The following is a 112,988-nucleotide window of genomic DNA, read 5'->3' as shown; positions in this document are numbered from 1 at the left end:
GCTGGGCCTGGCGGCCGCAGGTCCGCTGGCCGACCGGGTGGGGGTGGCGGCGGTGCTGGCCTTCGGGGCGGGGTGGCAGCTGCTGGCCGGGGCGGCGGTGCTGGCGGTCCGCGGGGTGCGCGACCGGCGCTGGGAGGAGCCGGACGGGGGAGCGGTGCCGGGCGGCGGAGCGGCGGAGCCGTCCCCGACCGCGGCGGGTGCCGGCTGAGCGGGGCGGTCGTACCGTGGAGGGGTGGGGGCGAACGGAGGAGGCAGGACATGCCCGGTTCTCTCACCATCGGCCACCACGAGGCGGCCGCGACCCTGGACCACACGGACGCGGTGCGGCTCGCCGCCGTCCTGGACGAGCTCGCGTACCTGCTGGGGATCCCGGGGCCGAACCGGATCAACGAGACCCAGCTCGCCGCCCTGTGCGAGGGGCGGACCCCCGACCGGGCCGAACTGGCCCGCTGGTCGAGGGGAGTCGCCGAGGACCTGCGAGGCCGGCGCCCCTGACCCCGGCCGGCCCGGAGCACCCGCCGGACCCGCCGTACGATGGCGCGCGGGGCGGGTGGTCCGTGCGCGCCGCCGAGGACGCGGAGGACGTGGGGGAAGACGTGGCAGAGGGTACGGCGGCGATGTCCTGGCTGACGGTGGAGACCCCGTTGCCGAGCGGCCCGCTGCACGTGGCGGTGACCGCGCAGGGGGTGGCGGCCGTCGGCTACCTCGGGCGGGAGGGCGAACTCCCGCGCTGCGCCGACCCGTCGAAGATCGCCGCGGTCACCGGCCGGGTCGGCGAGTACCTCCAGGGCCGCCGACGGCAGCTGGACCTGCCGATCGACTGGAGCCTGAGCACCGGCCCGCACCGGGCGGTGCTGCAGGCGCTGCTGCGCGAGGTGCCGTTCGGGCGGACCATCACCTACGGCGAACTCGCCTCCCGCAGCGGGGTGTTCGGCGAGGTCGAGGAGCCCGGGCTGGCGGCCAGGACGGTCGGGCAGATGATGGCCGCCAACCCCGTCGCGCTGTTGGTGCCCTGCCACCGGGTGGTGGCGGCGGACGGGATCGGCGGCTTCGGCGGCGGCCGGGTCGGGATCGACGTGAAGCGCTGGCTGCTCACCCTGGAGGGTGTGCTGGAGCCGACGCTGGACTGGAACGGTCCGCTGTAGCGCTGGGCGTGACGACGGGTCAGTGCACCAGCTCGCCCGCCGCCAGGCCGACCGGGGCGAGCGGCGGCAGTCGGCGCGGCAGCACCGGCTGGATCCCGGAGACGAGGGTGTACTCGATGCCCGCCGGGTCCCCGCCCCACTCGGTGTCCGGTCGCTCGCCGAGCGCCAACTGCACCGCGTTCCAGGGCAGGTTGAGCCCGCACAGGCGCAGCTGGTACAGGCCGCCGGAGGGCCGGGTGTTGACGTCGATGACCACCGGCTCGCCGTGCAGGTGCCGGAACTGCACGTTGGAGAGGTACGCCATCCCGGTCGCCTCGACCAGGCGGCGGGCGGGTTCGAGGTACCGGGGCGCGGTGGTGAAGCTGCGGCGGCGCCGGTGCTTGCTGCGGCCGACCGCGGCCAGCGGGGTGCCGTCCAGGTCGGCCAGGCAGTCCACGGAGATCTCGGGGCCGTCGAGGAAGGGCATGACCAGCAGCTCGGTGGAAGCGTCCGGATCCTCGCGGGCCGCCCGGTCGAGCGCGGCGGTCACCTGGTCGACCTGGACCCGGCTGTCCCAGCCGGCCAGCCGGTGCAGCCCGAACGGCTCGCGGGTGAGGACCCGGAAGCCCTCGCCGCCGGCGCCGGCGGCGGGCTTGAGGCAGGCGGTGAGGCCGGCCGACTCGATCCGGTCGACGGCGTCGACCAGGTCCCCGGCGGTGCGCACCAGCCACCACGGCGGGGTGGGCAGTCCGGCGTCGGCCATCGCCGCGTAGCCGTCGGCCTTGTTCGCGAAGGCGGCGATCGCGGTGGCCGGCGGGCAGACGAGGGCGGTGCCGACGGCCTCGAACTCCTGGCGGTGCAGGGATATCGCGAGCTGGTGCAGCCGGGGCACGAAGACGTCGATCCGGTGGCGGGCGCAGTGGTCGAGGGCGAACGCCACGTAGGCGTCGGGGGTGAGGTCGGCGGGTTCCAGGGCGGCGGTGTCGGCCGCGGCGAGGACGGGGGAGTCGGGGTCGACGTGGGTCGCGTGGATCCGGACCGGTCGGGGGGCCGCGCGCAGCTGTTCGATGAAGAACACGTTCTCGGCGTACGTGCGGTTGAGCCAGACGGTGACGGGGGCGCTCATGGGGCCTCCCAGGGCAGGGGTGAACGAGGGGAAGGGCTGTCTCGCGGCCGCACTCGTCCAGTGGCCCGTGGCCCTTTGAGGTGGCACCTTAGCGGCCCGCGGCGCGGGGGCGAACGCGGGGTGGCCCTGCTGTGCACCGTTCGGGGAGGAGAACCGGATCATCCCATTCCGGAAAAAATTAGATCACCTGATCGAATAAATATCGATCAGACATTCTATTCGTCCTATTTTTTCGGTTATTCCGACCACTCGAAAGAGTGATTGCGGCGACCCTTCGCCAGGCCCCACCATGGATTGTTGCAAGTTGCCAGGCGACACTTCATCGGGTACGGGTACGCGAAGGGCTTCCTATGTCGACCGAAACCAACGTCGGTATTCCTGCACCGGGCGGTGAAGCGCAGACCCGGGACCAGCAGAGTCTTGCCACCGCCGCCGCGCGGAACCTCGCGACGACGACCAAGTCCGCGCCGCAGATGCAGGAGATCAGCCCCCGTTGGCTGCTCAGGACGCTCCCCTGGGTCGAGGTCTCGGCCGGCACCTACCGGGTCAACCGCCGGCTGCGGCACGCCGTCGGCCGCGGCCGGGTCGGCTTCGACCGGACCGGCAGCGAGGCCCGGATCATCGCACCGACCCTGCGCGAGGTACCGGTGCTGCGGGGCTTCCCGGACGACGCCGTGCTGGAGGAACTGGCCGGGCGCTTCGTCCAACGCGAGTTCTCCGCGGGTGAGGTCCTGGTCGCGGCCGGGGCGCCGATCGACGAGGTCTTCATCATCGCCTACGGCAAGCTCAGCCGGATCGGAACGGGCAAGTACGGCGAGGAGGCCGTCGTCGGCTCCGCGGCCGACGGCGACCACCTCGGCGACGAGGTGCTCCGGCAGGAGAACGCCACCTGGCCGTACACCGTCCGGGCGGACACCGCCGGCACCGTGCTGTCCCTGCGGTGGTCCGCCTTCCAGGAGGTCGCCGACCGCTCCGAGGCGCTCCAGCTGCAGGTCATGGAGTACCTGGCCGGCTTCCAGCAGCCGCAGAACAAGCACGGCGAGGCGGCGATCGACCTCTCCGCCGGCCACCACGGCGAGTACGAGCTCCCCAGCGCCTTCGTGGACTACGAGCTCAAGCCGCGCGAGTACGAGCTGAGCGTCGCCCAGACGGTCCTCAAGGTGCACACCCGGGTCGCCGACCTCTACAACCAGCCGATGAACCAGACCGAGCACCAGCTGCGGCTGACCATCGAGGCCCTGCGCGAGCGCCAGGAGCACGAGCTGGTCAACAACCCGGAGTTCGGCCTGCTCGCCAACGCGGACTACGACCAGCGGATCCAGACCCACTCCGGCCCGCCCACCCCGGACGACATGGACGAGCTGCTGAGCCGCCGCCGCAGCACCAAGCTCTTCCTGGCCCACCCGAGGGCCATCGCCGCGTTCGGCCGCGAGTGCAACCGGCGCGGCATCTACCCGGACACCGTGGAGGTGCAGGGCCGCCGCGTCTTCGGCTGGCGCGGGGTGCCGGTCTTCCCGTGCAACAAGATCCCGGTCGCCAACGGGACCACCACCTCGATCCTCGCCATGCGAACCGGCGAGGACAACCAGGGTGTCATCGGTCTGCACCAGACCGGAATCCCGGATGAAGTCGAGCCGAGCCTTTCGGTGCGGTTCATGGGAATCAACGAGAAGGCCGTCATTTCCTATCTGGTGAGCGCCTACTACTCCGCCGCGATTCTGGTGCCGGACGCCGTCGGCGTCCTGGAGAACGTCGACATCGCGCACCGCTAGGGCCGACCGCGGCAGGGCCGGCCCGGTCCCGGGCCGGCCCGTCGCACCACCAAGGGGGAGGACCCATGGGAATGTTCACGCTGGAGCGCGACCACCGCGAGGGACACGAGGCGCAGGACGTCCTCGCGCGCGCCCGCACCCTGGTCGACCCGGTGCTCCGGGCCGCCGTGGACTCGCTGCCGGGCACCATGCGCCGGGTCGCGGGCTACCACTTCGGCTGGTGGGAGGCGGACGGCTCGCCGACGACCGCGTCCTCCGGGAAGGCCATCCGGCCCGCCCTGGTGCTCGCCGCCACCCAGGCGCTGGGCGGCGACCCCGCCGCGGCCACCGCCGCCGCGGCCGCCGTCGAGCTGGTGCACAACTTCACGCTGCTGCACGACGACATCATCGACCGGGACGAGACCCGGCGGCACCGCCCCACCGCCTGGCTGGTGTTCGGCACCACCGAGGCGATCCTGGCCGGGGACGCCATGCACGCGCTGGCGCTGCGCCTGCTCGCCGAGGACGGCCACCCGAGCGCGGGCGAGGCCGTGCGCCGACTGGCCGACTGCGTGGTGGAGCTCTGCGAGGGCCAGCAGATCGACTGCGCCTTCGAGCAGCGCAGCGACGTCTCGCTGACCGAGTGCCTGGCGATGGCCGAGGCCAAGACCGGCGCGCTGCTCGGCGCCGCCTGCGCGATGGGCGCCCAGTACGCGGGGGGCTCGGAGGCGGCGGCCAAGGCGATGGACGGCTTCGGCCGGGAGATCGGCCTGGCGTTCCAGCTGATCGACGACCTGATCGGCATCTGGGGCGACCCGGCGGTCACCGGCAAGCCGGTCGGCGCGGACCTCCTGGTCCGCAAGAAGTCGCTGCCGGTGGTCGCGGCGCTGGGCTCCGGGACGCCCGACGGGGCCCGGCTGGCCGAGCTGTACGCGTTGGAGCGGCCGCTCACCGGCGAGGAGTTGGCGAGCTGCGCGGCCGCCGTCGAGGGTGCCGGCGGGCGTGCCTGGGCGCAGGGCGAGTCCTGTGACCGGATGGCCGCGGCGATGACCCAGCTGGCCCTCGCGGTGCCCGAGCCGTCGGCCGCCGACGAACTGCTCGCGCTCGCCGAACTGGTCACCCGCCGCACCCACTGAGCTGGCCCCGCCGGGGGAACGCGCCCGCGCGCTCCCCACCGCCGGGACCGGTTCCGCGCCTCAGTCCGGCCGGGCCGGCGTGGCCAGCAGCCGCTGCTCCTTCGCCGGCTCGATGCCGTGCAGGATCCGGCCGCGCTTGCGCCCGTCGGCCTCCGTGTCGTCCACCGGCCCGCGCTGCCGCAGCCACGCCCAGGTGTCCCGGGCGGTCTCGGCGAAGGGCCGGCACCGCAGCCCGGCGGCCTCGGCCCGGCCGGTGTCGGCCAACCAGGTGCCCGCCGCCTCCGGCACGTCGGGCATCCACAGCGGCAGTTCGCTCCACGGCTGGACGCTGTCCGGTCCCTCGGCCGTCAGCCGCTCGTCCGCGACCCAGACCAGCTCGGTGTCCGCGCGGCCGGTCGCCTCGACGCAGCCCGCCAGGAACTCCCCGTAGGTGAGCCGGCCGGGCGGCGCCGTGGTGAGGAAGCGGCCGGTCGTGCCCGCCGTCAGCAGGTCCAGCCCGAACACCGCGAAGTCCCGGACGTCGATCAGCTGCATCGGCCGCCCCGGCTCCCCGGGCGCCAGCACCCGCCCGCCCCGGGCCGTCCGCTCCAGCCACCACGGCAGCCGGCCGCCCCGCTCGTACGGGCCGATCAGCAGCCCGCTGTTGAGGATCAGCGCGCGCTCGGCCCCGAAGTACTCCAGGACGGCGCGCTCGCAGCCGGCCTTGAGCGCGGCGCTGAACTCCTGCCCGGGCGGGGTGTCGGCCGGACAGGCGTGCAGCGGGGAGGTCTCGTCGACCACCCGGGCGGGCCAGTCGGCGAAGGCGTGGACGGAGGAGACCAGGGTGTAGTGGTCGGCGCGCCCGCGCAGCAGCCGGGCGGAGTGCGCGGCCTGGGCGGGCTGCTGGGCGGAGGTGTCGACCACGGCGTCCCAGCGCCGTCCCCCGGCCAGCCGCGCCAGGTCGTCGGCCGAGTCGCGGTCGCCGCGGACCGCCTCCACGCCGGACAGGTCGGCGGCCGTGCGGCCGCGGTTGAAGGTGGTCACCTCGTGCCCCCGGGCGAGGGCTTCGGAGGCGAACGCCCGCCCCAGGAAGGACGAGCCGCCAAGCAGAAGGATCTTCATACCGGCAAGGCTGTCCCGGCCCCTTCGACCGCATACCGCCGTTCGCCACGGGCGGAGCACGGCGCCGTCCCGGGCGGGTCCGGCCCCCGCGGCGGCCGAGATGCCGACCCCCGGGGGCCCGCATAGCATCCGAGCTGTACCGGTACACCCCTCCGACACGTCCGCCGTGCAGCCGCCGCGCCCCGGCGGCGGGGCACGGCGCAGGGAAGAGCGGCACCATGGTCAACCCGGCACTCGTGGACCCGGACACCATCCGCGCGACCGCCGCCGAGGCGTGGGTCCGCGGGTACCCGATCCTGCAGAACTACCGCACCCTGTACACCCAGGCGCTGGACGACGCCGACCCGCGCCACGTCGGCGGCTTCGGCGTCTTCCGGCACTACCCGCACCCCGCCACGCCGGCCGACACCGATGTCGTCACGCCCAACAACGACACCCCGTACTCCTGGGCCTGGCTCGACCTGCGGACCGAACCCTGGGTGCTCTCCGTCCCCGCCACCGACCACTACTACGTCCTGCCGGTGCACGAACTCGACACCGTCTACGCCGGGTTCGTCGGCTCCCGGACCACCGGCCAGGAGGCCGGCGACCACCTGGTGGCCGGCCCCGACTGGCACGGCGAACCCCCGCCCGGCGTCCGGAGCGTCATCCGCGCGACGACCCGGCTGGTCGGCATCCTCGGCCGCACCCACCTCGGCGGGACGTCCCCCGAGGCCGTCGAGGAGCTCGCCGGGCTCCAGCGGCAGTACCGCCTCCGCCCGCTGCACGCGTACACCGGCACGCCGGAGCCCGAGCCCGCCCCGCAGCCCGTCTGGCCGGTCTGGCGCGACGAGGTGCTCGACACCGTCGAGTTCTTCGCCTTCCTCGACTTCCTGCTCGGCTTCGCCCCCGCCGAGGCCGCCCCGCCCGCCGAGGCCGAGCTGCGCGGCCGGCTGGCCGACCTCGGCATCGACGGCCGCGGCGAGTTCGAACCGGCCGCGCTGCCCCTCGCGGTGCGCGCCGAGATCGGGCGCGGCATCGCCGACGGCAAGGCCGAACTGGCCCGCGCCGCCGCGCGCACCGAGTCCTCCGTCGGGCTCTTCGGCACCCGCGAGCAGCTCGGCACCCGGTACCTCGACCGGGCGGTCGGCGCGCTCACCGGCCTGTACGGGCTGCCCGTCGAGGAGGCCTGGTACGGCGGCTGGCAGGCCGACAGCGAGGGCCATCGGCCGCCGGACGCCAGCGAGCGCGACTACCTGCTGCGGTTCCCGCCGGACGCGCTGCCGCCCGCCCGCCACTTCTGGTCGGTGACCCTGTACGCGCTGCCCGGGCTCCACCTGGTCGACAACACCCTGGACCGCTACTCCGTCGGCGACCGCACGCCCGGCCTGGTCCGCGACCCGGACGGCGGGCTCACCCTCCACATCCAGCACAAGCGGCCCGCCGACGCCGAGCACTCCGCCAACTGGCTGCCCGCCCCGGACGGCCCGTTCACCGTCGTCATCCGCCTGTACGGGCCGGACGCGTCGGTGCTCGACGGCCGCTGGACGCCGCCGCCGCTCACCCCGCCCTGAGCCCGCGCCGCCGACCGGACGGCCCGCCACCCGGGAAGGACGCCCATGAACCAGCCCGTGAACCAGCCCGAGCTGGAGGCCCTGGCCGCCGACGCCTACGTCTACGGCTACCCGCTCGTCGCCGGCCTCACCGCGGTCGACCGCTTCGCCCACGCCACCCGGCTGGCGGGCCCGGAGGACGACTTCACCTCCGTCAACAACGACGTCCTCTACTCGGTCGCCCAGCTCGACCTCTCCGCGGGCCCGCGACGACTCCACGTGCCCGACACCGCCGGCGCCTACCACGTGCTGCAGTTCGTCGACGCGTGGACCGACAACTTCGCCTACCTCGGCACCCGCGCCACCGGCAGCGCGGCCCGGACCTGGCTGGTCGTCCCGCCCGGCTGGCACGGCACCCCGGCCGACCCCGACCGGGTGATCGCCTCGCCGACCACCGTCGCCACCGTCGTCGGCCGCTTCGCCTGCGCCGGTCCGGACGACCTCCCGCGGGTCCGCGCCCTCCAGGAGGGGCTCCTCCTCGAACCGCCGGAACCGGGCGGAGCCGCCGCCGGACTCCCCGCCCCGGACCCGGACGTGCCCGAGCGGCTCGCCTTCTTCGAACGGCTCCGGGTCTGGATGGCCGCCTACCCGCCCGCCGAGCCCGACCGCGTCCACCAGCAGCGGTTCGCGCCGCTCGGCCTGCTCGACCCCGGCCCCTCGCCGTACCGGGCCGCCGCCCCCGACTGGACGCTCGCCCTGGCGACCGGACTCGCCGCCGGGCGCCAACGCGTCGAGGACGCCACCCGGCCGCCCGAGAACCGTCCGCCCGGCGAGTGGCGCGCGGACGTCCACCTCTTCGACCACAACACCGCCTTCCTCGGCCCCGGCACCCTCGACGACCCCGAGTGGCGGATCCCCGACCGCCGCGCCGCCTATCTCAGCCGGGCCGCCGCCGCCCGCGCCGGCCTCTGGGGCTGCCACGCCTACGAGGCCCTGCACGCCGCCGCCACCACCGACGACGCCGACGGCCGACCGCTCGACGGCACCCGCCCCTACACCCTCCGTTTCCGCCCGGACGGGCTGCCGCCCGCCGAGGAGTTCTGGTCCCTCACCGTCTACGGCCTCCCGGACCGCCGCCTGGTCGCCAACCCGGCCGCCCGCCACTCGATCGGCAGCCGCACCCCCGGCCTGCGCCCCGACCCGGACGGCGGCCTCACCCTCCACCTCCGCCATGAACCCCCCAACGACCCGTCCGAGGCGGCAAACTGGCTCCCCACCCCGGCCGGCCCGTTCCGCCCGGTGATGCGGCTCTACCGCCCGGGCCCCGCCGCCCTGGACGGCACCTACCGCCTCCCGCCCCTCCAACCGGCCTGAGGCCTGCCACCGAGCCCCCGCCTGCGGGGCGGCGCCACGGCGTGGGAGCGACGCATCCGGGCGGGGTCCGGCCCCGCCCGCGGCGTGCAGGGGCGACGCATCCGGGCGGGAGGTGCCCCCACGGCTCGGACCCACGCCGCCGCACCGCCGCCCCGGCCGCCGACCGGGAGGCGCTCCCACGCGGCCCTTGCCGTCGGTCGCCGCCGGCCAGGGTGTTGCCCGACGGGCACTTCGGGCGGACGGTGCCAGGGCATGGAAGCGTGGCACCTGGGCGGTCCGGCCTCGTGCGGCGGCTCGACTCGGACGCCGCCGTCCGCGCGCCGCCGTACTTGCCACCCCCGCGTCGCGTTGTCGTTGGTCGCCGAAGGCCGGGTGAGCCGCCTGCCAGGCCCTTCGGGCGGACGACCGGGAGCTTGCAGAGGGGTCCCCGGGCACGGAGGAGCGACACCCGGGCGGCCCGGCTCGGACTCCGCCGTCCGCGCGTCGTCGCGCCGCCGGGGCCCGCCCGAGCAGGAAGGAAGCGTGCATGGGCGAGGCTGTCGGCCGGATGCTGGTCTCGGCCGCAGGCATCGCGATCAGCCCGATGGCGCTGATCGCGACCGTCCTGCTGCTCGCTACGCCCAGGGGCCGGGCCAACGGGGCGGCGTTCGCCGCCGGCTGGACGGCCGCGCTGGCGGCGGTGGCCCTCGTCGTGGTGCCGCTGGCCTCGCGGCTCGCCGCGGGCGCGGTGGCCCCGGACTGGTCGTGGTGGTTCGAACTGGCCGTGGGCGGTCTGCTCCTGCTGCTCGGCGCGCGCCAGTGGCGGGACCGCCCGCGCGAGGGCCGGGTGCACGGCCCACCGGCCTGGATGCGCACCGTCGACCGCTCCACCCCGGCCCGGTCCGCCGCGCTCGGGGCGGCTCTGCTGGCGGCCGATCCGAAGAACCTGCTGCTGGCCGTCGCCGCCGCGGTCGCGATCGGCACCGGTGGCGCCCCGGCCTCCGGCGAGGCGGGCGCCGCCGCGCTGCTGGTGCTGATCGGCTCCCTCGGCACCCTGCTGCCCCTGGCGGTCCACCTCCGCGGCGGCGCCCGCGCGCCCCGCCGCCTCGACGAGTGGAAGGCCTGGGCGGCCACCCACAACACCGCCGTCCTGCTGACCCTCCTGTTCGTCCTCGCCGCCTCCCACCTGGGCACCGCCCTCTCCGGGCTGACCTCCTGACCCCCGGGCTGCCGGTCGGCGGGGCCCTCGCCTCGGCCCGGGTGCGGGGCTCACGGAGGCGGAGCCGTCGGCGGCCGTCCTGCCGGCCTTCCGGTTCGTCCTCGCCGCCTTCTCCGGGCCGACCGCCTGCGGGACATCCCCGCGCGCACGGCGCGTCCGGCGCGGCCCGGGCCTCAGCGGGGTGAGGGGCTCGCGGTGGCGGAGCCGTCGGCCGCCGTGGGGGAGGGGCTCGGGGACGGCGTCCCCGTCGGTTCGGGGGTCGGCGTGGCGGTCGCGGTGGGGGAGGGGGCCGGCGTGGTGCTCGGGGTGCTCGTGGGCGTCGGGGCGCGGTCTGTCGGAGTGGCGCTCGGGACGGGGGTGGCACCCGGGGTGCCCGCAGGCTCGGCCGGGGACGGCGTGGCGCCGCCCCGGTGCTGCGGGCCGCCCTCCAGGGTGACCACGGCCTGGGAGGGCGGCAGCGCGATCCGGGCGGTCCAGCGGGTCGTGGGGGCGAGGTCCTCGTCGACGCCGACGATCACCGTGATCCGCTGCCCGGGGGCGAGCGTGCCGGCGTCGCGGCTGAGCCGCAGCCAGGACACGTCCACCACGGCGTGCCAGTGGATCTCGGTGCCGCCCGAGTTGGTGAGGGTGAGCACCGTGCGGCTGCCGTACTCGCCCGCCTCGACGGTCAGCAGACCGGTCGGCGCGGGCGCTCCCGCCGGTGTGCCGGCCGGGGCCGGGGCGGCGGCGGGCGCGGGCTCGGGGGCCGCGACCAGGGCGGGGCTGCCGAGTGGTGCCGCCCCGTGCGCCGGGACCGGGACCAGCGGTCCCTGGACCCCCGGCAGCAACGTTTCTGCGGAGAGCGGCCCCGCCGCCGCCAGCTCCATCCCGGCCACCGCCGGACCGGAGCCGCGGTAGGCCCCGCCGACCGCCCCGATCACGGCCCCGACCGCGCCGCCGGCCTCTGCGGCGCCGCCCCGGTCCGCCGGGGCACCGGTCGGAGCACCGGTCGGACCGCCCGCCGGCCCACCCCGCGCACGGTCCCCCTCGACCCGGACCGAGGAGACCGCCGCCGTGCCCGGCCCGCCGCCGTCCCGGTGCCCGGCCCACAGGGCGACGACCGGTGCGGCCAGGACGGCGGCCAGCACCCCGGTGGTCACCACCCGCCGCCGCACCGTAGGCCCCCGGCCGCCGTCCGGCGCGCGGTGCCGGGGGAACCCGCCCCGGTCGAAGCGGAGCCCGGGCTCGGTCACCGGCACCGGCGCCGCGGCCCGCCGTCCGGTGCGCTCCCGCTCCGCCGGGGGCCGGAGGGCGACGGCTCCGCCCGGGGTCCCGGTGCCCGCTGCCGGGGCGGCGAGCACCGGCAGCCCGGACTGCCCCGCCGTCCCGTCCTCCGGCACCTCGTCCGCGACCCGCTCCGCCGTGCCCCGGCAGGTCGGGCACTCCACCACGTGCCGCACCAGCTCCCGGCGGAGCGCGGGGCCGAGCACCCGGTCCCGCCGGCTCTCCGTCCCCGAGCCGCCGAGCCGCTCCAGCTCGGGGCAGCTGCCGGCGCCGAGCACCAGCAGGGCGGCCAGGGTCCGGTCGACCTCGGCCCGCGCGGAGGCGAGCAGGGTCCGGACGGTCCCGAACGGCTGCCCCAGGACGGCGGCCACCTCGATCGGGGTGAGCCGGTGCCGGACGGACAGCTCCAGCGCCTCGCGCTGCTCGGGGTCGGTGCCGGCCGCCTCGGGCCAGGCCAGCGAGGCCAGTTCGCGCCGCCGCCGGACCGCCTCCGCCCCGTCACCGCCGTCCGCCCCGCCGGCCGGCCCGGTCCCGGCGACCGTTCCGTCCGCCAGCCGCCGCAGGCAGCAGTACCGCGCCAGCGCGTACAGCCAGGCCCGGACCAGCCCGGGCTCGGCGAGCCGGCCGCCGTACCGGACCACCAGCTCGCGCACCTCCCGCAGGGCGCCCGCCGCGGCGTCGTGCTCGCACAGCACCGAGAGGCAGTAGGTGAAGAGGCCGTCCACCTGCCGCTCGTACGCCGCGAGGACGGCGTCGCGCGGCCCTTCCGTACTCGTCGTCACCCGTCCGACGGTAGAGAGGGCGCCCGCCCCGTCCGGGGCATTCGGCCCGGTTGTACTTCTTTCGGGTAACAACATCGCCCATTCGTGGACCGGACCGACGGCCACCGCGCCGGGCGGCCGGGCCCGCGCTGTCGTACCCAGGCGCTACGGTGACCGCATGGCTGCCCGTACCAAGACCACCGCCAAGCCGCGCCCGGCCTACCGCTGCACCGAGTGCGGCAACCAGCTGCCCAAGTGGGTCGGCCGCTGCCCGGAGTGCAACGCCTGGGGCACGGTCGAGGAGTACGGCGCGGTGCCGATCCGCACCACCGCGGCCGGCCCGGTCAGCGCGCCCGCCCGCCCGATCGCCCAGGTGGACGGCCAGGTGGCGACGGCGCGGTCCACCGGCGTGCCCGAGCTGGACCGGGTGCTCGGCGGCGGCCTGGTCCCGGGCGCCGTGGTGCTGCTGGCGGGCGAGCCCGGCGTCGGCAAGTCCACCCTGCTGCTGGACGTCGCCGCCAAGGCGGCCTCGGCGCAGCACCGCACCCTCTACGTCACCGGCGAGGAGTCGGCCGGCCAGGTCCGGCTGCGCGCCGACCGGATCAACGCGCTCTCCGAGCACCTCTACCTGGCCGCCGAGTCCGACCTCGGCGCCGTCCTCGGCCACGTCGAGGCGGTCAACCCCGGCCTGCTGATCCTGGACTCGGTGCAGACCATCGCCTCCGCCGAGCTGGACGGCGCGCCGGGCGGCCCGGCCCAGGTCCGCGAGGTGGCGGGCGCGCTGATCCGGGCCTCCAAGGAGCGCGGCATGGCCACCCTGCTGGTCGGCCACGTCACCAAGGACGGCCAGATCGCCGGCCCCCGCCTGCTGGAGCACCTGGTGGACGTGGTGCTGAGCTTCGAGGGGGACCGGCACGCCCGGCTGCGGATCATCCGCGGGGTCAAGAACCGGTACGGCGCGACCGACGAGGTCGGCTGCTTCGAGCTGCACGACGAGGGCATCGAGGGCCTGGCCGACCCGTCCGGCCTCTTCCTGACCAGGCGTGACAAGCCCGTGCCGGGCACCTGCCTGACCGTGACCCTGGAGGGCAAGCGGCCGCTGGTGGCCGAGGTGCAGGCGCTGATGGTGGACTCGCAGATCCCCTCGCCGCGCCGGACGACCTCCGGCCTGGAGTCGCCCCGGATCGCGATGATCCTGGCCGTGGTCGAGCGTCACGGCGGGGTGAAGCTGGGCAAACAGGACATCTACACCGCCACCGTCGGCGGGGTGAAGCTCTCCGAGCCCTCGGCGGACCTCGCGGTGGCGCTTGCGGTGGCCAGCTCCTCCTCCGACACCCCGCTGCCCAGCAACCTGGTCGCGATCGGCGAGGTCGGCCTGGCCGGCGAGGTGCGGCGGGTGACGGGTGTGCAGCGGCGGCTGGCCGAGGCGCACCGGCTGGGCTTCACCCACGCGCTCGTCCCGCCGGACCCGGGCAAGGTCCCGCCGGGCATGAAGGTGGTCGAGGTGGCGGACATCGGGGAGGCGCTGCGGGCGATCCCGGGCCGCCGCCGGGCCGCCGCCAAGCCGAGGAATGAGGCACCGTCGGCCCCGCCGGCGCCCCGCGCGCAACCGCCGGCGGCCCACCCGGAGGACCTCATGGCGGGGTGGGAGCCGCTCGACTCCGACGAACTGCGCTGACCCAAGCCCTGTCGTTGCCGCACGCAGTTAGACTTTCCCCTGTCTCATTGGTGATAAGGCAGTACTAAGCGACAGAGCAACAGACCGCAGGCCGGCGCCCCGCGCGAGGGCACGCGGTACGGGGTCGACCGGAGGAGTCACGTGGCAGCCAGCGACCGGGCGGACAAGTCCTCCCGCGAGGAGGCCCTGCTGCGGGCCTCCCTCACCGCCATCGCCCCCGGCACCGCGCTGCGCGACGGCCTGGAGCGGGTGCTGCGGGCCAACACCGGCGGCCTGATCGTGCTCGGCTTCGACAAGACCGTCGAGTCGCTCTGTACCGGCGGCTTCGTGCTCGACGTCGAGTTCACCGCGACCCGGCTGCGCGAGCTGTGCAAGCTCGACGGCGCGGTGGTGCTGGACAAGGACATCACCAAGATCGTCCGGGCCGGCGTCCACCTGATGCCGGACTCCACCATCCCGACCGACGAGACCGGCACCCGCCACCGCACCGCCGAGCGGGTCAACCGGCAGACCGGCTTCCCGGTGGTCGCGGTCTCGCACTCGATGCGGCTGATCGCCATGTACGTCAACGGCACCCGCCGGGTGCTGGAGGACTCCACCACCGTGCTGTCCCGCGCCAACCAGGCGCTGGCCACCCTGGAGCGCTACAAGCTGCGCCTGGACGAGGTGGCCGGCACGCTCTCCGCCCTGGAGATCGAGGACCTGGTGACGGTCCGGGACGTCACCGCCGTCGCGCAGCGGCTGGAGATGGTCCGGCTGATCGCCACCGAGATCGCCGGCTACGTGCTGGAGCTCGGCATCGACGGCCGGCTGCTCTCGCTCCAGCTGGACGAGCTGATCGCGGGCGTGGAGCCGGAGCGCGAACTGGTCGCCCGGGACTACTTCCCGGAGCGGGCCGCCAAGAAGGGCCGGACCGTCACCGAGGTGCTGGCCGACCTGGAGGCGCTGACCCACGCCGAGCTGCTCGACCTGCAGACGGTGGCCAAGGCGCTCGGCTACTCGGGCTCGCCCGAGTCGCTGGACTCGGCGGTCTCGCCGCGCGGCTACCGGCTGCTGGCCAAGATCCCGCGCCTGCCCAACACGGTGATAGAGCGCCTGGTGGAGCACTTCGGCGGGCTGCAGAAGCTGCTGGCCGCGAGCATCGACGATCTGCAGACGGTCGAGGGCGTCGGCGAGACCCGGGCCCGTTCGGTCCGTGAGGGGCTCTCCCGGCTTGCCGAATCGTCCATCCTGGAGCGCTACGTCTGAGTCGGGCCCGCCCCGCGAACGCCGGAGTCCCGCGCGCGGGCGCCGGAGCCCCGTGAACGCCGAAGCCCGGACCGCCTGAGCGGTCCGGGCTTTTCGCTGTGCGGCGGGCCGGTGAGGTCCGCTCAGTTCTCCAGGCGGATCGAGGAGCGGGCCGAGGCCTGGCCGCCGGAGAGGCCGGTGAGGTCGGCGACCACCAGGTAGGTGCCGGCCGGCGCGGGCGCCGGGTCGGCGGTGGCGCACTGCGGCTTGCTGCGGACCCGGTCCCAGCTGAAGGTCTCGGTCAGCCCGCCGTTGGCGGGGAGCTGGACCCAGCTGCTGTTCCGGTCGGCCGGGCAGTCGCCGGAGGACCAGATCCGCTCGCCGTTGCTGGCGGTGACGGTGATCGCCGAGGCGGTCCGGCCGAGGTCCAGCCGGCAGGTGGTGCCGGAGGAGTTGTTGATGGTCAGCGCCAGCTTGGGCTTGTCCTTGGGCTGGTAGGCGTTCTGGGCGCCGGCCAGATTGAGCGTCACCTGCGAGGAGGCGCAGACCGGCAGGGCCATGATCTCGGGGGTGTTCACCGGGGGCGGGCCGCCGGTGCCGCCACCGCCCGTGCCGCCGGTCCCGCCGGCCGCGCCGCCGCCCGCCGCTCCGCCGGTCGCGGGTGCCGGGTTGGCGCCGCCGCCGGTCGTGCCGCCGGTGCTGAGGCTGACGTCGCCGCCGCCGGAGCCGCCCACCGCGCCGCCGGAGCCACTGCCGCCGCCACTGGAGCCGCTGCCGGGGCGGGAGTTGTTGGCCGGCCCGGTCGGCGAGGCGCCCGGCGTGATCGCCTGGGCGGGCGTCTGGCTCTGCGACTGGGTCGGTACGGCCTGCGCGGCCTTGTCCTTGCCGTCGCCACCCCCGCCCTGATCGGTCATCAGCCAGATGACGAGGGCGGCGACCGCGACGACGGCGACGAGCACGACGATGCGCCGACGCCAGTAGATCGAGGCCGGCAGCGGTCCTACGGGTTGACGCAGAGAGGGCACGCCCAAACTCTACGAGACAGTGTGTGCCTCTTGACGCACCAACACCGCACCGTCACCCCTTCCTTCACATGATCCGCCATTTGCGCCGTTCGAGGGAGGCTGAATGGGGTGTTTTGCGCCATCTACCGGAGCACCGTGATCCGCTTCGGCTGCCGTCCCGGGCATGGGAGGATCGAAGGGCCATGGCTGCCAACACCGTCACCCCCGCCCTCCCCGCCCCCGCGACCCCGGCCGCGACCTCGAAGCCCGCCGAGGGCCCGAAGCCCGCGCTGCCGCTGCCCGTGCTGCACGCGACCGTCCTCGACTGGTACGAGGCCAACGCCCGCGACCTTCCCTGGCGCACCCCGGACGCCTCGCCGTGGGCCGTGATGGTCAGCGAGTTCATGCTCCAGCAGACCCCGGTCAAGCGGGTCCTGCCCGCCTGGGCGGCCTGGATGGAGCGCTGGCCGACCCCGGCCGACCTGGCCGCCGAGCCGCCCGGCGAGGCCGTCCGGGCCTGGGGCCGGCTGGGCTACCCGCGCCGGGCGCTGCGGTTGCACGGCGCCGCCGTCGCGATCACCGAGGAGCACGGCGGCGAGGTCCCGGACGACCACGCGACACTGCTCTCGCTGCCCGGCGTCGGCGAGTACACCGCGGCCGCGGTGGCCTCCTTCGCCTTCCGCCAGCGGCACGTGGTGCTGGACACCAACGTCCGCCGGGTGTTCGCCCGGGCGGTGACCGGCGTGGAGTACCCGGCGCAGGCCACCACGGCGGCCGAGCGGCGCACGGCGACCGCGCTGCTGCCCGACGCCGCCGGGACGGCCGCCACCTGGGCGGTGGCCGTGATGGAGCTGGGCGCGCTGGTCTGCACGGCCCGCGGCCCGGAGTGCGGGGACTGCCCGCTGTTCACCTCCTGCGCCTGGCAGCGGGCCGGCTGCCCGCCGTACGAGGGCCCGGCCCGGCGCGGCCAGTCGTACGAGGGCACCGACCGGCAGGTGCGCGGCAAGCTGCTCGCGGTGCTCCGCGAGGCGCACGCGGAGGTGCCGCAGGCCCGGCTCGACGCGGTCTGGCCGGACGCCGTGCAGCGGGCCCGCGCGCTCGACGGGCTGGTCGCCGACGGGCTGGTCGAACCGGTCGAGCAGGGCGTCTACCGTCTGCCCCAGTAGCCCCCGGGATGAGCGAGGGCCCCCGTCCGCCGGTGCGGCGAACGGGGCCCCGGTGCGTTCCGGCGTCAGATCGCGACGGCCTCGATGTTGTCGGTCGCGGCGCCCTTCCTGCCCTCGCCGCCCTCGGCGGGCGGGTCGCCGGCCCCGCGCAGCGGCACCTCGCGCAGGAAGACCGCGGCGGCGACCGCGATCACCGCGACGGCGGCGCCCCACAGGAAGACGGTGTGCATGCCGTTGGCCACCGCGTGGTGGTAGGCGTCCTGGACCGGCGCCGGCAGCGCCTTGAGCGCGGCCGGGCTCAGCTGCGCCGGGTCCCCGCCCTGCGAGCCGCCCGCCCCGGCGGCCGAACCGAGCCGCTCGTTCATGGTCGCGGTGACCCGGTTGTTGAACAGCGCGCCGAACAGCGCCACACCGAACGAGCCGCCGATGGTGCGGAACAGGGTGGCGGTGGAGCTGGCCACGCCCATGTCCTTGAGCTCGACGCTGTTCTGCGCGACCAGCATGGTGATCTGCATCAGGAAGCCCATGCCGGCACCGAGCACCACCATCCAGCAGGCGGAGGTGAAGCCCGAGGTGCCGGTGCCGAGGGTGGAGAGCAGCAGCATGCCGGCGGTCATCACGACGGTGCCGATGATCGGGTAGATCCGGTACTTGCCGGTCTTGGTCACCGCCTGGCCGACCACCAGCGAGATCACCAGCATGCCGAACATCATCGGCATCAGCAGCAGGCCGGAGTTGGTCGCCGAGGCGCCCTGCACGGTCTGCTGGTAGAGCGGAAGGAAGACGGTCGAGCCGAACATCACGAAGCCGACCACGAAGCCGATGATCGAGACCAGGGTGAAGTTGAGGTTCCGGAACAGCGACAGCGGCAGCATCGGCTCCTGGACCCGCTGCTCGACGTAGCAGAAGCCGATCAGGGTGGCCGCGGCCAGCGCCGTCAGGCCGAGGATCTGCTGGGAGCCCCAGGCGTACTCCTGCCCGCCCCAGGTGGTGATCAGGGTGAGCGAGGTGATGCCGGTGGTGAGCAGCACCGCGCCCAGGTAGTCGATCCGGGCCTTGTTGCGGACCTTCGGCAGCTTCAGCGTGACGACCACGACGGCGAGCGCGACGGCGCCCAGCGGCAGGTTGATGTAGAAGGTCCAGCGCCAGTTCAGGTGGTCGGTGATGAAGCCGCCGACCAGCGGACCGCCGATGGTGGCGAGGGCCATCACCGCGGCGAACATGCCCTGGTACTTGCCGCGGTCGCGCGGCGGGACGAGCGCGCCCATGATCGACATCACGCCGACCATCAGGCCGCCCGCGCCCAGGCCCTGCAGGGCGCGGAAGCCGATCAGTTCGTTCATGTCCTGGGAGAGGCCGGAGAGCGCCGAGCCCGCCAGGAAGATCACGATCGAGGTGAGGAAGATGCCCTTGCGGCCGTAGAGGTCGCCGAGCTTGCCCCAGACCGGGGTGGAGGCGGCGGTGGCCAGGGTGTACGAGGTGACCACCCACGACAGGTGCTCGGCGCCGCCGAGCTCGCCGACGATGGTCGGCATCGCGGTGCCGACGATCAGGCCGTCGAGCATCGCGAGCAGCATGGTGACCACCAGGCCGATCATGACCAGGCGGATCTCGCGGGCCGAGCGGGGCTGCTCCTCCTCGGCCGGTTGCTTCTCGGGGGTGGTGTCGGCCTTGGGGTGTGACATGGGTGCGCGTCTCCCGGACAGGACGGCGGGCGACCGGCGCGGCCTGCGACGGCCTCCTTACTTGTCGCCCGGCTAGTTTGTGGACCGTCGGCACGGTAGGTTGTTCACTAGCCGGTCGTCAAGCCAGTTTTTCGGCAGGCGTCCTGGGCAGGAAGAATGAGCGCGGGAGCGGTCGCCCCGGAGGTGTCCGCCACCGCGCCGCGGCGGCCGACGGCCGCCGCGCAGACCGGACCACGACGCAGTCAGAGGCAGGCGATGGGCACGACGCACGGCCCCCGTAGCGACACCCGGGCGCGCATCGTCGCGATCGCCCTGGAGCTCTTCTCGGAGCACGGCTACGAGCGCACCTCGCTGCGGGAGATCGCGGACCGCCTCGGCGTCACCAAGGCCGCGCTCTACTACCACTTCAAGACCAAGGAGGACATCGTCCAGGGCATCGTGGCGGCCACCGCCGCCCCGATCGACGAGCTGATCGCCTGGGGGCGCGAGCAGACCTGGACGCCCGAGGTGCGGGACGAGCTGATCCGCCGGTTCGCGGCCGGGATGTCCGAGCGGGCGCCGCTGCTCCGCTTCTTCCAGGAGAACCAGCCCGCGCTGCGCGACCTGCCGGCCGGGCGGGAGTTCCGGGAGAGCATGATCGCGCTGGTCCGGCTGGTGCACGGCCCGGAGGCGACCTTCGAGGACCGGCTGCGTGCGGCGATGTCCCTGTTCACCATCAACTCGGCGCTCTTCCTGCTGCACCAGGACAAGGGGCCCGGAACCGGCCGCTACGTCAGCGAGGTGCCGGTCGAGGAGGCCACCCGGGAGGAGGCCGTCGAGGCCGCCCAGCACGTCGCGCTGGAGATCTGCCGACTGATCGGCAGGCCCGCACCGACGGACTGAGCGGCCTCGACGGGATCCGGACGGGGGATCAGAAGTCGGTGACCCCGCGGGCGGACAGGTAGGCGATCGGGTTGATCACCGCGCCGTACTGGTTGGCGGAGCGGATCTCGAAGTGCAGGTGCGGCCCGGTCGAGTTGCCGGTGGTGCCGGAGCGGCCGATCTGCTGCCCGGCCGCGACCCGCTGGCCCGCCGACACCGAGAGCGACGACATGTGGGCGTACTGGGCGTACCGGCCGTCGGCCAGCCGCAGCACGACCTCCTTGCCGTACGCGCCGTCCCAGCCGGCCGACACCACGGTGGCGTTGCCGACCGCGAGCAGCGGGGTGCCGGTGGGGATCGCGAAGTCCACACCGGTGTGGTACCCGGCCGCGTAGTGGGGGTTGCGCACGCCGTACGGGTTGCTGGTCGGCGCGCCCGGGACGGGGGCGGACCACTCGGGGGCCGGCGCGGGAGCGGGAGCGGGGGCCGGTTCCGGGGCGGGCGCGGGGGCGGGTTCCGGAGCGGGCTGCGGCTCCGGCTGCGGCACGGCGGCGGGGGCCGGCTCGGCGGCCTGCGGCAGCAGCAGGTTGGCCGCGACCGCCACGTACTCCTGGGCCGAGGCCTGCTCGGACGGCAGCGTGTACGAGCTCGGACCGGCGACCTGGACCAGCGCCGGAGCGGGCGCCGCCCCGTGCGGCGCGGTGAACGCCGAGCTGCCCGGGGTGGTCGGGGCGATCGTCTGCGCCGAGGCGCTGCCCGAGGCGGCCACGAGCAGCGCGCCGGTCAGGACGGCCGCGCCGGCCGCGGCGGCGGTGGTGGAGTGGTTGCGGCCGGTCTGCCGGAGGAAGGATTCGGCGAGCCGGCACAGGGCCGGCCCCAGAGGCGGGACGGAAAGCATCGGAGCTCGACCTCACGAACGTACGGGGGCAGCACGCTGAACCCGTTCGGGCGTGCTGAGCGGGGGACCACTCAGGTGTAACCGTCACCGAGCGGAGTCCCAAACCGTGTGACGTACTACGGCGTGTAGTCATCATCGGTCCGGGAATTCAAACCGACGGAGTAACGATCATGCGGTCGGATCGTCCGTTCACGGGGCGCCGGCCGGACGGCAGCGCCCGGCCGCGCTACTACCGCCGCTCGTACCGGTCCCGCGGGTTGTGAGCAGCACCACCCGGGGGGCGGGTTTGAAGCGCCGGGGGACCGCCCGGACGCACAAGCAATCCGGCCCGCCCCCGCGGGTGCGGGAGCGGGCCGGATCGGCTCAGCGGTGCCTGGTCAGGGACCCGGCGTCAGAGCGCGGTCGATCAGTTGTCGACCGGACGGACGCGGATCCAGGTCTCCAGGTAGTTCGAGGACTCGTTCTCGACCTCGATGCTGGTGCCCGTCTTCGGGACGATGACGGAGCTGTACGGGTTGTCCTTCGACCAGTAGGACTTCAGGTCGGAGAACTCGTCGACGCCCTTGGCCTTCGGGATGACCGTCTCGGCGCCGGCCCGGTGCAGGGTCAGGCCGTCGGTCTTGCGCGAGCCGAAGGTGGAGTCGTAGCCGTTGATGCGCGGGCGCATCAGCGTGCCGTCCTTCCACTTCAGCGGGGTCGGGTGCGAGTCGACCGGCAGGATCAGGCCCTGGCCCGGGTGGTTGGTGACGTTGTTGTCACTCTGCGACTCGTCCCAGTACCAGATCAGCAGACCGGGCTGGTACGGGTAGTGCTCGACCCAGAGCGGCTTGTCGGCGAAGCCGAAGTTGTACGGGCCGACCTTGAGGGTGCGGTCGTACGAGACGTACTGGCGGTTCTCGGCGATGTAGTACTGGTTGTAGTCGTTCGTGAAGCTGCCGGTCGTCCGCGAGAAGCCCTTGGCGGTCCAGCCGTTGTCGCCGTTCTCGGCACCGTCGGTGAAGACGGAGGAGCCGTCGGCGGTGATCGCCAGGTCGTCCAGGGCCAGGCCCTTGAGGTGCAGGCCGCCGTCGGTGACGTAGCGGAAGCGGACCTTGACGGCCTTGCCGGCGTAGGCGTCCAGCGGGAGGACGAGGTCGCCCCACTTGTCGCCCGAGTTGCCGGTCAGCGAGGCGTTGCCGGAGGGGTCCTTCGGCAGCGCGACGCCGTTGAAGGTGCCGCCCAGGGCGGTCCAGTTGTTGCCACCGTCGGTGGAGACCTCGGCGTAGCCGTAGTCGAAGTCCTGCTCGATGTCGTACCAGGCCTTGGCCGACAGGGTGGCCGAGGTCTTGCCGGTCAGGTCGACGTCGCGGGTCAGCGAGACGTTCAGGTCGTCCGCGCTGCCGCTCCACCACTCGTTGGCGCCCGCGTAGGGCTTGTTGATGGTGGTGGTGACGGCCTTCTTCGGCAGGTCGACGACCAGCGCCTGCGGGAGCTTGCTGTTGTACTCCGCCGGGCCGATGTGGTGGGTCGACTCGGTGCCGGCCTTGGCCTTGTCGAACTTCAGCCAGCCGAGCTTGAGCTTGCTCCAGGCGTCGAGGTCGTTCGGCATGTCGCCGATCGAGCTCTTGCCCTCGCCCAGCCAGGAGCCCGACGACATCAGCGACCAGAAGCCGACCGAGTTGTCGATGCCGCTGCCGGAGGTGTCGTACAGGTCCGGCAGGCCGAGGTCGTGGCCGTACTCGTGGGCGAAGACACCGAGGCCGCCGTTCTCGGGCTGCATGGTGTAGTCGCCGACCCAGACGCCGGTGCCGCCGACCGGGGTGCCGCCCAGCTTGTTGTCGGCCGGACCGGTGCTGCCGGCGCCGGTGCCGTAGACGTACGAGCGGTGGGCCCACAGGGCGTCAGTGCCCTGCTTGCCGCCGCCGGCCGACTGGTCCTCACCGGCGTGCACGATCTGGAAGTGGTCGATGTAACCGTCCGGCTCGTTGAAGTTGCCGTTGTGGTTGAAGTCGTACCGGTCCCACTGGTCGTACTGCGCGATGGTGGCCTTGATCTGCGCGTCCGTCTGGCCCTTGGCCTTCTGGTCGGCGACCCAGGTGTCGATCGCGTCGCGGATCAGGTCCTGCGCGTTGGCGCAGACGTGCTGGCCGCAGTAGTCCGAGCCGTAGCGGGCCTCGTTGTACTTGACCTTCACCCAGTCGGTGACCTGGCCGTCGACCGAGTAGCGGCCCGAGGACTGCTTCTCGTAGTAGGTCTTCAGCGAGTCACCGGACTTGTTGAAGTACAGGTCCTGGTAGTGCTGCTGGTTGTAGTCCGCCTGCCAGAGCGTCGAGTTGTTCGTCGCCGGGTCGGGCTTCTCGATCTGGTTGCGCTGCGGACCCGGGGTGCCGCCGTACTTGATCCGGCCGTCCGGCGTCTTCGTGGTGTTGTCGACCTCGTTGCCGAACTCCACCAGGATGGTGAAGATCTTGTCCGTGCGCTCACGGGCGAGCTCGACGTACTTGTCCTTGCCCAGCTTGATGCTGGTGCCACCACCGTGCTGCTCGACCTTGGCGGTGCCGTCGAGGAGCTGCTGGGTGGCGGCCTTCTGCTCGGCCTCGACCTTCTCGGTCAGCGGGCCCGGCAGGTTGTGCTCAGTGCTGGTCTGGACGGCGTCGGCCGGGTCCTGCGGCACGGGGGCGGAGCCGGCGGCGACGGCCGTGCTCGGGAGCAGCCCCGCGCCGAGCGCGGCTATGACCGCTGCGGCCGAGGCGACCGAAGCGGCTTTCCTGGTCATCTTCAACGTTGTGACGTCCTCCCCAAACCGGTCCGGCTCTTGGCCTTCCGGTAAACCAATGAAAGACAGGTGGACGTCATTTGATCCAAGCGTGGACGGAAAAGATAGACCTTGACCGTGACATGGCTACAGCGCTATGCTCCGCGACTTCGTATCAGCTGACGCACCGTCAACAACATTGACATTAAAGATGGCAGTAGCTTTGGTCGCACTCGCACCGACCCCCCATTCGGCCTCCGGCCTGCCCGTTCGTGGGCCGCGTCACAGCTTCGGCACCGGAACGGAAAACGGTTTGGGCCCCCGGCGCGAACGCCGGGGGCCCAAACCGTTTGCTGTTATCTGTTAAATGTTGCTACTTCGTCAGGTCGGGACCCGGCGAGGCAACGGCGGCCGGGGTGTCCGCGACCGCGGACTTCTCCTCGCCGCGGAAGGTGAACTTCGCTTCCTTGCCCTCGCCCTCGACGCCGACGACCACGATGTGGCCGGCCCGCAGCTCGCCGAAGAGGATCTTCTCGGAGAGGTGGTCCTCGATCTCGCGCTGGATGGTCCGGCGCAGCGGACGGGCGCCCAGGATCGGGTCGTAGCCGCGCTTGGCCAGCAGCTTCTTGGCCTCGACGCTGAGCTCCAGGCCCATGTCCTTGTCCTTGAGCCGCTCGTCCACCTTGGCGATCATGAGGTCGACGATCTGGATGATGTCGTCCTCGGACAGCTGGTGGAAGACGACGATGTCGTCGACACGGTTCAGGAACTCGGGGCGGAAGTGCTGCTTGAGCTCCTCGCCGACCTTCGCCTTCATCCGCTCGTAGCCGGTCTGGGTGTCGCCCTGGGCCGCGAAGCCCAGGTTGAAGCCCTTGGAGATGTCCCGGGTGCCGAGGTTGGTCGTCATGATGATGACGGTGTTCTTGAAGTCGACCACGCGGCCCTGGGAGTCGGTCAGGCGACCGTCCTCCAGGATCTGCAGCAGCGAGTTGAAGATGTCCGGGTGGGCCTTCTCCACCTCGTCGAAGAGGACGACGGAGAACGGCTTGCGGCGCACCTTCTCGGTCAGCTGGCCGCCCTCCTCGTAGCCCACGTAGCCGGGGGGCGAACCGAAGAGCCGGGAGACGGTGTGCTTCTCCGAGAACTCCGACATGTCCAGCGCGATCAGCGCGTCCTCGTCGCCGAAGAGGAACTCGGCGAGCGTCTTGGACAGCTCGGTCTTACCGACGCCGGACGGGCCGGCGAAGATGAACGAGCCGCCGGGGCGCTTCGGGTCCTTGAGGCCCGCACGGGTGCGCCGGATGGCCTGGGAGAGCGCCTTGATGGCGTCCTTCTGGCCGATGACGCGCTTGTGCAGCTCGTCCTCCATGCGCAGCAGCCGGGAGGTCTCCTCCTCGGTGAGCTTGAAGACCGGGATGCCGGTGGCGGTGGCCAGGACCTCGGCGATGAGCTCCTCGTCCACCTCCGCGACGACGTCCATGTCGCCGGCCTTCCACTCCTTCTCGCGCTTGGCCTTGGCCTGCAGGAGCTGCTTCTCGTCGTCGCGCAGGGACGCGGCCTTCTCGAAGTCCTGCGCGTCGATCGCGCTCTCCTTCTCGCGGCGCACGTCGGCGATCTTCTCGTCGAACTCGCGGAGGTCCGGCGGCGCGGTCATCCGGCGGATGCGCATCCGGGAGCCGGCCTCGTCGATGAGGTCGATCGCCTTGTCCGGCAGGAAGCGGTCCGAGATGTACCGGTCGGCCAGGGTGGCGGCGGCGACCAGGGCGGCGTCCGTGATGGAGACCCGGTGGTGGGCCTCGTAGCGGTCGCGCAGACCCTTGAGGATCTCGATGGTGTGCGGCAGCGACGGCTCGGCGACCTGGATCGGCTGGAAGCGGCGCTCCAGCGCGGCGTCCTTCTCCAGGTGCTTGCGGTACTCGTCGAGCGTGGTGGCACCGATGGTCTGCAGCTCGCCGCGGGCCAGCATCGGCTTGAGGATCGAGGCGGCGTCGATGGCGCCCTCGGCGGCGCCCGCGCCGACCAGGGTGTGCAGCTCGTCGATGAACAGGATGATGTCGCCGCGGGTGCGGATCTCCTTGAGGACCTTCTTCAGGCGCTCCTCGAAGTCACCGCGGTAGCGGGAGCCGGCCACCAGGGCGCCCAGGTCCAGCGTGTAGAGCTGCTTGTCCTTGAGCGTCTCCGGGACCTCGCCCTTGACGATCGCCTGGGCCAGGCCCTCGACGACGGCGGTCTTGCCGACGCCGGGCTCACCGATCAGCACCGGGTTGTTCTTGGTGCGGCGGGACAGCACCTGCATGACCCGCTCGATCTCCTTCTCGCGCCCGATGACCGGGTCGAGCTTGGCCTCGCGGGCGGCCTGGGTGAGGTTGCGGCCGAACTGGTCCAGGACCAGCGAGGTCGACGGGGTGCCCTCGGCGGGCCCGCCGGCCGTGGCCGACTCCTTGCCGCCGGGGGTCTGGTAGCCGGAGAGCAGCTGGATGACCTGCTGGCGGACCCGGTTGAGGTCGGCGCCCAGCTTCACCAGGACCTGGGCGGCGACGCCCTCGCCCTCGCGGATCAGGCCGAGCAGGATGTGCTCGGTGCCGATGTAGTTGTGGCCGAGCTGCAGGGCCTCCCGGAGCGACAGCTCCAGGACCTTCTTCGCCCGGGGGGTGAAGGGAATGTGACCGGACGGGGCCTGCTGGCCCTGGCCGATGATCTCCTCGACCTGCTGGCGAACGGCCTCAAGAGAAATCCCGAGGCTCTCCAGGGCCTTAGCGGCGACACCCTCACCCTCGTGGATCAGACCCAGGAGGATGTGCTCGGTGCCGATGTAGTTGTGGTTGAGCATCCGGGCTTCTTCCTGAGCCAGGACGACAACCCGCCGCGCGCGGTCGGTGAACCTCTCGAACATCGTTTATCGCTCCTCAGAGCGGTCGGGCAGTTCGGGGTCCGTCCCCGCCCTGTCCTTCCGCATGCTAGTCCCGCTCAGCGGCGCGGCCCACGGATTCACTCCCTCGAAGGGGAGCGAGATGCTGCGCGACCAGCCGACACCAATCCCAACCCGATGCTGGGAGACGGTGTTCCCGCACGGGGGCCGGATGCACCGGATACCGCTACGCCATCGGCGAACAACCTCCGCCGCGGCGCTGCCGGTGGGTGCCCGACCGGTCACGCGTCCTGCCCCGGACGGGGTCCCGGACCCCGTCCCCCAGCATTCATACCCGGTATCGGGGTGGTTCTCGCGCAGTTTCCGCGGTGGCGGTGTTCGCCTGGCGAGAAGTCGGGCCGCCGCTGACGGTGGATCAGCCGCGGCCGGCCGGCCGGTGCGCCGGCCCGGTGGCGTCCGCGTTGCCGCTCCGCCCTTACAGCGTTGCACAGGCCTTGACGGTGTGCGCCGCGGGGCGCGGAGGGTTCCCCTCCGCGCCCCGCGCGTGTGCCGAGGACGCCTCACGCGGCGGCCGGAACCCCGCACCCGTCCGGGCGGCCGGGCGTCGCCCGGTTCAGGACGCGTTGGCCTTCTCGTAGGCCTCGCGCACGTTGCTGGGGACGCGGCCGCGGTCGTTGACCTCCAGGCCCTGCTCCTTGGCCCACGCGCGGATCTTGGCGGTGTCCGGGACGCTGCCGGACGGGCGCGGGGCGGAGCCGCGGCCCGCGCGGCGGGTGCCGGCGAGGCGGCCGCTCTGCTTGCGCCCCTTCTCCACGTACGGCGCCAGCAGACCGCGCAGCTTGTCCGCGTTGGCGCTCTTCAGGTCGATCTCGTAGGCAACGCCGTCGAGCGCGAACGTGACCGTTTCGTCCGCCGACCCGCCGTCGAGATCGTCTTCAAGAATGACCTGCACCCTCTGTGCCACGGGCTTCCCTTTCCGCTAAACGACCCATTGCCTAAGGAAAGGAAAGCGCCTTTCTCCGGAAAACACAAACCCCTGGCCGTCCGGGGGCGGCTCACAGGTGCAGCAGCATGCGCGAGTTGCCCAGTGTGTTGGGCTTCACCCGCTCCAGGTCGAGGAACTCGGCGACACCTTCATCGTACGAGCGGAGAAGTTCTTCATAGACATCCGTAGCGATCGCCGCCGGGTCTGTCGTACCATCATCGGTTTCCTGGAGCTCTCCGATCTCCACGAAACCGTGTTTCGCGAAGAAGGCGACCTCGAACGTCAAGCAGAAAATCCGACGGACGCCGAGCCAGCGGGCGGTCTGCAGGAGCTTCTCCAGCAGCAGGTGTCCGACGCCGTGACCTCGGCAGGACCGGTCGACGGCGAGGGTGCGGACCTCCGCGAGGTCCTCCCACATCACGTGCAGCGCGCCGCAGGCGACCACGGTCCCGTCGTCGTCGCGTTCCGCGACCCAGAACTCCTGCACCGATTCGAACAGTGTGACGGTGGGCTTGTCGAGCAGAATCCCGTCGCGCGAGTAGGCGTCGATGAGCCCGCGCACTGCCCGCACGTCCGTGGTCCGCGCCCGGCGGATGGTGACCTCCATGGCGGGACGTTATCGCGCCGGTCCCGATCGGGTCTCCCCGGTATCCGCTCGGCTCCCCGGTTCGTCCCCCGGTCCGGTCTCCGGGGAATCCGGGGCCGCCGGATCGGACGGGGACAGAGCGGCCACCCGCAAGGCGTCCCGCAGCGCCTCCCGCTGCTCGGGCGACATCAGGCCGAAGAAGTGCACCAGGGCCGCGGCGGGATTGTCGCTCGTGGCCCACGCGTCGTTCATCAGGGCCGCCGTGTACGCCTCACGCGAGGAGACCGGTTCATATCGATAGGCGCGCCCCGCGCGGTCCCGGCGGAGCCAGCCCTTTCTGTGCAGCTTGTCCAGGACGGTCATCACCGTGGTGTACGCGATTTCCCGTTCCGACCGCAGATCCAGGAGAACCTCGCGAACCGTGACCGGTCGGTTCCACTGCCACACCCGGGTCATGATGGCGTTCTCAAGTTCGCCGAGTTGCCGGACCATAGTCCGGCCAGGATAGGGAGTGAATGGGGCAAATCTTGTGAAGTGCCGCCAAACCGGCGCGCCGCCACCCCCGGAATCCGGGAATGGCGGCGCGGCGTGCTCGCGGACGGCCGACGGGGTCAGTCGGCCAGGTCCTCCTTGGTCTTCTGGGCCCCGCCCTGGCTGCGGATGATGGCCCGCACCAGGAAGCCGAAGCCGATCGCCATGACCAGCGGCGGGACGATCGCGCTGACGTAGTCCATCAGGTCACTCCTCCTCGGTCTTCTCCGCCGCACCGGCGGACGCCTTGGGCTCCGGCTTCACCAGCGGGAAGAGCACGGTCTCCCGGATGTTCTTGCCGGTGAGCAGCATGATCAGGCGGTCCACCCCGAGGCCGAGGCCGCCGGTGGGCGGCATCGCGTACTCGAGGGCCCGCAGGAAGTCCTCGTCGACCTGCATCGCCTCGACGTCGCCGCCGGCCGCGAGCAGGGACTGCGCGGTGAGGCGGGCGCGCTGCTCGACCGGGTCGACCAGCTCGGAGTAGGCGGTGCCGATCTCGGTGCCGAAGATCACCAGGTCCCACTTCTCGGCCACGCCCGGGATCGAGCGGTGCTGACGGGTGAGCGGGGAGACCTCGGTGGGGTAGTCCTTGATGAAGGTCGGCCGGACGGCGTTCTCCTCCAGCAGGCGCTCGACCATCTCCAGCACGATCTGGCCGTGGCCCCACTCCTTCTCGAAGGGGATGCCGTGCTCGGCGGCCAGCTTGCGCAGCTCCTCGACGGTGGTCTCCGGGGTGACCTCGGTGCCGAGGTGCTCGGAGATGCCCGGGTAGACGCCGACCTCGGCCCACGGCTCGGCCAGGTCGATCTCGTGCTCCACGCCGTGCGGGTCCAGGCCCTTGATCACCGTGGTGCCCAGCGCGTCCCGGGCGGCGTTGATGATGGTGGCCCGGATCAGCTCGGCCTGGGTGTCGTAGTCGCCGTAGGCCTCGTACGACTCCAGCGAGGTGAACTCGGGGTTGTGGGTGGAGTCCGCGCCCTCGTTGCGGAAGTTGCGGTTGATCTCGAAGACCTTCTCCGCGCCGCCGACCACCAGCCGCTTGAGGTACAGCTCGGGGGCGATCCGCATGTAGAGGTCGATGTCGTACGCGTTGATGTGCGTCTTGAACGGCCGCGCGTTGGCGCCGCCGTGCACGGGCTGCAGCATCGGGGTCTCGACCTCGATGTAGCCGCGCTCCTCGTAGGTGCGGCGGATCGAGCGGACCACCTTGGACCGCAGGTGGAGGATCTCGCGGGCCTCGGGGTTGACGATCAGGTCGACGTACCGCTGGCGGACCCGGGCCTCCGGGTCGGTCAGGCCCTTGTGCTTGTCCGGCAGCGGGCGCAGGCACTTGGCGGTGAGCTCCCAGCGGTCCACCATCACCGACAGCTCGCCGCGCCGGGAGGTGATCACCTCGCCCTCGACGCCGACCTGGTCGCCGAGGTCGATGTCGGACTTCCAGGCCGCCAGCCGCTCCTCGCCGAGCTTGTCCAGGGAGAGCATCACCTGGAGGTCGCCGGACCCGTCACGCAGGGTGGCGAAGCAGAGCTTGCCGCCGGTGCGGGAGAGGATCACCCGGCCGGTGATGCCGGCCCGCTCGCCGGTCGCGGTGTCCGGGGCGAGGTCCGGGTGCTTGGCCCGGAGGTCGGCGATGGTGCTGGTGCGGGGGAAGCCGACCGGGTAGGGGTCGACACCGGCGGCCCGGAGCCGGTCCAGCTTCTCGCGCCGGACGCGCATCTGCTCGGGAAGGTCGTCGGTCGCGGGGATAGGGCTCTGATCGCTCACCCCACCAGGGTAGCCAGCCCGGACCGGTGCTCCGCCACGGGATTACCGTGCCGCGCGGTGCCGGCGGGGCCGCCGGAAACGGAACCGGGGAGGCCGGACCGGACGGATCCGGCGCGGCCTCCCCAGGAGGCGGTGGCGGGGCGGGCTCAGCCGGTGCCGGTGGCCAGCTCCACGTCCTCGGGCGCGGGCGGCTCGGACGGACGGGCGGGCGGCTTGGGACGGCGGCCGAACAGCTCCGCGGGGGTGGGCATCCGGTGCGGCCGGGCGGGCCGGCGGTCCTGGGGCGCGCGGGGGTCGGCGGACTGCTCGACGGGGGGCTCGGTGCTGCTCATCGGGATCCGTCCTCCAACAGGGGTGCCAACAGGGATGGGGCCGACAGGGGGGAGCGAAGTGCTCGGGGGTGCGGCGGGGCTCGGTACGGCGACGAGGTGGCGCTGGCCGGTGCTGAGGGCGAGCCGCTCCCGGACGGCGGCCTCGGCCAGCGCGTGGCAGCGCCCGGCCAGCCGGGAGCGGCGGGAGCGCTCGCCCTGGCCGCAGGGCTGGCGGCTGAGCCCGCGCAGCGCGGTGAGGTCCTCCGGCCCGGGCAGGTAGCCGTCGGCCACCGCCTCCTCCAGCCGTTCCAGGTAGCCGGTGGCGCTGCCGGGCAGGGCGGCCCGGTACCGGGCGAGGTCGGCGAGGAGGAAGGCGCGCAGCCGGCCGCCCTCCTGGACGGCCTCGTCGATCGCCTCGGTCAGGCGCAGCGCGTCCTGGACGTCCTCGGCCCACAGCGCGGCGCCCGCGCCGGTGTGCGCCGGCCGGCCGGGGAACTGGAGGTGGACGGGGACGGCGGGGTGCAGGGCTTGGGCGAGGGCGCGGCGCAGCACGCGGACTTCGTCGGCGCTGAAGGCCATGCCGCCGCGCGATCCGTGTGGCGTAGGCATGGGCTGACACTACGTGAGGAATATCCGATTTGTCGGTAGTGTCGCGCCGACGCCCCACGTTTGCCCCCGGAAACGCCCCGCGGGCGGGCCGCCGGGCCCGCCCGCGGGACGGCCGGGCTCAGCGGCGCAGTGCCTCGGCGGGCTGGATCCGGGCCGCCCGCCAGGCCGGGTAGACCCCGGCCAGCAGCCCGGTGAGCAGGCCGATCACCGGCGCGGCGGCCACCGTCGCCGGGTTGACCACCGGCGTCCAGTCCCGGGCCACGGCCACCCCGAGCACGGTCAGCACCCCCAGCGAGGTGCCGACCAGGCCGCCGATCAGCCCGAGCGAGGCCGACTCGGAGAGGAACTGGCCGGTGATGTGGCGGCCGCGGGCGCCCAGCGCCCGGCGCAGGCCGATCTCGCCGGTCCGCTCCAGGACGGCGACCAGGGTGGTGTTGGCGATGCCGACCGCGCCGATCACCAGGCAGATGCCGGCCAGCAGCAGGAACAGCTGGTTGAGGTCGGAGGTGACGTTGGAGCGCAGGGTGCGGGGGTCCGGCGGCGGGACGGGCTTGAAGTACTCCGGGTGCGCCGCGTCCAGGGCGAGCGGGGCCTCGGCGGCGATCTGCCGGGCGGCGCCGATCCTGGTCGAGATGATCATCTTGGCCCGGTCGCGCTCCGGCTCGCCCCAGAGCCGGGCGGCCGCCCCGCGCGGCACCGTCACCGAGAGCAGCAGGTCCGCCTTGCGCTTCACGTCGTCGACGATCCCGATCACCGTGAACGGCTTGTTCGCCAGGAAGATCGCCGGCTGGGTGTCCAGCGTGGTGATGCCCAGCCGGGCGGCCAGCGCCGCGCCGATCACGGCCACCTGCCGGCCGGTGGAGTCGTGCCAGCTGTCGAAGGTCCGGCCCTGCACCAGATGCGGCTCGGCGGCCGCCAGCACCCCGGCCGAGGCGGCCACCACCGACACCTGCTCGCCGCCGGCCTGCCGGCCCACCGGCGCGGCGCGGACGGTGCCGGAGGCCTGGCTCACCGGCCAGTAGACGCCGGCCGCCTCGACCCCGTTCAGCCGCTGGATCCGCGCGTCGGCGTCGGCCGGGAAGGAGAGCGGCACCAGCTCCGGGCGGGTGCCGCCGACGTCCTCGACGCTCACCTCGGTCGCGCTCAGCACGCTGAACCGGGAGTCGATCTGCGAGGAGGTGGTCGCGGTCAGTCCCAGGATGGCCACGAAGGTGCCCACCCCGAGAACGGTGCCGAGGCCGGTCAGCGCCGAGCGGGCCGGGCGCTGGAGCACCCCGGCCAGCGCCTCGGCGAGCAGGTCGCGCAGCGGGAACCGGGAGGGCTCGACCACCCGGTCGCGACGGCGGATCGGCCTCATGCCGCGGCCACCTCCTCCTCGCGCAGCACGCCGTCCCGGATCGCCACCGTCCGCCGGCCGCGGGCGGCCACCTGGGGGTCGTGGGTGATCAGCAGCACGGTCAGGCCCTGGGCGTGGAGTTCGTCCAGCAGGGCCAGGATCGACTCGGCGGTGACGGTGTCCAGGTTGCCGGTCGGCTCGTCGCAGAGCAGCAGCGAGGGGCGGCCGACCAGCGCCCGGGCGATCGCCACCCGCTGGCGCTCGCCGCCGGACAGCCGGGTCGGCAGCGCGTCCAGCCGGTGGCCGAGGCCCACCCGGACCAGCGCCGCCCGGGCCAGCTCGCGGCGCTCGGCCGCGCCCCGCCGCCCCCGGCCGGCCGTGTAGAGCATCGCGAGGGCGACGTTCTCGGCCGCCGAGCGGTGCGGGAGGAGGTGGAAGGACTGGAAGACGAAGCCGATCCGGCGCCCGCGCAGCGCGGTGCGGTCGGCGTCCGGGAGCCCGCCGGTGTCGATGCCGTCCAGCAGGTAGTGGCCGGTGGTGGGGGCGTCCAGCAGGCCGGCGATGTTCAGGAAGGTGGACTTCCCGGAGCCGGACGGGCCGATCACGGTGACGTACTCGCCGGCGGCGACCGCCAGGTCGCACGGCTTCAGCGCGGCCACCGGCGGCGGGCCCGGATAGGTCAGCCCGACCCGGCGGAACTCGATGACGGGGGCGGCCGGTGCGGTGTCGACGGCGTCGGTCACTTGGCGCCCGTCCCGGTGGCGTCCTTGACGCCGACGATCACCTGGTCGCCCGGCTTCAGCGAGCCCTCGGCCAGCGGCCGGACCTCGGTGCTGCCGCCGCCGACCGTTCCCGGGGTGACCTCCACCCGGCGGCGCTGCCCGTTCTCGTACACCGTCACCACGGTCTTGCCGTCCGCCGTCGCGGAGACCGCCGACAGCGGGACCACCAGCACCGGGCCGGCCGAGGAGGCGGCCTGCACGGTCAGCCGGACGTCCTGGCCGGCCAGCCGCGGGTCGAGCGGGGCGTCCGGCTGGACGACCATCTGGTAGCCGTTCGCGGGGGCGCCCTGCGCGGGGGCCGGGTTCTGGCCGCCGCCCGGACCGCCGCCCGGGGCGGTCCCGGCCTGCTGGCCGTCCCCCGGGGCGTCGGCCACCGCGCCGACCTTCCCGGCGGCCTTGATGCCGGTCACCTCGGAGAGGATCTCCACCGTCTGGTCGGGGTGCACCAGGCCCTTGTCGGAGATGGTCAGACTGCCCTTGACCACCAGCGCCCCGGCCGAGACGGTCAGCACCTTGCCGGACACCTCACCGCCGATCCGGCCGGCCACCGCGTCCACCCGGGCCGGGAAGCCGGAGAGGAACAGCAGCTCGGCGGCCGGGACCATCGGGCCGGTGGCGGCCTTCACGTCCGTCACCTTCTTCCGCAGCTTGGTGAGGTCCTCGGTGGCCCGGTTCACCTGCTTCTGGGCGGTGTCGACGGCGGTGCGGGCCGCGTCCACCGGGCTCTCCCCGGCCGGGGCGGCGCCGCCGGAGCCGCCGGCGGCGGGGCGGTCGGTGCCGGTCGGCGCGGTGGTCGCCCCGGTGGTCGGCGCGGCGCTCTGCTGCGCCTGTTGCTGCTGCGCCTGCTGCCGGGCGGCCGCCATCGCGTCGTCGTAGTGCTTCTTCGCCAGCTTCAGCGCGTCCTTGGCGTCCGTCAGCGCGCGCTCGCCACCCGTGACCGCGTCCTGGGCGGCGGCGGTCTGGACGTCCCCGTCCGGCGTGGCGGGCAGCGGGTCGTAGCCGCGCGCGGCGTAGAACCTCTTCACCGCGTCCTTGGTGGCCGTGCCGTAGGTGTCCTCCGGATCGCCGTCCGAGCCGAACCCCAGCTCCTTCAGCGCCTGCCGGAGCTGGCGGACGTCCTGCCCGGTGGCCCCGGGCTTGAGGTCCCGGTACACCGGCAGGTCGCCGTGCAGTGCGAACACCGGCCGCCCCGCCACCTCCAGCACCGACTGCCCGGCCTGCACCTGGTCGCCGACCTTGACCGGCAGCTTGGTCACCACCGGCTTGGCCCCCGCCGTGCCGCCGCCCCCGGCCGGCGCCACGTCCACCGACTGCCCGGCGCTCACCTGCCCGCGGATCACCACGGAGTCGGTCAGCACCCGCTTCTCCACCGCCGCCGTCAGGACGTCCGGCGCCGGCGGCTCGCTGTCCGCGGCGGCCTGCGCGGGCGACTTGATCATCGTGGAGGCGGCCACCCCGCCCCCGGCCAGTGCCACCGCCGCCGCCATGACCAGCACCAGCGCCCGCCGTCGTCGCCGGACCCCCCGGTCGCCGGTCACCTCGTCCCCGCCCGCCGCCTCCGGCGTCACGTCCGGTCCCGCGAACTCTGACACGCCCCCACCCTCGTTCCCGGAAAATCGATCCAACTGTCCGACCATGATGACGCGCTGACGACCGATCAGGGTTGTCGGCGACTTTCCGGGCTCAGCCGGCCACGGCCCTGCTCGCCGCCTCCGCGAAGCGCTTCTCGGCCTCGGCGGCCTCCTTCAGCAGCTGGGCGTTCTGCTCGACGATCCGCTGTTCCACCTGCCGGCGGACCTGGAACCACACGTCCGCCACCCCGCTGCTCGTCCGGCAGTCGGCGTCCGCCCGGGCGACCGTCAACTCCTGGGCCCCGGCGGCGCCGACGACCTTCTCGAACTGCTGCTCCGCCTCCTGCGGGCTCGCGTACGCGTACCCGCTCGGCTTCATGCACCCCGACCACGCGGCGAGCGCCGCCACCAGCCGGGAGTCGGCCGCGGTCTGCTGGTCGGCCTGCACCGCCAGTTCCCTCAGCCGGCTGCGGGCCGAGTTCCCGGCCTGATCGGCCGCGGCCAGCCTGGCCGTCGCCTCCTTGGCGCACTTGGCCGCCGCGGTGTCTCCTGCCGAGTCGGTGACGACGGGCTGCTCCGTCTCCGGAGGTTTCGCGTCCCGGCCGTGGGCGGAGCCGGCGTACCCGAAGTCCTTCAGCGCCTGGACGGACGGCCACGCGTACGGGTTCGAGGACGTCCCCTGCGCCTTCTGCCGGGCCGTGACCTGCTCGGCCGTCACCGGCGGCTGTTCGGTCACCTGGTGCCCCTGGTCCCGCGCGCACTTCACGGCGAGCTTGTTCAGGGCGTTCGAGGTGGCGGCCTGGCTCTCCGCATCCCCCCGCATCGTGGCCTCCAGCGGCAGCCCCGCGTCCCGCGCGGCCTCGGAGGAGGCGGGTCCGCCGGCGGCCTGCGACGGGGGCGGCGCGGCCGCCGGGGCCGAGGAGGCCCCGCCGGATCCGCCGGAGGAGCATCCGGCCAGTGCCACCGCCGCCGCCACGGCCAGCAGCAGCAACGCCCGCGGGCGTCGCCGGGCCCCCTGCTCGCCGCCGCCCGTCCCGCCGTCCGCCGCTGCCTCCGGTGTCACACTCGACCACTCGAACTCGTCCACGCCCCACCCTCGTTCCGGAAAGTCGTTCCAACTGCCCGACTGTGCAGAGTGGCTGACTGTCCATCAAGGTTGTCGTGCAGCGGTGTCGACTTCATCCGGGTGGCCACGGGTCAGGAGGCCAGAGCCTCGGCGGCGAGCTTCACGCGCTTGTCGATGTCCTGCTTGATGGCGCGCAGGGCCTCGGCGTTCTGCTCGATCAGCGCGGTCTCGTAGGCGGACTCGACCGTGTACCAGATGCCGACCACGTTGTGTTCGGCCTTGCAGGTCGCGTCGGCGGTAGCGGTCTGCCGGGCCTTCTCGGAGGAGACGCCGAGGGTCTGCCACTGCGGGTCGTCGGTGGCCGCGATCGGGGTGGGGTAGTCGTAGCCCTTGGCCTTCATGCAGTCGGACCAGGCTGAGAAGGCGGCAAGCAGCCGCGCATCGGTCAGCGACTTCTCCCAGCCGGTGTTCTTGATGTCGCGCGAGAGCTGGGCGTCCCCGCCGTTGCCGTTGGCCTCGGTGGCGCCCAGCTTGCCGCTCGCTTCGCCGACGCAGCCGCCCGGCGGCACCTTCTGGCCGTTGACGTCCTGGCCTCCCTGCGGGGTCTGGCCGGGGAGGAACGAGAGGCTGCCGTCCGGGCTGCCGGTGAGGGCCAGCAGGTAGGCGGGTGGCTGCGGAGCGGGCGAAGGCTTTTCGCCGGAGACGGGCGTCTTGGCGCCGTAGCCGTACTGGGCGGCCTCGGTGACGTTCGTGACGAAGTACCGCCGCTGCGTCAGGTTCGCGTCCGAGCGAGCTGTGCCGGGTGGCAGTGGGGGCTCGGTGGAGGTGAAGCCGAACCGGGCCATGCAGCGGTCCGTCAGAATATTCCTTGCCGCCACCGTCTGCCTGTTCTGCTCGCTGGTCAACAGGTAGGCCTCGATGGGCAGTGCCTTGTCCTCGGCCTGGACGATGGTCGGCACGGCGGAGATGGACGGCGGGGCCACCACGAGGCCTGCGCCTGCGGGCTTGTCGGCGGACGTGGTCGTGGAGGTGCAACCGGCCGTGAGGAGCAGGATCGCTCCTCCGGTGAGCAGTCGCGGTCGACTCGACGGCGAGGCGTGTGTGGCCATCTGGCTTCGGTCTCCGTGGTTCGGTCGTGCGGTGGGCGGCGCGGGCCCGAAAGGCGCTCGGACCCGCACCGTGAGGATGGAAGGTCAGGGTGCCGTCCAGGTGCTGGCGGCGTTGTCGTTCTTCAGTACGGTGAGGTCGGCGAAGGCGGTGGGCGTGATGGACTCGTGGTTGCCCCAGGGCGTGGAGCCGCTGCGCTCCCAGATGGTGATCGCCCAAGAGCGGGACCCGTTGCCTACGGCGGCGGCGTTGTTCTTGACCTCGACTCCGGAGCCACTGCTCCCGTACGGGCCGGCGCTGAAGTACTTGCCGGCGTAGTCGTGGATGGTGTCCCAATGCTGGAACTGGGCGCCCAGGCCGTAGTCGGACGAGTTGTAGAACAGGCAGGCGAGGTTCAACGGGCAGGTACTCGTGGTGACCGAGGCCGAGGCCGCCGGGGCGGTGGCGACGGCGGTGCCGAGGCCGGTGGCGAGGATCGCGGCGGCGGCCGCGATGCGCTTGACGTTCACATTGGACCCTTCGGACGGCCCGCCCATGGTGCGGGCGGGGACGCGAAGGAGAGAAGTTCGGTACTTCCCCCCGGTGGAACGCCGGGGGCCATGGGTGTGGACCCGACCCCCGAAGTACTACCGAATCTAGGCCATCCTTCGTATCAAGACCATTGTCCGCAAGTACAGTTGGACATCTGTTCGTACAGTGCGACCATGGCCAGGCGAAGTCGTGAGTCGACGCCGAGCCGCTCCATCAGGGCGGAGATGTGGGCCTTGACGGTGCGTTCGGTGATGCCGAGGCGGTCGGCGACCTCCTGGTTGGAGAGGTCCAGGACCAGGAGATGGAGTACCTCTTCCTGGCGGTCACTCAGACTGTCGATCCGGGACATCGAGATGCGCAGGCCGTCCAGGGCGGCGTCGATGGTTGTCGTGGTTCCGTGCATGTGTTTCCCCCCTTGGTGCCTGCCGCTCCTTGAAGGGTGGCGGCGGGTGGTGGGGCCCCGTCGACCGACGCTAGCAGGGGGCTCGGCGTGGCGGGTGATCGCGTTCGGTCGCGATGGGGGGACCGTGGGTGATTGTCCTCGTTCGCGAAGGTGTGAGGTGCGTCACACATCGCGGGCGTCAGCTCGGGCGGTTGCGCTCGTAGACCAGGCGCAGGCCGATGAGGGTCAGCCAGGGCTCGTGGACGTCGATCGAGCCGGCCTCGCCGAGGACGAGCGGGGCCAGGCCGCCGGTGGCGATCACCTGGACGTCGTCGGGGTCCTTGGAGAGCTCGCGGGCCATCCGGTCGACCAGTCCGTCGACCTGGCCGGCGAAGCCGTAGAGGATGCCGGACTGCATGCCCTCGACGGTGTTCTTGCCGATCACGTTGCGCGGGCGGGTCAGTTCGATCTTGCGCAGCAGGGCGCCGCGGTTGCCGAGCGCCTCGACGGAGATCTCGATGCCGGGGGCGATCGCCCCGCCGACGTAGTCGCCGCGGGCGTTGACCGCGTCGAAGGTGGTGGCGGTGCCGAAGTCGACCACGATGCACGGGCCGCCGTAGAGGTGGTTGGCGGCCAGCGCGTTGACGATGCGGTCGGCGCCGACCTCCTTGGGGTTGTCCATCAGGACGTGCACCCCCGTCTTCACCCCCGGCTCCACGATCACCGCGGGGACGTCGCCGTAGTAGCGGCGCGTCACCTCGCGGAACTCGTGGAGCACGGAGGGGACGGAGGAGCAGATCGCCAGGCCCTCGACCTTCGCGTCGGCGATCGCCGTGCGCGAGCCCTGCGAGCCCATCAGGCCGTGCAGCAGCACCGCCAGTTCGTCCGCCGTGCGCCGCGGATCCGTGGAGATCCGCCAGGTCTCGACGACCTCCTCACCGCCGAACAGGCCGAGGGTGGTCTGGGTGTTGCCGACGTCGATGGTGAGCAGCATGGGGTGCTTTCTTCGTCGAGGACCAGCGGACGGGCGGAACGGGCGTGCGGACGGACGAGCGGTCAGGCGCGCAGGTCCAGGCCGATGTCCAGGATCGGCGAGGAGTGGGTCAGCGCGCCCACCGCCAGGTAGTCGACACCAGTCTGGGCGACCTCGCGCGCGGTGGCCAGGGTGAGTCCGCCGGACGCCTCCAGCCTGGCCCGGCCGGCCACCAGGGCGACCGCCTCGACCAGCTGCGGGACGGTGAAGTTGTCCAGCAGGATCAGGTCGGCCCCGGCCTCCAGGACCGGCGCGATCTGCTCCAGGGTGTCGACCTCGACCTCGACCGGCAGGTCCGGGTAGGCGGCCCGGACGGCCCGGAACGCCTCGGCCACGCCGCCGGCCGCGACCACGTGGTTGTCCTTCACCAGGGCCGCGTCCGACAGCGCCATCCGGTGGTTGGCGCCGCCGCCGCAGCGGACCGCGAACTTCTCCAGCGCGCGCAGGCCCGGGGTGGTCTTGCGGGTGTCGCGGACCACCGCGCCGGTGCCCTCCAGGGCGTCCGCCCAGGCCCGGGTGGCGGTGGCGATGCCGGACAGGTGGCAGAGCAGGTTCAGCGCGCTGCGCTCGGCGGTCAGCAGGTCCCGGGTGCGGGAGCGGACCGAGAGCAGCACCTGGCCGGCCTCGACCCGGTCGCCGTCCTGGACGTGCCGCTCGACCTCGAACTCCTCCTCGCAGACCAGCGAGACGACCGCCTCGGCGATCCGCAGGCCCGCCACCACGCCCGCCTGGCGGGCGGTGAAGTCGGCGGTGGCGACGGCGTCGGCCGGCACGGTCGCCACCGAGGTGACGTCCTCGCCGCCGGCCAGGTCCTCGGCCAGCGCCAGGGTGGCGATGTCCTCGACCTCGATCGGGTCCAGCCCGGCCTCCTCCAGCAGCTCGGCGAGCTGCGGGTCCAGGCCGGTCTCGTAGCCCTCGCCGTCCCCGCAGGCGCAGCCGTCGCCGCAGCCGCCGGCCAGCGGGAGCTCCTCGTGCTCGTGCTCGTGCAGGTGGGTCAGATCGGTCGCGTCGGTCATGGTGCTACTGCTCCTCGGGGGTGCTGACGGGGCCGCCGGAGGCGGTGAGGGTGGTGATCAGGTGGCGCAGCCCGTGCGCGTCGTCCCGCTCCGGGAAGTCCTCGCGCCAGTGGCAGCCGCGGGTCTCCTCGCGCTGCGCGGCGGCGGTGACCAGCGCGTCGGCGACCAGCAGCAGGTTGGCGGCCTCCCAGGTCTCCACCCGGGGGTCGGCCGGCTTCTGCTCGGCGGCGTCGGTGCGGGCCTGCTCGGCGAGCAGTGCCAGCCCCTGCGCCGTGGCGGCCATCGACGCGGCCGAGCGCAGGACGCCCGCGCCGCGCGACATCAGCCGCTGGATCTCGGCCCGCGCCTCGGGCGCGGGCAGCGGCACCGGGCGGGCGGCGCGGGCGGCCGCCGCGTCGGCGGTGCGCGCGGGCAGCTCGCCGGCCGCGTGCCGGGCGGTCAGGTCGGCGGCGATCCGCTCGGCGAAGACCAGGCCCTCCAGCAGCGAGTTGGAGGCCAGCCGGTTGGCGCCGTGCACACCGGTGCAGGCGACCTCGCCGCAGGCGTAGAGGCCGGGGACGGAGGTGCGGCCGCGGGGGTCGGTGCGCACCCCGCCGGAGGCGTAGTGCGCGGCCGGGGCGATCGGGATCGGCTCGGTGACCGGGTCGATGCCGTGCGCGCGGCAGGACGCCAGGATGGTCGGGAACCGCCGCTCCCACATCTCGGCGCCGAAGTGCCGCCCGTCGAGGTACATGTGCCGGGCGCCCCGGAGCTGCATCCGGCGGGTGATCGCCTTGGCGACGATGTCGCGCGGGGCCAGCTCGGCGAGCTCGTGCTGACCGACCATGAACCGCACGCCGTCCGCGTCGACCAGGTGGGCGCCCTCGCCGCGGACCGCCTCGGAGATCAGCGGCTGCTGGCCGTGGGCCTCCGGGCCGAGCCAGAGCACGGTGGGGTGGAACTGGACGAACTCCAGGTCGGTGACCTCGGCGCCGGCCCGCAGCGCGAGCGCCACGCCGTCACCGGTGGAGACCGCCGGGTTGGTGGTGGCCGAGAAGACCTGGCCCATGCCGCCGGTGGCGAGCACCACCGCGCGGGCCAGGACGGCGCCGACGCCGTCCCGCTGCCCCTCGCCCATCACGTGCAGGGTCAGCCCGGCCGCGTGCCCGTCGGCGTCGGTGAGCAGGTCGAGGACGAGGGCGTGCTCGATGAGCTCCACCTCGGGGTCCCGCCGCACGGCGTCGACCAGGGCGCGGGATATCTCGGCGCCGGTGGCGTCGCCGCCGGCGTGCGCGATCCGGTTGCGGTGGTGGCCGCCCTCACGGGTGAGCAGGATCGCGCCGTCGGTGCCGCGGTCGAAGGCCGCACCGACCGCGATCAGCCGGCGGACCGCGTCCGGGCCTTCGGTGACCAGGGTGCGGACGGCGTCCTCGTCGCACACCCCGGCGCCGGCCACCAGGGTGTCGGCCAGGTGCTGCTCGGGGGTGTCCCCCTCGCCCAGGGCGGCCGCGATGCCGCCCTGGGCCCAGCGGGTGGAGCCCTCGTCCAGCATCGCCTTGGTGACCACCAGGACCCGCAGGCCGGCCTTGCGGGCGTTGAGCGCGACGGTGAGCCCGGCCACGCCGGAGCCGACCACGACGACGTCGGTGTCGGTGGTCCAGCCCGGTGCGGGGGCGGTGAGGCGGTGCGTGACGGCGGACATGGCGTGATGGCTCCTTAGCGCGCGGCGGCGTCGACGGCACCGCTGCCGCCACGGTACGCCGCGTCCCCCCGCAGCAGTCCGGTGCCCTCCCCGGCCTCGGCCGGGTCCCCGCCGGTGCCGGTGATCCGGTTGTGCTCGTCGACGAAGACGACCTTGGGGAGGTAGCCCTCGGCCTCGGCGGTGTCCATCTGCCCGTAGGCGATCAGGATGACGAGGTCGCCGGGGTGGACCAGGCGGGCGGCGGCGCCGTTGATGCCGATGACGCCGGAGCCGCGCGGGCCGGCGATGGTGTACGTCTCCAGCCGGGCGCCGTTGTTGATGTCGACGATGTGGACCAGCTCGCCGGGGAGCAGGTCGGCGGCGTCGAGCAGGTCCTCGTCCACCGTGACCGAGCCGACGTAGTGCAGGTCGGCCTGGGTCACGGTGGCCCGGTGGATCTTGGACTTGAGCATGGTGCGGAGCATTGCGGGTCACGCCTCCTGTGAGTGCATGCCTAGGGGAGATGCCGAGCGGACGTACCGGTCGCCGGGTTACCGGACGATGATGCGGACGTTGTCGATCAGGCGGGTGGCGCCCACCTTCGCGGCCACGGCCAGCACCGCCTCGCCCTGGAAGTCGTCCGGCGCCTCGGTGAAGTCGTGCGGATCGATCAGGGCGAGGTAGTCGAGGTCGACGCCCTCGGCGGCGTCGAGCACGGCCCCGGCGGCCTCGCGCACGGCCTTCGGGCCCCGCGCGGCCGCGTCCCGGCCGGCGAACAGCGCCTCGGACAGGGCGAGCGCGCGGGTGCGCTCCTCCGCCGAGAGGTAGCGGTTGCGGGAGGAGAGCGCCAGGCCGTCCTCCTCGCGGGTGGTCGGCACGCCGACGATCTCGACGTCGAAGTCGAGGTCGGCCACCATCCGGCGGACGATCGCCAGCTGCTGGGCGTCCTTCTCGCCGAAGAAGGCGAAGTCCGGGTCGGTGATGTGCAGCAGCTTGGCGACCACGGTCAGCACGCCGTCGAAGTGGCCGGGCCGGGTGGCGCCCTCGTAGCGCTCGCCCATCGGGCCGGCGGCCAGCCGCACCTGCGGCTCGCCGTTCGGGTAGACCTCGTCGACGGACGGCGCGAAGACCACGTCGGCGCCGTTGGCCTCGGCGAGCCGCACGTCCTCCTCCAGGGCGCGCGGGTAGCGCTCCAGGTCCTCGCCGGCGCCGAACTGCAGCGGGTTGACGAAGACCGTGACGGCGACCCGGCCGTCCCGGCCGACCTGCTTGCGGGCGGCGCGGATCAGCGCGGCGTGGCCCTCGTGCAGGGCGCCCATCGTCATCACGACCGCGTTGTCCACCGGCTGCTCGTCCGGCCAGAACGCCGCCTCGAAGTCGTCGACGGTGCGCGTGACCACGGCCCGGTGGACCTTCGGGGCGCGCTGGGCCTTGCCCGGCTGCTTGCCGCGTGCCATTACTGCTTCTCCTCGTTCAGTACGTCCAGCAGCGCCGCCGCCGACGCTTCGTCGATCGTCCCGTGGGCCAGGGCCCGCTGGGCGGTGGCGCGGGCCATCGCCCGGTAGGCGGCCGGGATGTCCGGGGACACCGTACTGAGCTGCGCCAGGTGGCGCCGTACGGTGCCGGCGTCGCCCCGGGCGACCGGGCCGGTGAGGGCCGCGTCGCCGGAGCGCAGCGAGTTGTCGAGCGCGGCGCCGAGCAGCGGGCCGAGCATCCGGCCGGGCTCGGCGACGCCCGCCGAGCGCAGCAGCTCCATCGCCTGCGCGACCAGCGTGACCAGGTGGTTGGCGCCGTGCGCCAGGGCGGTGTGGTACCGCGGGCGAACGTCCTCGGGCACCCACTCGGGCTCGCCGCCCATCTCCACCACCAGCGCCTCGGCGACCGGGCGCAGCTCCTCGGGGGCGGTCACCCCGAACGGGCAGCCGGCCAGCCGGGCCAGGTCGACGGAGGTGCCGGTGAAGGTCATCGCGGGGTGCAGCGCGAGCGGCAGCGCGCCGGCCCGGGTGGCCGGCTCCAGCACGGCCACGCCGTGCGCGCCGGAGGTGTGCACCAGCAGCTGGCCGGGGCGGACGGCCCCGGTGGCGGCCAGGCCGGCCACCAGGTCGGCCAGCGCGTCGTCGGGGACGGTGAGCAGGACGAGGTCGGCGGCGGCCAGCACCTGCGGCGGGGTGACGACCCGCACGCCCGGCAGCAGCGCCTCGGCGCGGCGGCGGGAGGCGGCGGACACCCCGGAGGCGGCGACCACCTTGTGGCCGGCGAGCTGCAGGGCGGCGCCGAGCGCCGGGCCGACCCGGCCGGTGCCGACCACGCCCACGGCGAGGCGGGCGGGGCGGTTGCCGGGGTCGGCCGGATCGTCGAGTGGGGACAGATCGCCGTAGTCGGACAGACTCACGCACCCACCTTTGTCCAGGGGTCCCGTTCCGGTCCACTCGACGGGTACCGGACGTACCGGCCCCATTCTACGGGGGGTCGGGAACGGGACCGAGCGGGCCCGGAGGGGCCCCGGGCGGGCTCAGTCCGCGGCCCCGGCCCGGATCAGGCCCGCCTCGTAGGCCAGGACCACCGCCTGGACGCGGTCGCGCAGGTTCAGTTTGGCCAGGATCCGTCCGACGTGGGTCTTCACGGTGGCCTCGGAGAGCACCAGCCGGGCCGCGATCTCCCCGTTCGACAGGCCCTGCGCGACCAGCAGGAACACCTCGCGCTCGCGCTCGGTGAGCGGGCCGAGGGTGTCCGCGCGGCCGGGGCCGCCCTGCGGGGTGGGCAGCACCTCGGCGAACCGGTCGATCATGCGGCGGGTGGTGGTCGGCGCGACCACCGCGTCCCCGCCGTGCACGGCGCGGATCGCGGCCACCAGCTCGGTCGGCGGCACGTCCTTGAGCAGGAAGCCGCTGGCGCCGGCCTTGAGCGCGGCGAAGGCGTACTCGTCGAGGTCGAAGGTGGTGAGGATGAGCACGTGCGGGGCGTCCGGCAGCGGGCTGCCGTCCTCGGCCAGGCAGATCCGCCGGGTCGCCTGCACGCCGTCCAGCCGCGGCATCCGGACGTCCATCAGGATCACGTCCACCGCGGTGTGCCGGAGCTTCTCCAGGGCCTGGGCGCCGTCCCCGGCCTCGGCGGCGATCTCGATGTCGCCCTGCGACTGCAGGATCATCCGGAATCCGGTGCGCAGCAGCTCCTGGTCGTCGACCAGCATCACGCGGATGGTCAAGGGTGGCTCCTAGGTCCTCGGGGGGAACGGCGGGGGGTCGGTGGGCGCCCGGGGGCCGGGTCAGTGGGCCGCCTTGAGCGGCAGTACGGCGCGGATCCGGAAACCGCCGCCGGGGCGCGGCCCGACGTCGAGGCTGCCGCTGACCATGCCGACCCGCTCGCGCATGCCGATCAGGCCGTGCCCCTGGCCGTCGGTGCCGCCGGCGGCCAGCTGCTCGTCGGTGCTGCCGCGGCCGTCGTCCTCGACCAGGACGGCCAGCTCGCGCTCGCCGAAGTCGACCGAGACCCGGGCGTGCACATCGGGGCCGCCGTGCTTGCGGACGTTGGTCAGCGCCTCCTGGACGATCCGGTAGACGGTCAGCTCGACGCCGCGCGGCAGTTCGCGCGGATCGCCCGAGCTGGCGAAGTCCACCTGGAGGCCGGCCGTGCGGACCTGGTCGAGCAGCTCGGGCAGCTCCTCGACGCCCGGCTGCGGCACGTACTCCTCGCCCTTGGTGTCGGCGGTGCGCAGCACCCCGAGCAGGCGGCGCATCTCGACCAGCGCCTGCCGGCCGGTGGAGGCGATGGTGCCCAGCGCCTCCTTGGCCTGCTGGGGGGAGTTGTCCAGGACGTACGCGGCGCCGTCCGCCTGGACGATCATCACCGAGACGTTGTGCGCGACCACGTCGTGCAGCTCGCGGGCGATCCGCGCCCGCTCGGCGGCGACCGCCACCTTGGCCTGGGCGTCGCGCTCGCGCTCCAGCCGGGACGCGCGGTCCTCCAGCTCCACCAGGTAGGCCCGGCGGACCCGGGTGAGCCGCCCCCAGGCCCAGCAGAGGATGAACGGGGTGGTCATCATCCCGGCATAGAACAGCGACTCGGGAATGGAGTACGCGACGTAGCTGATGTCGCCGTCGGGCAGCCGGGTGGCCTTCTCCGGGTGGATCTGCCAGAACACCAGCGGGCCTGCCAGCAGCCCGCCGGCCAGGGCCGCCCGGGACGTCCAGGGCCGGCCGAACGCGGCACCCGTGTAGGCGAACACCAGATAGGCGACGCTGGAGATCGCCGGGGTGACGTCCAGTGCCACCTGGGTGATTCCGACCGCGATCGCGGCGGCCACCGTCAGGTCGGGGAACCGGCGCCGGAAGACCATCAGCAGCGGCAGTACGACGGCGACGACGACCTGGACCGTGGCGCGCCAGCCGTCGTTGCCGCTGCCCTCCTCCGGCAGCAGGCCGAGCACGAGCACCAACGCAGCCCAGGCGGAGTCGACCACCATGGGGTGACGGCGGAGCCAGGCGTTGAGTCGATGCACGGGTCAAGCGTAGGCAGTCGCGGCGTGTCCCCAGGTCCGCCGGGAGGGCGATCCGTCCTACTCCCTAGGTCGGAGAGGCCGGAGTGCCGATGCCGTACGGCTTGGGCACGTGCGGAGCAGGTGTGTAGCGTCCCGCCCCATGACCTGGATGCGGTGGGCGCCCGCGACCGAGCGCGCCCTCTACGGACCCGACGGCGGCTTCTACCGCAGGCCGGAGGGCCCCGCCGGGCACTTCCGGACCTCGGTGCACGCCTCCGCGCTGTTCGCCCGGGCGGTGGCCCGGCTCCTGCTGGAGGTGGACGCGGCACTCGGCCGTCCGGAGGAGCTGGCGTTCGTCGACGTCGGGGCCGGTCGGGGCGAGCTGGTCGCCGGGGTGCTGGCGGAGCTGCCGGAGGCGGTGGGGGAGCGGTTGCGGGTGTACGCGGTGGAGCTCGCCGACCGTCCGCCGCTGCCGCCCGCCGCTCCGTCCACAGGGCTGTGGACGGAGCGGCGGTGGGACGCGGTGGTGTGGACGGACCGGGTGCCGCGCGGCGCCGCCGGGCTGCTGTTCGCCAACGAGTGGCTGGACAACGTGCCGCTGGACACCGGCGAGGTCGGCGAGGACGGGCGGCTGCGCTACCTGGAGGTGGACACCGCGACCGGCGAGGAGCGGCTCGGCGGGCCGGTCGACGCCGCCGACGCGGCCTGGGCCGCCCGCTGGTGGCCGGCCGAACGCCCCGGGGACTTCACCGAGTTCGGCACCCCCCGGGACGCCGCCTGGGCGGAGGCGGTGGCCGGCCTGGACCGAGGCCTGGCCGTCGCCGTCGACTACGGGCACACCGCCGACCGCCGCCCGCCGTTCCCCACCCGGACCGGCTTCCTGTCCGGCCGCGAGGTGGCCCCGGTGCCCGACGGCTCCTGCGACGTCACCGCGCACGTCGCGCTGGACGCCGTCGCCGTCCCCGGTCTCCACAGCCTGTGGACGACCCAGCGGGAGGCGCTGCGGGCGCTCGGCGTCAGCGGCGCCCGGCCCACGCTCGCCCTCGCCTCCACCGACCCGGCCGGCTATCTGCGGGCCCTCGGCGGCGCCGGGGAGGGCGCGGAGCTGACCGACCCGGGCGGCCTCGGCGCGTTCGGCTGGCTCGCGCAGGCCGTCCGGATGCCGGTACCGGCGAGCCTGGAGGCGCTGCCGGGATGGCAGACTCTCACCCCATGAGGGAGACCACGGTCGGTATCGGGGCGGGAGCCGAGAACTTCACGGGCACGGCGGGCAGCACCGACATGGTGCTCAACATCGGCCCGCAGCACCCGGCCACCCACGGCGTGCTGCGACTGCGGCTGGTGCTGGACGGCGAGCGCATCGTCAGCGCCGAGCCGGTGATCGGCTACATGCACCGGGGGGCCGAGAAGCTCTTCGAGGCCCGGGACTACCGGCAGATCATCATGCTGGCCAACCGGCACGACTGGCTCTCGGCCTTCTCCAACGAGCTCGGCGTGGTGCTCGGCGTCGAGCGGATGCTGGGCATGGAGGTGCCCGAGCGGGCGGTGTGGATCCGCACCCTGCTCGCCGAGCTGAACCGCGTCCTCAACCACCTGATGTTCCTCGGCTCCTACCCCCTGGAGCTGGGCGGGATCACCCCGATCTTCCACGCCTTCTCCGGCCGCGAGGACCTCCAGCACGTGCTGGAGGAGGCCTCCGGCGGGCGCATGCACTACATGTTCAACCGGGTCGGCGGCCTGAAGGAGGACCTGCCGGCCGGCTGGCTCGGCCGGGTCCGCGCCGCCGTCGGCGTCGTCCGCTCCCAGCTGCCGGTCTTCGAGGAGCTGGTGCTGGGCAACGAGATCTTCCGGGCCCGCACCGCCGGGGTCGGCGTCCTCACCCGGGCGCAGGCCGAGGCGTACGGCGTCAGCGGCCCGATCGCGCGGGCCAGCGGCCTGGACTTCGACCTGCGCCGCGACGAGCCCTACCTCGCGTACGGCTCCGAGGAGCTGCGGCAGGTGCTGACCGTGGTCACCCGCGAGGAGGGCGACTGCCTGGCCCGCTTCGAGTGCCTGCTGGAGCAGACGGTCAACGCGCTGGACCTCGCCGACGCCTGCCTGGACAAGGTGGCCGGGCTCGCCCCCGGGCCGGTCAACCTGCGGCTGCCCAAGGTGCTCAAGGCCCCCGAGGGCAGCACCTACGCCTGGACGGAGAACCCGCTCGGCGTCAACGGCTACTACCTGGTGTCGCGCGGCGACAAGACGCCGTGGCGGCTCAAGCTGCGGTCGGCGTCGTTCAACAACATCCAGGCGCTCACCGAGCTGCTGCCGGGGACGCTGGTCGCCGACATGGTGGCGATCCTGGGCTCGATGTTCTTCGTCGTCGGCGACATCGACAAGTGAGCCGGGCCGGCGGGTGAGCGCGGGCGAGGGGGCGGGGCGGACCCACGCCCTCGCCCACCCGCGCCCTCGCCGCTACGCGTCCTTCGCCGCCTTGGGCTTCTTCGCCGGGTCGGCCGGGTGCGGGGCCACCTTCCGGTCGCCCTTGGTGGCGATCCGCTCCTCGCACAGCCCCGCGAGCACCCGGTAGGCGGCCCGGCCCATCAGCTCGGTCAGCTCCGGGCGGTAGCTGACGTAGACCGGGTCGGCGCCCTGGTGGGCGTCCGGGCTGCCGGTGCACCACCAGTGCAGGTCGTGCCCGCCCGGGCCCCAGCCGCGCCGGTCGTACTCGCCGATGGTGACCTGGAGGTAGCGGGTGTCGTCCGGGCGGTCGATCCAGTCGTAGGTGCGGCGCACCGGCAGCTGCCAGCAGACGTCCGGCTTGGTCTCCAGCGGCTCGCGGCCCTCCTTGAGGGCGAGCGCGTGCAGGGCGCAGCCCGCTCCGCCGGCGAAACCGGGGCTGTTCACGAAGATGCAGGCGCCGTTGACCCGCCGGGTCTGGCGGTCGCCGTCCTCGTCGAACATGGTGATGCCGCCGTCGGTCCTGATCCGGCCCTTGGCGTCGGTGCCGTGCGGGTGGTTCTCCCACAGCTCCGGGGTCAGCCGGGCCGCGTGGCCGGTGACGCGCTTCTCGTCGTCCTCGTCCGAGTAGTGCGCGCCCAGCGTGCAGCAGCCGTCGGACTCGCCCCGGCCCTCGCGGATGCCCTGGCAGCCCTGGCCGAAGATGCACGACCAGCGGGAGGTCAGCCAGGTCAGGTCGCAGCGGAAGACCTGCTCCGCGTCGTCCGGGTCGGTGAACTCGACCCAGGCGCGCGGGAAGTCGAGCGGGACCTCGGGACGGAGCTCGGAGCGGAGCACCGGCATCGCGAGGTCGACGGCGGCCGGGCCGACGGCCTTCGGCTTGGCCTTCTTCCCCTTGGGGGTGCTGGTGCTGTGCTTGGACGTGTCTGCTGCTGCCACTCGGCAAGGGTAGAGCCTTCGCGGGGCGGCGAACCGTCCGTGGCCACGGGGTTTACGGTGAGTTCACCGCGCGGTGGCCGGTGGCCGGCGGGGCGTGGGCGGCGAGCGGCGGGTTCCGGTGGCCGGGGGTGGGGTTCTCGGTGGGGTACGCGGTGGGAGCTCGATGGGGTGCTCGACGGGGTGCTCGATGGGGTTCTCAGCGGGGTGCGAGGTGGGTGCGCGGCCGCCGTGAGGGCCGGGTGAAAGGGCCGTCGGTGGACGCCGGGGAAGGGTGGGGCGGTGCCAGGGCCGGTCCTCTAACCCCCGCCGTCCGCCCGAAGGGTGGGCCGTGCGGCGTCCGGGTGCGTGTGGGCCCTGGGGGTACCTCCCGGCCGGGGGCCGGGGGCGCGTCGGACGGCAGGCGGGGGTCCGAGAACGGGCCCTAGGATGGCGGCCGGTCCATGACACGGGGAGGTGCCGGGATGCCCGGCGGCGCAAGCGAGTTCGTCATCAAGCCGTGGGAACTGCACGGCGAAGGGCGGGAGTTCGAGCGGATCTCGGCGGACTTCGGGAAGGCCGCCGCCGCCCTGGAACAGGGGCTCGCCGCGCTCGGCGGCCCGTGGGGCGCGGACGGGCCCGGCAGCGGGTTCGCCGCCGTCTACCGGGAGGCGCACGGCGGGCTTATGGGCGGGCTGCGCGGGCTGGCCGGGCGGCTCGGGACGGTCGGCGCGGGTCTGCACGGCATGGCCGAGCGGACCGCCGACACCGACACCTCGGCGGCGAGCGCCTTCGCCGGGGGCGCGGCGGTCGGCCGGGGCACCGCCAAGGACCGCTCGGCCTGACGGCCGCCGCGCGCACCGTTCGGGGCCCGCCGCGCGTCCCTCCGGTGGGGCGGGGCGCCGCCCGGGTCCGTGGGGCCCGTGGGGCCCGTCTCCCGGGTCTCCGTCGGGGCGCGCGCCCCCAGCCTGGCGGCCGGGAGGTACCCCCGGGGCACGCACGGCCGCCGGGCCGGGGAAGCCGCGGCCCGATCCGAGAACATCCGAGTGACAGGCTCCGCGCCCGTCCGTCGAAGGGGGAAGCGCGTGTCACGGAAACTGCCCGAGGAACTCGTGCCGGTCCTGGCCCGGACCGGCCGCCGGTGGCCGCTGGCCGACGAGGAGGGGCTGCGCAAGGCGGCCGGGCTCTGGCGCGAGTTCGGCACCGAGGCGGACCGGCTGGCCAAGCGCGGTGGCGACGCCGTGCAGCGCGTCACCGGGGACAACTCGGGCCGCGCCGTCGAGGCCTTCGCCGCGTACTGGCAGGCCTTCCGCGGCGGCGGCAAGGGGCACCTGGACGACGCGCACTCCGCCGCCGGGCTGGTCGCCGGCGCCTTCGACGCGGCCGCCCGTGCCGTCGACTCCTGCAAGGCCGACATCGTCGCCGCGCTCAACGAGCTGGCCGCCGAGCTGAAGAAGGCCGAGGAGCAGGCGGCCCGGGCCGCTGCCGCTGCCGCGGCCGCCTCGGCGCCGGGGACGGGCGCGGGGGCGGGGGCCGGCGTCGGCGGGGTCTTCGACGCGGCGCGGCAGACCGCCGGCGCCGCCGCCGAACAGGCCGCCCGGGCGGTGGCGGCCGCCGCGGTGGAGGCCGCCGGGCTGAAGATCGGCGGACTGCTGGAGGAGCTCGGCCGGGCGATGAAGGACGGCCTGGGCGCCGCGCTGCGGGAGCCGGCCGTGGTCGCGCTGCTGCGCCTGGCGCCGCCGGGCGCCGAGGGCGTGCGGGCGGCCGGGTACCCGGGCGGCGTGGGCGGGGCCTTCGACCCGGTGGCCGCCGGACTGCCCGCCGTCCTCGGCGAGCCGGGGGTGCTGGGCGGCCCCGCCGGGACGGGGCTGGCCGTGGTGCTCGGGCAGGACGGCAAGCCGGTGGTGGGCGTGCCCGGGCTGGCCGTGAAGCTGGACGAGGCCGGGCGGCCGGTCCTGGACGAGCACGGCGACCCGGTCATCGTGCGCGCCGACGGTACCGCGGTGGCGAACGCCGAGGGCCTGCTCGTCGTGCCGGGTCCGGACGGCCGGCCGGTGGTCGGGCTGGAGAACCTGGCGGTGAAGCTGGACGAGCACGGCCGGCCGGTGCTGGGCGAGGACGGGCGGCCGGTGCTGACCGGGCAGGACGGCCGGGAGATCACCGGGGTGCCGCTGGCCGGGGCCGCGGGGGCGGACGGGCGGCACGGCCGCGGGCCCGGTGACGACGGGGTGGGCGACGGGGGCGGCGACGGCGCGGACGGTGGCGCGGACGGGAACGGCCACGCGCGCGGGCCCGGCGCGCCCGGCGTGGGCGGGCCGGTGGCGGCGGTGGCGGCCGGGGCGGACGTCGTGCTCGGGGCGGGGGCCCCGGGAGTCTTCGGGGCCTCCGGGGACGGTCCCGGGCCCGAGGGCGTGGTGACCGGTCCCGGTCCGGGCGGCCACGGGCCCCGTCCGGGGCCGGAAGGGTTCACGGACGGCCCGAGCACAGGTGGGTCCGGCGGTGGCGGTGGCGGCGGTGGTGGGGACCGGGCCCCGGGCGGGTCCGGTCCCACGCCCGTCCACCACGCCGACGGGGGCGGGGGAGGGGGCGGCGGTCCGACCGGCTCCTCCGGGCACGGCCGCGCGGCCGACGACGACTACCTGCTGCCGCCGGCCGCCGCGCCTGCGCCGAGCCCGGCGCACGGCGCGGGCGGCGGGGGAGGCGGTGGCGGTGGGTACGTCGCCGCGCCGGTGACCGTGCGCACCGACTCGGTGCTCGCGCCGCCCGCACCCCAGCCCGTCACCGCCTACGACGTCCCGGGCCCGGCTCCGGCTCCGGCTCCGGCCGCGGGCGGCTGGACGGCCGTGCCCCAGGTCGCCGCCCCCCACCCCGGTTCCCACGCCGCGCCGTTCACCGCGCCGCCGAGTACCGGCGGCGGGGCGGTCGGCCCGGGACCGCTGGCCGTGGGCGCGGCCCCGGGCCCGTCCCCGGCGCCGGGGACGTTCGGCGCGCACGGCGCGGCCCCGTTCGGCAGCGGGATCGGGGCGGGCGCCCCGGCCGGCCCGCCGTCGACCGCCCCCGCGCCGGGATCCGCGCCGTCGACCGCTCCCGCGCCGGGCGCTCCGGCTCCCCGCGCGGCCGCCGGGGGCGCGCACCCGGCCGTGGTGCCGGTGGGCCCCGCGGTGCCGCTGCCCGTCCCCCCGCCCCCGGCGGCTCCGCCGGCGGCCGGGCCGCCCGGCGCGGGCGCGGCCCCCGCGCCCGCACCCGTTCCGGGCCCCGGCCCCGCGCCCGGGCGGTCCGACGACCACCCGGACGGCCACCACCCGCACCGCCGCCGTCCGGACGGTGCGGCCGCCGACGTCCAGCCCGGGCTCGTCTGGGGCGTGGTGCCGGTGGCCACCGCGCATGCGACCGCCCTGCACCTGGCCATGCGCGCGCTGCGCGCGGACGGTGTCCCGGGCGCGCCCGTCGTCCCGCTGCGGACCATCGCCGACAGCCGGCCGACCGGTCTGCCCGGCGGACTCGGCCCGGTCGACCCGGAGCACCAGCGCGAGCTCGAACGCCGGGTGCCCCGGGACGCAGACGGCCTGCCCGTGCGCCACCCCGACCCCGCGGCCGGGGGTTGGACCGAGGTGGTCAACGACGGCGGGTACCGCGCACCGGGGCGGGCCAACAACAGCCTGGAGATCGCCCTCTCCGCCGTGGACACCTTCACCGGCCGGCCGACCTGCGCGGCCCCGCGCCTCCCCACCGAGGGCGACGCGGGCGAACGCGGCGGCCGCGACCGCGCCGAACGCGAACTCGGCGCGCCGTTCCGCGACCTCGGCGACGGCGAGCAGGCCTTCGCCCGCCTGGCGGGCGAGCTGCGCCGGGCCGGCCACGGCGCCCAGGCCGTGCTGCTCACCGTGGACGGCTTCGGCCGTCCGCACGCGTGGAACGCGGTGAACCACCGGGACGCCGTGACCTACCTCGACCACCAGGCGGGCCGCCAGGCCCCCGCCCCGCTCCACCCCGCCGACCACGGCCTCTGGGCCATCGCGCTCACCCCCGAAGGCCGCCCCCTCGACCTGCTCGCCCCCACCCCGTGACCCCCGCGACCGTTCCCACCACCCCCTGCCCCTGCCCGGTCCCAGGGTTTTATGCAGACCGGTCTACAGATTCAGTGCAAGGGAAGGTAGACCGGTCTACATATTCCGCTCGTACAACGGTGAATTCTGTAGACCGACCTACATATTCGAAGCTGCCCGGCCCACGAGGCAGCGCCAGGACTACCGCTCAATCCTCGACGCCCACTCCTGCTCCAGGATCGAGTAGGTGATCGAGTCGCGCCAGGCACCGTGCACGAAGACGTGGTCGCGGATCCGGCCGTCCTCGGTCATCCCCGCACGGAGGAGGGTCCGTGCGGAAGCCTCGTTGAGGGGGGACCGGGCCGCCCAGATGCGATGCAGGCCGAGGCTCTTGAAGCCGAGGGAGCACAGCAGATGAACGGTCTCCGTGCCGAGACCCCGGCCCCACTCGGCCGGGTGGAGGGCGAACCCGATGGTGGCGGCCTGCTGCGGCTCGGTGGCCAGACGCGCGTAGCCGATCAGCCGGTGCTCGCCGAGCCTGGTGACGGCGAGGCCGTACTCGGTCCTCGGTGTGTCCCCGGCGGAGTCGATGGACCGATCGATGATGGCCTGCACCTGGTCGCGGGTGCGGGGTTCGAAGCTGAGGTACCGGGTGGCCTCGGGGCTGCCGTAGATCGCCAGGAGGTCGTCGGTGTCCCCGGGTTCGACCTCGCGCAGGGCGACGCGGGAGCCGGCCGGCTGGACTGGAGTCATGGGTGCGGAGCCTATCCGCAGGGTCACCGGACGAGGACCGAGGTCGGGGCGGCGGTGAAGGCCTCGATCTCTCCGCGCAGGTCGGCCGCCGCGCCACCGCTGCTGCGACGGCCGGTGCCGTGCAGGGCGGCGTGGACGCGTTGGGCGCTGCTGACGATGCCGAAGTTCCGTTGTTCGACGGGGAGGTCGAGCACGGGGCGGACGGCTTCGGCGGCGCCCTCGATCTCGCCTCGGGCGATGCGGGCGAGGGCGAGGTCGGTCTGGGCGCCGGCCTGGTCGCCGAAGGCCCACTCGTCCTCGGAGGCGTTGCGGTAGGCGGAGACGGCGGCTTCGGACTGGCTCTCGCCGAGGGCCGCGTCTTCGCCGAGCTGCACGGTGGCCTCTGCGACGTAGTAGAGCTGGCGGGGCAGCGGGAAGGCCATGATGCCACCGAAGGCGTCGAGGTCGTCGGGTTCGACGGTCGCACGGGCCTCCTCGGCCTGTTGGATCGCGAAGCGGGTGGCCTCACCGTTGCCGAGGAGAGAGTGGGCGCGGGCGGAGAGACAGGCCAGCCAGACGCTGGTGGTGCCGCGGATATCGCCGATGGTGTCCTGTCCGAGGGCGGCGTAGTCGGCGGCCTCGCCGGGGCGGCCGGCCCAGTAGGAGATGAGCGACTGGAGTGAGCGTACCCAGGCGCGCATGGCGTGGTGGTCGGCGTTGTCGGCGCAGACGAAGGCGGTGCGGGCCTGCATCATCGCGGCGCTCGGGTTTCCCAGGTCGTGGCTGGCCTTGGCGAGCATGCCGGAGGTGATCCCGGCGAGCAGGTACAGCTCCCGGGCCTGTGACGGCTTGACGCGGCCGTGCTCCAGCAGGCGGAAGGTGAGGTCCTGAACCTCGACCAGGTCGCCGAGCAGGGTCGGCAGCGCCAACTTCGGGTAGGCGACGGTCAGCCGCCGCACCTCCTCGTGGATCTGGCCCAGGGTTTCCGGGCCGATGCTGCTGCCCTCCGCTATCGCGGTGAACCGAAGTGCACGACGAGCCGCCATCGTGACCTGCCTTTCCAATTCCGTGGTGCCCGCGTCGAAGCGGGGCTCGCTGCTGGAGGGGCCATCGACGGGCAGTACCGTTGCCCGCTCGGGTGGGAGAAGGACAGGGGCCGGCCGTGGCGGCGGGACGACGAACGAGGCGGCGGTAGCGGGCACGGATACGGGGCCGGCCGGTGCGGGTGCGAGGAGTTGGTCGACGCCGACGCCGAACATGGCCTCCAGTACCCGGCACTGGTCCGGGTATGGGCGGGTCTTCACCGCGCCGCCGTACCAACGCTCGAACTGCCGCTTGGAGACCGACAGACCCCGGAGCCGGGGGTCGCGCTCCTGATCGGCGGTCGAGTTCGCCGTCGCCTCGAACCGGAGGCGGAAGGTCTCGTAGACCTGCCAGTGCCGCTGAAGCGTCAAAACTCTTAAGAGTGTGGGAGTTTCAGCCATCACGGATCATCTCAGTCCCCGTTCGTCTGCTCTGACGATAGCCATCATGGCTTGACAGGAAACCCGTTCGAGGCCGTCCCGGCCCAGATGACGGCGGCCGTGACGGCAGTCATGGCGCACTCCGACATGGCTCCGGTCTCACTGCAGGCCAGGGCGGCGGGATGGTGGCGGCGGCCGCGTCGTATCGGTGCCGCATTCGGCGCCGCCATCCTGAACGCAACGTCGCTGTCCGTGTATGAGCGGAAGCGAAGCGTGAGATCAAGGGCGCTGGGACCGGCGCCCGATCGACTCCATCCAGCATCACGTGCAGACCGGCTCGCCGTACCGCGAGCCGGCAACGGGAGGGAACCGATGGACATCACCCTGACCGCTCTGGTCGGGCAGATCGCCCAGCTGGACGCCGTGGACTCCGCCCACTTGGAGCGGATGCGCCACGAAGCCCTGACCGCCCAGGCCCCCTGGAAGGCGGAGTACGGCGCCTACCAGTCCGGCGGCTGGTGGACCACCTCGCTGATGAACGCCTCTGGTGACGCCGCCGACGTGACGATCGGAGACTGCGCGGCCCGGCCTACCGACCTGCTGGGCCGGATGCCGGCCACCGCCGCGTTCCTGGCCGACCTCGGCCTGGACTTCATGTGGGTGCGGCTCGCCCGGCTGGAGGGCAACGCCTTTCTCTGGGAGCACCGCGACTACGACGACCTCGACCAGGTCGAGCGGCACCGGCTGCACGTCCCGCTGCACACCAACAGGTCCGCCTTCCTGGTCACCGGCGGCACCAAGGTGCACATGACGGGTGGGCGGATCTGGCGGCTGACGCCGACGTACGCCCACGGGGTGTGCAACCTGCTCGGCCCGGACCGGATCCACCTGATCGCCGACGTGTACGCCGACGACGCCTACCGCCACCTGGCCCGCCGTCCCGCGCTCAGCCCGGTGGTCGCGGAGCCGTTGCCCGTCGCCGACCAGACGGTCCTCGCCGCGCGGCTGGAGAGCGCCCGCAACATGGCCACCCTCGGCTACACGGAGGCGGCCGAGCGGATGCTGCTGCGGCTCTTCTACACCTACGCCCTGCCGGAAGGCACGGTCTACGACCTGATCGCCGAACTGCACACCTCCCTCGGCGACATGGAGGCCGCGACCCGCTGGGACACCGCCAAGCGCCGCCTCCTCGCCATCCCCGCCTGATCCCAGCCCGCACCCACGCCCGGAAGGAAGAAGCGCATGCCCACCCTGCAACTGGCGGCGATCACCCAGGCCAACCGGCCCGCGCAGCTGCCGCTGCTGTCGAAGCTCGCCGACATCCTGGCCACCTCCCCGGCGGTGACCCACCTGATGGTCCGCGGGTCGCTGGCCCACGGCACTGCCGACCGCCTGTCCGACGTCGACTTCGTCGCCGGCGTCCACGACGCCCGGTTCCCGTCGTTCGTCGAGGCCCTGGACACCCTGATGCCGGTCGAGGTCGGCGCCCTGCTGCCCGGTTGGCGCGACACGATCGTCGCTGACCTCGGCGGCGTCGGGATGGTCTTCCTCGTCCCGGACGAGGGCAAGCTCCACCAGATCGACCTCTACGTCGCACCGGCCTCCCGGATCCCGCGGCTGCAGGAGACGGTCAGCACCGCCATCCTCCTCGACCGCCAGCCCGGACCGGTCACCGCGCCGGACGTCGCGGCGGCCGAGAGCTTCGCCGCCGCCTTCCTCGCCCGGCCGCGCTCCTGCGCCGAGCTGCTGATCGAACACCTGGTGCTGGCCGTTCTCCTGCACAAGCGGATCAAGCGCGGCCAGCGGTTCGTGGCGTACTCCGAGTGGCACCGGCTGCACACGGCCACGAAGGACCTGATCAAGACCGCCCTGGCCCCCGCCTCGCGGTTCTGGGGCTGGTACCAGCTGCGCGAGGAGATCGCCGTCACCCCGATCGGCCGCGCCTGCCTGGGCGACCTGGACGCCGCGATCAGCGGCCCGGCCATCCCGGAGGCGGCCGACGTCACCGAGGCGATCGAGCGGGTGCTCGCCCTGGCCGAGCGGGCCTGCCCGCAGGCGCTCGACGGCCTGCACGACGCCGTCGCCGCCTACCGCACCTACCAGGAGCTGGTGTGAACGCACTCCACCTCGCGGGCCCGGCCGCCAGCCGGGCCCGCGAGGGCCTGACCGCCGTCTTCTTCGGCGGCGTCGTCCCCGCCTCCGCCCAGGAGGGGACGCTGGCCGAGGAGATCGGCCGGTCCCTCGCCCAGGCCGGGTACCAGCTCCTGCACGGCGGCTACAACGGGCTGATGGAGGCCGCCGCCCGCGGAGCCGGAGGCCAGGGAGCCACGGTCACCGCCGTCACGCTGACCGGCAAGCACGACGAGTGGGGCGCGTTCAACCCCCACACCACCCTGTCCGTCCACGTGCCCGACCCCGGCGCCCGCCTCAACCACTACCTGGAGAACGCCGACCTGGTCGTCGCCATGGGCGGCGGAGTCGGCACCCTCCACGAGCTGACCGCCGCCCTCTACTACGCGACCACCATCCGGCCCGTGCCGGTCTGTCTCGCGGGCGCGTCGGCCCTGCGCCTGCTCGCCTTCCTACGCGAGGAGCGGTGGCTGTACGAGACCCCGACCCGGCCGCTCGGCTTCCTCACCACCGCCGAGTCCGCCGACGCCTTCCGCGCCCACCTGGCCTCGCTCGACACCACCCCGATCGGAGGAGCATGACCACCCGCACCCCGTCGGCCGGCCTCGCCGCCCGACTCGCCGAAACCGCGTGCGTCAACGCCCCGTTCAAGCTCGCCGACGGCGGCCGGCTCGACGCGTACTTCGACGAGTACCGGCTCGCCTCCGACCCCGCGCTGCTGCGCGACACCGCCACCGCCATGGCCGACCTCGTCCCCGACGACGCCCAGGTGCTCGCCGGCATCGAACTCGGCGGCGTCCCCCTCGTCGTAGCGCTGTCCGCGGCCACCGGCCTGCCCGCCGTCTTCGTGCGCCGCAAGCCCAAGAGCTACGGGTCGTTCCACCAGGTCGAAGGCCTTCCCATTGACGGCCGCCGCATCGTCCTGGTCGACGACGTGGTCCGCTCCGGCGGCCAACTGCTCCACATGGCACGCATCCTGCGGATGGTGGGTGGACCGGTCACCCACGCGCTGTGCGTCCTGGAGCGCCCGCTCGGCGGCCGGACGCTGCTGGCCGAGCAGCGCGTCACGCTGCGCTCGCTGTTCACCGAGGCCGACCTGCCGGCGCCCCGGGCGGGTGGTGCCGCGTGAAGCGGGCCGTTCTCTTCGACCTCGACGGCGTCCTCGTCGACAGCCGGGACGCCCAACTCGCCACCCTGGCAGGCTATGCGACCGTCGCCATCGGCAAGCGGGTGACCGTAGCCGATCTCCCGGCTGGCGCCGCGACCACCCCGCGCGAGTACGTTCTATCCGACCTCGGACTGGACGGATCGATCAACGAGGAAGGCTGGGCCGCGGCGAGCGCCACGGCCACCCTGACCGCCGAGGTGTTCCCGTACGTCGCCGAGACCCTCGCCGCGCTCCGCGAGGCGGGAGTCGGCACCGGTGTCGTCACCCTGCGAAGCCGCGAACGGGTCAACTGGCTGCTGCCGCAGGGCATCCTCGACCAGCTGGACACCGTCGTCTGCTACGAGGACGCCCAGCCCAAGCCCGCCCCCGACGGCGTCTTGCTCGCCCTCGACCGACTCGACGTCCCTCCGAGGGCGGGCATCTTCGTCGGCGACACCGAGACCGACATCCGCGCCGCCCACGCCGCGGGTGTCACCGCCGTCGGCGCCGGCTGGGGATTCGCCGGCCCCGAAGCGCTCACCCGAGCCGGAGCCCACCTCGTGATGCCCCGCGCCGACCACGCCGCCTTCGTCCTGCCCCTCCTGGTTGGCATCGGCCGTCAGGAGGACAACTCCAAGCGATCTTGACCCCGGAGCCGCTACTGTTGGTGGCGCAGCTGCAGCGCACCGTTGCGTCCGTTGTCGGCTGCGCCACCTCAGAGCGACGGATACCGGAGTCATGGTCTACACCGTGGGGGCGCGAGCTATCTGCGCCGAGCTGGAGAACTGAGAACCACTCAGTCCTCGTTCTCGGCCCGGCTCGGCGTGTGATCACCCCCCACCTCTCCGCGACTCTTCCGTGAGGGCCCTACCGCCATGCGCTCGACGCAAATCCGCTCCACCTTCCTGGACTTCTTCACCTCACGCGGCCACCGCCACGTCCCGTCCAGCCCACTCATCCCCTCCGACCCGACCCTGCTGCTGGCCAACGCCGGCATGAACCAGTTCAAGCCCTACTTCCTGGGCGAAGTCTCCCCGGAGTACCCCCGCGCCACCACCATCCAGAAGTGCGCCCGCACCTCCGACATCGACAACGTCGGCCGCACCAACCGGCACGCCACGTTCTTCGAGATGATGGGCAACTTCTCCTTCGGCGACTACTTCAAGGCCGACGCCATCGCCTACGCCTGGGAACTCCTCACCCAGGGCTACAACCTGGAGAAGGACCGCCTCTGGATCACCGTCCATCAGAGCGACGACGAGGCCGAACAGCTCTGGCGCAAGATCGGCGTCCCCGCCGAACGCATCCAGCGCCTCGGCGCGGACAACTTCTGGGACATGGGCGTCCCCGGCCCCTGCGGCCCCTGCTCCGAGATCAACTACGACCGGGGCCCGGCCTTCGGACGCGAGGGCGGACCGGCCGTCGACGGCGAACGGTACGTCGAGATCTGGAACCTCGTCTTCATGCAGTCCATGCGCGGCGAGGACGACGACAACGGCACCTTCCCGATCCTCGGCGACCTCGCCCAGCAGAGCATCGACACCGGCCTCGGCCTCGACCGCCTCGCCGCGATCCTCCAGGACGTCGAGAACGTCTGCAGCACCGACCTCCTCCTGCCCACACTCACCACCGTCCAGGAACTCGCCGGCCGCGACTACCCGGGCAGCGGCTCCGGTGTCGAGGAGAAGGTCTCCTTCCAGGTCGTCTCCGAGCACGCCCGCTCCATCGCCTACCTCATCGCTGACGGCGTCCTGCCCGCCAAGGACGGCCGCGGCTACGTCCTGCGCCGCCTGATGCGCCGCGCGATCCGCCACGCCCGCATGCTCGGCATCGACCGGCCCGTCCTCGCCCCGGCCACCGCCAGCGTCATCGCCAACCTCGGCGACGTCTGGCCCGAACTCACCAGCCAGGCCACCCTCATCGAGCAGGTCGTCACCGCCGAGGAAGAATCCTTCACCCGCACCCTCACCCAGGGCACCCGGCTACTCAACGCCGCCATCACCCGCAGCCGCGACAGCCGCTCCACCGCCCTCACCGGAGACACCGCCTTCGAACTGCACGACACCTACGGCTTCCCCGTCGAGCTGACCATCGAGGCCGCCCGCGACGCTGGGCTGAGCGTCGACGAGGAGCGCTTCACCGCCCTGCTCGCCGAACAGCAGAAGCGTGCCAAGGCCGGCGGTAAGGCCAAGACCGTCGAGGCCCTGCGCCGACAGGACGCCTACCGCGAACTGTCCTCCCGCCACGGTCGCACCGACTTCACCGGCTACGACCGCCTCGACACCGAAGCCACCGTTCTCGGCCTCATCTCCGACGGCACCGTCGTGCCCGGCGCCGACCAGGGCAGCACGCTCGAACTGGTCCTGGACCGCAGCCCGTTCTACGCCGAGTCCGGCGGCCAGGTCGGCGACACCGGCACCATCCGCACCACCGGCGGCGCGCTCCTGGAGGTCCTGGACACCAGGCTCGGCCTGGAAGGCTTCCACGTCCACACCGTCCGCATCCGCGAAGGCGAGATCCGCACCGGCGAACAGGCCGAAGCCCTCATCGACGGCCCGCGCCGCGACGCCGTCGCCCGCTCCCACTCCGCCACCCACGTCCTGCACGCCATGCTCCGCCGCACCCTCGGCGACCACGCCCGCCAGCACGGCTCCCTCGTCGACGCCGGCCGCCTGCGCTTCGACTTCGCCCACTTCTCCGCCCTCGACCCCACCCAGCTCGCCGCCATCCAGGTCCTCGTCAACGACCACCTCCTCGACGACCCCGAAGTCCGTATCTGGCACGCCACCCGCTCCGAAGCCGAGGCCGCCGGAGCCACCGCCCTGTTCGGCGAGAAGTACGGCGACCACGTCCGCATCGTCGACATCGGCGCCTTCTCCCGCGAACTCTGCGGCGGTACCCACGTTCCCCACGGCTCCAACGCCGGCCCCGTCCGCATCCTCGGCGAAGCCTCCATCGGCTCCAACCTCCGCCGCATCGAAGCCCTCACCGGCCGCGACGCCCTCACCTACCACGACACCGAACGCCGCCTCCTCGAAGAACTCTCCACCCTCCTCGGTACCCGCCCCCAGGACGCCCCCGACACCCTCCGCAAGCGCCTCGACGCCCTCACCACCGCCCAACAGGAACTCGCCCGCCTCCGCGACGCCGACCTTCGCGCCCGCGCCCAGCAACTCGCCGCCACTTCCCGTACTGTCCCCGGCGGTAGGCTCGTCATCGAGAAGGTCACCGGCGTCGGCCCTGACGAACTTCGCACTCTTGCCACCAACACCGCCGACCTCCTCGACAGAGACTTCGCGGTTGTCGTCCTCGGCACCGGACATGACGGCAAGGCCCTCCTCGCCGCCGCCATCACCCAAAGCCTTCACGACGTCGGCACCCATGCGAGCCAGACCCTCATCGCCGCCGCACGCGAGGTCGGCGGCGGGACCGGTGGTAAGGGCACCGTCGCCAGTGCCGGCGGACGTCGCACCGGAGCACTCGACGAAGCGCTCGTCCTCGCCGCCAAGGACGCGACCCGAATTCTCAGTCAGTAGGGCCAGGCCAGCCGGCCCGGGCTGGCGGTATTTTCCTTCACCAGGGCGTCACCGCCAGCCCGTGCTGTCGTCGCATTGTGCAGCCAGGTCCTTCAGCAGAACAACGCTCTCGTAGTTGGTCACGTCCCACCGCCATGTTCCGACTGGCACATAGCCTCTCCTGCGATACCAGCCGACCAGCTCAACGGCTTGGACCGACGTGTCGATGATCGCCTCTGCGGCCCCGAGCGCAACAATGCGATCCTCCGCCAAAAGCAGCAACTGCTGACCCAGCCCCGTCTTCCGGTGACCGGGATCGACTGCCAGTTGCCAGAACGATCCCGCTCCTGTCGGGGCCGGATACCCCTCAGGCGTTTCGTATGGGGCCGCCACGGTCACCGAGCCCACCAGCTCAGCGCCAAAGAAGGCGAGCCAGCACTCCCCCTTCAATATTCGGGCGGCTGTGTCCTGTGCGGACTGGTAGGCGGCGAAGAAGACCCGACCTGCCTCGGCGTGCTCGGCATAAGCGCGATGAAGCAGGCGGGTCAGATCGCCCACGGAATCGCCAGTGGTGAAACGCCGTACCGCGAAGCCTGCGTGGTGGGCCTGCGGTTCGGGGACGCCAGATGATGTGGATGCCACATTGACCAGTGTCGGCCGGTTGCCACCGCCCGGCATGGCGTGACACAAGCTGACCCCATCTACTGTTCACGGTGGCCCGCCCCCGTTGCCTTCAGAGCGGATTGCCGGGCGGTATGGGGTCGCTCGGCCGGCTTTGCGCCTGGCGTCGTTCCTGCATGGCCTCGTACCTCCGCGCTCTCTCATCGCGGATGCCTGGCGCATTGGCCAGGCCGTAGCTTTCAGCCAGATCCTTCAGCCTCTTGTCGATCCTGTCGAGTTTGTCTTCAAGCTGCTTCGTAGGGCGCTTCCCCATAAGCGACTCGGCCCATGTGCTGAAGTCGACGGTATATTCCAGAGTCTCGATCGGCCCGTAGGGCCCATCGGACTGGACAGTGAAGTGGTAGGCCGTGGGCAGGTCGCTTTTGAATCGCTGCTGGTCATCGAGTAGGTACTCCAGCCGGCGCCCCGGCGGAAGCATGGGAATCGTGCGGTCCAGGGCTCGCTGCAACATCTCGGTCAGGTCATCGCCCCAGCCAGACACCAGCGGCGGATCGGCGCTGATCCGCACGTTGCGAGCAACACTTGGGCCAATGTTCTCAATGACGACTACGAGAACTCCCGAGGACGGGTCGCTAGGCTGGATATCGACGATGACGTACGGCTCGTTCTGCTCCCGTTGGGCCGCTCTTGCGTGGTCCAGCTGCTGACGAGCGATGGTGACCTGCTCGTCGGCAGCACGGGCCTGTTGTTTGGCGGACTCGGCCGCCGAGGACGCGCTTCTGGCTTGCGCCACGCTTGTGACGGCGGCTCCCAGGGCAACGACCCCAGCACAAACGGCGATCCAGTCTCCTGCGTCCATGGCTAGAAGGTACGGCAGATGAGTTCTGGCACCGAGAGGATGCCTTCCTGCTCCGGAGTATGAGAGCAGTCCGGACCGCACCGGTGCGGTCCGGGCCGGCGCCGTGGTGGCGGGCGGCTGGTCGGTGGGGCGTGGGTCGGCACAATGAGGTGGGCGCGGCGGGGCCGGGCACGAGGGATCGGAGGGGCCGCGGTGGCGGTGACGAGGGCGGCGGCGATCGAGGCGGCGCACCGGTGGATCAACGGGGACCTGCCGACGGCGCGGGCCCGGCGGGTCCGCTCGCACGAGTTCGAGCTGGGCTGGGTGGTCTGGGCCGAGCCCCCGCCGGTCCACGTGGACCCGCTGACCGGCGAACGCCGGGCACCCGAGGAGATCGGGGCGGCCTGCGCCGTGGTGGACCGGACGGACGGCCGGTTCACCGTCTGGCCGTCCGTCCCGGTGCCCGAGGTGGTCCGGCTGTACCGGGACTTCGTGGGCGCGGGCGGCTACGACCCCACCCGGCCGCCCGCGACCGGCCGCGGCACCCGGGCCGAGCTGACCTACCGTGACGCGGCGGGCGAGCGGCGGGTGCTGGCCCTGCGGTCGGCGCCCGGCCTGCCGCACCCGGCGCTGCGCGGCTGGTGGTGGCTGCGCGACCGGGGCGTCCGGCCGGAGGAGGTGCTCGCCGTCCGCACCGACCTGCGCCTGAGCGCCCTGCCCGGCGGCTACTGGGCGTACGCGCTGGCCGCCGAACTCCCCGGCGCGCGCCTCGACTTCGACCTGCCGTACGGGCCGCGCTCCGACCACCGGGCGGCGGCCGTCCGCGCGCTCGCGCAGGAGGAGGGCACCGGCCCGGCCCGCAACCGGGTGCCGTTCCCGCGCGCCGTCCCGCCGGCGTCCGTCCCGCCGGCGTCCGTCCCTTCGACGCCCGCCGAGGAGGGACGCGCGCTCGCGGAACGGCTGACCGCACGGTTCTGCCCGGACGGCGTCCGGCGGTTCGCCGCCGCGGACGTCGCGCGCGCCGACCTGCCGGCGGAGGACGCCCGGATGCTGCTGACGGTCGGCGTGCCGGCGGCCGTCGAGGGCTACTTCGCCCTGCACGACCCGCGCCCGGACCCCGTCCTCGGCGGCACGCCCCTCGCGGCCGCGCCCCCCGAAGGCCTCCGCCCGGCCGGGGTGCTCGCGCCGGTGGCCGACCACCTGGCGGCGGCCGGCCGCGGCACCCGGGTGGCCGAGCGGGAGCGCCGGGCGCTCGCCCCGCAGCTGGTGCTCGGTACGGACGGCTGGGCGCTGATCACCCTGGACACCGCCTGCGGCGCCGTCCGCGCCGTCGACCCCGACTACGCCACGGCCCGCCACTGCAACGCCTCGCTCAGCGCCTTCGTCGGCTCCCTCGACCTGTTCGCCGGCTGGCTGCCGGGCCTGCGCGGGCTGGACCCGGAGGCCGCCGGGGCGGCCGTCGCCGACCTGCAGCGCGCTCTCGCCGCGCTGGACCCGGAGGTCTTCGCCGACCCGGAGAACTGGTGGGCGGTGATCGTCGAGCAGCTCTGGGACGGCCTGCTCTGAACGGTCCGCTCTGAAGGGCCCGCTCCGCCCTGCCGCACCGCCCCGCCGCACCGACCCTCCGCCTCCCGGGTGAACGCCGGAACAACACCGTCCGAATACCGTTCGAACGACTGTGCCGAACCCGGCCCGGGAGGCCCGCCGGAGCCGCGATCAGCGCCCGGACCAGCACGAACACCCGGCACGACCGGTCTCTTCCGGCGCCGGATCGCGTAGCGTGGAGAGTTATGCGACTCGGTGTTCTCGACGTAGGTTCCAACACGGTCCACTTCCTCGTGGTGGACGCCCATCCGGGCGCCGCCCCCCTGCCCGCCTACTCCCACAAGGCCGAGCTGCGGCTCGCCGAACTCCTCGACGAGCAGGGTGCGATCAGTGGGACCGGCGTCGAGCGGCTGATCGGGATGGTCGCCTCCTCGCTGCGCGTCGCCGAGGACAAGGGCGTGGTCGACATATTGCCCTTCGCGACCTCCGCCGTGCGCGAGGCCGCCAACGGCGAGGCGGTGCTGCAGCGGGTCGCCGAGGAGACCGGTGTCGAGCTCCGGGTGCTCTCCGGTCAGGACGAGGCCCGGCTGACCTTCCTGGCGGTCCGTCGCTGGTTCGGCTGGTCCTCCGGCCGCCTGCTCAACCTCGACATCGGCGGCGGCTCGCTGGAGATCGCCTGCGGTCTGGACGAGCAGCCCGACGCGGCCTGCTCGCTGCCGCTCGGCGCCGGCCGGCTGACCGCCCGCTGGCTGCCCGGCGACGTCGCCGACCCGGAGCAGCTGCGCGGCCTCAGGCGGCACATCCGCGCCGAGATCGCCACCGTCGTCGGCGAGATCTCCCGCCTCGGGGCCCCGGACCACGCCGTCGCCACCTCCAAGACCTTCAAGCAGCTCGCCCGGATGACCGGAGCCGCCCCGGCCGACGCGGGCCCGTACGCGGACCGCCGGCTCACCCGCAACAACCTCGCCGCCTGGCTGCCCCGGCTCTCCGCGATGACCGTCGCCGAACGGGCGCAGATCCCCGGCGTCTCCGAGGGCCGGGCCAAGCAGCTGCTGGCGGGGGCGCTGGTCGCCGACGCCGCGATGGACCTGTTCGGCCTGGACGAGCTGGACGTCTGTCCCTGGGCGCTGCGCGAGGGGATCATCCTGCGCCGCCTGGACGCCATGGACAGCGCCGCCGACCGCCGCCGGCCCGCCCTCACCCCCTGACGGACGGCGCCCGGGACGGCGGGGCGGGCCCTGATCCGCTCCCCGTTCCGGGCGCGGTCCGCTTACGCTGTCTCCCGTGGCGCAACCAGCGGGCGAGGACGGAACGCGGGAGGGCCGCGCTCCCGAGGACGGGCAGCCGCGGCACGACACCCCGCGCCGTACCGGCCGCGACACGGCCGCCGCGCCCTCCACCGCCGGGACCCCGGATCCGGCCCCCGGCCCGCCCCCGGAGGCGGCCGATCAGGCCGATCAGCCCGCCCCCGCCCCCCGGCCCGCCCGCCCCCGCAAGCTCGGCAAGGCCGCCCGCGAGGCCGCCGGCGGCGTCGCCGAGAAGGCGGCTCGCAAGGCCGCCACCCGGGCGGCGGCCAAAGCGACCAAAGTGACCAAGCCGACCGAGGCGACCAAGGCGACCGAGGCGGCAGGCAGGACCGCGGCCGCCGCCCCCGGCAGGACCGCGGCCAAGCCGCCCGGCAAGGCCGAGGCCCCCGCCGAGGCGGTCCCCGGCAAGGCCGAGGCCCCCGCCGCCCAGCCCGCCCGCAGCACCCGCACCGCCCGGGCGGCCGGCGCCGCCAAGGCCGCCGTCCAGTCCGTGAAGTCCGTCAAGGCCGCCCGCCAGGCCGCCGCCCGCCCCCCGCTGCTGCGCACCACCGACCGCCTGGTGCTGCCTACCCACCCGACCCTGCACATCCCGGACACCAAGGTCGCCCTGTCCACCGCCTCGGTCTACCCGGCCAACACCGCGATCGCCTTCGAGCTGGCCGCCAAGCTCGGCTACGACGGCGTCGAGGTGATGGTCTGGAACGACCCGGTCAGCCAGGACATCGAAGCGCTGCGCCGCCTCTCCGACGCCCACGGCATGCCGATCCTCGCCGTGCACGCGCCGTGCCTGCTGATCACCCAGCGGGTGTGGACCACCGACCCGTGGACCAAGCTGGTCCGCGCCCGGGCGGCGGCCGAGAAGCTCGGCGCCAGCGCGGTCGTCGTCCACCCGCCGTTCCGCTGGCAGCGCCAGTACGCCCGCGAGTTCGTCGAGGGCATCCACCGGATGGCGGGGGAGACCGACGTGCGCTTCGCCGTCGAGAACATGTACCCGTGGCGCTACAAGGACCGCGAGATGCTGGCGTACGCGCCGGGCTGGGACGTCACCGACGAGGAGTACCGGCACTTCACCATCGACCTGTCGCACGTCGCCACCTCGCGGGTGGACGCCTTCGCGATGGTCGACCGGATGGGGGAGCGGCTCGCCCACATCCACCTGGCGGACGGCTCGGGCTCCGGCAAGGACGAGCACCTCATCCCGGGCCGGGGCAAGCAGCCCTGCGCCGAGCTGCTGGAGCACCTCGCCCGGACCGGTTTCGACGGCCACGTGGTGCTGGAGGTCAACACCCGCCGGGCCGCGTCGCCCGCCGAACGTGAGGCCGATCTCGCCGAGGCGCTGGCTTTTACCCGCTTGCACCTGGCCACCCCCGCGCGCGTACGCTGACGGCATACGAACTGTCTTACTCAGGGGGAGACATGGCGGAACAGAGCGGCACCGGAACCAGGCCCGGCGGCGACTTCCGCCGGCTCGCGGAGTCGTTCGGCGGGGTGGCGGCGGCGTACGACCGGGCGCGGCCGTCGTACCCGCCGGAGCTGTTCGACGAGCTGGAGCGGTTGGCGGGCCGGGGCCTGCGGGGTGCCCGGGTGCTGGATGTCGGCGCGGGCACCGGGATCTCGACGCGGCTGCTGGCGGCCCGGGGCGCGGACGTGGTCGGGGTGGAGCCGAGCGCGGGGATGGCGGCGCAGTTCCTGGCGAGCGGTCCGGGGCTGGCGCTGGTCCGGGGCACCGGCGACGACCTGCCGTTCCACGACGACTCGGCGGACTTCGTCACCTACGCCCAGGCCTTCCACTGGACCGATCCCGAGCGCTCCGTCCCCGAGGCGGTCCGCGTCCTGCGCCCCGGCGGCGCCCTCGCCGCGTGGTGGAACGTGAAGGACAGCGGCGTCGCCTGGGTGCGGGCGATGGGCGAGCGGCTCGCCGCCGCGCTGCCCGAGACCTACCACGGCTACGGCGCCGTCCACGAGTTCACCTCCCACCTCGCCCCGTACGGGCTGCGGATCGGGACCGCCGTGCTCCACTGGGAGCGCCGGATCACCGTCGACCACCTGATCTCCGACCTCTCCTCGCGCTCCTACCTCGCCGCGCTCACCCCGGAGCGGCGCGAGCCGCTGCTGGCCGTCGAGCGCGCGGCGCTGCTGGCGGAGTTCCCGGACGGCTGGGTGGTCGAGCCGTACGTGCTGCACCTCACCGTGGCGGTCACCCCGGCCTGACCGTCCGCGCGCGTACGCTGACGCCTGAGATGAACAGCCGTTCCGGGGAGGGGACATGACGGACGTGCAGGAGTTCCGAAAGCTCGCGGAGTCGTTCGGTGGGGTGGCGGCGGCGTACGACCGGGCGCGGCCGTCGTACCCGCCGGAGCTGTTCGACGAGCTGGAGCGGTTGGCGGGCCGGGGCCTGCGGGGTGCCCGGGTGCTGGATGTCGGCGCGGGCACCGGGATCTCGACGCGGCTGCTGGCGGCCCGGGGCGCGGACGTGGTCGGGGTGGAGCCGAGCGCGGGGATGGCGGCGCAGTTCCTGGCGAGCGGTCCGGGGCTGGCGCTGGTCCGGGGCACCGGCGACGACCTGCCGTTCCACGACGACTCGGCGGACTTCGTCACCTATGCCCAGGCCTTCCACTGGACCGATCCCGAGCGCTCCGTCCCCGAGGCGGTCCGCGTTCTGCGCCCGGGCGGCGCCCTCGCCGCGTGGTGGAACGTGATGGACCAGGACGTGCCCTGGGTCCGGGCCGCCGGCGCCCGGGAGCGCGCGCTGTTGCCCGGGGCCGTCCGCCAGTTCGACGAACTGGAGACGGCGGCCGAGCAGTGGCGCCGCGTCGGCCTGGAGTCCGTCAGCACGGTGCTCCGCTGGGAGCGCCGGACCACCGTCGACCAGCTGATCACCGACATCTCCTCGCGCTCCTACGTCGCCGTCCTCGACGAGGACCGTCGCCGCGCGCTGCTGGAGGGCGAGCGCGAGGCGCTGCGGGCCGAGTTCCCGGACGGATCGGTCACCGCGCCGTACCTCCTCGACCTCACCCTCGCGGTGGTCCCCGGCTGACCGCATCGCGGACGCGGCATCCGCCGCCCGGACGGCGGGCGTAGGCTCGACGGACACAGCGGCCCCGCACCCTCCGAACGACCGGGGCCGCCAGCCAGCCTCCGAAGGAGTGGAGCACAGTGCCCGAGCTGAGGTCCCGTACGGTCACCCACGGTCGCAACATGGCAGGCGCCCGGGCGCTTCTCCGGGCGGCCGGCGTAGCCCGCGAGGACTTCGGCAAGCCGATCATCGCGGTCGCCAACTCCTTCACCGAGTTCGTCCCCGGCCACACCCACCTCCAGCCGGTCGGCCGGATCGTCTCCGAGGCGATCAAGGAGGCGGGCGGCATCCCGCGCGAGTTCAACACCATCGCGGTCGACGACGGCATCGCGATGGGCCACGGCGGCATGCTCTACTCGCTGCCCTCGCGCGACCTGATCGCCGACTCGGTCGAGTACATGGTCAACGCGCACTGCGCCGACGCGCTGATCTGCATCTCCAACTGCGACAAGATCACCCCCGGCATGCTGATGGCCGCGCTGCGCCTGAACATCCCGACGGTCTTCGTCTCCGGCGGCCCGATGGAGGCCGGCAAGGCGACCCTGGTCGACGGCACCGTGCGCAAGCTCGACCTGGTCGACGCGATCTCCCAGGCGGTCAACGAGAACGTCTCCGACGAGGACATCGCGATCATCGAGGAGAACGCCTGCCCGACCTGCGGCTCCTGTTCGGGCATGTTCACCGCCAACTCGATGAACTGCCTCACCGAGGCGATCGGCCTCTCGCTGCCCGGCAACGGCTCCGTGCTCGCCACCCACACCGCCCGCCGCGCCCTCTACGAGGACGCCGGCCGCACCGTCGTCGAGATCGCCAACCGCCACTACGGCCAGGACGACCCCTCCGTGCTGCCCCGGGCGATCGCCACCCGCGCGGCCTTCGAGAACGCCATGGCCCTCGACATCGCCATGGGCGGCTCGACCAACACCATCCTCCACCTGCTCGCCGCCGCCCAGGAGGCCGAGCTGGACTTCGACCTGCGGGCCATCGACGCGATCTCCCGCAAGGTCCCCTGCCTCTCCAAGGTCGCGCCCAACGGCTCGTACTACATGGAGGACGTGCACCGGGCCGGCGGCATCCCCGCCATCCTCGGCGAGCTGTACCGCGGCGGGCTGCTCAACGAGGACGTGCACACCGTGCACGCCGACTCGCTCGCCGAGTGGCTGAAGACCTGGGACGTCCGCGGCGGCTCGCCGTCCGCCGAGGCCGTCGAGCTGTGGCACGCCGCCCCCGGCTGCGTCCGCTCCGCCGAGGCCTTCTCGCAGTCCGAGCGCTGGGAGTCGCTGGACACCGACGCCGCCGGGGGCTGCATCCGCGGCGTCGAGCACGCCTACTCCGTCGAGGGCGGCCTCGCCGTGCTGTACGGCAACCTCGCCGAGGACGGCTGCATCGTGAAGACCGCCGGCGTCGACGAGTCGATCTGGACGTTCAGCGGCCCGGCCGTCGTCGTCGAGTCCCAGGAGGACGCGGTCGAGGCGATCCTCGCCAAGCGGGTCAAGGAGGGCGACGTCGTCGTCATCCGCTACGAGGGCCCCAAGGGCGGCCCCGGCATGCAGGAGATGCTCTACCCGACCTCCTTCCTCAAGGGCCGCGGCCTCGGCAAGGCCTGCGCGCTGGTCACCGACGGCCGCTTCTCCGGCGGCACCTCGGGCCTGTCCATCGGCCACGCCTCCCCGGAGGCCGCGTCCGGCGGCACCATCGCCCTGGTCGAGGACGGCGACACCATCGCCATCGACATCCCGGGCCGGCGGATCTCGCTGGAGGTGCCCGCCGAGGTCCTGGACGAGCGCCGCCGCGCGCTGGAGGCCGGCGGCGGCTACCGGCCGAAGAACCGCGAACGCCAGGTCAGCCAGGCCCTGCGCGCGTACGCCGCGATGGCCACCTCCGCCGACAAGGGCGCCGTCCGGGACGTCAGCAAGCTCGGCTGACCCCGCCCGCGGCGGAGCAGCGCCACGAGGAGCCGTCCCGGCCACCGGGACGGCTCCTCCGCCGTTCCCGGCCACCGGGGATAATCGGAACCGTGACCCAGGAACCCAGCCCCACCGCCCAGCCCGCCGGCGCCCCCGAACCGGAGCCGATCCGCTGGTTCGGCACCAGCTGGGTCGAGCGCGGCGGCGACTACCGGCTCCGCCGCGTCCTCGTCCCCGCCGGCGCCCTGCTCTCCGCCGCGGCCGCCGCCCTCGTGCTGCGCTTCGCCGTCGACGGCATCCGGGTGGCCGACAACGGCGGGTTCCTCAACGGGCTGCTGGTCGCCGCCGTCGCGATCTGCTCGCTGCTCGCCGCGCTGCGCACCTGGAAGCTGCTCACCGAGGGCAAGGAGAACCTGACCGGCTGGATGGCCGAGGAGAAGTCGCTCGGCGTGGTCTGGATCATCGGCGGGGTCGGCGCCCTGCTCGCCTACTTCGTCCGCAGCCTGCGCGAGGCCCCGGGCGAGGCCGTCCGGCGCTCCCGCTACGAGCGGGAGCTCGACCGCCACGAGCGCCGGCAGGCCAACCGCAGCGGGCGGCCCGGCGCCAGGACGCCGGGCCGGGCCAAGCGCCGGCGCTGAGCCGGTCAGCTCCGGCTGGCCGTCCCACAGACGTCGCTCGTGTTCGGCGGCTGGGTGAGGTCGTACGGGTCCTCGGTCGGCCCGGACTGGTTCGGGTTCGGTGCCTGGGCGGCCGCGAACTGGTCGAACTGCGGGTGGTAGTAGCCGTCGTGAACGCCGCATTCGCTGTTGGCGGCGTCGGACCGGTGGCGGGCGACGTAGAGCTTGCCGGGCTCGACGTCGAACCTCGCCGGGTCGTAGAAGCGGAACGTGTCCGCCCGGCGCACCAGGGTCCGCGTCGTCCAGGTGTCCCCGGCCACGTCGTCCACCGGGGTGAGCAGGCCCACCGGCTTGACCGCGCCGGCCGCCGGCCCGGTCGGCGCCGGGGCGTCCGACGGCTGCGCCGGCCGGGAGGGCTTGGGCGCCGTGGCGCGCTTGGCCGCGTCCGGGCCGGGCCGGACGGGGTACACGAAGGTGAAGTCGGTGTGCACCAGCACACCCCGGTCGCCGTCCCCCTCCACACTGATCCACCCCTGGAGCCGGTAGCCGTCGCCGATCGGGATCGCGTCGCGTGCGTCGAAGCGGCTGAACCAGGTGGTGGGGCTGGACTCGGAGGAGGGCCGGGCGAGTGCCTTCTCGGCCGTCTCCCGGAGATCGGACTCGAGCATGGCCAGGGCCGCCTCGGGGCGGGCACCGGCCACCACCTTCGGGTCCAGGTTGGCCGCGGCCAGGTATGCCTTGACCAGCTCGACCTGGTCGGCCACCTGCTGAGCGGTGAACACCCCGGTGGCCGCCGGCGGCTCCTTGGGCTCGAACACCGTGATGCTGGTGGGCCACCCTTCTGCGGGGGACCCGGCCCACGGGTGGTCGACGGTCGGCTGCGTCGGGTCGACCGGGGGAGGCGGGGCGGTCGGCTGGGCCGTCGCCGGGGCGATCGTCGGGACGGGGGCCGTGCTCGCCGTGTCGCCGGAGCGCTTCTGGTACCAGGACCGCAGCCCGTCGATGTTCAGCGCGGCGAGCACCAGGGCGACGGCCAGCACCACGAACAGCGGGGTGCGCCACTCCAGGGAGCGCCGCGGCCGCGGGTTGCCCCACGCGTCGACCGGCCGGCCCCTGCGGGCGAACCGCTTCTTCGGCGCCGGCCCGTCGTTCACCGAGCGGCGGCCGCCCGGGTCGACCGGCGGGGTGTGCTTCCACTGGGCGGCGAGCATCCGGGTGCGGCCCGCCTGCTCCTTGACGGAGGCGCCCCGGACGAACTCCTCGTCGAGGACGAGGTCGGCGAACGGGTCCTTCCCGTCCGGTCCGGACGAGGCGTTCCCGTCCGGTTCCCGGCCCTCGGACGGGCGCGGTTCTGGATCTTCGGCGATCGGCATCGCGCCAGTATGCCGACGGGGGGTGACAGGAGTTCGATCGGGGCCACACCAGTCGGTGAACCCGCCGGCGGTGTGCGGCGATCGGCCCGTTCCGTCCGTGTTCCGGCCTGCGGTCAGCCCTTGCCCCGGGCCCGCTTCACCGATCCGACCACCCCCGCGACGGTCAGCACCATGGCGGCCGGCAGCAGCGACAGCAGGAGCGCGCCGAACAGGCCCTCGTCCCCGACGAACAGCTGCACCAGGGTGTTCAGCACCAGCATCCCGCCGGCCGCCGGCAGCGCCGCCTGCCAGGGGTGGTCGTTCGCCCAGCGGTCGAGCCGCCGGTCGCCGGACTCCCGGCGCAGCCGGCCGCCGACCGCGCCGACCAGGAAGAAGAAGAACAGGCCCCAGCCGGCCGGACCGGCCAGCATGCTCGACGACCAGTCCCCGTCGATCAGATCGATCGCCAGGTCCGTCGCCCCCACCACCGCACCGACTCCCGCGGCCGTGCGCCACGGCCCCAAGGTCGCCGCGGCGACGGCGACCTGCCGGTTCTCACGTCGGGACATCTCTCCGTGTGCCATGACTCCACGGTGCGCCCGCGCCCACCCCCGGGCCATAGGGGAGAACCCGGGTTTTCGCCTTAGGGGTCGTGTGCCGGCCTCCGCCCGCGGGCTGACCGCAGAGTGGACGCTGCCGCCGGTGGCGGGCGCGCGGTGCGAGGATGGCCGCGGTACCGGAACGCGGCACCGGAGGCAAGGAGCGGCCATGACCAGCAGCGCGGCGCACGGACAGAAGATCGCCTTCCTCGGCACGGGCAAGATCGGGGAGGCCCTGCTCTCCGGTCTGCTGCGGGCCGGCAAGGACCCGGGGGACGTCCTGGTGACCGCCCGCCGCCCGGAGCGGGCCGCCGAACTGGCCGACCGGTACGGGGTCGGCGTGGTGGGCAACACCGAGGCCGCCAAGCTCGCCGACACCCTGATCCTCGCGGTGAAGCCGCAGGACATGGGCACCCTGCTGGACGAGCTGGCGCCGCACGTCGACCCGGACCGGCTGGTGATCTCGGCGGCGGCCGGCATCCCCACCGCCTGGTTCGAGGCCCGGCTGGCGGCCGGCACCCCGGTGGTCCGGGTGATGCCGAACACGCCCGTCCTGGTCGACGAGGGCATGAGCGTCATCTCCGGCGGCTCGCACGCCACCGAGGCGCACCTGGAGCGGGCGGAGGAGATCTTCCGCTCGGTCGGGAAGGCGCTGCGGCTGCCCGAGTCCCAGCAGGACGCGGCGACCGCGCTCTCCGGCTCCGGCCCGGCGTACTTCTACTTCCTGGTCGAGGCGATGACCGACGCGGGCATCCTGCTCGGCCTGCCCCGGCAGGTGGCGCACGACCTCATCGTGCAGTCGGCGATCGGCGCCTCGGTGATGCTGCGGGACTCCGGCGAGCACCCGGTGAAGCTGCGCGAGGCGGTCACCTCGCCGGCCGGCACCACCATCGCGGCCATCCGCGAGCTGGAGAACCACGGGGTGCGGGCGGCCCTGCTGGGCGCCCTGGAGGCGGCCCGGGACCGCTCCCGGGAGCTGGCCTCCGGCGGCAGGTGACCGCCGCGGGCGGGCACGCCTTAGGGTCGAACGCATGACCTATGAGCTGGTGATCTTCGACAACGACGGTGTGCTGGTGGACAGCGAGCCGCTCTCCAACCGGCTGCTGGCCGCGTACCTGACCGAGCTGGGCTACCCGACCACGATCGAGGACTCCTACCGGGACTTCATGGGCACCGCCGCGCACAAGGTGCACGACGTGATCGCCGAGCGGTACGACGGCGCCCGGCTCCCGGAGGGCTTCGACGAGGCCTTCCACGGCCGGGTCTTCGACGCCTTCGCCACCGAACTCGCCGCCGTCCGGGGCGCGGAGGCGCTGCTGAAGGAACTCCAGCGGCGCTCCGTGCCCTACTGCCTGGCCTCCTCCGCCCACCACAGCTGGATCCGCGCCGCGCTGGACGCCGCCGGCCTGCGCGGCCACCTCGCGGAGGAGCGGATCTTCAGCGCCCAGGACGTCGGCGTCGGCAAGCCCGCGCCGGACCTCTTCCTGCACGCGGCCCGCACCCTGGGCGTCGACCCGGCGGCCTGCCTGGTGCTGGAGGACAGCCCCAACGGTGTGCTCGCCGCCCGCGCGGCCGGCATGGACGTCTACGGCTACACGGCGCTGACCGACCCGGCGAAGCTCACCGCGGCCGGCGCCACCGGGCTGATCGCCGACCTCGCCGAGGTCCCCGCCCTGCTGGGGCACTGAGCCCCCGCGCGTCCCGTCGTGCGCGGGTCGTGCGCACCCCCTCCCGCGATCGCCCGTCTGCCCCTACGCTCTCGCCTCACCACCGCCGTACCGGCCAGTAGCGAGGTGCATGTGCGAACCGAGGGCGCCGACAACGCCGACCGTGCCGCGAGCCCGGCGATCACGCCCGGCCTCCGGGCCGCCCGGGCCGCGCTGGCCGCGAGCTTCCTGCTCCAGGGCGTCACCTTCGCCCTGCTGGTCACCTGCATCCCGGAGATCCAGGACCGGTACGGGCTGGGCGACGCGCTGCTGCCGCTCTTCCTGGCCGCCGTGCCGGTCCTGGCCGGCGCGGGGTCGATCGCCTCCGAGCGACTCGTCCGCCGGACCGGCCCGCGGGCCGTGCTGCGGGTGGTCCAGCCGGCCGTCTGCGCCACCCTGGCCGCCGTCGGCCTCGGCGACACGCTCTGGCAACTGGCGCTCGCCCTGGGCGCCTTCGGCCTGCTGGTCGGCGCGCTGGACGCCAGCATGAACATGCTCGGGGTCGGCCTCCAGCACCGCTACGGCCGCTCCGTGATGCTCGGCTTCCACGCCGCCTTCAGCCTCGGCGGCATCCTCGGCGCGGCCGTGGCCGGTCTCGGCGCGCACTACGGACTCGGCCTGCCGGTGCTGTTCGGGACGGCGGCCGCCGTGATCGCCCCGCTCGCGCTGCTGGCCGGCACCCTCCGCCGGCCTTCGGACGCCGGGCCCGCCGACCTCGTCGACGCCGTCCGGGAGGCCGCCGAGGCCGCCGCCCGGACGATCCCCTGGCGTCCGCTGCTGCCGCTCTGCCTGGCGATGGCCTTCGCCTACATCGCCGACGCCTCGGTCTCCAACTACAGCGTCAAGTACCTGACCGACGGACTGGGCAGCCCCGAGGACGTCGCCAAACTCTCCTACCTCGGCTACATGGTGGCGATGCTGCTCGGCCGGGCGCTCGGCGACCGCGCCGTGCAGCGCTGGGGCGCCGTCCCGGTGGTGCGCGGCGGCGCGGCGCTGGCCGCGCTCGGCTTCGCGGCGGCCGCCGCCGCGCCGGGCGCCTGGGCCGGGATCGCCGGGTTCACCCTGCTGGGCCTCGGGATCTGCGCGATCATCCCGCAGGTCTTCGCGGCCGGCGGACGGCTCTTCCCGGCGGACTCGGACGCCGCCGTGGCCCGGCTCAACCTCTTCAACTACGTCGGCTTCCTGATCGGCTCGCCCCTGGTCGGCGCCCTGGCGGACGCGAGCTCGTACCGCTGGGCGCTGCTCGCGCCGATGCTGCTGGTGCTGGCCGTCCTGCCGCTCGCCGACCGCTTCGCCCCGGCCTCGGCGGCCGCCGCCCCCGCGCCGACGACGGCGGGCCGGGTCGGGGCCTGACGCCCGTACAACTGCCGTTCAAGGACCCGTTGCCCGGCCGGGCCGTCCCCACCGACTACGGTGGACGCCATGCCCGACGCCGAGCGTGACACCTCCTGCGGCCTGCACCTCTTCTGGGACGAGGAGGTCACCGCCTACGACTTCGGCCCCGGCCACCCGATGGACCCGACCCGGCTGGCGCTCACCATGCGCCTGGTGGAGGACCTCGGCCTCGCCGCCGGCCCGGGTGTCACCGTCCGGTCCGCGCCGCCCGCCGGCGAGTCCACCTTGCGCCTGGTGCACACCGCCGAGTACGTCGAGGCGGTCAAGTACGCGGCCGCCCACCCCGAGCGGCAGGACGTGCGGCACGGCCTCGGCACCGACGACAACTGGGCCTTCCCCGCCGTCCACTCCGCCTCCGCGCTGATCGCCGGCCAGTCCGTCGCCGCCGCCGAGGCCGTCTGGCGCGGCGAGACCCCGCACGCGGTCAACTTCGCCGGCGGCCTGCACCACGCCATGCCCGACCGCGCCTCCGGCTTCTGCGTCTACAACGACCCGGCGCTCGCCATCGCCCGGCTGCTCGAACTCGGTGCCGAACGGGTCGCCTACGTCGACGTCGACGTCCACCACGGCGACGGCGTCCAGGAGGCCTTCTGGAACGACCCCCGGGTGCTCACCGTCTCGCTGCACGAGCACCCCGCCACCCTCTTCCCGCAGACCGGCTGGGCCACCGAGACCGGCGGCCCCGGCGCCGAGGGCTCGGCCGTCAACCTCCCGCTGCCGGCCGGCACCGGGGACACCGGCTGGCTGCGCGCCTTCCACGCCCTGGTGCCCGAGCTGCTCGCCGCCTTCCGCCCGCAGGTCATGGTCACCCAGCACGGCGCCGACACCCACCTGGAGGACCCGCTCGCCCACCTCGCGGTCACCGTGGACGCCCAGCGGGCCATCGCCCAGGAGCTGCACGAGCTGGCCCACGAGCACGCCGACGGCCGCTGGATCGCCCTCGGCGGGGGCGGCTACGCCGTCGTCGACGTCGTCCCGCGGACCTGGACCCACCTGGTCGCCACCGCGGCCGGCCGCCCCGTCGACCCGGCCACCGAGACCCCGGAGACCTGGCGCGCCGAGGTCTACCGGCGCACCCGCCGCCCGGCCCCGCTGCGGATGACCGACGGCGCCCGTCCGGTCTGGCGCGACTTCGACGCGGGATACGATCCGGCGGACCGCCTCGACCAGGCGATCCTGGCCACCCGCCGCGCCGTCCTGCCGCACCACGGTCTGATGCCCTGACCCGGGCGGCCGAACCGGTGCCACCGCTTGTGAAGACCTGGTGCCCGGTAGCGTTCCGTGCGCACGCCGACTAGTGCAGACCGCCGATCGGCTACGTACTGCAACGGACTTATCCCTCACCGTACGAGGACTGCGCTTCTCCCTCTTCCCACTGGTACCACCCATAACTACTCTGGGGATACACGTGTGCCGGTGGAGTCACCGGAGGGGAAGCCGGTGCCTTGCACACGGGTAAGGGTCGGGTGATGGTCATGAGTTCCGGCGAACGCCCCTTGCAGGACGTCGTCTTCCTGACCGTGGCGGAGGTGGCCGCGGTCATGCGGGTCTCCAAGATGACGGTCTACCGGTTGGTGCACAGCGGTGAGCTGCCCGCCATCCGGGTCGGCCGCTCGTTCCGGGTGCCCCAGCAGGCAGTGCACGAGTACCTCAAGGAGTCCTACGTGCGGCTCGAGAGCGCGTAGGCGGGCCGGTCCGGCACGGGGTCCACCACGGTGGACCCCGTCTCCGTTCGCCCCGGATTCGCCTTGAGTTCGCCCGCCTCGGGGAGCGCGATTACGGCCCTGGGCGTGTGGAATGTAGGCTAGGCCCTCCGTCAGTCGTATGGACTCCGTCTCTCACGGGCGAGAGTCTCAGTGAGCGAGGGTTGTTCCGTGGGCTCTGTCATCAAGAAGCGTCGCAAGCGTATGGCCAAGAAGAAGCACCGCAAGCTTCTCAAGCGCACGCGCGTCCAGCGTCGCAACAAGAAGTAAGCGCCCCCGGCCGCGCCCTGCGCGCCCAGCGCTTCGTACCGCCCGCCCAGGCCCCCGTGGCCTGGGCGGGCGGTGTCGTTTCCCGGCCCGCCGGGGCGGCGCGGTACGGTGCACGCAGGCCTCCCGGGCCGAGGAATGGGGTGCAGCGCTGTGGGAACGGTCGTGCTCGTCACCGGCGTGGCCCGCCACCTCGGCGCCCGCTTCGCCGCCGAGCTGCGTTGCCGGCCGGGGGTGGACCTGGTGGTCGGCGTGGACGTGCAGCCGCCGCGCCCGGCGCTGCGCGCGCTCGCGGAGCCGGAGGGGCCCGCCGCGCCGTACCGCTTCCACCAGCTCGACCTGCGCCGCCCCGCCGTGGCGCGGGTGATCGCCGAGCACGGCGTCGACACGGTCGTCCACCTCGCGGTCAGCGCCACCGGGCTGGGCTCCACCCACCGCTCCGCGGTGAAGGAGTCCAACGTGATCGGCACCATGCAGCTGCTCGGCGCCTGCCAGAAGGCGCCGGGGGTGCGGCGGCTGGTGGTGAAGTCGACCACCGGCGTCTACGGCTCGGCGCCGCGCGACCCGGCGGTGTTCACCGAGCGGACCCAGCCGAAGGTGCTGCCGGGCGGCGGCTTCGCCAAGGACGCCGTCGAGGTGGAGGGCTACGTCCGCGGCTTCGCCCGGCGCCGCCCGGACGTCGCGGTCACCGTGCTGCGGTTCGCCAACATCGTCGGCCCGGGCGCCGACACCCCGCTGAGCGACTACTTCGCGCTGCCGGTGCTGCCGACCGTCCTCGGTTACGACCCCCGGCTGCAGTTCGCCCACGAGGACGACGTGGTCGAGGTGCTCTGCCGGTCCTCCTTCCCGGCCGAGCCGGGCACCGTGAACACCGGCACCTTCAACGTCGCGGGGGAGGGCGTGCTGCTGCTCTCCCAGTGCGCCCGCCGGCTGGGCCGGCCGACCCTGCCGCTGCTGCTGCCCGCCGTCAGCTGGATGGCCGGGCTGGCCCGGCAGACCCGGCTGGTCGACGTCTCGCCCGAGCAGCTGCGGCTGCTGACCCACGGCCGGGTGGTGGACACCGCGCGGCTGCGCGAGGCGTTCGGCTACCGCCCGGTGTTCACCACCCCGGAGGCCTTCGCGGACTTCGCCGCCGCGCAGTCGCCGGGCCTGCTGCCGCCGCGGCGGCTGACCGCCGTCACCGACGGCCTGGCCGCGCTGCTGGCCGGTCCCGACGCCGCCGCCACCGCCCGACCGCACCGACCCAGGAGCTGAACCCGCATGAGTGCCGCCGCAGAGAACGCGCCGGGTGAGGCGAAGGTCATCCCGATCGAGTCCGCCCCCAGCTGGACCGAGCCGCCGGCCGGCGGCCCCGGTCTGGCCGACCGGGTCGCCGACGCCGTCGGCGGAGCGCTGGCCGGGCGGCTCGGCGCCGCCGCGACCCGGGCGTTCGGCAAGGGCTGGGAGGACCGGGCGGCCGACGGCCTGTCCTTCCTGCGCCGCCGGATCACCGGAGACTACGAGGTCGACGAGTTCGGCTTCGACCGGGAGCTCACCGAGGAGGTGCTGCTCGGGCTGCTGCGGCCGCTGGCGGAGAAGTACTTCCGGGTGGAGGTGCGCGGGATCGAGAACATCCCGGCCGAGGGCGGCGCGCTGATCGTGGCCAACCACTCCGGGACGATCCCGCTGGACGCCCTGATGACCCAGGTGGTGATACACGACCACCACCCCGCCCACCGGCACCTGCGGATGCTCGCCGCCGACCTGGTGTTCGTGCTGCCGGGCGTCAACGAGCTGGCCCGCAAGGCCGGGCACACCCTGGCCTGCAACGAGGACGCCCGGGCGCTGCTGGAGCGCGGCGAGCTGGTCGGGGTCTGGCCGGAGGGCTTCAAGGGGATCGGCAAGCCGTTCGCGGAGCGGTACAAGCTGCAGCGGTTCGGCCGGGGCGGCTTCGTCTCCTCGGCGCTGCGGGCGGGGGTGCCGATCGTGCCGTGCTCGATCGTCGGGGCGGAGGAGACCTATCCGATGATCGGGAACCTCAGGACGGTGGCCCGGCTGCTGGGCCTGCCGTACGTGCCGATCACGCCGACCTTCCCGTGGCTGGGGCCGCTCGGGGCGGTGCCGCTGCCGACCAAGTGGATCATCGAGTTCGGCGAGCCGATCGCCACCGACCGGCACCCGGCGGAGGCGGCGGACGACCCGATGCTGGTCTTCGACCTCGCGGACGAGGTGCGGGAGACCATCCAGCACACGCTCTACCAGCTGCTGGTGCAGCGGCGGTCGGTGTTCTTCTGACGGCCGGACCGCGCCGGTCGGCCCGGTCGACCTGCGCGGTCCGACCGACGCGGGCGGGCCCCGGCGGACAGGGTGTCCGCCGGGGCCCGCGCCGTCCTCCCGCGCCCGTCAGCCGCCGAGGATCCGCAGACCGGGCAGCAGGCCCGGGATCAGCGGGGGCACCTCGACGCCCTGCTGGGCGGCACCGTCGCCCGCGCCGCTCGGCGTCCCGCCCGGCGCCGCCGGGGTCTGGTCCGGCGCCGGCGCCGGGGCGGCGGCGTCCGCGCTGGGGGAGGGCTTGGCGCCGGTGAGCCCGCTGGTGAGGTCGTCGACCAGTCCGCCGACCGGGGCCGGGACGAGATTGCCCGGGCCGCCCGTCAGCGGTGCGGCCGGCGCGGCGGGGGCCGCCGGGGCGGCGGGGATGCCGCCCTGGGGCGGGACCTGCGGGGCGCCGCCCGGCCTGCCGCCGACCGCCGGGCCGCCGGTGGCGCCGCCCTGGGCGGGCGCGTCGCCGACCGCCGGGTTGCCGCCGGGAACCGTCCCGGCCGACGGCGCGCCGGAGCCGCCGGCGCCCGGACCGTGGCTGCCGCCGCCCGCCCCGCCGCCGGCCGGCGCACCGCTCTCGGCGGGCTGCTGGACCAGGCGCAGGGGCGCGACGTCCTGGCTTATGTCGTCGAAGAGCTGGTCCACCAGGTGGGCCTGCGGGGTGAGCTGGACCGGGAGCCGGGACTGGAGCTCCGCCCAGGTGCCGTCCTCGTCCTGGGCGAAGCCCGCCAGGGCCCGCATCGGGTCGAGCGAGCCGTTGGTGCGGTAGACGGCCCGCAGCAGGTCGCGCCCCTTGAGGGCGTCGGCGTGCATGGCGTCCAGAGCCCTGCGGACCTGCTCGACGGTGCCCGGGCTGAGCGCGCCGCCGGTGCCGGTCCGGCCGACCAGGGACCGCGCCTCGCCGAGGCGGGTGGCCGCGTTGTCGAGGAGCAGTTCGCCGCGTTCGCTGTCGGAGTTCGCGAGGTTGAGCCGCAGGCCCTCCAGTCCGCGCTTCATGCCGTACAGCGGGTCGCCGGGAAGGGCGTTGCCGCTGGCGGCCGCGACGCCGGCGAAACTGCCGACGGCGAGGCCGGCGACGAGTCCGCCGATCGCGAACCGGCGGCTCCAACGCCCGCGCGGAGCGGTGCGGATGGCCCGGTGGCGGCGCTGCCGCGGCACGGTGGCGCCCGGGCCGCCCGCGAAGGCCTGCTCGAACGCGGCCACCAGCTGGGCGCGTTGGACAGTCCGGACCTCGTGGTCGAGTTCCGGGGCGGGCAGCGCGCGCAGCGCGCCGACCGTGTCGATGAGTTCCGCCATCGCGGCCGAACCGGCGTGCCCGCCAGCGGTGTTGGCCGAGCCGTCACCGTCGGCGGCGCGTTGCTCCGCCCGGTGGGCCTCCAGCGCCTCGGCGAAGGCCTTCGCGCGCCGGTGCTCCAGCACGTTTGCCGTCACGGGCCACACCTCCCTTCGTCGTTGTCGACACCCCGGCCTGCCGGACGGTTGCCCCGGCAAGCCATAGCCACTCCATCGGGTGAGAGGTCGCAATTCGACTTGACCGTACGCCTGGTGGGGGCTTGCACGCTGGCCAACGAGCGGTGCGGGCGGTCGGTTACGCGCGGCTGATCATCGGACCGACCGTTCACCCGGATGTGTCGGGCCGTCCCCGAAGGTGACGGCCCGCTCCCTATCTCTCCCGCCGCTTCCCCGGAGCCCTCCCCGGAACCCCGCCGGCTCACCGCGCGTCCGGCGGGAGCAGGCGGGCCAGGGTGCGCACGGCGCGGTACTGGAGGGTCTTGATGGCACCCTCGTTCTTGCCCATGATCCGGGCGGTCTCGGCGACCGAGAGCCCCTGCAGGAAGCGGAGGGTGACGCACTCCTGCTGCTGCGGGTTCAGCCGGCGGACGGCCTCCAGCAGGGCGGCGTTGGAGAGCGACTCCAGCACCGACTCCTCGGGGCTGCGCTCGCACTCGTTGGAGTCGAGCATCTCGCCGGTGGTGACCTCCAGCCGGAAGCGGCTGGACTTGAAGTGGTCGGCGACGAGGTTGCGGGCGATGGTCACCAGCCAGGCGCCGAAGTCCCGGCCCTGCCAGGTGAAGGTGCCGATCCGGCGCAGCGCGCGCAGGAACGTCTCGCTGGTGAGGTCCTCGGCGGTGGCCCGGCTGCCGACCCGGTAGTAGATGTAGCGGTAGACGGTGTCCGCGTAGTGGTCGTAGAGCCGGCCGAAGGCCTCGCTCTCGCCGGCCTGGGCCCGCTCGACCAGCTCCATGATCGGGTTGTGCTCGGTCTCGTAACCGGGGCCAGTGGTGGTGCGGGAGCGGCTGCGGCCGCCGGAGGTGCCGGTGCGGCCGCGTGCGCCGGTGCCGGTCGATCCGGCGGCGGTGGTGCGCAGCAGCGGGCCGCCGGCGGTGGCGGGTCCGGGGCCGGACGGGGCTCCGGCGGGCACCAGTTGGGGGGTGGCGGCGAGCTGGCTGCGGAGCAGGGTGCGCAGCAGGTCCAGGCCGGTGGAGATCTGCCGGGGCGGGACGGTGCGGCCGCGCAGGCCGGTGCGGGAGCGCAGGGGCGCGGACGACGGGCGGGAGGGTGCAGGCGCGTCGTTCCGGACGGGTGGGTACACGGGACTCCCAGAGGCAGAACTGTGGACGGATCACCTCCGCCTGCGCGGAGAGCACGTCCGTCCCGCCCGGTCGTACCTGCGGCGGGTGGGTGACGTGCATCCAGGAGAGAATAACGCTTTGTGCAATGACAGCTACACCGTGTGGTCGAAGTGGTCGTTTGGGATCCGCATGGGGTGCATATCCGGCCGACACTGACCGAACACGTCAGCGATCGCCTGGCTCAATGTGACAGAACGGGTGCACCAGGTGACCGATTCGGGCGCGCGTCGGGCGGTTTCCCGGCCCGGCGGCCGGATAATCCCCGACTTTCGCGAGCTGGCGAACGATCAGATCCGGTCACGGGGTGGCGGGTTCGGTCGGCGAGCCGGACGGCCCCGCGGCGCGCGGGAGTTCGCCCGTACGAGCGGCCTGGTCAGCGTGCGGATTGACCGCGCTCACCCCGGCGAGGGGCGCCCGGGCGAGGGGTGCGGAGCGGGCGCGCGGCGACGCTCCGGCCGGGCCGGCGGGAGCGGTGGCTCAGCCGCGGTGGCGGCGGTGCAGCGCGACCCCGGCCGCGGCGGCGCCGGCTGCCACCCCGAGCGCGGCGGCCGCCGGCAGGCCCACCCGGGCCGCCTTCCGCCCGGTCCGGAAGTCCCGGACCCGCCACCCCTGCGCCCGGGCGTGCCGCCGCAGCGCGCCGTCCGGGTTCACCACGTACGGGTGGCCGACCAGCGAGAGCATCGGGATGTCGTTGGCCGAGTCGCTGTAGGCGGCGCACCGGTCGAGGTCCAGCCGCTCGCGCCGGGCCAGCGAGCGCACGGCGGCCGCCTTGGCCGGCCCGTGCAGCAGCTCGCCGACCAGCCGGCCGGTGTACGCGCCGTCGCGGGCCTCGGCCACGGTGCCGAGCGCGCCGGTCATGCCGAGCCGGGCCGCGATGATCCGGGCCACCTCCACGGGGGCGGCGGTGACCAGCCAGACCCGCTGCCCGGCGTCCAGGTGCATCTGCACCAGCGCGCGGGTGCCCGGCCACACCTTGTCGGCGATGACGTCCTCGAAGACCTCCTCGCAGAGCGCCTCCAGGTCGGCGGTCCGCTTGCCGGCCACCACGCCGAGCGCGGTGTGCTTGGCGTCCGCCATGTGCTCCGGGTCCTCGGCGCCGTGCAGCCGGAACCAGGCCTGCTGCCAGGCGAACCGGGCGATGTCCCGGCGGCTGAGGAAGCCGCGCCGGTAGAGGCCGACGCCGAGGTAGAAGATCGCGGCGCCGCGCAGGATGGTGTTGTCGCAGTCGAAGAACGCGGCGGCGCGCGGGTCGTCCGGCTCGGGCGTGTGGTTGCCCTCGGGGGCCTTGGGCGCCTTGCCGCGCTTGGCCGGCCGGTCCTCCGCGGGCTCCTGGGGACCCTCGGCCGCCGCGGCGGGCGGCTCCGGCGCGGCCCGCAGGGCGGCCTCCGCCGCCTCGGCCGCGGCCTCGCCCGCCAGGGCGGTCCGCGAGCTGGTGGATCGCCTTGTCTGGATGAGCCTTCGGAGCACGGCCATGGCACCGAGCATAGCCAGCGACCTGCGCGAAGGCCGTGACGGCGGCATGCCCGGCGGGTGAACGGGAGGGGGGCCGGTCGTGTCCGGCCCGTTTGTAGGGGCGTCGCACAATGGCGGGGTGAGCCCACTGCTGCGACGTGACAAGAACCCGGGGCCGAAGCCGGCCGACCGGACGGTGACCCTGGTGGCCAAGCCCGGCTGCCACCTGTGCGACGACGCCCGGGAGGTGATCGTCCGGGTGACCTCCGAGCTGGGCGCGGCCTTCGAGGAGAAGGACATCACGCAGGACGAGGAGCTCTACCGGCGCTACTGGGAGCAGATCCCGGTCACCCTGGTCGACGGCCGCCAGCACGACTTCTGGCGCGTGGACGAGAAGCGCCTGCGCGCCGCCCTCGGCGCCTGACCCCACCCGCCCCGGCCCGGAGGAGCCCTCCCGCCGGACCCGCCCGGAGACGCCCCGGCGCCCCCGCCGTCCGGCGGGGGCGGTTCGCCGAATCGTTGTGAAGATTCCGCGTGCGCGGCTTGGGGCGCCCCCCGCCGCTCGGCTTACGATCGAACTCGTTTGCGCCCATGGGGGGCTGAGCACGCGAGGAGTGCCGCCATGCTTCCCGGCCCGCCCCCGGCAGCGCCCGCCGACCCGCCGGCCGCGCGCGGGGGCTTCGCCGTGGTGGACGTGGAGGCGACCGGCCGCAGCCCCTGGCGGCACCGGGTGGTCGAGGTGGCCGTGGTGCTGCTGGACGAGCGGCTCCGCGCGGAGGGCGAGTTCTCCACGCTGCTGGACCCGCTGGGTCCGGTCGGCCCGACCCATGTGCACCGGATCGCGCAGGAGGACGTCGAGGGCGCCCCGCGGTTCCGCGAGATCGCGCCGAGGCTGCTGGAGCTGCTGGCCGGCCGGGTGCTGGTCGGCCATCACGTCACCTGCGACCACGCTTTCCTGGACCGCGAGTTCGCCCGGATCGGGGTGCCGCTGCCGCCGGTGCCGCTGCTGTGCACCATGCGGCTGGCCCGCGCCCATCTGCCGGAGGCCGGCGGTTTCGGCCTGGCGGCCTGCGTGGCGGCGGCCGGCCTGGGCGGCTTCGCCGCGCACACCGCGCTGGGCGACGCCCGCGCCACCGCCGGCCTGCTGCGGCACTGCCTGGACGCGCCGTCCTGTCCGCCGGGGGACTGGACGGAGCCGCTGCGGGAGGCGGCCCGGGTGCCGTGGCCGCGGCTGGGCCGGGCGCGCTCCCGCCCGTCGGGCGAGCCGGTCCCGCTGGTCCTGCGCGACCTCGCCCGCCCGGCCCCGGTGCCCGCCCCGCGCGAGCTGCCGGAGCGTCTCCTGTACGGTCCCCGGCCACCCGCCGCACCGCCCCCGGCGACGGCCCGGAAATCGGCCGGTGCTATGGGTTCACCGGCGTGATGCGCATCACTGTGCAGGGACAAATCGGACACCATCTTTGTGCACACGTTCACAAACGCATAGCCTGGCTGCCAAAGCCCAGCTTCACCCACAGGAGCACCGTGGCAATCGGCCGATCACCACAGAGCAGTTCGCAGACGCCCGACCCGGGCGCCGCGCGCCGACCCTCGCGTGCCCGGGGAATCCCGGAGGCGACGGTCGCGCGGCTGCCCCTCTATCTGCGCGCGCTCACCGCGCTCTCCGAGCGCTCGGTGCCGACCGTCTCCTCCGAGGAACTGGCCGCCGCGGCCGGGGTGAACTCCGCCAAGCTCCGCAAGGACTTCTCCTACCTGGGCTCCTACGGCACCCGCGGCGTCGGCTACGACGTCGAGTACCTCGTCTACCAGATCTCCCGCGAGCTGGGCCTGACCCAGGACTGGCCGGTCGTCATCGTCGGCATCGGCAACCTCGGCCACGCGCTCGCCAACTACGGCGGCTTCGCCTCCCGCGGCTTCCGGGTCGCCGCCCTGCTCGACGCCGACCCGGCCGTGGTCGGCAGCAGCGCGGCCGGCCTGCCCGTGCGCCACATGGACGAACTGGAGTCCATCGTGGAGAGCCAGCACGTCTCGATCGGCGTCATCACCACCCCGCCCGGCGCGGCCCAGCAGGTCTGCGACCGGCTGGTCGAGGCCGGCGTCACCAGCATCCTGAACTTCGCCCCGACCGTGCTGACCGTCCCGGACGGTGTGGACGTGCGCAAGGTGGACCTCTCCATCGAGCTGCAGATCCTCGCCTTCCACGAGCAGCGCAAGGCCGGCGACGAGCCGGACCGCACCGAGTCCGTGCTCGACCGGGCCCCCGGCCCGGTGCGCGCCGCCGCCGCCAAGCTCCGCCGGGCGGCCGGGGGCAGCGGCAAGACGCGCGCGGCCGCCGAGGACGCGGACCCGGCGGCGAAGGGCAAGCCCGGCAAGGCCGGCGAGGGCGAGCTGTCCGCGGTGATGCCGGCATGAGCACCGAGAATCGTGGGACCAGGGAGCGGGCGTGAGTCTTCTCGTCGTAGGGCTGAGCCATCGCACGGCCCCGGTCGGCGTGCTGGAGCGCGCCGCGCTGACCGGTGGCGTGCCGACCCGGCTGCTGCACGACGCGGCCGCGTCCGCGACCGTCGCCGAGGCCGCGCTGCTGAACACCTGCAACCGGATCGAGCTGTACGCCGACGTGGACAAGTTCCACGCCGGCGTCGCCGAGCTGTCGCTGCTGCTCGCCCACCACAGCGGCGTCGACCTGGAGGAGCTGACCTCGCACCTCTACGTCCACTACGAGGACCGCGCCGTCCACCACCTCTTCTCGGTGGCCTGCGGCCTGGACTCGATGGTGGTCGGCGAGGGCCAGATCCTCGGCCAGCTGCGCGACGCCCTGGCCAAGGCCCAGGAGGAGCACACCGCCGGGCGCGGCCTGAACGAGCTGTTCCAGCAGGCGCTGCGGGTCGGCAAGCGCGCGCACAGCGAGACCGGCATCGACAAGGCCGGCCAGTCGCTGGTGACCTTCGGCCTGGAGCAGGTCGCGGCCGGCGCGGGCGAGATCGCGGGCAAGCGGGCGCTGGTCGTCGGCGCGGGCTCGATGAGCTCGCTGGCCGCCGCCACCCTGGTCCGCTCGGGCGTGACCGACCTGCTGATCGCCAACCGGACGCCGGCCCGCGCCGAGCGGCTGGCCGAGATCCTCGGCGCCGACGTCGCCCGCACCCTGGAGCTGTCCAAGGTGCCCGAGGCGCTGGCCGACGTCGACCTGGTGATCTCCTGCACCGGCGCGGCCGGCGTGGTGATCAAGGCGGACGACGTCGCCGCCGCCGTCGCCGTGCGCGCCGGCTCGACCCCGCTGGCCTTCCTCGACCTCGCCATGCCGCGCGACGTCGACCACGCCGTGCACGAGCTGCCCGGCGCGCTGCTGGTCGACCTGGAGAGCCTCTCGCACGCCCACGCCGCCACCCCCGGCGCGGGCGACGTGGACGCCGTCGCCGGCATCGTCTCCGACGAGGTCTCCGCCTTCGGCGCCGCCCAGCGGGCCGCGCGGATCGCCCCCACCGTGGTGGCGCTGCGCGCGATGGCCTCCGAGGTGGTCGCCGCCGAGCTGGGCCGCCTGGACTCCCGGCTGCCCGGCCTGGACGAGCGCTCGCGCGCCGAGATCGGCCAGACCGTCCGCCGGGTGGTCGACAAGCTGCTGCACGCCCCCACCGTGCGGGTGAAGCAGCTGGCCGCCGAGCCGGGCGGCGCCTCCTACGCGGAGGCCCTGCGTGAACTCTTCGACCTCGACCCGGCCGCCGTCCACGCGGTCTCGGGCACCCCGATCGGCACCCAGCAGCCTGCGGGCGGGGGCGCCGGATGAACCGTCAGCCATCCCACGAGTACCACCGGGACGATCACCTCATGAATGGTCAACCGCTCACCGGCCGGACGCCGGACGCCACCGTCGCACCCCTGCGGCTCGGCACCCGGCGCAGCGCGCTCGCCATGGCCCAGTCGGGCATGGTCGCCCGTGAGGTGACCCGCGTCACCGGGCGCGCCGTCGAGCTGGTGGAGATCACCACCTACGGCGACACCTCCCGCGAGGCGCTGGCCCAGATCGGCGGCACCGGGGTGTTCGTCTCCGCGCTGCGCGACGCCCTGCTGGAGGGCCGGATCGACTTCGCCGTGCACTCCCTCAAGGACCTGCCGACCGCGGGCGCCGAGGGCCTGGTGCTGGCGGCCGTCCCGCAGCGCGAGGACAGCCGCGACGCCCTGGTGGCGCGCGAGGGCCTGGCGCTGGGCGAACTGGTCGAGAAGCTGGCCGGCGCCGGCCGCCCGGCCCGCATCGGCACCGGCTCGCCGCGCCGGATGGCGCAGCTCAACGCCTGGGCCCGGGCCAACGGCGCCCAGCTGGAGACGGTCGCGATCCGCGGCAACGTGGACACCCGGATCGGCTTCGTCACCTCCGGCGAGCTGGACGCGGTGGTGCTGGCCACGGCCGGCCTGAACCGGCTCGGCCGGGCCGCCGAGATCTCCGGGCACCTCGACCCCGAGCTGATGATCCCGGCCCCGGGCCAGGGCGCGCTCGCCGTCGAGTGCACCGCCGCGAACACCGCGTTGGCCGCCGCGCTGTCGGCCCTCGACCACGCCCCCACCCGGGTCGCGGTGGCCGCCGAGCGCGCCCTGCTGGGCACCCTGGAGGCCGGCTGCTCCGCGCCGGTCGCCGCGCTGGCCGTCTGGGAGCACCGATCCGAACTGCGGCTGGAGGGCGTGGTCGGCACCGTCGACGGCGCCACCCTGCTGAAGATGTCCGCCCACGGTCCGATCGTCCTCGACGAGACCGCCGAGCAGCAGGCGGCGGCCCTCGGCCGCGCGCTGGCCGCCCGGCTGCTCGACGCGGGCGCGGCCGCCCTGATGGGGGAGCGAGCCCGATGAGCCCCACCACCGCCACCGACAGCCCGTTCCCGGCCGACAGCCCGTTCGGGGGCAGCGTCCCCGCCCACGGCCGCTGCACCTTCCTGGGCGCGGGTCCCGGCGACCCGGGCCTGCTGACCCTGCGCGCGGTCGAGGTGCTGGCCTCCGCCGACGTGCTGGTCGCCGACCCGCTGACCGCCGCCACGGTGCGCAGCCACTGTCCGGCCGGTGTGCAGGTGCACACCCCCGGCGTGGAGGGGCCGGACTTCGACCTGGCCCGCCTGGTCGCCGAGGCCGTGCGGTCCGGCAAGCACGTGGTGCGGACCGTCGACGGCGACCCGGGCCTGGACGGCTGCGCGGCCGAGGAGATGCTCGGCTGCGCCGGTGCCGGGATCGCCTTCGAGGTGATCCCGGGCGTCGCCCAGTCGGTCGGCGTGCCGGCCTACGCGGGCGTGCCGCTGCGCGGCGCGGCCGGTACCGACGTGCGCTTCGTGGAGGCCGCCGCGCTGCTGGCCGGGTCCCCGGTGGACCTGGGCGCGCCGGAGACCACCCTGGTCGTGCGCACCACCCTGGGCCAGCTGCCGGCCACCGCCAACGCGCTGGTCGCCAACGGCCGCAAGCCGGACTCCGCGCTGAGCGCGACGCTCTCCGGCACCACCACCCGCCAGCGCACCTTCACCGCGACGCTGGCCTCCATCGCGGCCGACCTCAAGGCCGCCCGGGTGCTGCCCTCCCCGGTCTCCGCCCCGGTGGACCCGGCCACCGCGGTCATAGCCGTGGTCGGTGAGCAGGTCGCCCACCGCGCCTCGCACTCCTGGTTCGAGACCAAGCCGCTGTTCGGCTGGAACGTGCTGGTGCCGCGCACCAAGGAGCAGGCGCACGGCCTCTCCGAGCAGCTGCGCTCGTACGGCGCGGTGCCGCAGGAGGTGCCGACCATCGCGGTCGAGCCGCCGCGCACCCCGCAGCAGATGGAGCGGGCGATCAAGGGCCTGGTCACCGGCCGCTACGAGTGGATCGCCTTCACCTCGGTGAACGCGGTGCGCGCGGTGCGCGAGAAGTTCGAGGAGTACGGCCTGGACGCCCGGGCGTTCGCCGGGATCAAGGTCGCGGCGGTCGGCGAGACCACCGCGCAGGCGCTGGTGGACTTCGGCGTGAAGCCGGACCTGGTGCCCTCCGGCGAGCAGTCCGCGGCCGGGCTGCTGGAGGACTGGCCGCCGTACGACCCGGTGTTCGACCCGATCGACCGGGTGCTGCTGCCGCGCGCCGACATCGCCACCGAGACCCTGGTGGCCGGCCTGGTCGAGCTGGGCTGGGAGGTCGACGACGTGACGGCGTACCGGACGGTGCGCGCCTCGCCGCCGCCGGCCGAGACCCGTGAGGCGATCAAGGGCGGCGGTTTCGACGCGGTGCTGTTCACCTCGTCCTCGACCGTGCGGAACCTGGTCGGCATCGCGGGCAAGCCGCACAACGTGACGGTCATCGCCTGCATCGGCCCGGCCACCGCCAAGACCGCCGAGGAGCACGGCCTGCGGGTCGACGTGATGGCCCCGGCCCCGTCGGCGGCCGCGCTGGCCCAGGCGCTGGCAGACTTCGGGGCCAAGCGGCGGGACACCGCGACCGCCGCGGGGGAGCCGGTCTACCGGCCCAGTGAGCGCCGTCCGGGCTCGCGCCGCAAGGCCGCCCGCTGACGTAGAGACCGGGGGCGGCCGACCGCCGCCCCCGGTACCGCACCATCGTTCGGAGAGAGAAGCCGTGTCCGCCGAATTCCCGTACGTCCGCCCGCGCCGCCTGCGCTCGACCCCGGCGGTCCGCCGCCTGGTCGCCGAGACCCGGCTGCACCCGGCGGAGCTGATCCTGCCCGCGTTCGTCCGCGAGGACATCACCGAGCCGAAGCCGATCTCCTCGATGCCCGGCGTCGTCCAGCACACCCGGGACACCCTGCGGAAGGCCGCGGTGGAGGCCGCCGAGGCGGGGGTCGGCGGCATCATGCTGTTCGGCCTGCCCGAGGTGAAGGACGCCGTCGGCTCCGAGGGGACCAACCCGGACGGCATCCTCCAGCAGGCGATCCGCGACGTGGTCGCGGAGGTCGGCGACCAGCTGGTGGTCATGTCGGACCTCTGCCTGGACGAGTTCACCGACCACGGCCACTGCGGCGTGCTGGCCGAGGACGGCGCCGTGGACAACGACGCCACCCTGGCGCGCTACGCCGAGATGGCCGTGGTGCAGGCCGAGGCCGGCGTCCACATGGTCGGCCCGTCGGGCATGATGGACGGCCAGATCGGCGTGATCCGCCGGGCGCTGGACGAGGCGGGGCACCAGGGCGTGGCCGTGCTCGCCTACACCGCCAAGTACGCCTCCGCCCTGTACGGGCCGTTCCGCGAGGCCGTCAACTCCTCGCTCAAGGGCGACCGCAAGAGCTACCAGCAGGACCCGGCCAACGCCCGGGAGGCGCTGCGCGAGCTGGAGCTGGACCTCGCCGAGGGCGCAGACCTGGTGATGGTCAAGCCCGCCATGCTCTACCTGGACGTGCTGCGCCAGGTCGCCGACGCCTCCCCGGTGCCGGTGTCCGCGTACCAGATCTCCGGTGAGTACGCGATGGTGGAGGCCGCCGCGGCCAACGGCTGGATCGAGCGCGAGCGCACCATCCTGGAGACCCTCACCTCGATCCGCCGGGCCGGTGCCGAGCAGATCCTCACCTACTGGGCCGTCGAGGCCGCCGCGATGCTCAAGTAGCGGACGCCGCCGCAGCAGCCGCGCACGCCGAAGGCCGGGTCCCCCCGACGGGAGGGGGCCCGGCCTTCGTCATGCGTCGCGATCAGTCGCCGATGTGGGCGAAGCCGCCGCCACCACCGGCGAGCTCGGTGGAGGTCGCGGCGCCCCAGCCGAACTCGCCGGCCTTGATGTGCGAGGTGTGGGCGATGCCCCCGCCCCCGCCGGCCGCGAACACCGGGTCGGCGGAGGCGACGAACCCGCCGCCGCCGGCCACGCCGACGTGCGCGGACGCCGCCGGGACGGCGAGGCCGGCCAGCGCCAGCGCGCCGATGGCGGTCAGGGTGATCTTGCCCAGCGTGCTCTTCATGGATCTGCCCTTTCTTCCGGAGCGTCCGGTGCGGACGCCCTGCCTGTGGGGGGTGCGCCCGGACGCCGGGAGGGCCCGGGGACCAGACGTCCCCGGGCCCTCCGTCGCGCCGTGCGCCTGGATCAGCCGATCAGGTGCGAGACACCCGCGTCGCCCGAGGACTGGGTGTTCTGGCCGACGTTGCAGATCTGCTTCGGGGTGCTGTTGAGGACCGGCACCTCGATCGGCACGGCCAGGCCGAGGACGCCGACCGCCACGTTGTGGATCTCGGGCAGGCAGATGTTCGGGTTGTCCAGCACGTGGTTGTTCGGGCTGTGGTCGCCGTAGGTGCCGGTGTGGTTGGTGCCGCCGTTGCCCTGGGCCGAGACGGCGGCGCCGTCCGAGTCGGCGATGGCGCCGGCGGAACCGGCGGACATGGCGATGGCGGCGGCGGCCAGGCCGGCGGCGGCAAGGGACTTCTTGATCATTTCGGTGTTCCTCTCGGGGGGCTGAATCGGGGAGCGATTCGAAGGTGGTCGGTTCGGAAGGGTGACGCTGCTGGGACGGGCGGGTCAGCCGATCAGGTGCGAGACACCCGCGTCGCCGTGGCTCTGGGTGCCCTGACCCTGGGTGCAGAACTGCTTGCCACCGCTGTTGGCGATCGGGACCTCGACCGGGACGGCGATGCCGAGGACGCCGACGGCGATGTTGTGGATCTCCGGCAGGCAGACGTTCGCGTTGTCCAGGAAGTGGAAGTTCGGGCTGTGGTCGCCGACGGTGCCGGTGAAGTTGGTGCCGCCGTTGCCCTGGAACGAGCCGGCGGCGCCGTCCGCGTCGCCGATGGCCGAGGCCGGTGCCGCGGCGCCGGCCAGCGCCGCGGCGGCCAGGCCGGCGGCGGCGAAGGACTTCTGGATCATGAGGAGATCCCTCTCTGAAAAGCTCGGTTTCCGTGCGGTTTCCGTGCGTACAACGCGTTCAACGCTCAGACCCGGTCTGCGGTCACTGACGTCCAGATCAAAGAATCACGGCTCGGAAGGTTACGGGGGTTTTGGAAAAGAGTCCGGGAGGCGCGACGACCGGGCCGGGCCGGTCGGATTATTAACCCGAACCGGTTAACCGTCGCATTCGCCGGCACCGGTCGCTCGTTGAGCCCATTGCTTTCGGCTGCGCCCGCGCAGCCGCCTCCCCATTGGATCTCCAGTACGGACAGGCAGAACGGTGAAAAGCATGAGGTTCTCCAAGCGGGCCGGCGCGATGCTGCTGGCGGTCGGTGCGGGCGTGCTCGCCTCCCAGGGAGCGGCCTCCGCCGCCCCGGTCAGCCCCGAGCAGGTCGGGGCACTGGAGGACCAGCTGGCCACCCAGCAGGTTCCGGTGGACATCCCGCTGGCGCCGCTGGACAGCCGGATCTCGGCCGGCATCCCGACCTCGCTGCTGATGCCGGCGGAGCCCGCCCACACCACCGGGGACGCGCTGATCCCGGAGCGCATCGTGCCGGGGCTCGGCATCGGCAAGGTCGGCCCGACCGCCAAGGCCGAGCTGCCGCTGCCGCTGCTCGACCAGGGCGCCGACCTCGGCGAGCTGCTGCTGGACGCCCCGGCCGCGCCGCTGCGCGCGGACACCCCCGGGATCGGCCTCGGCAAGCCGCTCTCGCTCGTCGAGGACGGCACCGGCCAGCTGGCCGACGGCCGGCTCAAGGTGGGCGAGATCGACCCGCGGCTGGTCACCGGCGCCATCCAGGCCGTGCCCGGCGCCAAGGCCACCCTGGGCAACGAGGACGAGCGGATCTCGGTGACCGACTCGGTGGGGACGCTGGCCGCCACCGCGACCGCCACCACCACCGGCGTCGTCGGGGAGACCGGCCTGGCCGGCCTCGCCCAGCTCTAGGCCGTGTCTGACAATTCCCGCCGGGCGCACGCCGCACGCTGATCCGACGCGAATGGTCAGACGCGCCCTATGCCGCCCCGCACACGAGAGCCCGGCACCCCCTCACGACGGGGTGCCGGGCTCTCGCGGGTGCGGCGGCTCAGCCGGGCAGGACCCCGAGCAGCCCGCCGACCAGCGGCAGGTCGCGCGGACCGCCGCCGGCGCTGAGCGGGCCGGTCAGCGTCCCGGTGCCGACCGGCGCCAGGCCGCCGTCCGGCTGGACGGTCGCACCGTTGTTCAGCACGTCGGCCGAGGAGTTGGCCCACGGGTCCAGCCGCAGGTCCTTGAGCGGCGCGATGCCGTAGCCGATGCCGGTCGTGGTGCCGCCGAGCGCCTGGGCGAGGTCGGTCTTGGCCAGGGCGGCGCCGCCACCGGCCGGGGCCGCGTGCGCCGCGCCCGCGCCCGCGCCGCCGAGCAGCACCGCGGCGCCCAGGGCGGCGGCGAGGCCGGCCCCGCTCTTCTTCATCACCATGCGTCTTCACCTTCGGGGGAGGGGGTCCCCGGGCGACCGGACCGTGCCCGGGTACGCCGAACCGCCCCCCGGCCGGCGGGCCGGGAGGCAGTGCGGGCGGAACGCGTGCCGATCGGGATCAGCAGTCGTCCTCGTGGTGCTCGTGCTCGTGCTCCTGGTGCTCGTGCTCCTGGTGCTGCGGGGCGTCCGCGTTGATGCAGGTGTTGCCGAACGCCGGGTTCAGCACGCCGATGATGTTGATGGAGTTGCCGCACAGGTTGATCGGGACGTGCACCGGTACCTGGAGCTGGTTGCCGGAGACGACACCGGGGGAGTTCGCGGCGACGCCCTCCGCGCCGGAGCTGGCGACAGCACCGCCCGCCGCACCCAGCACCAGGCCGGCGGCGGCGGCGGAGAGGACGGCGGCCTTCTTCACGTTCTGCATGGGGGTTGATCTCCTCGATCACACACGGGTTGAGCGGGTCGCACCCCGCTCGGTGGCGGGGTGCGGCACGGGTGCGGGGAACCGCGGGCCGCCGGTTCGGCGGCCCGCGGGTTCAGCCGGCGTTGACGCAGGTGTTGCCGAACGCCGGGTTCAGCAGGGCGATGATGTCGATGGTGTTGCCGCACAGGTTGATCGGGACGTGCACCGGGATCTGGATCTGGTTGCCGGAGAGCACGCCCGGGGAGTTGGCGGCGACGCCCTCGGCGCCGGAGCTGGCGAACGCGCCGCCGGCCGCACCGACCGCCAGGCCGGCGGTGGCGAGAGACAGGGCGGCGGCCTTCTTGAGGTTACGCATGTGTTCTTCCTCCGTATTCTGCCCGACCGTCTGTGGAAATAGTCGGGAGCCGGGCGCGGGGAAATCCTGGCCCGTTGGCTTCTGGGAATGCCGTGATTGTCACTCGGGCGGCCCAGATGGCGCGTGTCGCCCATGGCTCGGGCGATGAGCGGCCGCCGCGGCACCGTGCGTCGCGAACAATTCCCGCACGGCACGGGAAGTATTCGAATCGACGCGCGACCGGGAGAATTCCGGACGGGTTTGGACCGGCGGCGGATCTCCTCGTCGTAGCGGGGCGGGTGGAGCGTGTTCCGCTTGGAGAACGAGGCAGTGCGCGGGGGGAAACGGCTGGATGCGGGTGTCACCCGATTGCCCGGGGACGGAGCCCCGTTCCGCCGGATGGGTGACAACCGGGGTGCCCTCGCAACCGGCCCGAGCGGGTCTCGTTGGAGATGTCGCACTCCCCGTGCATCTCTGTCGAATCAGTCAGGAGGCTCCCATGAGCATCAAGAAGACGGCCGCCGTCGGCGCCGCTGTGGTCGGCATCGTCGCCGCCGGTGCCGGTTCCGCGCTGGCCAGCTCCGGCGCGGAGGGCGTCGCCGCGAACTCCCCCGGTGTCATCTCCGGCAACCAGATCCAGGTCCCGCTGCACATCCCGGTCAACCTGTGCGGCAACACCATCGACATCGTCGGCATCCTGAACCCGGCGTTCGGCAACACCTGCGTCAACAACGGCTGATCAGCCGCAGGTCCGGCCGGTGCGAGCCGTCGCTCCCGCGCTTCCCTCCTGGGGTGCGGGGCGGCGGCTCTCGGCGTTCCCGGGGCCGCGCGGCCGAGGAGGGAACGTCCGGCGGACCACGCGGCGGGCCGGCTCCGGCGGCTCACCGGGCCCGGCACCGTTCACCTGCACGGTCGGTCCGTCCCCGACCCGCCCTCCGTCCGCCGGTCGGGCTGCCCGTCCCCCCGGCGGCGGCGGTGTCGTAGGCTCGCCCGGCGTCGCGCTGTCGGTCGGCGCACCGGTCACGAGTGGGGCGGGGAGTACCAGAGCTGATGAGCGCGGCATCGAGCACCGAGTCGTCGGGCGGTGGCGCGGGCGTGCCCCCGTCGCCCGCCACACCGCTGCCGGACACCCCGGAGGCGCAGGACAGCCCGGTGCAGGACAGCCCGGAGGCACAGGACACGGGCGCGGAGGCCGGACGGACCCCGGGCCGGTTCGGCGCCGCGGTGGACCGCTTCGCGCCCGCGCTCGGCGCGTACGCGGTGGTCAAGGCGACCGGCCTGACGGTCTTCCTGCTCCTGCTCTCGCACACCGAGGACTTCCTGAAGAAGGACCCCGGGCGCGGCGGCGGAGCCCGGCCCTGGGACGTGCTCGGCACCTGGGACGGCATCTGGTACCAGCGGATCGCCGAGAACGGCTACGACCCGCAGCTGATCCCGCTGCACGGCTACCCGCTGGCCACCTACTACGAGAACTCGGCCGCGTTCTTCCCGCTCTACCCGTGGCTGATGCGGCTGGTCGGGGCGGTCACCGGGCTCGGCCCGTACGGCTCGGGCATCGTCGTCTCGGTGCTCGCCTCCTTCGTCGCCGCGGCCGGGATCTTCGCGGTCGCCGAGCGGCTCGGCGGCTTCCGGGCCGGTGTGATCGCGGCGGCGCTCTGGGGCCTGTTCCCGGGCTCGGGCGTGGAGTGGGCGGTCTACTCGGACTCGCTGTTCGTCGCCCTCTCGGCCTGGGCCTGCTACTGCGTGATGACCCGCCACTGGCTCACCGCCGGGGTGCTGGCCCTGGTGGCCGGCCTCAACCGGCCGACCGCGGCCGCGCTGATCGCCGCCGTCTCGCTCTCCGCGCTGGTGGCGCTGGTGCGGCGCACCGACGGGGTGGCCCGCCCGCTGACCGCGATGCTGATCACCCCGTGGGGCCTGCTCGGGTACGTCGCCTGGGTCGGCTACCGGATGGGCGACTGGGGCGGGTACTTCAAGCTCCAGCGCGGCGCCTGGAACCGCTACTTCGACTGGGGCGCGTCCACCGCCCGCAGCACCCTGGACACGGTCACCGGGCACTGGACGTTCTGGCAGTCCAACCCGGCGCCGGACCTCATCGCGGTGGCCCTGCTGATCGCCCTGCCCGGGCTGCTGGTGCTGCTGCTGCGGCTGCGCCCGCCGCTGGTCCTGGTGCTCTACACGCTGCTGACCGTCGTCATGGCGCTGAGCAGCAACCAGATCTACGGCAACATCTCGCGCTACCTGCTGCCGGCCTTCCCGCTGGTCATCGGCCTGGCGGTGGCACTGCGGCGGCTGCGGCCGTCGACGCTGGGCGGTCTGGTCGCGATGCCGGCGGTGGCGGCCGGATGGTACGCGGGCTACGCCCTGTTCGAGCTCGGCATCCCCTAACCACCGGCTCCGTACGGCCGCGTAACCTCGACGCATGACGACCAGCCGCACGGCGCCCGTGCGCCAGATCCGCGACCTCTCCGGTCTGCTGGACCACGCCAGCCATGTCCTGGCGACCCGGATGGCGGCGGCGTTCACCGAGCTCGGCATCACCCCGCGCGCCTACGGCGTGCTGTTCCACGCGCTGGCCGCCGAGCGGACCCAGATCCAGCTGGCCGAGCTGGCCGACCTCGACAAGACCACCATGGTGGTGACCGTCGACGCGTTGGAGAAGGCCGGGCTGGCCGAGCGCCGCCCGGCCGCGGCCGACCGCCGGGCCCGGATCGTGCGGGTCACCGAGGCGGGCGAGCGGGCCGTCGAGCGGGGCACGGCGATCGCCGACCGGGTGCACCGGGAGGTGCTGGAATCGCTGCCGCGGGACGAGCGGGCGGTGTTGGTCGCGGCGCTGAGCCGTCTGGTCGGCGGGGGCGGGGCGTTGGCCGATCCGGTCGGGTGCGAGCGGACCGTGCGCCGCGCCCGCCGACCCCGGGGTTAGCAGACGCCGCGGGGCCCCGGAGCCGAGGTCCGGGCGCGGCGGTAGTCGGTTTCCGGTCGGCTTGTATGCTCCACCTGGCGCCAGGGGGGACGTCCTGGCCGCTGATCGTTCGATGGCACAGCCGTGAGAGGTGCGGGGATGTCGGGTCGCCGAGACAGGAGTCAGCCCAACGTGGCCCGGCCGCGTCCGGAGGGCTCCACCGCCTCGGCGGGTTCCACCGGCGCCCGCAGCGGTGCGTCGGGCTCCGGATCCACCGCTGCCGTCCCGGCGCCCCGGCCGGGCGGCCGGGCCGAGGCACGGCGGGCGGCGCAGTCCAAGGGCCGCGGTGGGCAGGGCGGTGACGGCGGGTCGAACAACCAGGGCCACCGCCGGGCGGGCGGGCGCGGCAAGAAGCCGGCCCGCAACGTCAAGAAGATCGTCGGCTGGACGGCGGTCGGCGCCCTGGTGCTCATAGCCGGGACCGGCGGCGCGATCTACTTCAAGCTCAGCGGCAACATCAAGACCATCGACTCGGACGCGCTGAGCAAGGAACGCCCGCCGGAGGCCACCGCCGACGCGAACGGCAACAAGCCGGTGAACATCCTGCTGATCGGCTCGGACAGCCGCGGCGGGGACAACTCGGACCTGGGCGGCGGCGACTCCGAGGGCGCCCGCTCGGACACCACGATCCTGTTGCACGTCTACGCCGACCACAAGAACGCCATCGGCGTCTCGATCCCGCGCAACACCCTGGTCACCATCCCGCCGTGCAAGCTCCCGAACGGGAAGTGGACCAAGGAACAAAAGGGCAAGGATGTCCTGTTCAACGCCGCCTTCACGGTGGGCGGCACGGCGGACGGCAACCCCGCCTGCACCCAGAACACCGTGGAGAAGCTCACCGGGGTCCGCGTCGACCACACCATCGTGGTCGACTTCCAGGGCTTCGCGGCGATGACCAAGGCCGTCGGCGGCGTCGAGGTCTGCCTGCCCAAGGACATCTACGCGAAGGACCTCAACGAGAAGCTGCCCACGAAGGGCGCCCTCGTCCTCAAGAAGGGCCCGCAGAAGGTGGAGGGCCAGCCGGCGCTCGACTACGTCCGGCTGCGGCACGGCATCGGCGACGGCTCCGACATCGGCCGGATGAAGCGTCAGCAGGCCTTCATGAGTTCGATGATCAGCACGGTGAAGAAGAAGGGCCTGGAGCCCACCACCCTGCTGCCGCTGGCCGACGCCGCCACCAAGTCGCTGCGCGTCGACGAGGGGCTCGGCACGGTCGACAAGCTGATGTCCTTCGCCCTGTCGCTGAAGAACATCGACCTGCACGACCTCAAGTTCGTGACGCCGCCGTGGCGTTACAACGAGGCCAACCTCGACCTGGTGAAGCCGGACGTGGACAGGCTGTGGGAGGCGATCCGCGCCGACCGCACCCTGGACGGCAAGGACGCCACCGGCCAGCAGCCCGACGCGCCCGCCACCCCGGAGCCCCCGGCCACGCCGGAGGCCCCGCCGACCACCACCGCGCCCCCCGCGCGCACCGCCCCGGCGGTCCCGGTCAAGGTCTACAACGGAACGACCGTCAACGGCCTGGGCGCCAAGGCGGGCGAGGCCCTGAAGGCGGCGCAGTTCACCGTGGGCCTGGTGACCCAGGCGAAGACCACCAACAAGCTCACCACCACGATCGAGTACGGCGCCGGGCAGAAGGCCAACGCCGAGAAGGTCGCCGAGCTGTTCCCCGGCGCCACCCTCACCCCGATCTCGGCGGCCGGCCTCAACGTCGTCCTCGGCAAGGACTACGCCGACGCCGGCGGCGGCGCCGCGACCGCCCCGGGCGCCTCGGCGGCCCCCGCCGCGCCCGCCCCGCTGCCCACCTCGGTCACCGAGGAGGCCCGCTCGGCGGACGACGACATCTGCGCCAACACCACCTACGGCTCCGGCGGCTGATCCCGCGACAGCCCGCCGACGCACAACGGCGAGCGGGGCCCCGGCTGCTCGCCGGGACCCCGCTCGCCGTCTGTGCGTCAGCTCAGGGCCAGACCAGGCAGTACAGCTGGTGGCCGGCCTCGTGCAGGCGGTTGGCGAAGTCCTGCCACTCGTGCAGCATGCTGTAGATCACGAAGGCGTCGCGCGGGCCCCGGCGGTCGGGGACGGTGGACCAGATGAAGGCGGCGGCGCCGAGTTCGGTCTCGTCCGCCTTGCGGAGCGGTTCGACGACGTTCTGCGGCAGTTGGACGACGGCGTAGTCCGGGTGCAGCACGACCAGTTCCAGCGGCGGCACCTGGTGCAGCGGCACGCCCTGGATGCCGGTGAGGACCATCGCGCTCATGGTCTCCGGCTTGATCTTGGTGGAGAGGTGGCCGTTGGGGGAGCCACTGGTCTCCATCAGGTCGCCGAGCCGGCCGAGCGAGCCGAGCTCGCCCGCGTCCAGCCCGAGGCCGCCCGGACCGAGGGCGGTCGGGACCCGGGCCGCGGTCGCCCGGTCGGGTGCGCCGAAGTACTTGTACGTCACCCCCACGCGTCCCTCACCCCGCCTCTCGCGGCCGCGACCGCTACGCCCCGTTCCCGCTCCCTTACCCCCGCGTGCGGCCCCGGCGGGCCGGCGGGGGCCACCCGCGGCCTCGTCGTGGCCGTCCTGCGCCTCGGACACTCGGACCATCCTCACCGGAATTCGCCGGAATCGACAGACCCCCGCACGTCCGGTGTCCCGACCGGACGTGCTCCTTACCCGTCATGCGCCGCCGTACCCAGTCGCGGTACGCGGCAGTCCTCTCCACACCCCTGCATCGACCCGGAGCGCCTGTCCGTCCTCGCGGCCGGAGGAACTCCGGAGACACTCCGGGTACATAGTCTGACTGGTCCGGGTAGCCGGCGCAGCCAGGGGCCCCGTTGTACGGATAACCGTACAGACTCGGGCGCCCGGATCATCGTTCCAGATGATGAGGTCCGACATGCAGAGGTGAAGGACACGATTTGAGACCATGTCTCCCGTGAGCTACCCCTACGAAGCACCCAAGTCCCAGTCGCTCTTCGATCGCGCGTCGGTCGTGACCCCCGGCGGCGTCAACTCGCCGGTGCGCGCCTTCCGCGCCGTCGGCGGTACGCCGCGCTTCATGGTGTCCGGCACCGGCCCCTATCTGACCGACGCCGACGGCCGCGAGTACGTCGACCTGGTCTGCTCGTGGGGCCCGATGATCCTCGGCCACGCGCACCCGGCCGTCCTCGACGCCGTGCAGCGGGCGGTGGCCCGCGGCACCTCCTTCGGCACGCCCGGCGAGGGCGAGGTCGAGCTGGCCGAGGAGATCGTCGCCCGGGTCTCCCCGGTCGAGCAGGTCCGCCTGGTCTCCTCGGGCACCGAGGCCACCATGTCGGCGATCCGGCTGGCCCGCGGGTTCACCGGCCGCGCGAAGGTCGTGAAGTTCGCCGGCTGCTACCACGGCCATGTGGACGCGCTGCTGGCCGCCGCCGGTTCCGGCGTCGCCACGTTCGGGCTACCGGACACCCCGGGCGTCACCGGCGCCCAGGCCGGCGACACCATCGTGCTGCCCTACAACGACCTCGCCGCCGTCGAGGAGGCCTTCCGGGCCCACCCCGGCGAGATCGCCTGCGTGATCACCGAGGCCTCGCCCGGCAACATGGGCGTCGTCCCGCCGCTGCCCGGCTTCAACGGCGGCCTGGCCCGGCTCTGCCGGGAGAACGGCGCGCTGTTCGTCTCCGACGAGGTGATGACCGGCTTCCGCGTCTCCAAGGCCGGCTGGTACGGCCTGGAGGCGGCGAACGAGGGCTGGGCGCCCGACCTGCTGACCTTCGGCAAGGTCATGGGCGGCGGCTTCCCGGCCGCGGCCTTCGGCGGCCGCGCCGACGTGATGGCCCACCTCGCCCCGGCCGGCCCGGTCTACCAGGCCGGCACCCTCTCCGGGAACCCGATCGCCACCGCGGCCGGCCTGACCCAGCTGCGGGGCTGCACCGACGAGGTCTACGCGACCGTAGACAGGGTCGCCGCCGAGGTCTCCGGCCTGGTCTCCGCGGCGCTCGCCAAGGAGGGCGTGGCGCACCGGCTGCAGACCGCGGGCAACATGTTCTCGGTGTTCTTCACCGAGGACGCCGTGACGAACTACGCCGAGGCGAAGACCCAGGAGGCGTTCCGCTTCACCGCGTTCTTCCACGCGATGCTCGCCGAGGGCGTCTACCTGCCGCCGTCCGCCTTCGAGTCCTGGTTCGTCTCCGCCGCGCACGACGAGCGGGCGCTGGAGCGGATCGCCGCCGCACTGCCCGCCGCCGCCCGGGCCGCCGCCGAAGCCACCGCCTAGGCCCCGCCGCCCTTACGAGCCCCAGGAGTACTGAGAAGTGAGCAGCAAGGACATCACCGTCGTCCACCTGATGCGGCACGGCGAGGTGCACAACCCGGAGGGGGTCCTGTACGGGCGCCTGCCGGGCTACCGGCTGTCCGAGCTGGGCCGCGAGATGGCCGAGCGGGTCGCCGAGGACCTCGCCGGGCGGGACGTCACCCATGTGGTGGCGTCCCCGCTGGAGCGCGCCCAGGAGACCGCCGCGCCGATCGCCGCGTCGCACGGCCTGGACGTCGCGGTGGACGGGCGGCTGATCGAGGCGGAGAACATCTTCGAGGGCAAGACCTTCGGAGTGGGCGACGGCTCGCTGCGCAACCCGTCCTACTGGAAGTACCTGACCAACCCGTTCAAGCCCTCCTGGGGCGAGCCGTACCTGGAGCAGGCGGTGCGGATGATGGGCGCGCTGGCCGCCGCCCGGGACGCCGCGCGCGGGCACGAGGCGGTCTGCGTCAGCCACCAGCTGCCGATCTGGATCGTCCGCTCCTTCGTGGAGCGCCGCCGGCTCTGGCACGACCCGCGCAACCGGCAGTGCTCGCTGGCCTCGCTGACCAGCTTCACCTACGAGGGGGACCGGATCGTCTCGGTCGGCTACCGCGAGCCGGCCCGCGACCTGCTGCCGGCGCACCTGGTCGGCAAGGGCGGCAAGAGCAAGCCGGTGGGCAAGAGCTTCGGCGCCTGAGACGCCCGGGACCCGGCCGCGGGAACGGGTGATTCCGGGTACGCCGAGGAGGCCCGGACGCGCGGAACGGTGTTCATGGTTCCCGATCCGGCGTAAGAGCCGTGTGAGTAAGACCTGGGTCACACCCCCGCGACACCAGGGTCGATGGTCCCGCCGCAGGTCAGAGGGGGTCCGGCAGACAACGCCGGGCCCCCCGGGGCCGGCCCGCGACTCCATGCGAAACTTTTCACATGTCTGGCATGACGCGCCCCCGTCCCCGTGTCGCCGCCGCCGCGGTCACCGCCGCCGCTGCCGCGCTGGTCCTCACCGGTTGCAGCTCCTCCGGCTCCTCGGCCGGTGGCGACGGCCAGATCGGTTTCGTCACCGCCAAGGGCAGCAACGTCTCGACCGCCGCGGCCGGCCACCGCCAGGACGCGCCGGACATCGGCGGCACCACCCTGGAGGGCACCGCGACCAAGCTCTCCGACTACCGGGGCAAGGTCGTCGTGATGAACGTCTGGGGCTCCTGGTGCGGCCCCTGCCGCTCGGAGGCCGACGACCTCCAACGGGTCTGGGAGAAGTACAAGGACCAGGGCGTGCAGTTCCTCGGGATCAACACCCGGGACACCGAGATCAAGAACGCCGTCCGCTTCGAGCAGGAGAAGGGCGTCACCTTCCCCAGCATCTACGACCCGGCCGGCGCCGAGCTGCTCAAGTTCCCCAAGGGCAGCCTCAACTCGCAGTCCATCCCGACCACCCTGGTGATCGACCGGGACGGCAAGCTGGCCGCCCGGGCCGTCGGCGGCCAGACCGACGACGTCCTGGAGTCGATGCTCCAGCCGATCGTGGCGGAGCAGCAGAAGTGAGTGCGGCGCTGCTGCTCGCCGACAACACCGGGACCATCCAGAGCGGGGCGCTGCTGATCGCGGCGCCGATCGCGCTGGCGGCGGGCCTGGTGTCGTTCTTCTCGCCCTGCGTGCTGCCGCTCGTCCCCGGCTACCTCTCCTACGTGACCGGCTTCTCCGCCGCCGACCTCGCGGACGCGCGCGGTGCCCGGCGCGGCCGGATGCTGGCCGGTGCGGCGCTGTTCATCCTCGGCTTCACCGCCGTGTTCGTCTCCAGCGGCGCGCTGTTCGGCCAGTTCGGCGACACGCTCAAGGAGCACCAGGCGGTCATCAGCAAGGTGCTCGGGGCGCTCACGATCGTGATGGGCCTGGCCTTCATGGGCGTGGTGCCCGGCCTGAGCATGCGCGAGGTGCGCACCCACCGCCGCCCGGTGATCGGCCTGCTCGGCGCGCCGCTGCTCGGCGTGGTCTTCGGGGTGGGCTGGACGCCGTGCATGGGGCCGACCCTGGCCACCGTCACCAACCTCGCGCTCAACCAGGCCGACGCCCAGCGCGGTGCGCTGCTGATGTTCTTCTACTGCATGGGCCTCGGCGTACCGTTCGTCGTGGCCGCGGTGGCCTTCCGGCGGGCGCTGGGCGCCTTCGGCTGGGTCAAGCGGCACTATCCGCTCGTCATGCGGATCGGCGGCGGCATGCTCGTCGTGGTCGGTCTGCTGCTGGTCACCGGGGTCTGGGACTCCATGGTGAGTGACCTGCAGAACCAGTTCGCCGACTTCCAGATCGGAATCTGACCCGTGACCAAGACCACGACCGACCGCGAACAGCGCGCGGCCGCGGCGCAGGGTGCGACCGAGGACGCGGCCGAGCGGCTCACCACCGCCCCGGCCGACTCCGACGGTCCCACCGGCATCGGCGTGCTCGGCTGGCTGCGCTGGATGTGGCGCCAGCTGACCTCGATGCGGGTCGCGCTGATCCTGCTGTTCCTGCTCTCGCTGGCCGCCATCCCCGGCTCGCTGATCCCGCAGAACGGCCAGAACCAGTTCAAGGTCCAGGCCTGGAAGGCGCAGCACACCACGGTCGCGCCGATCTACGAGAAGCTCCAGCTGTTCGACGTCTACAGCTCGGTCTGGTTCTCGGCGATCTACATCCTGCTGTTCGTCTCGCTGGCCGGCTGCATCGTCCCGCGCACCTGGCAGTTCGTCGGCGTGCTGCGCTCCCGGCCGCCGGCGGCGCCGCGCAACCTGACCCGGATGCCGGTGTACGCGGCCTGGCGGACGGACGCGGACGCCGCGGCCGTCAGCACCGCCGCCCACCGGCTGCTGCGCCGGCGGCGGTTCCGGGCGCACCTGGACGGCGGCGCGGTGGCGGCCGAGAAGGGCTACCTGCGCGAGGTCGGCAACCTGGTCTTCCACCTGTCGCTGTTCGCGCTGCTCGGCGGCTTCGCCTGGGCGAGCCTGGCCAGCGGCACCGGCGGCAAGCTGCTGGTCGAGGGCGACGGCTACGCCAACACCATCACGCAGCTGGACGACTTCACCGGCACCCGGTTCTACGGCTCCGACGACCTCGACCCCTTCTACGTGAAGCTCAACGACTTCACCTCGAAGTTCCAGACCAACGGCGACCAGCTCGGCAGCGCCCGGCAGTTCACCGCGCACGTCGAGTACTACGACGGCAGCGACCCGTCGAAGCTGGAGCAGGGCAAGATCGAGGTCAACCACCCGCTGGAGATCGGCGACAGCAAGTTCTACCTGATCGGCCACGGCTACGCCCCGGTGATCACGGTCAGGAACGCGGCGGGCGAGGTCGTCTACACCGGCGCCACCCCGTTCCTGCCGCAGGACGGCAACCTGACCTCCACCGGTGTCATCAAGGTCTCCGACTACGGCGAGAAGGACGGCAAGAAGACCCAGCTGGGCCTCTCCGGCTTCTTCCTGCCGACCGCCCCGGTGGCCTTCGACCGGAACACCGGCCCGCGCTCGCTGTTCCCCGGTGACGCGGACCCGGCGCTGGTGCTCAACGTCTACGCGGGCGACCTGGGCACCGACTCCGGTCTGCCGCAGAACATCTACCAGCTCAACACCAAGAACCTGACCCAGCTCCAGCAGGACGGCCAGCCGGCCAAGGCCCGGTTGAAGCCCGGCCAGGGCTGGACCCTGCCGGACGGCTACGGCTCGGTCACCTTCGAGGGCTACAAGCAGTGGGCGAGCTTCAACGTCTCGCACCGCCCGGGCAACGGCGTCGCCCTGGTCGGCGCGGTGGCGGCGATCCTCGGCCTGATCGGCTCGCTGTTCATCCAGCGGCGCCGGATCTGGGTGCGGGCGGTGGCCCTGCCGGACGGCGGGACGCTGGTCGAGCTGGCCGGGCTGGGCCGCAGCGAGTCGGCGAGGATCGCCGAGGAGCTGGCCGCGCTCGCGGTGGACCTCCAGGACGACGCGCCGGCGCTCGACGACGAGCCGGACGACGCGTCCGACGAGAAGCCCGACGCCGAGCCCGACGCCGAGTCCGACGACGAGCCCGATGAGGGCGGCACCACCGGGGCCGACGAGGCCCCGGCACCCGCGACATCCGCAGTTCCCGCCGACCCGAACTCCAAGGAGTAGACGGTGCACCTCGCCTCGTCGGTCGACCCGCAGCTGGCCGACCTGTCCAACAAGCTGATCTATTCGGCGATGGCCGTCTACCTGATCGCCATGTTCGCCTACATGTTCGAGTGGACCTTCGGTGCCAAGGGCGCCGTCGCCGTCCGCTCCATCGAGCAGGCGGGCCTGGCCGGGAGCGTCGCCGAGGCCAAGGCCAAGGGCGCCAAGAAGGTCACCGTCACCGTCGCCTCGGAACGCGGCGGCACCACCACGCTCACCCGCACCGCACTGGCCGGCGAGGGCGCCACGGTGGTGACCAGCGGGCGCGGCGACGATGACGTCGACGGCCCCGGCGCCGCCGGCACCAGCGAGCGGGCCGACCTGTCCGGGCGGATCGCGGTCTCGCTCACCGTGCTCGGCGCCCTGCTGCACGCGGGCGGCGTGCTCACCCGCGGCCTGTCGGTCTCCCGCTGGCCGTGGGGCAACATGTACGAGTTCTCCTGCGCCTTCGCGCTCGCCATGACGGTCGCCTTCCTCGGCCTGCTGGCCGCGAAGAAGTCGGTCCGCTGGCTCGGCCTGCCGGTCGCCCTCGCGGTGCTGCTGACCCTCGGCATCGCCACCGAGGTGCTCTACACCGAGTCCGAGCAGCTCGTCCCCGCGCTGCACTCGTACTGGCTGGCGATCCACGTCTCCACCGCGATCATCTGCGGCGGCGCCTTCTACGCGGGGTTCATCACGGCCCTGCTGTACCTGGGCAAGGAATCCTTCGACCGGCGGATGGCGGCCGGCCTGGCCAAGGGCCCGCTCGGCACCTCGCCGTCGATCTGGCGCCGGCTGCCCGCCGCCTCGACCCTGGACAAGCTGTCCTACCGGATCAACGCCCTGGTCTTCCCGCTGTGGACGTTCACCATCATCGCGGGCGCGATCTGGGCCGAGGCCGCCTGGGGCAAGTACTGGGAGTGGGACCCGAAGGAGACCTGGTCGTTCATCACCTGGGTCGCCTACGCGTGCTACCTGCACGCCCGCGCCACCGCCGGCTGGAAGGGCCGCAAGGCCGCGTACCTGGCCCTCGGCGCCTTCGCGTGCTGGCTGTTCAACTACTACGGCGTGAACATCTTCGTCACCGGCAAGCACTCCTACGCGGGGATTTGACCGGGACCGGAAACCACCCACCGGCCCGGCACTCCCCAGGGGGAAGCCGGGCCGAGGTGCGACAGGGGTAGTTCGTGCCGGCCGCCCGGTCCGGCACGGGGAGGAACTGAGGAGGAAATCGCGCAATGGAGTGCGACGAGGTCATGCTGACCGTCCGAATCACCGCCGCCGAGCACCTGCTGCTCCGCCGGCTCGCCCAGGGACACCGCAGCGACGTGTCCGAGGTGGTGGCCGACGGGCTGCTGGACGTCATTCCCACGCTCAGCTCGCCGGCCGACGCCTACCGGCTGCTGGGCGCCCTCGCGGCCCCCGCGCCGTGCGCGCTGACCGTCTGGCTGCCGACGCCGCTGGCCGATCTGCTGGTGCCGGGCGCGGCCCGGATCGCCCAGGTGACGCAGGTGCGGATCGGCTCGGCCAGCGCGATGCTGGGTGCCGCGCTGCGGCTGTGGCTCGCCCAGGACCCGGGGCGGCTGGCGGAGAACCTCTCCGTGATGCACGCCGGGCGGCCGTCCGCGCTGGTGGCCGCCTGACGCGCCCGGGGCCGCCGGGAGGCCCGCTCAGCTGGCGAGCGGCAGACCGCGGCGGGCCGGGGCCGGCGCGGTCGCGGCCGGGCCGCCGTCGGCCGGTCCGGTGAGCAGCCGGGCCTCGGCCACCGTGCGGCCCTCCTGCACCAGCAGGACCCGCAGCGGGGGCCGTCGCCCGTTGCCGCCGCCGGTCTCCTGCCCGGCCTCCCGGACCGCCCGCACCACACAGGGGCGGTCCGGTGCGATCGGGTCGTGGAAGGACGTGACCAGCTCCAGCGGCACCACCCGGTCCGGGTGGTGCAGCCGCTGGGCGGCCTGCCGGGCGGCCTCCAGGACGAGCATCCCGGGCAGGTGGCCGGGCGCCGGGTCCATCGGGTCGAACAGCACCGGGTGGCCGGCGTCCGCGTGCAGCAGCCAGCTGCCGGGCAGCAGCGCGGGGCCGAGCACGACGTCGGCGGCCTGCTGGCGGCCCACCAGTTCCGGGGCGGTGGCCTGGTCCGGGCACCGGAGCGGGGCGGCGGCCCGGCCGGGGCCGCGCAGCCGGTCGTACGCGGCGGGGGAGAGGATGCGCAGCCCGCCGAAGCCGCGGCCGACCGGGCGGCCGTCGCGCTCGACCTCGGCGTGCACCCGCAGCGCGGCCAGCCGGCCGTGCCGCATCCGGACGTCGTGGCAGGTGATCCGGAGCATCAGCTCGGTGGGGGCGGCGGTGACCGCGAGACCGTCCAGCCCGGCCGGGCCGAGGGTGTAGCCGAGCTCGTCGAGCACCGCGTGGTGGTCGTGCGGGACGCCGAAGCCGGCGTGACCCACCAGCAGGGCGGCCTGCCGGATCGTCTCGGCCATCAGGACCGGGTCGTGGTGCCGGTCGCCGGGCAGCCGGTAGAAGCCGTGCAGTCGCGGCCACTGGGCGCCGAGCAGGAAGTCGTACGGGCCGGTGGCCTGCCAGCCGGTGATGAGCACCTCGGCGACCGAGGAGCGGCGCACCAGGTGGCGCGAGACGGTCCGCTCGTGGAAGGCGTAGTGGCCGGAGCCCGGTTGGACGGGGCCGGGGTGGGGATACGGGGTGTCGCCGTCCATCGCGGTGAACACTGGCATGACGGGCCCCACTCCCGGGTGTCGGTCGGCCGGCCGTGCGGGCGGCCCTGGCAAAACATACAGGCCACCCGGTTTCTGCTCCCCCTGCGGGGTCGCCACCTGGGCACACCCGCTGTGCCCACCGTACCCGGGCGCCGGCCTGCGGCAACGTCCGGCCGGTCCGCTCCGGCCCTTGGGCGGGGGCCTTTGCCCTCTGGACGGCGGGGGCCGGGCAGGGGCTAGATTAGATACCAACCATGCGGTTTCGGGCGGGCGCGGAGCGCCGCCGACGGTCCGCAGACGGGGCGCCGCGGCAGCGACGGCGGCGCCGTGACAGCAACCGGGCGGGCCGCAGCCCGTCGCGGCCGGGGCCGGAGGGGCCGAGTGGCTAAGCAGGAACGGGCGGGGCGAACCAGGCAGGCCGTGCTGCTCGCCGCGGCGGACACCTTCGCCGACGCGGGTTTCGAGTCGGCCAGCCTGGTGGACATCAGCCGACGGGCGGGCGTCAGCAAGGGCGCGCTCTACTTCCACTTCGTCTCCAAGCAGGCGCTGGCCGACGGGATCCGCACCGAGGCCGCCGACACCGTCGGCCTGGCCGTGCTGCGCGCGCTGCGCGGCCGCGGGCCGGCCGTCCAGGCGCTCGTCGACCTCACCCATGAACTGGCCCGGCTGCTGCGCGAGGACGTGGTGGTCCGGGCCGGCGTGCTGCTCGGCCTCGGCGGCCGGCCCGCGGGCTGCGCCGCGGGCACGGTGGTGGCCCCGGCCGGCTCGCCGCCGGAGCCCTCGGCGGACGCCTGGCGGAGCCTGACCGCCGTCTTCCGCACCCTCCTCGACCGGGCCTCGGCGACCGGGGACCTGCGCCCCGGGACCGACCGGGAGCAGGCGGCCGGACTGCTCACCACGCTGGCGGCCGGACTGGTCCTGTTCGCCGCCGAGTCCACCGGCCGGCTCGCCCCCGCCGCGATCAGCGGCCTCTGGTCGGCGGCCCTCCCGTCCCTCGTCCCGGCCGACCGCCTGGCGGACTACCGGATCTAGCTGTTCCGGCCCGGCGGGGGCTGGAGCAGCGGGCGGCCGGCCCGGTGGTCGACGGTGTCCAGGCGGGTGAGGGCGGGCGGGGCGACCAGGCCGGGCAGCAGCAGGGTCCAGAGGTCGGCCATCCGCTGCAGCAGGTCCTTGCGGTCCGTCAGCACCTGCGAGCTGAGCTGGATTCCGGTCACCGCGCCGGTGATCACCCCGGCGGCGGCCGCCGGCCGCACCCCCGGGTGGAGCTCGCCGGCCTCCAGCGCGTGCTCCAGCAGCTCGCGCGCCGCGTCCGTCCAGCCCTGGTAGGCGCCGACCTGCGGCTGGGTGAAGCTGCCGTGCTCGATGGTCAGCCGGATCGCGCCGCGCAGCAGCGGGTCGTCCAGCAGCGCGTGCGCGAAGGCGTAGCCGAGGTCGATGACGGTCTGCATCGGGCTCTCGGAGGCCGGCTGCCAGGTGGCCAGCCAGGCCTCCTGGCCCTCGATCACGGCGAGCGCCAGCTCCTCCTTGGAGGGGAAGTGGAAGTAGAGCGCGCCCTTGGTGACGCCGGCCCGTTCCAGGATCTCGGCCATGGTGGCGCCCGCGTAGCCGCGTTCGTCGAACACCTCGGCCGCGGCACGCAGCACCGTCTGGCGGGTCGCCAGCGCCCGGGCCTGCCTGGGCATCGCAGCCTCCCTGGTCTCTGTCGTCGGCAGCTGCTGGATCCTACGGCGGCGGGCCGGGCGGCGGCCTCCGTACCGCGTGGTAGCGATCCTTTCGAGCCGCTCCGGGCGCCGGTGCGCGCCCGTCGCGCGCGGCCGCCGGGGGGAGGAACGCCGTCGGGGGGGGGCCCCCCCGGGGGGGGGGGGGCGCGGGCGGGGGGGGGGGGGGGGGGGGGGGGGGGGGGGGGGCGGCGGAGGGCGGCGCCGCCCGCGACCAGCGCGGTTAGGGCGG

104 protein-coding genes and 1 pseudogene (1 of these 105 cut by a window edge) are annotated in these 112,988 nt (G+C 73.8%); 57 read left to right on the top strand and 48 right to left on the bottom strand.

Features of this window, described 5'->3' with window-relative positions; all coding sequences use genetic code 11:
• The 3 genes from ACFC0B_RS15840 to ACFC0B_RS15830 all read left to right on the top strand — a co-directional run.
• Positions 1–208 carry the 3' end of an MFS transporter gene (locus ACFC0B_RS15840; RefSeq protein WP_376086375.1) on the top strand. Its footprint begins 1,124 nt before the window's first position, so only the last 208 of its 1,332 coding nucleotides appear in the window; the start codon falls outside the window, past its left edge; the stop codon is at positions 206–208.
• Between the two features lie 50 nt (positions 209–258).
• Complete coding sequence (locus ACFC0B_RS15835; RefSeq protein WP_376086374.1) at positions 259–495, top strand: hypothetical protein; 237 nt, start codon at positions 259–261, stop codon at positions 493–495.
• Positions 496–596: 101 nt separating this feature from the next.
• A complete protein-coding gene (locus tag ACFC0B_RS15830; RefSeq protein ID WP_376086373.1) occupies positions 597–1,145 on the top strand; it encodes a methylated-DNA--[protein]-cysteine S-methyltransferase in 549 nt (182 codons plus the stop codon).
• A gap of 19 nt (positions 1,146–1,164) precedes the next feature.
• Here ACFC0B_RS15830 and ACFC0B_RS15825 read toward each other — a convergent pair whose 3' ends face one another.
• The gene (locus tag ACFC0B_RS15825; RefSeq protein ID WP_376086372.1) at positions 1,165–2,250 is read right to left on the bottom strand and encodes an ATP-grasp domain-containing protein; all 1,086 of its coding nucleotides are present in this window, start codon (positions 2,248–2,250) and stop codon (positions 1,165–1,167) included.
• Positions 2,251–2,600: 350 nt separating this feature from the next.
• On the opposite strand from ACFC0B_RS15825, the gene ACFC0B_RS15820 reads away from it, so the two are divergent.
• Both ACFC0B_RS15820 and ACFC0B_RS15815 read left to right on the top strand, forming a co-directional pair.
• Positions 2,601–4,022, top strand: a complete 1,422-nt coding sequence (locus ACFC0B_RS15820) for a family 2B encapsulin nanocompartment shell protein (RefSeq protein WP_376086371.1) — start codon at positions 2,601–2,603, stop codon at positions 4,020–4,022.
• 65 nt (positions 4,023–4,087) lie between these two features.
• Positions 4,088–5,137, top strand: coding sequence for a family 2 encapsulin nanocompartment cargo protein polyprenyl transferase (locus ACFC0B_RS15815; protein ID WP_376086370.1), 1,050 nt, complete (start codon positions 4,088–4,090; stop codon positions 5,135–5,137).
• 60 nt (positions 5,138–5,197) lie between these two features.
• Here ACFC0B_RS15815 and ACFC0B_RS15810 read toward each other — a convergent pair whose 3' ends face one another.
• Positions 5,198–6,238 carry an NAD-dependent epimerase/dehydratase family protein gene (locus ACFC0B_RS15810; protein ID WP_376086369.1) on the bottom strand — a complete coding sequence of 347 codons (1,041 nt, stop codon included), beginning with the start codon at positions 6,236–6,238 and terminating at the stop codon, positions 5,198–5,200.
• Between the two features lie 218 nt (positions 6,239–6,456).
• Here ACFC0B_RS15810 and ACFC0B_RS15805 point away from each other — a divergent pair, with 218 nt between their 5' ends.
• The 3 genes from ACFC0B_RS15805 (at position 6,457) to ACFC0B_RS15795 (ending at position 10,342) form a co-directional block, all read left to right on the top strand.
• Positions 6,457–7,791: a DUF1254 domain-containing protein gene (locus ACFC0B_RS15805; RefSeq protein ID WP_376086368.1), complete on the top strand. Its 1,335-nt coding sequence runs from the start codon at positions 6,457–6,459 to the stop codon at positions 7,789–7,791.
• Positions 7,792–7,836: 45 nt separating this feature from the next.
• Complete coding sequence (locus ACFC0B_RS15800; RefSeq protein ID WP_376086367.1) at positions 7,837–9,144, top strand: DUF1254 domain-containing protein; 1,308 nt, start codon at positions 7,837–7,839, stop codon at positions 9,142–9,144.
• A 526-nt stretch (positions 9,145–9,670) separates the two neighbouring features.
• On the top strand, positions 9,671–10,342 hold the full coding sequence (locus tag ACFC0B_RS15795; RefSeq protein WP_376086366.1) for a GAP family protein: 672 nt from the start codon (positions 9,671–9,673) through the stop codon (positions 10,340–10,342).
• A 173-nt stretch (positions 10,343–10,515) separates the two neighbouring features.
• Here the strand turns inward: ACFC0B_RS15795 and ACFC0B_RS15790 are convergent, their stop codons facing one another.
• A complete protein-coding gene (locus ACFC0B_RS15790; RefSeq protein WP_376086365.1) occupies positions 10,516–12,387 on the bottom strand; it encodes a sigma-70 family RNA polymerase sigma factor in 1,872 nt (623 codons plus the stop codon).
• A gap of 157 nt (positions 12,388–12,544) precedes the next feature.
• Between ACFC0B_RS15790 and radA the strand changes: the two genes are divergently transcribed.
• Complete coding sequence (radA, locus tag ACFC0B_RS15785; protein WP_376086364.1) at positions 12,545–14,044, top strand: DNA repair protein RadA; 1,500 nt, start codon at positions 12,545–12,547, stop codon at positions 14,042–14,044.
• Between the two features lie 189 nt (positions 14,045–14,233).
• Positions 14,234–15,292, top strand: a complete 1,059-nt coding sequence (disA, locus tag ACFC0B_RS15780; protein WP_344345239.1) for a DNA integrity scanning diadenylate cyclase DisA — start codon at positions 14,234–14,236, stop codon at positions 15,290–15,292.
• Between the two features lie 122 nt (positions 15,293–15,414).
• On the opposite strand, the gene ACFC0B_RS15775 is transcribed toward disA, so the two are convergent.
• On the bottom strand, positions 15,415–16,296 hold the full coding sequence (locus tag ACFC0B_RS15775) for a hypothetical protein (RefSeq protein ID WP_376086363.1): 882 nt from the start codon (positions 16,294–16,296) through the stop codon (positions 15,415–15,417).
• 182 nt (positions 16,297–16,478) lie between these two features.
• On the opposite strand from ACFC0B_RS15775, the gene ACFC0B_RS15770 reads away from it, so the two are divergent.
• Positions 16,479–17,441 carry an A/G-specific adenine glycosylase gene (locus ACFC0B_RS15770; RefSeq protein WP_376086362.1) on the top strand — a complete coding sequence of 321 codons (963 nt, stop codon included), beginning with the start codon at positions 16,479–16,481 and terminating at the stop codon, positions 17,439–17,441.
• Between the two features lie 65 nt (positions 17,442–17,506).
• On the opposite strand, the gene ACFC0B_RS15765 is transcribed toward ACFC0B_RS15770, so the two are convergent.
• Positions 17,507–19,126, bottom strand: coding sequence for an MDR family MFS transporter (locus ACFC0B_RS15765; RefSeq protein ID WP_376086361.1), 1,620 nt, complete (start codon positions 19,124–19,126; stop codon positions 17,507–17,509).
• Between the two features lie 255 nt (positions 19,127–19,381).
• On the opposite strand from ACFC0B_RS15765, the gene ACFC0B_RS15760 reads away from it, so the two are divergent.
• Positions 19,382–20,008, top strand: coding sequence for a TetR/AcrR family transcriptional regulator (locus ACFC0B_RS15760; RefSeq protein ID WP_376086360.1), 627 nt, complete (start codon positions 19,382–19,384; stop codon positions 20,006–20,008).
• A 28-nt stretch (positions 20,009–20,036) separates the two neighbouring features.
• Here the strand turns inward: ACFC0B_RS15760 and ACFC0B_RS15755 are convergent, their stop codons facing one another.
• From ACFC0B_RS15755 to ACFC0B_RS15640, 24 genes and pseudogenes are all read right to left on the bottom strand, one after another.
• Positions 20,037–20,885, bottom strand: coding sequence for a M23 family metallopeptidase (locus ACFC0B_RS15755; protein WP_376086359.1), 849 nt, complete (start codon positions 20,883–20,885; stop codon positions 20,037–20,039).
• A gap of 406 nt (positions 20,886–21,291) precedes the next feature.
• Entirely contained in the window at positions 21,292–23,640 is a 2,349-nt protein-coding gene (locus tag ACFC0B_RS15750; RefSeq protein ID WP_376086358.1) for an immune inhibitor A domain-containing protein, read from the bottom strand.
• A 352-nt stretch (positions 23,641–23,992) separates the two neighbouring features.
• Positions 23,993–26,512 carry an ATP-dependent Clp protease ATP-binding subunit gene (locus ACFC0B_RS15745; RefSeq protein ID WP_376086357.1) on the bottom strand — a complete coding sequence of 840 codons (2,520 nt, stop codon included), beginning with the start codon at positions 26,510–26,512 and terminating at the stop codon, positions 23,993–23,995.
• Positions 26,513–27,101: 589 nt separating this feature from the next.
• Positions 27,102–27,452 (bottom strand): Lsr2 family protein, encoded by a 351-nt coding sequence (locus ACFC0B_RS15740; RefSeq protein WP_344339286.1) that lies wholly within the window; start codon positions 27,450–27,452, stop codon positions 27,102–27,104.
• Positions 27,453–27,543: 91 nt separating this feature from the next.
• Positions 27,544–28,080 carry an amino-acid N-acetyltransferase gene (locus ACFC0B_RS15735; protein ID WP_376086356.1) on the bottom strand — a complete coding sequence of 179 codons (537 nt, stop codon included), beginning with the start codon at positions 28,078–28,080 and terminating at the stop codon, positions 27,544–27,546.
• A gap of 9 nt (positions 28,081–28,089) precedes the next feature.
• Positions 28,090–28,551, bottom strand: coding sequence for a BlaI/MecI/CopY family transcriptional regulator (locus ACFC0B_RS15730; RefSeq protein ID WP_376086355.1), 462 nt, complete (start codon positions 28,549–28,551; stop codon positions 28,090–28,092).
• A gap of 119 nt (positions 28,552–28,670) precedes the next feature.
• Positions 28,671–28,793, bottom strand: a complete 123-nt coding sequence (locus ACFC0B_RS15725) for a hypothetical protein (RefSeq protein ID WP_376086354.1) — start codon at positions 28,791–28,793, stop codon at positions 28,671–28,673.
• Between the two features lie 4 nt (positions 28,794–28,797).
• Positions 28,798–30,324: pseudogene (lysX, locus tag ACFC0B_RS15720) on the bottom strand (bifunctional lysylphosphatidylglycerol synthetase/lysine--tRNA ligase LysX); the annotation flags it as partial.
• A 176-nt stretch (positions 30,325–30,500) separates the two neighbouring features.
• Positions 30,501–31,274, bottom strand: coding sequence for a hypothetical protein (locus ACFC0B_RS15715; protein WP_376086353.1), 774 nt, complete (start codon positions 31,272–31,274; stop codon positions 30,501–30,503).
• A 118-nt stretch (positions 31,275–31,392) separates the two neighbouring features.
• On the bottom strand, positions 31,393–32,631 hold the full coding sequence (locus ACFC0B_RS15710) for an ABC transporter permease (RefSeq protein WP_376086352.1): 1,239 nt from the start codon (positions 32,629–32,631) through the stop codon (positions 31,393–31,395).
• Entirely contained in the window at positions 32,628–33,353 is a 726-nt protein-coding gene (locus tag ACFC0B_RS15705; RefSeq protein ID WP_376086351.1) for an ABC transporter ATP-binding protein, read from the bottom strand. The genes ACFC0B_RS15710 and ACFC0B_RS15705 overlap by 4 nt, the downstream gene beginning before the upstream one ends.
• Positions 33,350–34,984, bottom strand: coding sequence for a peptidoglycan-binding protein (locus tag ACFC0B_RS15700; protein ID WP_376086350.1), 1,635 nt, complete (start codon positions 34,982–34,984; stop codon positions 33,350–33,352). The genes ACFC0B_RS15705 and ACFC0B_RS15700 overlap by 4 nt, the downstream gene beginning before the upstream one ends.
• A gap of 91 nt (positions 34,985–35,075) precedes the next feature.
• Positions 35,076–36,050: a hypothetical protein gene (locus ACFC0B_RS15695; protein ID WP_376086349.1), complete on the bottom strand. Its 975-nt coding sequence runs from the start codon at positions 36,048–36,050 to the stop codon at positions 35,076–35,078.
• Between the two features lie 110 nt (positions 36,051–36,160).
• On the bottom strand, positions 36,161–37,138 hold the full coding sequence (locus ACFC0B_RS15690) for a hypothetical protein (protein WP_376086348.1): 978 nt from the start codon (positions 37,136–37,138) through the stop codon (positions 36,161–36,163).
• A gap of 84 nt (positions 37,139–37,222) precedes the next feature.
• Complete coding sequence (locus tag ACFC0B_RS15685; RefSeq protein ID WP_376086347.1) at positions 37,223–37,645, bottom strand: hypothetical protein; 423 nt, start codon at positions 37,643–37,645, stop codon at positions 37,223–37,225.
• 143 nt (positions 37,646–37,788) lie between these two features.
• Positions 37,789–38,070, bottom strand: a complete 282-nt coding sequence (locus ACFC0B_RS15680; protein ID WP_376086346.1) for a LuxR C-terminal-related transcriptional regulator — start codon at positions 38,068–38,070, stop codon at positions 37,789–37,791.
• 178 nt (positions 38,071–38,248) lie between these two features.
• A complete protein-coding gene (locus ACFC0B_RS15675) occupies positions 38,249–39,043 on the bottom strand; it encodes a type III pantothenate kinase (RefSeq protein WP_350564455.1) in 795 nt (264 codons plus the stop codon).
• Positions 39,044–39,105: 62 nt separating this feature from the next.
• Positions 39,106–40,098, bottom strand: a complete 993-nt coding sequence (gene nadC, locus ACFC0B_RS15670) for a carboxylating nicotinate-nucleotide diphosphorylase (protein ID WP_376086345.1) — start codon at positions 40,096–40,098, stop codon at positions 39,106–39,108.
• 4 nt (positions 40,099–40,102) lie between these two features.
• Positions 40,103–41,779, bottom strand: a complete 1,677-nt coding sequence (locus tag ACFC0B_RS15665; protein WP_376086344.1) for an L-aspartate oxidase — start codon at positions 41,777–41,779, stop codon at positions 40,103–40,105.
• 14 nt (positions 41,780–41,793) lie between these two features.
• Positions 41,794–42,243 (bottom strand): aspartate 1-decarboxylase, encoded by a 450-nt coding sequence (gene panD / locus ACFC0B_RS15660; RefSeq protein WP_376086343.1) that lies wholly within the window; start codon positions 42,241–42,243, stop codon positions 41,794–41,796.
• Between the two features lie 66 nt (positions 42,244–42,309).
• Positions 42,310–43,215: a pantoate--beta-alanine ligase gene (gene panC / locus ACFC0B_RS15655; protein ID WP_376086342.1), complete on the bottom strand. Its 906-nt coding sequence runs from the start codon at positions 43,213–43,215 to the stop codon at positions 42,310–42,312.
• Positions 43,215–44,150 carry a Rossmann-like and DUF2520 domain-containing protein gene (locus ACFC0B_RS15650; protein WP_376086341.1) on the bottom strand — a complete coding sequence of 312 codons (936 nt, stop codon included), beginning with the start codon at positions 44,148–44,150 and terminating at the stop codon, positions 43,215–43,217. Before ACFC0B_RS15650 ends, panC begins: the two co-directional genes overlap by 1 nt.
• 120 nt (positions 44,151–44,270) lie before the next feature.
• On the bottom strand, positions 44,271–44,963 hold the full coding sequence (locus ACFC0B_RS15645) for a response regulator (protein WP_376086340.1): 693 nt from the start codon (positions 44,961–44,963) through the stop codon (positions 44,271–44,273).
• A gap of 60 nt (positions 44,964–45,023) precedes the next feature.
• A complete protein-coding gene (locus ACFC0B_RS15640) occupies positions 45,024–46,220 on the bottom strand; it encodes a sensor histidine kinase (protein ID WP_376086394.1) in 1,197 nt (398 codons plus the stop codon).
• 175 nt (positions 46,221–46,395) lie between these two features.
• Between ACFC0B_RS15640 and ACFC0B_RS15635 the strand changes: the two genes are divergently transcribed.
• Positions 46,396–47,451, top strand: a complete 1,056-nt coding sequence (locus ACFC0B_RS15635) for an SAM-dependent methyltransferase (RefSeq protein WP_376086339.1) — start codon at positions 46,396–46,398, stop codon at positions 47,449–47,451.
• A complete protein-coding gene (locus ACFC0B_RS15630) occupies positions 47,448–48,617 on the top strand; it encodes an NADH-quinone oxidoreductase subunit D (RefSeq protein ID WP_376086338.1) in 1,170 nt (389 codons plus the stop codon). Before ACFC0B_RS15635 ends, ACFC0B_RS15630 begins: the two co-directional genes overlap by 4 nt.
• Positions 48,618–48,689: 72 nt before the next feature.
• On the opposite strand, the gene ACFC0B_RS15625 is transcribed toward ACFC0B_RS15630, so the two are convergent.
• The gene (locus ACFC0B_RS15625; RefSeq protein WP_376086393.1) at positions 48,690–49,517 is read right to left on the bottom strand and encodes a hypothetical protein; all 828 of its coding nucleotides are present in this window, start codon (positions 49,515–49,517) and stop codon (positions 48,690–48,692) included.
• Positions 49,518–50,074: 557 nt separating this feature from the next.
• On the opposite strand from ACFC0B_RS15625, the gene ACFC0B_RS15620 reads away from it, so the two are divergent.
• Positions 50,075–50,434 (top strand): hypothetical protein, encoded by a 360-nt coding sequence (locus ACFC0B_RS15620; protein WP_376086337.1) that lies wholly within the window; start codon positions 50,075–50,077, stop codon positions 50,432–50,434.
• Between the two features lie 240 nt (positions 50,435–50,674).
• Entirely contained in the window at positions 50,675–53,656 is a 2,982-nt protein-coding gene (locus ACFC0B_RS15615; protein ID WP_376086336.1) for a toxin glutamine deamidase domain-containing protein, read from the top strand.
• Positions 53,657–53,836: 180 nt separating this feature from the next.
• Here ACFC0B_RS15615 and ACFC0B_RS15610 read toward each other — a convergent pair whose 3' ends face one another.
• Positions 53,837–54,388 carry a GNAT family N-acetyltransferase gene (locus ACFC0B_RS15610; protein ID WP_376086335.1) on the bottom strand — a complete coding sequence of 184 codons (552 nt, stop codon included), beginning with the start codon at positions 54,386–54,388 and terminating at the stop codon, positions 53,837–53,839.
• Between the two features lie 23 nt (positions 54,389–54,411).
• Positions 54,412–55,821, bottom strand: a complete 1,410-nt coding sequence (locus tag ACFC0B_RS15605) for a hypothetical protein (protein ID WP_376086334.1) — start codon at positions 55,819–55,821, stop codon at positions 54,412–54,414.
• A gap of 381 nt (positions 55,822–56,202) precedes the next feature.
• On the opposite strand from ACFC0B_RS15605, the gene ACFC0B_RS15600 reads away from it, so the two are divergent.
• The 6 genes from ACFC0B_RS15600 (at position 56,203) to alaS (ending at position 62,643) form a co-directional block, all read left to right on the top strand.
• Positions 56,203–57,036 carry an aspartyl/asparaginyl beta-hydroxylase domain-containing protein gene (locus ACFC0B_RS15600; protein WP_376086333.1) on the top strand — a complete coding sequence of 278 codons (834 nt, stop codon included), beginning with the start codon at positions 56,203–56,205 and terminating at the stop codon, positions 57,034–57,036.
• 36 nt (positions 57,037–57,072) lie between these two features.
• A complete protein-coding gene (locus ACFC0B_RS15595) occupies positions 57,073–57,945 on the top strand; it encodes a hypothetical protein (RefSeq protein ID WP_376086332.1) in 873 nt (290 codons plus the stop codon).
• Complete coding sequence (locus ACFC0B_RS15590; protein ID WP_376086331.1) at positions 57,942–58,541, top strand: LOG family protein; 600 nt, start codon at positions 57,942–57,944, stop codon at positions 58,539–58,541. Before ACFC0B_RS15595 ends, ACFC0B_RS15590 begins: the two co-directional genes overlap by 4 nt.
• Positions 58,538–59,089: an orotate phosphoribosyltransferase gene (locus ACFC0B_RS15585; RefSeq protein ID WP_376086330.1), complete on the top strand. Its 552-nt coding sequence runs from the start codon at positions 58,538–58,540 to the stop codon at positions 59,087–59,089. Before ACFC0B_RS15590 ends, ACFC0B_RS15585 begins: the two co-directional genes overlap by 4 nt.
• Positions 59,086–59,754: an HAD family hydrolase gene (locus ACFC0B_RS15580; RefSeq protein WP_376086329.1), complete on the top strand. Its 669-nt coding sequence runs from the start codon at positions 59,086–59,088 to the stop codon at positions 59,752–59,754. The genes ACFC0B_RS15585 and ACFC0B_RS15580 overlap by 4 nt, the downstream gene beginning before the upstream one ends.
• 228 nt (positions 59,755–59,982) lie before the next feature.
• Positions 59,983–62,643, top strand: coding sequence for an alanine--tRNA ligase (gene alaS, locus ACFC0B_RS15575; RefSeq protein ID WP_376086328.1), 2,661 nt, complete (start codon positions 59,983–59,985; stop codon positions 62,641–62,643).
• A 48-nt stretch (positions 62,644–62,691) separates the two neighbouring features.
• On the opposite strand, the gene ACFC0B_RS15570 is transcribed toward alaS, so the two are convergent.
• On the bottom strand, positions 62,692–63,264 hold the full coding sequence (locus ACFC0B_RS15570) for a GNAT family N-acetyltransferase (protein ID WP_376086327.1): 573 nt from the start codon (positions 63,262–63,264) through the stop codon (positions 62,692–62,694).
• A gap of 91 nt (positions 63,265–63,355) precedes the next feature.
• Entirely contained in the window at positions 63,356–64,102 is a 747-nt protein-coding gene (locus ACFC0B_RS15565) for a hypothetical protein (RefSeq protein WP_376086326.1), read from the bottom strand.
• 192 nt (positions 64,103–64,294) lie between these two features.
• On the opposite strand from ACFC0B_RS15565, the gene ACFC0B_RS15560 reads away from it, so the two are divergent.
• The 7 genes from ACFC0B_RS15560 (at position 64,295) to ACFC0B_RS15530 (ending at position 72,554) form a co-directional block, all read left to right on the top strand.
• Positions 64,295–65,647 (top strand): SUKH-4 family immunity protein, encoded by a 1,353-nt coding sequence (locus ACFC0B_RS15560; RefSeq protein ID WP_376086325.1) that lies wholly within the window; start codon positions 64,295–64,297, stop codon positions 65,645–65,647.
• A 224-nt stretch (positions 65,648–65,871) separates the two neighbouring features.
• The gene (locus ACFC0B_RS15555) at positions 65,872–66,834 is read left to right on the top strand and encodes a Ppx/GppA family phosphatase (RefSeq protein WP_376086324.1); all 963 of its coding nucleotides are present in this window, start codon (positions 65,872–65,874) and stop codon (positions 66,832–66,834) included.
• A gap of 655 nt (positions 66,835–67,489) precedes the next feature.
• Positions 67,490–68,317, top strand: a complete 828-nt coding sequence (locus ACFC0B_RS15550) for a sugar phosphate isomerase/epimerase family protein (RefSeq protein WP_376086392.1) — start codon at positions 67,490–67,492, stop codon at positions 68,315–68,317.
• A gap of 32 nt (positions 68,318–68,349) precedes the next feature.
• Positions 68,350–69,144: a class I SAM-dependent methyltransferase gene (locus ACFC0B_RS15545; RefSeq protein ID WP_376086323.1), complete on the top strand. Its 795-nt coding sequence runs from the start codon at positions 68,350–68,352 to the stop codon at positions 69,142–69,144.
• Positions 69,145–69,199: 55 nt separating this feature from the next.
• Positions 69,200–69,970, top strand: coding sequence for a class I SAM-dependent methyltransferase (locus ACFC0B_RS15540; RefSeq protein WP_376086322.1), 771 nt, complete (start codon positions 69,200–69,202; stop codon positions 69,968–69,970).
• A gap of 119 nt (positions 69,971–70,089) precedes the next feature.
• Positions 70,090–71,934 (top strand): dihydroxy-acid dehydratase, encoded by a 1,845-nt coding sequence (ilvD, locus tag ACFC0B_RS15535; protein ID WP_376086321.1) that lies wholly within the window; start codon positions 70,090–70,092, stop codon positions 71,932–71,934.
• A 92-nt stretch (positions 71,935–72,026) separates the two neighbouring features.
• Positions 72,027–72,554: a hypothetical protein gene (locus ACFC0B_RS15530; protein ID WP_376086320.1), complete on the top strand. Its 528-nt coding sequence runs from the start codon at positions 72,027–72,029 to the stop codon at positions 72,552–72,554.
• 5 nt (positions 72,555–72,559) lie between these two features.
• Here ACFC0B_RS15530 and ACFC0B_RS15525 read toward each other — a convergent pair whose 3' ends face one another.
• Positions 72,560–73,906: a hypothetical protein gene (locus tag ACFC0B_RS15525; RefSeq protein WP_376086319.1), complete on the bottom strand. Its 1,347-nt coding sequence runs from the start codon at positions 73,904–73,906 to the stop codon at positions 72,560–72,562.
• Between the two features lie 113 nt (positions 73,907–74,019).
• A complete protein-coding gene (locus ACFC0B_RS15520; protein WP_376086318.1) occupies positions 74,020–74,469 on the bottom strand; it encodes a hypothetical protein in 450 nt (149 codons plus the stop codon).
• Between the two features lie 184 nt (positions 74,470–74,653).
• On the opposite strand from ACFC0B_RS15520, the gene proC reads away from it, so the two are divergent.
• The 8 genes from proC to ACFC0B_RS15480 all read left to right on the top strand — a co-directional run bounded on the left by proC (position 74,654) and on the right by ACFC0B_RS15480 (position 81,829).
• The gene (gene proC, locus ACFC0B_RS15515; protein ID WP_376086317.1) at positions 74,654–75,481 is read left to right on the top strand and encodes a pyrroline-5-carboxylate reductase; all 828 of its coding nucleotides are present in this window, start codon (positions 74,654–74,656) and stop codon (positions 75,479–75,481) included.
• 34 nt (positions 75,482–75,515) lie between these two features.
• Positions 75,516–76,172, top strand: coding sequence for an HAD family hydrolase (locus tag ACFC0B_RS15510; RefSeq protein WP_376086316.1), 657 nt, complete (start codon positions 75,516–75,518; stop codon positions 76,170–76,172).
• 111 nt (positions 76,173–76,283) lie between these two features.
• Positions 76,284–77,543, top strand: a complete 1,260-nt coding sequence (locus ACFC0B_RS15505; RefSeq protein WP_376086391.1) for an MFS transporter — start codon at positions 76,284–76,286, stop codon at positions 77,541–77,543.
• Positions 77,544–77,612: 69 nt separating this feature from the next.
• Positions 77,613–78,809, top strand: a complete 1,197-nt coding sequence (locus ACFC0B_RS15500; protein WP_376086315.1) for an acetoin utilization protein AcuC — start codon at positions 77,613–77,615, stop codon at positions 78,807–78,809.
• 251 nt (positions 78,810–79,060) lie between these two features.
• Entirely contained in the window at positions 79,061–79,270 is a 210-nt protein-coding gene (locus ACFC0B_RS15495) for a helix-turn-helix domain-containing protein (RefSeq protein WP_045937940.1), read from the top strand.
• 189 nt (positions 79,271–79,459) lie between these two features.
• The gene (locus ACFC0B_RS15490) at positions 79,460–79,558 is read left to right on the top strand and encodes a 30S ribosomal protein bS22 (protein ID WP_003948845.1); all 99 of its coding nucleotides are present in this window, start codon (positions 79,460–79,462) and stop codon (positions 79,556–79,558) included.
• A 150-nt stretch (positions 79,559–79,708) separates the two neighbouring features.
• Positions 79,709–80,809 (top strand): NAD-dependent epimerase/dehydratase family protein, encoded by a 1,101-nt coding sequence (locus ACFC0B_RS15485; protein ID WP_376086314.1) that lies wholly within the window; start codon positions 79,709–79,711, stop codon positions 80,807–80,809.
• A gap of 6 nt (positions 80,810–80,815) precedes the next feature.
• Positions 80,816–81,829, top strand: a complete 1,014-nt coding sequence (locus ACFC0B_RS15480; protein ID WP_376086313.1) for a lysophospholipid acyltransferase family protein — start codon at positions 80,816–80,818, stop codon at positions 81,827–81,829.
• 108 nt (positions 81,830–81,937) lie between these two features.
• On the opposite strand, the gene ACFC0B_RS15475 is transcribed toward ACFC0B_RS15480, so the two are convergent.
• From ACFC0B_RS15475 to ACFC0B_RS15465, 3 genes are all read right to left on the bottom strand, one after another.
• A complete protein-coding gene (locus ACFC0B_RS15475; RefSeq protein WP_376086312.1) occupies positions 81,938–83,284 on the bottom strand; it encodes a DUF5667 domain-containing protein in 1,347 nt (448 codons plus the stop codon).
• Between the two features lie 280 nt (positions 83,285–83,564).
• Positions 83,565–84,341: an ECF subfamily RNA polymerase sigma factor, BldN family gene (locus ACFC0B_RS15470; protein ID WP_376086390.1), complete on the bottom strand. Its 777-nt coding sequence runs from the start codon at positions 84,339–84,341 to the stop codon at positions 83,565–83,567.
• Between the two features lie 622 nt (positions 84,342–84,963).
• On the bottom strand, positions 84,964–85,959 hold the full coding sequence (locus tag ACFC0B_RS15465; RefSeq protein ID WP_376086311.1) for an HAD family hydrolase: 996 nt from the start codon (positions 85,957–85,959) through the stop codon (positions 84,964–84,966).
• A gap of 118 nt (positions 85,960–86,077) precedes the next feature.
• Between ACFC0B_RS15465 and ACFC0B_RS15460 the strand changes: the two genes are divergently transcribed.
• The 7 genes from ACFC0B_RS15460 (at position 86,078) to hemB (ending at position 93,483) form a co-directional block, all read left to right on the top strand.
• Positions 86,078–86,362 carry a glutaredoxin family protein gene (locus tag ACFC0B_RS15460; RefSeq protein ID WP_376086310.1) on the top strand — a complete coding sequence of 95 codons (285 nt, stop codon included), beginning with the start codon at positions 86,078–86,080 and terminating at the stop codon, positions 86,360–86,362.
• A gap of 198 nt (positions 86,363–86,560) precedes the next feature.
• Entirely contained in the window at positions 86,561–87,358 is a 798-nt protein-coding gene (locus tag ACFC0B_RS15455; RefSeq protein WP_376086309.1) for an exonuclease domain-containing protein, read from the top strand.
• Positions 87,359–87,459: 101 nt separating this feature from the next.
• Positions 87,460–88,347 carry a redox-sensing transcriptional repressor Rex gene (locus ACFC0B_RS15450; protein ID WP_376086308.1) on the top strand — a complete coding sequence of 296 codons (888 nt, stop codon included), beginning with the start codon at positions 87,460–87,462 and terminating at the stop codon, positions 88,345–88,347.
• A gap of 31 nt (positions 88,348–88,378) precedes the next feature.
• The gene (locus tag ACFC0B_RS15445) at positions 88,379–89,716 is read left to right on the top strand and encodes a glutamyl-tRNA reductase (protein ID WP_376086307.1); all 1,338 of its coding nucleotides are present in this window, start codon (positions 88,379–88,381) and stop codon (positions 89,714–89,716) included.
• A gap of 41 nt (positions 89,717–89,757) precedes the next feature.
• Positions 89,758–90,771: a hydroxymethylbilane synthase gene (gene hemC, locus ACFC0B_RS15440; protein ID WP_376086306.1), complete on the top strand. Its 1,014-nt coding sequence runs from the start codon at positions 89,758–89,760 to the stop codon at positions 90,769–90,771.
• Positions 90,768–92,438, top strand: coding sequence for a uroporphyrinogen-III synthase (locus ACFC0B_RS15435; protein ID WP_376086305.1), 1,671 nt, complete (start codon positions 90,768–90,770; stop codon positions 92,436–92,438). Before hemC ends, ACFC0B_RS15435 begins: the two co-directional genes overlap by 4 nt.
• Before the next feature lie 64 nt (positions 92,439–92,502).
• Positions 92,503–93,483, top strand: coding sequence for a porphobilinogen synthase (gene hemB, locus ACFC0B_RS15430; protein WP_376086304.1), 981 nt, complete (start codon positions 92,503–92,505; stop codon positions 93,481–93,483).
• A gap of 82 nt (positions 93,484–93,565) precedes the next feature.
• On the opposite strand, the gene ACFC0B_RS15425 is transcribed toward hemB, so the two are convergent.
• The 3 genes from ACFC0B_RS15425 to ACFC0B_RS15415 all read right to left on the bottom strand — a co-directional run bounded on the left by ACFC0B_RS15425 (position 93,566) and on the right by ACFC0B_RS15415 (position 94,725).
• A complete protein-coding gene (locus ACFC0B_RS15425) occupies positions 93,566–93,829 on the bottom strand; it encodes a hypothetical protein (protein WP_376086303.1) in 264 nt (87 codons plus the stop codon).
• A 122-nt stretch (positions 93,830–93,951) separates the two neighbouring features.
• Complete coding sequence (locus ACFC0B_RS15420; RefSeq protein WP_376086302.1) at positions 93,952–94,296, bottom strand: rodlet layer protein; 345 nt, start codon at positions 94,294–94,296, stop codon at positions 93,952–93,954.
• 84 nt (positions 94,297–94,380) lie between these two features.
• Positions 94,381–94,725, bottom strand: coding sequence for a rodlet layer protein (locus tag ACFC0B_RS15415; RefSeq protein WP_376086301.1), 345 nt, complete (start codon positions 94,723–94,725; stop codon positions 94,381–94,383).
• Positions 94,726–95,035: 310 nt separating this feature from the next.
• Here ACFC0B_RS15415 and ACFC0B_RS15410 point away from each other — a divergent pair, with 310 nt between their 5' ends.
• The gene (locus ACFC0B_RS15410) at positions 95,036–95,692 is read left to right on the top strand and encodes a hypothetical protein (RefSeq protein ID WP_376086300.1); all 657 of its coding nucleotides are present in this window, start codon (positions 95,036–95,038) and stop codon (positions 95,690–95,692) included.
• Positions 95,693–95,831: 139 nt separating this feature from the next.
• On the opposite strand, the gene ACFC0B_RS15405 is transcribed toward ACFC0B_RS15410, so the two are convergent.
• The 3 genes from ACFC0B_RS15405 to ACFC0B_RS15395 all read right to left on the bottom strand — a co-directional run bounded on the left by ACFC0B_RS15405 (position 95,832) and on the right by ACFC0B_RS15395 (position 96,982).
• On the bottom strand, positions 95,832–96,203 hold the full coding sequence (locus ACFC0B_RS15405) for a hypothetical protein (protein WP_376086299.1): 372 nt from the start codon (positions 96,201–96,203) through the stop codon (positions 95,832–95,834).
• 118 nt (positions 96,204–96,321) lie between these two features.
• Positions 96,322–96,627 (bottom strand): chaplin, encoded by a 306-nt coding sequence (locus ACFC0B_RS15400; protein WP_376086298.1) that lies wholly within the window; start codon positions 96,625–96,627, stop codon positions 96,322–96,324.
• A 112-nt stretch (positions 96,628–96,739) separates the two neighbouring features.
• Positions 96,740–96,982, bottom strand: a complete 243-nt coding sequence (locus ACFC0B_RS15395; protein ID WP_376086297.1) for a chaplin — start codon at positions 96,980–96,982, stop codon at positions 96,740–96,742.
• 478 nt (positions 96,983–97,460) lie between these two features.
• On the opposite strand from ACFC0B_RS15395, the gene ACFC0B_RS15390 reads away from it, so the two are divergent.
• The 4 genes from ACFC0B_RS15390 (at position 97,461) to ACFC0B_RS15375 (ending at position 101,804) form a co-directional block, all read left to right on the top strand.
• Positions 97,461–97,700, top strand: coding sequence for a chaplin (locus tag ACFC0B_RS15390; RefSeq protein ID WP_376086296.1), 240 nt, complete (start codon positions 97,461–97,463; stop codon positions 97,698–97,700).
• Positions 97,701–98,011: 311 nt separating this feature from the next.
• A complete protein-coding gene (locus ACFC0B_RS15385) occupies positions 98,012–99,349 on the top strand; it encodes a hypothetical protein (protein WP_376086295.1) in 1,338 nt (445 codons plus the stop codon).
• A 34-nt stretch (positions 99,350–99,383) separates the two neighbouring features.
• Positions 99,384–99,884 carry a MarR family winged helix-turn-helix transcriptional regulator gene (locus tag ACFC0B_RS15380; RefSeq protein WP_376086294.1) on the top strand — a complete coding sequence of 167 codons (501 nt, stop codon included), beginning with the start codon at positions 99,384–99,386 and terminating at the stop codon, positions 99,882–99,884.
• A gap of 171 nt (positions 99,885–100,055) precedes the next feature.
• Entirely contained in the window at positions 100,056–101,804 is a 1,749-nt protein-coding gene (locus ACFC0B_RS15375; protein WP_376086293.1) for an LCP family protein, read from the top strand.
• Between the two features lie 82 nt (positions 101,805–101,886).
• Here ACFC0B_RS15375 and ACFC0B_RS15370 read toward each other — a convergent pair whose 3' ends face one another.
• A complete protein-coding gene (locus ACFC0B_RS15370) occupies positions 101,887–102,516 on the bottom strand; it encodes a hypothetical protein (RefSeq protein WP_376086292.1) in 630 nt (209 codons plus the stop codon).
• 322 nt (positions 102,517–102,838) lie between these two features.
• On the opposite strand from ACFC0B_RS15370, the gene hemL reads away from it, so the two are divergent.
• The 7 genes from hemL to ACFC0B_RS15335 all read left to right on the top strand — a co-directional run bounded on the left by hemL (position 102,839) and on the right by ACFC0B_RS15335 (position 109,970).
• Positions 102,839–104,167, top strand: coding sequence for a glutamate-1-semialdehyde 2,1-aminomutase (gene hemL / locus ACFC0B_RS15365; protein ID WP_376086291.1), 1,329 nt, complete (start codon positions 102,839–102,841; stop codon positions 104,165–104,167).
• A gap of 70 nt (positions 104,168–104,237) precedes the next feature.
• Positions 104,238–104,885 (top strand): histidine phosphatase family protein, encoded by a 648-nt coding sequence (locus ACFC0B_RS15360; protein WP_376086389.1) that lies wholly within the window; start codon positions 104,238–104,240, stop codon positions 104,883–104,885.
• Positions 104,886–105,124: 239 nt separating this feature from the next.
• Entirely contained in the window at positions 105,125–105,730 is a 606-nt protein-coding gene (locus ACFC0B_RS15355; protein WP_376086290.1) for a TlpA family protein disulfide reductase, read from the top strand.
• Positions 105,727–106,500 (top strand): cytochrome c biogenesis CcdA family protein, encoded by a 774-nt coding sequence (locus ACFC0B_RS15350; RefSeq protein WP_376086289.1) that lies wholly within the window; start codon positions 105,727–105,729, stop codon positions 106,498–106,500. Before ACFC0B_RS15355 ends, ACFC0B_RS15350 begins: the two co-directional genes overlap by 4 nt.
• Positions 106,501–106,503: 3 nt before the next feature.
• The gene (locus ACFC0B_RS15345) at positions 106,504–108,309 is read left to right on the top strand and encodes a cytochrome c biogenesis protein ResB (protein WP_376086288.1); all 1,806 of its coding nucleotides are present in this window, start codon (positions 106,504–106,506) and stop codon (positions 108,307–108,309) included.
• A 3-nt stretch (positions 108,310–108,312) separates the two neighbouring features.
• Entirely contained in the window at positions 108,313–109,440 is a 1,128-nt protein-coding gene (ccsB, locus tag ACFC0B_RS15340) for a c-type cytochrome biogenesis protein CcsB (RefSeq protein WP_376086287.1), read from the top strand.
• Between the two features lie 125 nt (positions 109,441–109,565).
• The gene (locus tag ACFC0B_RS15335) at positions 109,566–109,970 is read left to right on the top strand and encodes a hypothetical protein (RefSeq protein ID WP_376086286.1); all 405 of its coding nucleotides are present in this window, start codon (positions 109,566–109,568) and stop codon (positions 109,968–109,970) included.
• Between the two features lie 27 nt (positions 109,971–109,997).
• On the opposite strand, the gene ACFC0B_RS15330 is transcribed toward ACFC0B_RS15335, so the two are convergent.
• Positions 109,998–111,056 (bottom strand): ScbA/BarX family gamma-butyrolactone biosynthesis protein, encoded by a 1,059-nt coding sequence (locus ACFC0B_RS15330; protein ID WP_376086285.1) that lies wholly within the window; start codon positions 111,054–111,056, stop codon positions 109,998–110,000.
• 363 nt (positions 111,057–111,419) lie between these two features.
• Here ACFC0B_RS15330 and ACFC0B_RS15325 point away from each other — a divergent pair, with 363 nt between their 5' ends.
• Complete coding sequence (locus tag ACFC0B_RS15325; protein ID WP_376086284.1) at positions 111,420–112,070, top strand: ScbR family autoregulator-binding transcription factor; 651 nt, start codon at positions 111,420–111,422, stop codon at positions 112,068–112,070.
• Here ACFC0B_RS15325 and ACFC0B_RS15320 read toward each other — a convergent pair.
• Positions 112,067–112,720, bottom strand: coding sequence for a ScbR family autoregulator-binding transcription factor (locus ACFC0B_RS15320; RefSeq protein WP_376086283.1), 654 nt, complete (start codon positions 112,718–112,720; stop codon positions 112,067–112,069). The two genes, ACFC0B_RS15325 and ACFC0B_RS15320, sit on opposite strands and share 4 nt — an antisense overlap.
• Between the last annotated feature and the right edge of the window lie 268 nt (positions 112,721–112,988).

This window comes from Kitasatospora sp. NPDC056184 (assembly GCF_042268405.1).
Taxonomy (GTDB): Bacteria; Actinomycetota; Actinomycetes; order Streptomycetales; family Streptomycetaceae; genus Kitasatospora.
The sequence above is the reverse complement of the archived record's forward strand: the minus strand, read 5'-3'. Positions and strand labels throughout refer to the sequence as shown.

Bases quoted from the DNA above. Each gene is read 5' to 3' on its own strand.
- ACFC0B_RS15640 (WP_376086394.1), bottom strand. From the start codon at position 46,220: ATGGTGGTCGACTCCGCCTGGGCTGCGTTGGTGCTCGTGCTCGGCCTG.
- ACFC0B_RS15465 (WP_376086311.1), bottom strand. From the start codon at position 85,959: ATGGCCGTGCTCCGAAGGCTCATCCAGACAAGGCGATCCACCAGCTCG.
- ACFC0B_RS15330 (WP_376086285.1), bottom strand. From the start codon at position 111,056: ATGCCAGTGTTCACCGCGATGGACGGCGACACCCCGTATCCCCACCCC.
- ACFC0B_RS15795 (WP_376086366.1), top strand. From the start codon at position 9,671: ATGGGCGAGGCTGTCGGCCGGATGCTGGTCTCGGCCGCAGGCATCGCG.
- ACFC0B_RS15730 (WP_376086355.1), bottom strand. From the start codon at position 28,551: ATGGTCCGGCAACTCGGCGAACTTGAGAACGCCATCATGACCCGGGTG.
- ACFC0B_RS15735 (WP_376086356.1), bottom strand. From the start codon at position 28,080: ATGGAGGTCACCATCCGCCGGGCGCGGACCACGGACGTGCGGGCAGTG.
- alaS (WP_376086328.1), top strand. From the start codon at position 59,983: ATGCGCTCGACGCAAATCCGCTCCACCTTCCTGGACTTCTTCACCTCA.
- ACFC0B_RS15360 (WP_376086389.1), top strand. From the start codon at position 104,238: ATGCGGCACGGCGAGGTGCACAACCCGGAGGGGGTCCTGTACGGGCGC.
- ACFC0B_RS15400 (WP_376086298.1), bottom strand. From the start codon at position 96,627: ATGCAGAACGTGAAGAAGGCCGCCGTCCTCTCCGCCGCCGCCGCCGGC.
- ACFC0B_RS15335 (WP_376086286.1), top strand. From the start codon at position 109,566: ATGGAGTGCGACGAGGTCATGCTGACCGTCCGAATCACCGCCGCCGAG.
- ACFC0B_RS15680 (WP_376086346.1), bottom strand. From the start codon at position 38,070: ATGCACGGAACCACGACAACCATCGACGCCGCCCTGGACGGCCTGCGC.
- ACFC0B_RS15510 (WP_376086316.1), top strand. From the start codon at position 75,516: ATGACCTATGAGCTGGTGATCTTCGACAACGACGGTGTGCTGGTGGAC.
- ACFC0B_RS15760 (WP_376086360.1), top strand. From the start codon at position 19,382: ATGGGCACGACGCACGGCCCCCGTAGCGACACCCGGGCGCGCATCGTC.
- ACFC0B_RS15385 (WP_376086295.1), top strand. From the start codon at position 98,012: ATGAGCGCGGCATCGAGCACCGAGTCGTCGGGCGGTGGCGCGGGCGTG.
- ACFC0B_RS15750 (WP_376086358.1), bottom strand. From the start codon at position 23,640: ATGACCAGGAAAGCCGCTTCGGTCGCCTCGGCCGCAGCGGTCATAGCC.
- ACFC0B_RS15435 (WP_376086305.1), top strand. From the start codon at position 90,768: ATGAGCCCCACCACCGCCACCGACAGCCCGTTCCCGGCCGACAGCCCG.
- ACFC0B_RS15600 (WP_376086333.1), top strand. From the start codon at position 56,203: ATGGACATCACCCTGACCGCTCTGGTCGGGCAGATCGCCCAGCTGGAC.
- ACFC0B_RS15420 (WP_376086302.1), bottom strand. From the start codon at position 94,296: ATGATCAAGAAGTCCCTTGCCGCCGCCGGCCTGGCCGCCGCCGCCATC.
- ACFC0B_RS15635 (WP_376086339.1), top strand. From the start codon at position 46,396: ATGACCTGGATGCGGTGGGCGCCCGCGACCGAGCGCGCCCTCTACGGA.
- hemC (WP_376086306.1), top strand. From the start codon at position 89,758: ATGAATGGTCAACCGCTCACCGGCCGGACGCCGGACGCCACCGTCGCA.
- ACFC0B_RS15545 (WP_376086323.1), top strand. From the start codon at position 68,350: ATGGCGGAACAGAGCGGCACCGGAACCAGGCCCGGCGGCGACTTCCGC.
- ACFC0B_RS15565 (WP_376086326.1), bottom strand. From the start codon at position 64,102: ATGGACGCAGGAGACTGGATCGCCGTTTGTGCTGGGGTCGTTGCCCTG.
- ACFC0B_RS15540 (WP_376086322.1), top strand. From the start codon at position 69,200: ATGACGGACGTGCAGGAGTTCCGAAAGCTCGCGGAGTCGTTCGGTGGG.
- ACFC0B_RS15415 (WP_376086301.1), bottom strand. From the start codon at position 94,725: ATGATCCAGAAGTCCTTCGCCGCCGCCGGCCTGGCCGCCGCGGCGCTG.
- ACFC0B_RS15410 (WP_376086300.1), top strand. From the start codon at position 95,036: ATGAGGTTCTCCAAGCGGGCCGGCGCGATGCTGCTGGCGGTCGGTGCG.
- ACFC0B_RS15805 (WP_376086368.1), top strand. From the start codon at position 6,457: ATGGTCAACCCGGCACTCGTGGACCCGGACACCATCCGCGCGACCGCC.
- ACFC0B_RS15725 (WP_376086354.1), bottom strand. From the start codon at position 28,793: ATGGACTACGTCAGCGCGATCGTCCCGCCGCTGGTCATGGCGATCGGC.
- ACFC0B_RS15620 (WP_376086337.1), top strand. From the start codon at position 50,075: ATGCCCGGCGGCGCAAGCGAGTTCGTCATCAAGCCGTGGGAACTGCAC.
- ACFC0B_RS15425 (WP_376086303.1), bottom strand. From the start codon at position 93,829: ATGAAGAGCACGCTGGGCAAGATCACCCTGACCGCCATCGGCGCGCTG.
- ACFC0B_RS15675 (WP_350564455.1), bottom strand. From the start codon at position 39,043: ATGCTGCTCACCATCGACGTCGGCAACACCCAGACCACCCTCGGCCTG.
- nadC (WP_376086345.1), bottom strand. From the start codon at position 40,098: ATGACCGACGCGACCGATCTGACCCACCTGCACGAGCACGAGCACGAG.
- ACFC0B_RS15370 (WP_376086292.1), bottom strand. From the start codon at position 102,516: ATGGTCCGAGTGTCCGAGGCGCAGGACGGCCACGACGAGGCCGCGGGT.
- ACFC0B_RS15715 (WP_376086353.1), bottom strand. From the start codon at position 31,274: ATGCCTACGCCACACGGATCGCGCGGCGGCATGGCCTTCAGCGCCGAC.
- ACFC0B_RS15630 (WP_376086338.1), top strand. From the start codon at position 47,448: ATGAGGGAGACCACGGTCGGTATCGGGGCGGGAGCCGAGAACTTCACG.
- ACFC0B_RS15320 (WP_376086283.1), bottom strand. From the start codon at position 112,720: ATGCCCAGGCAGGCCCGGGCGCTGGCGACCCGCCAGACGGTGCTGCGT.
- ACFC0B_RS15810 (WP_376086369.1), bottom strand. From the start codon at position 6,238: ATGAAGATCCTTCTGCTTGGCGGCTCGTCCTTCCTGGGGCGGGCGTTC.
- ACFC0B_RS15820 (WP_376086371.1), top strand. From the start codon at position 2,601: ATGTCGACCGAAACCAACGTCGGTATTCCTGCACCGGGCGGTGAAGCG.
- ACFC0B_RS15770 (WP_376086362.1), top strand. From the start codon at position 16,479: ATGGCTGCCAACACCGTCACCCCCGCCCTCCCCGCCCCCGCGACCCCG.
- ACFC0B_RS15625 (WP_376086393.1), bottom strand. From the start codon at position 49,517: ATGCCGGTGCTCCGCTCCGAGCTCCGTCCCGAGGTCCCGCTCGACTTC.
- ACFC0B_RS15390 (WP_376086296.1), top strand. From the start codon at position 97,461: ATGAGCATCAAGAAGACGGCCGCCGTCGGCGCCGCTGTGGTCGGCATC.
- ACFC0B_RS15480 (WP_376086313.1), top strand. From the start codon at position 80,816: ATGAGTGCCGCCGCAGAGAACGCGCCGGGTGAGGCGAAGGTCATCCCG.
- ACFC0B_RS15835 (WP_376086374.1), top strand. From the start codon at position 259: ATGCCCGGTTCTCTCACCATCGGCCACCACGAGGCGGCCGCGACCCTG.
- ACFC0B_RS15585 (WP_376086330.1), top strand. From the start codon at position 58,538: ATGACCACCCGCACCCCGTCGGCCGGCCTCGCCGCCCGACTCGCCGAA.
- proC (WP_376086317.1), top strand. From the start codon at position 74,654: ATGACCAGCAGCGCGGCGCACGGACAGAAGATCGCCTTCCTCGGCACG.
- ACFC0B_RS15745 (WP_376086357.1), bottom strand. From the start codon at position 26,512: ATGTTCGAGAGGTTCACCGACCGCGCGCGGCGGGTTGTCGTCCTGGCT.
- panC (WP_376086342.1), bottom strand. From the start codon at position 43,215: ATGGCACGCGGCAAGCAGCCGGGCAAGGCCCAGCGCGCCCCGAAGGTC.
- ACFC0B_RS15825 (WP_376086372.1), bottom strand. From the start codon at position 2,250: ATGAGCGCCCCCGTCACCGTCTGGCTCAACCGCACGTACGCCGAGAAC.
- ACFC0B_RS15710 (WP_376086352.1), bottom strand. From the start codon at position 32,631: ATGAGGCCGATCCGCCGTCGCGACCGGGTGGTCGAGCCCTCCCGGTTC.
- ACFC0B_RS15595 (WP_376086332.1), top strand. From the start codon at position 57,073: ATGCCCACCCTGCAACTGGCGGCGATCACCCAGGCCAACCGGCCCGCG.
- ACFC0B_RS15755 (WP_376086359.1), bottom strand. From the start codon at position 20,885: ATGCTTTCCGTCCCGCCTCTGGGGCCGGCCCTGTGCCGGCTCGCCGAA.
- ACFC0B_RS15665 (WP_376086344.1), bottom strand. From the start codon at position 41,779: ATGTCCGCCGTCACGCACCGCCTCACCGCCCCCGCACCGGGCTGGACC.
- ACFC0B_RS15495 (WP_045937940.1), top strand. From the start codon at position 79,061: ATGAGTTCCGGCGAACGCCCCTTGCAGGACGTCGTCTTCCTGACCGTG.
- ACFC0B_RS15380 (WP_376086294.1), top strand. From the start codon at position 99,384: ATGACGACCAGCCGCACGGCGCCCGTGCGCCAGATCCGCGACCTCTCC.
- ACFC0B_RS15525 (WP_376086319.1), bottom strand. From the start codon at position 73,906: ATGCCGATCGCCGAAGATCCAGAACCGCGCCCGTCCGAGGGCCGGGAA.
- panD (WP_376086343.1), bottom strand. From the start codon at position 42,243: ATGCTCCGCACCATGCTCAAGTCCAAGATCCACCGGGCCACCGTGACC.
- ACFC0B_RS15455 (WP_376086309.1), top strand. From the start codon at position 86,561: ATGCTTCCCGGCCCGCCCCCGGCAGCGCCCGCCGACCCGCCGGCCGCG.
- ACFC0B_RS15500 (WP_376086315.1), top strand. From the start codon at position 77,613: ATGCCCGACGCCGAGCGTGACACCTCCTGCGGCCTGCACCTCTTCTGG.
- ACFC0B_RS15555 (WP_376086324.1), top strand. From the start codon at position 65,872: ATGCGACTCGGTGTTCTCGACGTAGGTTCCAACACGGTCCACTTCCTC.
- ACFC0B_RS15815 (WP_376086370.1), top strand. From the start codon at position 4,088: ATGGGAATGTTCACGCTGGAGCGCGACCACCGCGAGGGACACGAGGCG.
- ACFC0B_RS15395 (WP_376086297.1), bottom strand. From the start codon at position 96,982: ATGCGTAACCTCAAGAAGGCCGCCGCCCTGTCTCTCGCCACCGCCGGC.
- ACFC0B_RS15800 (WP_376086367.1), top strand. From the start codon at position 7,837: ATGAACCAGCCCGTGAACCAGCCCGAGCTGGAGGCCCTGGCCGCCGAC.
- ACFC0B_RS15610 (WP_376086335.1), bottom strand. From the start codon at position 54,388: ATGACTCCAGTCCAGCCGGCCGGCTCCCGCGTCGCCCTGCGCGAGGTC.
- ACFC0B_RS15405 (WP_376086299.1), bottom strand. From the start codon at position 96,203: ATGGTGATGAAGAAGAGCGGGGCCGGCCTCGCCGCCGCCCTGGGCGCC.
- ACFC0B_RS15690 (WP_376086348.1), bottom strand. From the start codon at position 37,138: ATGGCCACACACGCCTCGCCGTCGAGTCGACCGCGACTGCTCACCGGA.
- ACFC0B_RS15520 (WP_376086318.1), bottom strand. From the start codon at position 74,469: ATGGCACACGGAGAGATGTCCCGACGTGAGAACCGGCAGGTCGCCGTC.
- ACFC0B_RS15765 (WP_376086361.1), bottom strand. From the start codon at position 19,126: ATGTCACACCCCAAGGCCGACACCACCCCCGAGAAGCAACCGGCCGAG.
- ACFC0B_RS15355 (WP_376086290.1), top strand. From the start codon at position 105,125: ATGACGCGCCCCCGTCCCCGTGTCGCCGCCGCCGCGGTCACCGCCGCC.
- radA (WP_376086364.1), top strand. From the start codon at position 12,545: ATGGCTGCCCGTACCAAGACCACCGCCAAGCCGCGCCCGGCCTACCGC.
- hemL (WP_376086291.1), top strand. From the start codon at position 102,839: ATGTCTCCCGTGAGCTACCCCTACGAAGCACCCAAGTCCCAGTCGCTC.